The organism is Streptomyces sp. NPDC058697, assembly GCF_042715345.1.
GTDB lineage: Bacteria > Actinomycetota > Actinomycetes > Streptomycetales > Streptomycetaceae > Streptomyces > Streptomyces liliifuscus.
Genome location: NZ_JBHXSU010000008.1, coordinates 1 through 113,450 on the forward strand (window position 1 = coordinate 1; position 113,450 = coordinate 113,450).

Sequence of the window (113,450 nt, forward strand, 5' to 3'; positions counted from 1 at the left end):
GAGTCGGTGCCGACTGTGGTTCCGGTGCGGTTGGACCTGGCTGGTCTGCATGCGGCGGACGGGGAGGTTCCGGCCGTCCTACACGGGCTGGTCGGAAGGCAGGGCCGTCGCGCGAGCGTGCGGGCCGGGCAGGGCTCCCCGCTGGCGCGTCGGCTGCAGGGGCTGGACGCGGACCAGCAGTTGTCGCTCGTGGCGGATCTGGTGGGTGTTCAGGTGGCGGTGGTGCTGGGCTTCGGCCCGGACTCCGTGATCGAACCCGGCCGGGCATTCAACGAAATGGGCTTCGACTCGTTGACCGCGGTCGAGTTCCGCAACGCCCTGACGACTGCTACCGGCCTGCGCTTGCCTTCCACCCTGGTCTTCGACTACCCCACCGTCACCGCCCTCGCCCGCCACCTCCTCACCCACCTCCTCGAGACCCCGGTGGGCAGCAGTACCACCGCAGCACTGGTACGGACGTCCGATACGGACGAGCCGATGGCGATCGTGGGGATGGCGTGCCGGTATCCGGGCGGGGTGAACAGCCCTGAAGAACTCTGGCAGTTGGTCGCCGAAGGCATCGACGGTGTTGCACCCTTCCCTGTCGACCGGGGCTGGGATCTGGGACGGCTCTACGACCCCGAGTCCGCACGCCCGGGCACCAGCTATGTCCGCGAAGGCGGGTTCCTGGACGGCGCGGCCGGCTTCGACCCGGAATTCTTCGGCATCTCCCCACGAGAAGCACGCGAACTGGACCCACAGCAGCGGCTGCTGCTGGAGGTCTCCTGGGAGGCGTTGGAACGCGCCCGGATCGTGCCGGCATCGCTGAAGGGCACGCCGACCGGGGTGTTCGCCGGGGTGATGTACCACGACTACCCCACTGGAGCCAGCGCGGGAAGCATCATCTCCGGCCGCATCGCCTACACCCTCGGCCTGCAAGGACCCGCCCTCACCATCGACACCGCCTGCTCCTCCTCACTGGTCAGCGTGCATCTTGCCGCTCAGGCTCTGCGTAACGGCGACTGCAGCCTCGCCCTGACCGGCGGGGTGACGGTCATGTCCACCCCGGACACGTTCATCGAGTTCAGCCGCCAGCGCGGCCTGGCCCCCGACGGACGCTGCAAGTCCTTCTCCGAGGACGCCGACGGCACCGGCTGGTCGGAGGGGGTGGGCGTCCTCGTCCTGGAACGGCTCTCCGACGCCCGCCACAACAACCACCAGATCCTGGCGGTCATCCGGGGATCGGCAGTCAACCAGGACGGCGCTTCCAACGGCCTGACCGCCCCCAACGGCCCCGCCCAACAACGCGTCATCCACCAAGCCCTCACCCACGCAGGCCTCTCCCCGGCCGACATCGACACAGTCGAGGCACACGGCACCGGCACCACCCTCGGCGACCCCATCGAAGCCCAAGCGCTGCTGGCCACCTACGGGCAACAGAGGCCCGAGGGACGGCCGTTGTGGCTGGGCTCGCTCAAGTCCAACATCGGACACACCCAGGCAGCCGCCGGCGTGGCCGGAGTGATCAAAATGGTCATGGCGATGCACCACGACCTGCTGCCACAAACCCTGCACGTAACCGAACCGTCCACGCACGTCGACTGGACGGCCGGAGCGGTCGAACTGCTCACCCAGGCCCAACCTTGGCAGCACATCGGCCACCCCCGCCGAGCCGGGATCTCTTCCTTCGGCATCAGCGGCACCAACGCCCACCTCATCCTCGAAGAAGCCCCCCAAGCCGAACGTCCTGAGCAGACCAAACAGACCGCCCCAGCCCTGCCGCTGGTGCCCTGGCTGCTGTCCGCGCGAACCGAACCGGCACTACGGGCACAGGCCGCACAACTGGCCGCCCACATCACCGAGCAAGACCAGGACCCGGTGGACGTCGGGTACTCGCTGGCCACCACCCGCGCCGCACTGGAACACCGGGCGGTAGTGGTAGGCGCGAAGACGACTGAGCTGCTGGACGGGCTCGCCCGGGTCGCTGAGGGCCAGGCGGCGGCGAACGCCGTGACAGGGATGGTCCGCCCGGGCAAGCTGGCGTTCATCTGCTCCGGCCAGGGCAGCCAACGCCTCGGCATGGGCCGCGAGCTGTACGACACCTTCCCCGCATTCGCCCACGCCCTGGACGAGGTCACCGAAGAACTCGGCCTGCCCCTGCAGAAAATCATGTGGCCATCAACAGAAGCCGAAGACAACGGCCACCTGGACCGTACAGAGTTCGCACAACCAGCACTCTTCGCACTGGAAGTCGCACTGAGCCGCCTGCTGGAGTCATGGGGCATACAGCCCGACTACCTCGCCGGCCACTCCATCGGCGAACTGACCGCCGCACACCTGGCCGGAGTATTCACCCTGCCCGACGCCTGCACCCTGGTCACAGCACGCGCCCAGCTGATGGGCACCCTGCCCACAGGCGGCGCCATGGTCTCAGTACGGGCCACCGAACACGACGTCACCACCGTCCTGGAAGGCATGGAACAGGTGGCCATCGCAGCGGTCAACGGACCCGACGCAGTCGTCATCTCCGGCGAGGAAACCGCCGTAACGCAGGCCGCAGCCCACTTCCAACACACCCGGCGCCTACGGGTCTCCCACGCCTTCCACTCCCCACTCATGGACCCCATCCTCGCCACCTTCCGCGAGGCCGCCGCCCACGTCACCTTCCACCCACCGGTCATCCCCCTCGTCTCCAACCTCACCGGCACCCTCGCCAACCCACAAGAACTGTGCACACCCGACTACTGGACACGCCACGTACGCGAAACCGTCCGCTATCACGACGGCCTGCAAGCCCTGCGCACCGCAGGAGCAACCACCCTCCTGGAAATCGGCCCCGACGCCACCCTCGCCGCACACACCGACCAGGACCAAGACACAATCCCCACCCTCCGCAGGGACCGGCCCGAGCCCGCCCATCTCCTGCACGCCCTGGGCCACTTGCACACCCGAGGCATCCCCATCACCTGGCCCGCCCTCTTCAAAGACCAGCCCACCCACCCCATAGACCTGCCCACCTACCCCTTCCAGCACAAGCACTACTGGATCGACGGCATGACTCCCCCGGCGAGTGACGTGGCAGATCTCGGTCAGACCTCCGCAGGTCATCCACTGCTCGGCGCGGCCGTTGCCCTCCCCGGTACCGGCGGGCTGGTCCTCACCGGTCGGCTCACGAGCGGCTCTCCCGCCTGGCTGGAGGATCACCGCATTCTGGGGACGACCCTGCTGCCCGGCGCGGCGCTGGTGGACATGGCACTGCACGCCGGTGGCCGGGTCGGCTGTCCGGTCGTCGAGGAGTTCATTCAGGAGGCGCCGCTGCCCGTACCCGAGCAGGGCACCCTGGCCCTTCAGGTGGTGGTGGGTGCGGTCGACGCGGCAGGCCGTCACGGCGTGGAGATCTTCTCCCGCGACACGGGCGCCCCGGACACCGGCCCGGACGCGATCTGGACCCGGCATGCGACAGGTGTGCTCCGCCCGGCGACGGAGGCCACCGAGCCGCCACCGGCGCCGACGCTGGCGCCGGGAGAGGCGTGGCCGCCGCCGGGCGCCTCCGTCGTGCCGATCGACACGCTCTACGAGGACCTGGCCGCCCAGGGGTACGGGTACGGGCCGGTCTTCCAGGGAGTGCGTGCGGTCTGGCAGCGCGAGGGTGAGGTCTACGGCGAGATCGCGCTGCCCGAGGGCGTTACGGACGTGGCGGCGTACGGGCTGCACCCGGCCCTGATGGACGCGGCGCTGCACTTCACCGATGTGCTGCCTGCGGAGGAGGGCGAGGACAGGGAGAGCACCCGCATACCGTTCGCCTGGAACGGGTTCACGTTGCATTCCCGGGGGGCGAGCTCGCTGCGGGTCCGGATCTGGACGACGGCTCCCGGCGTGGTGTCGCTGGACATGCGTGACGCTGCGACGGGCGCGCCGGTAGCGTCCGTCGACTCACTCGCGATGCGGCCGGTGACGTCACGGCAACTGGACGCCGGGCCGCGCTTCCTCCACCGGGTGCGGTGGATGCCGCTTCCGGCGGACGCATCCCGGGCAACACCGTCCAAGCTCGCCGAGCTGGACGAAGTGCTCGCCGCGGAGCCGTCGTCCACGGTGCCCGACGTGGTCACACTGTGGCTGCGTCCGGATTCAATCAACACGACGACCGACGAGACGAACCGCGAGCCGAACGGCGTCATGGACCCCGTGACAGACGGCGGGACCATCGACGGAACGAACGACACGACCAACGCCCGCCGGACCGGCAACGACGTGCCGCAGCGGGCGTTCCGCACCACCACCACGGTGCTGGACACACTGCGCGACTGGCTGGCCGACGAGCGCTTCGCGGCGTCCCGGCTGGTCGTCGTGACGCGCAACGCCGTCCATGCCACCGACGCCGACGCCCGCGCCGACGCCGACGCCGACCCCGCGCGGCCCGACGAGCCGCTCGACCTGGGCCTGGCTCCGGCCTGGGGTGTGTTGCGGGCCGCCCAGGCGGAGAACCCCGGCCGGTTCGTGGTGGTCGATGTGGACGGTTCCGCCGAGTCCGTCCGTGCGCTGCCGGCCGCGGTGGCGACGGGCGAGCCGGAGATCGCCCTCCGCCGGGGCCGTGCCCTGGTCCCCCGGCTGGGCCGGGTGAAGGTGGCCGATGACGGGCCGTCGTGGGACGGTTCGGGAACCGTGCTGGTGACCGGAGGCACGGGCATGCTCGGTGCGCTGGTGGCGCGGCATCTGGTGGTCGAGCACGGGGTGCGACACCTGCTGCTGGCCGGCCGCCGGGGGCCAGACGCCCCCGACGCCGCCCGTCTGTCCGCGGAACTCACCGCACTCGGCGCCACCGTGACACAGGCCGCCTGCGACATCGCCGACCGGAACGCGCTGGCCGCGCTGCTGGACACCGTTCCCGCCGAGCACCCGCTGACCGCCGTCGTGCACGCCGCCGGGGTGATGGACAACGGAGTGCTGGCCGACCAGACGCCTGAGCGGGTGCGGCGGGTGCTGCGTTCAAAGGTGGACGGCGCCTGGCACCTGCACGAACTGACCCAGGACATGGACCTCTCGGCCTTCGTGCTGTTCTCCTCCGCGGGCGGCATGGTCCTGGCGGCAGGACAGGCCAACTACGCCGCGGCCAATGTCTTTCTCGACGCGCTGGCCCACCATCGCCGGGCCGGGCGGTTGCCCGCCACCTCGATGGCCTGGGGGCTGTGGGCGGGCACGGCGGCGGCCGGAGAGGACGGCGGCGCGTCGATCGACGCCGGGCGCATCGGGCGACTCGGCGTGCTGGAACTGGCGCCGGAGGAAGGGCTGGTCCTCTTCGACGCGGCCCTGGCCTGTGGGGAGCCCCTCGCGGTGCCGGTGCGGTTGGATCCGGCGGCGGTCGGGGCGCGCCCTGACGAGTTGCCGGCGCTGCTGCGCGGGCTGGCGCCGGACCGTTCCGGGCAGGACGTCCGGCAGGCTTCGGCGACTGCTCCCGTGACACCTCCCATGACAACTGCCGCGCCGGCGGCCGATCAGCCGTTGTCCGCGCGGCTGGCGGGCCTTTCCTGGGAGGAGGCCGGGCGGGTGCTGCTCGATCTGGTGCGGACGCAGGTTGCGGAGGTACTGGGCTTCGACGCGCCGGAGGCGATCGTACCCGAGCGCGGTTTCCTCGACATGGGTGTGGACTCGCTGGCCGCGCTCGAACTGCGCAACCGGCTCTCCGGCGCCACCGGCGAGCATCTGTCCGCGACGCTCATCTACGACTACCCGACCATCGTCTCCGTCACGGAGTTCTTGCGTACGGAACTGGTCGGGGAGGAACTGGTCGGGGAGCAACCGGCGGCGGGTGTCGACCGCGCGCTCGACGAGGAGCTCACACGCCTGGAGTCGGCACTCCTGGCCGCGGAGCCGGGGGCGACGGAAGCGGCCCGGATCGAGGACCGGCTGCGTGCCCTGGCTGCCAGGTGGGCCGAGACCCACCGGCCGACGGGCACCGCGGCTCCGGCCTCAGGGCCGGGTTCGACCGCGCAGGACGACACGCTGGAAGCGGCCACCGCCGATGAGCTGTTCGACATCCTGGACGAGGAACTGAGGGACCACGGCTGAGGATTCGGCACCCACCCGGCCCGGCAACGGACGGGCGGGCGAGCGGGCGAGCGGGCGAGCGGGCGAGCGGGCGAGCGAAAAGCGTGCCGCCGCCCGAGTGCCGCCCCTGCACATCAGGAACGGCACCCCGGGCGGACGGAACAGAACACACTCGCCGCCCGGGGCCGGGCCGTCTCCTACGTCGTACGAGCCGTAGCGCCGGACCTCTCCGAAGGGACCCCTCCGAACGGACCTCGGCGGTCAGCCCAGAGTCACCCGCAGGACGCGGTCCGCGCCGTCCGGCTCGCCTCCGTTGGCGTCGGCGTTCGTGGTCGCCAGCCACAGCTGTTCGCGGCCGGGCACCTTGACGACCGTACGGAGCCGGCCGTACGTGCCGATGTAGTACGCCGTCGCCGTGCCCACGTTCTCGGTGTCGCCCTCGATGGGGATGCGCCAGAGGCGCTCGCCGCGCAGGGCGGCCATGTAGACGACGTTGTCGGCGATGGCGATGGCACTGGGCGAGGCCTCGCCGGTGGTCCAGGTCTTCTTCGGGTTGGTCATCCCGGCGGTCGAGCAGGTGCCCTCGCAGGTGGGCCAGCCGTAGTTGGCGCCGGGCTTGATCAGGTTCAGTTCGTCGAACCGGGTGTTGCCGAACTCGGCCTCCCACAGCCGCCCGTTGCGGTCGAAGGCGAGTCCCTGGGGATTGCGGTGGCCGAGACTGTAGACGTGGTTCCCGAACGGGTTGCCGGGGGCCGGCTGCCCGGAGGTGGTCAGGCGCAGGATCTTGCCGTTCAGGGAGTTCCGGTCCTGGGCGAGAGCCGTGTTCTGGGCGTCGCCGGTCGTGGCGTACAGATAGCCGTCGGGGCCGAAGGCGAGCCGTCCGCCGTTGTGGTACCGGGCCTTGCTGATGCCCTGGAGGATCACCGTGTAGCCGGTGAGGGAGGTGCCGTTGTACGTCATGCGGGCGATGCGGTTGCCTTCGGCGGCGGTGTGCATGAAGTACACGTAGCGGTTGGTGGCCCAGCCGGGGTCGACGGCCACTCCCATGAGTCCGCCCTCGCCGCCGGTGGTCTGGCTGTTGGGCACGGTCCCGACCTGGGTCTTGGCGCCGTCGGGGGTGACCTTCCAGACCCGGAAGTCGTCGCGCTCGGTGACCAGGGAGTGGGAGCCGTCGGGCAGCCAGCCGACGCCCCAGGGGACGGTCAGCCCGGTGGTGATGGGGGTGACGCCCGTCGGTACGCCGGCGACTGCCGCGGGGGCGGTGGTGCCGGCGGAGTCGGCCCGGGCCGTTCCGAGGCCGGGGACTCCCGTGAGCAACAGCCCGGTCAGGGACAGGGCCGCGCCCGCGGTCAGCGCTCTGCGGGTCGTGCGCCTGCTGGTCTTTCGCATCGGTCCTCCAAGTGGGGGTTGGAAGGGATCTGGTGGTGGGTCACACCCTCCGAGGGCCCTGCGGGGCGCCTCGCGGTGGATGGGAACGGGGAACCGTCGGCAGGGCGGCCCGCGATACGGGCGCGTCGACGAGGGTCCGTACGAGACCGTGGTCGGGGGACAGCCGGCACACGGGATCGGTGCGGGAGGCGTCGCCGGTGAGCGCGTACGCCTGGCAGCGGCAGCCGCCGAGATCGGTTTCCCGCTCGGGGCACGAGCGGCAGGGTTCGGCCATCCAGTCGGTGCCCCGGTAGCGGTGGAACGTGGGCGAGTGGCGCCAACTCCACTCCAGGGAACGGTCTTTGACGTTCGGGGCGTCGAGCCCCGGCAGTGTGGCGGCGGCCGGGCAGGGCAGCACCGTGCCGTCGGGGGCCACGGTCAGCGAGACGGCACCCCAGCCACCCATACAGGGCTTGGCGATCCCGTCGATGTAGTCGGGCACCACCCACACCACGTCCACCCGTCCGGCCAGTTGCTCCCGCCGGGCCTCGACGACAGTCCGTGCCCGGTCGATCTGCTCCCGGCCGGGCAGCAGCCGGTCCCGGTTGACCAGCGCCCAGCCGTAGAACTGGGTGTTCGCCAGCTCGATCCGCTCGGCTCCCCAGTCGAGTGCCAGATCGAGTAGGGCGCCGATCGCGTCCAGGTTGTCCCGGTGGAGTACGACGTTCAGGCCCAACGGCAGTCCGGTCTCCCGGACCAGGGCCGCCGCCTTCCGCTTGGCGGCGAAGGAGCGGGTCCCGGCGATCCGGTCGGAGGCGGCGGATTCGGCGTGCTGCACGGAGAGTTGGACGCTGCGCAGGCCGCGGTCGGTGAGGGCGGTCAGCCGCTCCCGGGTCAGGCCGACGCCACTGGTGACCAACTGGGTGTAGATGCCCGCCGTGTCGGCCGCCTCGACGATCTCGGGCAGGTCGCGCCGCAGCAGTGGTTCACCGCCGGAGAGGTGCGTGTGGACGACGCCGAGCTCCCCGGCCTGGCGCATGACGTCGGCCCACTCGTCGGTGCTGAGTTCGGCGGATCTGCGTACCAGTTCCAAGGGGTTGGAACAGTAGGCGCAGTGCAGCGGGCAGCCGTGCGTGAGTTCCGCGAGCAGCGCCCACGGAGGGGCGATGGGCGCGGCGGAGGCCCCGGTCATCGGATCCAGCCCTCCTCGCGCAGTCGGCCGAGGAACTCCGGAACCTCCGCGGCGACGGACGCGCCGGGGTAGCGCTCGGCCAACTCCGCGACGATCGCGCCGACTTCGCGTCGGCCGTCGCAGAGCCTCAGGACGGCACCCGCGCTGCCCCGCAGCACGACCACGCGTTCCGGCATGAGCAACAGGTCGGTGCCGCGCACCCGGTCGTGCCGGAGCATGACGGACCGGCTCAGCGCCGGAGTCCAGTCCGCGGCGTCCGCAACGGCGCTTTCGCCCGCGCCCACGAGTTCGCCCTCCCCATCGCCCACGGTCTCGCTCGCGGCCGAGGCGTGGCCGTCCGGAGGCGCCTCCCCCAGAGGTGTCATGGCCCCTCCCCCGCCCCGTCCACGGCGTCGAGCAGCGACCACAGCACCTCGCACTTGAAGGCGAGGGCGGCGACGGCCCGTTCCTGTTCCTCGCGGGTGAGTGCCCACCGTTCGACCAGTGCGAGCGCCTCAGCACCGTCCCGGCCGCCCTGCTCGACGCGGGTACGGAAGTAGGCGAGCCCCTCGGCCTCGATCCACGGGTAGTGGTGTTCGAAGGCGGCGATGCGGGTGCGCATGATTCCGGGAGCGGACAACTCGGTGAGGGAGGCGGCGACGGCCTCCAGCGGGGACCTGAGCCGGCAGAAGTTGACGTAGCCGTCGACGGCCAGGCGCACCCCGGGCAGTACGTCCTCGGCCGACCACAGCCGTTCCCGGTCGAGCCCGGCCGCCTCGCCGAGCCGCAGCCAGCGTTCGATGCCGCCCTCCCCCTCCCGTACGCCGTCGTGGTCGACGATTCTGCGCAGCCACATGCGGCGCAGTGCCGGGTCCTCGAACTTGGCGAGGATCAGGGCGTCCTTGACGGGGATGTGCCGCTGGTAGTGGAAGCGGTTGGCGATCCAGCGGCGCAGTTCGGCCCGGGTCAGGGCGCCCTCGTGCATCCGTACGTTGAAGGCGTGGCGGTCGTGGTAGCGGGTGGTGGCGATGTCGCGCAGCCGCTCCTCGAACTCCGGGCGGCTCCAGGGGTTCTGGCGGTCCTGGGTGGTCGTGTCCCGTACAGGTGTTGTCGTCACAGCTCGATGACCATTCCGTCGGCGGCGACCTCTAGTCCCCGGTCGGCCAGTTGTTTGTGCCGGTCGTCGTCCGGGTCGGTCAGGGGGTTGGTGTTGTTGAGATGCGTGTACAGACAGCGGGCGCGCAGCCCGGTCAGCCGGTGCGCGGTGCCTGCGGAGCCGTCGATCGGCAGATGTCCCATGCCGCTCGCGGTCCTGCTGGAGATCCCGGTGCGCACGGGCTCGTCCTCGTCCCAGAAGGTGCCGTCGACGATGACGCAGTCGGCGGCCTCGGCGGCCTCCTGCAGGGCGTGGGGCCAGGCGGCGAGGGCGGGGCCGTAGACGAGGGTCTTTCCCGTGGACGGTTCGCGGAGTACGAGGGCGACCACCCAGTGCGGGTCGTCGTCGCCCGTTCCCGCCGCGTACCGGGGGCGTTTGGCGGCGATGGGCACGGCGGTGGCCTGCAGTTCCGGGCCGAGTGGCAGCGGAGCCGTGCCCAGCTCCCGCCAGAGCAGTTCTGTGTACGGTCCGAGCACGGCTCCGAGGCGCGGGCCGGCGAGCAGGGCCTCGCGCACCGGGGCGGTGGCGACCAGTTCCACGCCGTCCGCCTCGCGCAGCCGCGCGACACCGAGGGTGTGGTCGAGTTCTGCGTCGGTGAGGACGACGCCCGCGACCGGCGTCTGCCGGGCGCCGGGACCGGGGTGCAGCGCGGGGGTGTCCTCGATCTGGTCCCCGATGTCGGGGGTGGCGTTGACGATGTACCAGCGACCGGCGTCCGCTCGCACGGCGAGGGACGCGTGGCGGCGGCGCCGCTGCGGATGTGCGCGTGCCCCGGCACAGCCGGGACACGCGCAGTTCCACTGGGGCAGTCCGCCGCCCGCCGCGGTGCCGAGCACCTGCAGCAGCACAGCGGCGGGGTTACCGCGTGACCAGTGCGTACGCCGTCACTTCGAGCGCGGTGTCGACGACCTCGTACTCGGGTGACTGCCAGCCCGTCCCACCGGTGAGGGTGGCTCCCGACCGGTCGGGCGTCTCCTGTGCCCTGCGGATCTCCTGGGGCTCCCGGATCTCCTGCATGTCTGTTCCTGCCTTCCTGCGTGGGGTTCAGGATCGAACAGATCATTACTGGTGTACCTGGACAGACTGGACACGGCGTTCATAAGAGTGCTTCGCGTTCAGTCCTCTGCTCCAGCATCACCATCTGACGGAACACGGTCAATCACTCGAACCGAACCGGATCAGATCCGGCCCGATCCGTCCCGATCCGGCCCCACGGCCCGTCCAGCCGCGCGCCGGAAGGAAGAGCCGGAAGGAAGAGCCGGAAGGAAAATGCGTCGACACCGCCTCACCGTGCCCGGCAGAGTGACCGGTCGTGACGAGCAGTGAGCTGTGGACCCGTGCGACCGCCGACCGCTACGACGCCGAGGAGAGCGAGAGGTCCTCGGCCGCCTTTCTGGAACCGGCTCTCGCCTTCCTCGCCGGCCTCGCCGGAGACGGCCGGGCGCTGGAGTTCGCAATCGGAACGGGTCGGGTGGGCGTCCCGCTCCGGGAACGCGGCGTGCCGGTGGCGGGCATCGAGCTGTCCGAGCCCATGGCGGCGGTCCTGCGGCGCAAGATCGACGAGGAGAAGCTCCCGGTCAGCATCGGGGACATGGCCACGACCGTCGTCCCCGGCGATTTCTCGCTGGTCTACCTCGTCTACAACACGATCACGAACCTGCTCACGCAGGACGAGCAGGTCGAGTGCTTCCGCAACGCCGCGCGCCATCTGGCACCCGGCGGCCGGTTCGTCATCGAGCTGGGCGTGCCGCCGCTGCGGTTTTTGCCGCCTGGGCAGGTGGCGGTGCCGTTCGACGTGTCCGAGCGGCATCTCGGCTTCGACACCTTCGACCTGGTCGAGCAGATCCTCGTCTCGCACCACTTCACCCGCAGCGACGACGGCGACGGCTACCGCCGCGACAGTTCACGGCACCGGTACGCATGGCCGGCGGAGCTCGACCTGATGGCCCGGCTCGCGGGGCTCGAACTGGAACGGCGTGTCGCGGACTGGTCCGGCGAACCGTTCACCGAGAACTCCGCGAAACACATCTCGGTGTGGCGCAAACCGTCACCGTAGGTTTGACTCCGCTTCCCGAAAGAGCTGCGATTTCCTGCCGAAACCAACGGTCGTACGAGCTGTCCGGAGCCGGGTCCCTCTTGGTGGCGGAGGGAACCCGCGGCCTCCTCGCCGGGTCGGAGACGGCGGTTCGGCCTCCGGTGAGACCGGAACGCCCGGATCGCCCGTACCCTTCGAGGTGTCTACGGCGTCACATAGCGGGCGCCAAAATACTGGAGGCAACACCTCGTGCTCATTGCTCAGCGTCCGTCCCTGACCGAAGAGGTCGTCGACGAGTTCCGCTCCCGGTTCGTGATCGAGCCGCTGGAGCCGGGCTTCGGCTACACCCTCGGCAACTCGCTCCGCCGCACACTCCTCTCGTCGATCCCCGGCGCTGCTGTCACCAGCCTCCGCATCGACGGTGTCCTGCACGAGTTCACCACCGTGCCGGGCGTCAAGGAGGACGTCACCGACCTGATCCTCAACATCAAGCAGCTGGTCGTCTCCTCGGAGCACGACGAGCCGGTCGTGATGTACCTGCGCAAGCAGGGCCCGGGTCTGGTCACCGCCGCCGACATCGCGCCCCCGGCCGGTGTCGAGGTCCACAACCCCGACCTCGTCCTCGCCACGCTCAACGGCAAGGGCAAGCTGGAGATGGAGCTGACCGTCGAGCGCGGTCGCGGCTACGTCTCCGCCGTGCAGAACAAGCAGGTCGGCCAGGAGATCGGGCGCATCCCGATCGACTCGATCTACTCGCCGGTCCTCAAGGTCACGTACAAGGTCGAGGCGACCCGTGTCGAGCAGCGCACCGACTTCGACAAGCTGATCGTCGACGTCGAGACCAAGCAGGCCATGCTTCCGCGTGACGCCATGGCGTCGGCCGGCAAGACCCTGGTCGAGCTGTTCGGTCTGGCGCGCGAGCTCAACATCGACGCCGAGGGCATCGACATGGGCCCGTCCCCGACGGACGCCGCCCTCGCCGCCGACCTGGTGCTGCCGATCGAAGAGCTCGACCTCACCGTCCGCTCCTACAACTGCCTCAAGCGCGAGGGCGTCCACTCCGTGGGCGAGCTCGTGGCCCGTTCCGAGGCCGACCTGCTGGACATCCGCAACTTCGGTGCGAAGTCCATCGACGAGGTCAAGGCGAAGCTCGCCGGCATGGGCCTGGGCCTGAAGGACAGCCCGCCCGGATTCGACCCCACCGCCGCCGCCGACGCCTTCGGTGCGGACGACGACGCGGACGCGGGCTTCGTGGAGACCGAGCAGTACTGAACCCCGCGCCACGACCGGATCACGGGGGATCCGGGAGAACCGTGGAGCCGGTGAAGAGAAGACCGCACGCGTGAGGGCGTCCGCCACGGCGGACGCCCTCTGGCGGCTCACTCAGGACGAGCTGCCCGGCACCTCACTCGCCTTGTCCGCGACGCCAACCTTCATGAGCGCCGAGTCGGTCGTTCCGAGGTAGACCAGGCTGGACGAGTCGAAGACCCAGGCATAACCCTTTGGGGCACCTTCGAACGTAAGACCGACACCCTCCCGTCCCGCGGCATCCTTGATGTGGTCCACGACACGCACGCCCGGCAGCTTGGCCATGGCCCGATAGATCGCGGCGCTGAGGTCGGGCAGCAGGGTGGCGTTGTCGATGAAGGATCCGAGGTTCTCGACGACGAATTCCGTACGGCGGCTCGACTCCGCGTTCTCGACGTCGCCGTAGAGCTTCTTCAGCAGCGCGTCGGGATCGGTGGGCAGAGCCTGAAGTTGACGGAAGGTCAGATATCCGGCGCCGTACATGGTCATGACCATCTTCTTGGAAGGGTCGTCGACCGCGACGCCCTTCCGCAGACCGCTGCGCTTGCCGTCCACCGAATCCCACTGTTCTCGTCGGACGGACCCCTTGTACTCCTCCGGCGTGAAGATCCCCTTGCGCTTCAGCTCTCCGGGATCGCTGAACTGGACGCCCAACTCGCCCGCCGCGCCTTGGGACTTGGTGTAGATGAACTGGTCGTCGCGTACCGTGACCGCCGGCTGGTCGGCGGCCGCCAGGGCGATCCGGTCCAGCAACTGCGTGGCCTTCTGGTGGTCGTCCGCGGTGACACCTGCGGCAGGTGTGCCGCTGCGGCCGTCCTGCGCTCCGTCGACCGCCACCACGCCCAGGCCCACGACGGCCGCCAGGGCCAGCGGCGCGGCGACGAGAACGAGACGCCGCCCCGGGCGTCGGCGTGCGGGAATCACGGGTGAGATGGTCGGCGGGGTATTGGTCGCACCCGACTGCTCTTGGGCGCTCTCGTGGGTGATGTGCTGCATCAGACTGTCCCTCAGTACGCGATGGCGGTCCTGCGCAAGCACCGGACGGCCCGGCGCGGGCAGCAACTCGGCCAGATCGTCGTAGTCGACCGGCTGATCGCGTCGTCGCGGGTTCGTGTTCATCGCTTCTTCTCCTGCGTGGACCGAGCCGCCTGTTGGCTGCTGACCGGTAACTGTCCGACCGGAGCCGGGCGTTGCACTCGGCTCTCCCCTGTGCCGTCTTCTGTGCCGCCCGCGAGTTCGAGTTCGGTGAGTTTGCGCAGGCGTTTTCTCGCGCGCGAGAGGCGGGCCCGTACGGTGCCGACGGCCACGCCCAGGGCCTCGGCCGCCGTGGCGGCGTCCAGGCCCTCCCACACGCAGAGCGTGAACACCTCGCGCTCCCCGCGGCGCATCGTGCTCAACGCCTTCTGTGCGGCGGCCAGTTCCTCGGTGTCGGCCAGGCGCTGTGTCACCTCGTCGGCGAAGTCCGGCACGGGGTCGGGAGGTGGGACTCTGCCGAGCGCGGCCTGGTGTCTTCGTGCCGCCCGCGCGGTGTTGCGCGCGACGTTCGTCGCGATCCCCAGCAGCCACGGACGCAGGCTGTCGTCACCCGGAAGCACCCGCTCGCGCAGCCGCCATGCCTCCAGGAAGGTCAGCGACACGATGTCGTCGGCCATGACCCAGTTGCCGGTGGTCCGCACGGCATGCCGGTGGACCACCGAAGCGTGCTCGTCGAAGAGTTGCCTGAACGCATCCGGATCCCCGGCTCGCACCCGGGCCCGTAGTGAAATCTCCACACTCCTCCCTGTCCGCGGCGAGGACCGCGCTGCGGTGATCCACGTCACACCATGGTCGGACCAGCCGTGCACAGCTTGCCGTGGGCCGGGCAGGGGAGAATGGGGGCCGTACCCAACGGTCGACACTTGCGGAGGAGCGGGCACATGCAGAACGCGCGAGCGGGGCAGGTCGCCGGGCCCGAGGACCTCATCGATGTGGCCCGCCTGGTCACGGCGTACTACGCGCTGCACCCCGACCCGGCCGACCCCGGGCAGCGGGTGGCCTTCGGCACCTCGGGGCACCGCGGTTCGTCCCTCGCGGCGGCGTTCAACGAGGACCACATCGCGGCCACCAGCCAGGCCATCTGCGAGTACCGCTCCGCCCAGGGCACCGACGGCCCCCTCTTCCTCGGGGCCGACACCCACGCCCTGTCCGAGCCCGCGCGGATCACGGCACTGGAGGTGTTCGCCGCCAACGACGTGACCGTCCTCATCGACCAGAACGACGGTTACACGCCCACCCCGGCGGTCTCGCACGCCATCCTCGCCCACAACCGGAACCGTACGTCCGGGCTCGCCGACGGCGTGGTGGTCACCCCCTCGCACAACCCGCCCGCCGACGGCGGCTTCAAGTACAACCCGCCGAGCGGCGGCCCCGCCGGTTCCGAGGCGACCTCCTGGATCCAGGACCGCGCCAACGAGATCATCACCGGCGGTCTGAAGGACGTACGCCGCATCCCCTACGCCCGTGCCCTGGCGGCACCCGGCACCGGCCGGTACGACTTCCTCGGCACCTATGTGGCCGACCTGCCGAACGTGCTGGACCTGGAGGCGATCCGGGCCGCCGGCGTGCGGATCGGCGCCGATCCGCTGGGCGGGGCTTCCGTGGCCTACTGGGGCCGGATCGCCGACGAGCACCGTCTCGACCTCACCGTGGTGAACCCGCTCACCGATCCCACCTGGCGTTTCATGACGCTGGACTGGGACGGCAAGATCCGTATGGACTGCTCCTCGCCGTACGCCATGGCCTCGCTCATCGAGCAGCGGGACCGGTTCGACATCGCCACCGGCAACGACGCCGACGCCGACCGGCACGGCATCGTCACGCCGGACGGGGGTCTGATGAACCCCAACCACTATCTGGCCGTGGCGATCTCGTACCTGTTCTCGCACCGGGAGCAGTGGCCCGCGGGCGCCGGGATCGGCAAGACCCTGGTGTCGTCCAGCATGATCGACCGGGTCGCGGCGGACGTCGGCCGGCAGCTGGTCGAGGTCCCGGTCGGCTTCAAGTGGTTCGTGGAGGGCCTGTCCGACGGCACGCTCGGCTTCGGCGGCGAGGAGTCGGCGGGCGCGTCCTTCCTGCGTCGCGACGGCTCGGTGTGGACCACCGACAAGGACGGCATCATCCTGGCCCTGCTCGCCTCCGAGATCACGGCGGTCACGGGCAGGACCCCGTCGCAGCACTACGCCCGGCTCACCGACCGCTTCGGCGCCCCCGCCTACGCGCGCGTCGACGCCCCGGCCTCCCGCGAGGAGAAGGCCCTGCTCGCCAAGCTGTCGCCGAGCCAGGTCACCGCCGACACCCTCGCCGGCGAGCCGGTCACCACGGTCCTCACCGAGGCTCCCGGCAACGGCGCCGCCCTCGGCGGCATCAAGGTCGCCACCGCCAACGCCTGGTTCGCGGCCCGTCCTTCGGGTACCGAGGACGTCTACAAGATCTACGGGGAGTCCTTCCTCGGCCCGGACCATCTGCGCCAGGTCCAGGAGGAGGCCAGGTCCGTGGTACTCGCGGCGCTGAACGCCTGACACGGACGAGGCCGTCATGGCGGCTGCCGCTTGGGAGGCCGGACGGCACCAGGCGGCCGTCTCCGGTCACCTAAGGGCATCAACCGAGCGCCATCCACCGGGCATCCGGGCTCCGGTGCCCTCTCCAGCGGCCGGGCAGGCGTGCCTCCCAGCGCGAGGGCGGCCGCTGCCGTGGAGGCGAGCGCGAGGGTGGTGAACAGTCCCGGGTATCCGCCCAGTGTCCCGGCCAACGCCGCCCCGGCGAAGGGTGCCACGGCCGAGGCGAGGGTGGCCGGAGCGGCGAGCAGTCCGGAGAGACGGCCGTAGTGGGTGGTGCCCCAGCGGTCGGTGACGGCCGTGGCCTGGAGCAGGGTGAGGTTGCCGCGGACCATGCCCGCGAGGAGGGACAGCAGGAGCAGCAGGGTGTAGGGGCCGGGGACCGCGGCGAGGGCCATCGTGGTGGCGCCGCCCGCGGCGATCAGCGTGACCGTGCGGGCGGTCACTCCTGTGTACCGGGTGAGGGTGGCGTAGAGGGTGCGGCCGAGGGTCTGGCCGGCGCCGCCGAGACCGAGGGCCCAGGCTGCCTGGGTGGGGCTCGCACCGCGTTCCAGCAACAGCGGGACGAGGGCGATGACGACGGCGTACATGGCGAAGCCGTTGAGGGTGAGCGCGGCCGTGAGCAGCAGGAAGGGGCGGCTGCGGGTCACCGCCCGGTTGCTGGGGGCCTGTGAGGTGTGGTGCGCCGGGGCGGGTGGCCATGGGGCGCGCAGCGCGAGGGCGTGGGCGGGGATGGTGACGACTGCGAGGATCACGGCGAGGACGGTGTAGGTGGTGCGCCAGCCGAACTCCTCGGCGAGTGCGGCGGTGAGCGGTGCGAAGGCGGTGGAGGCCAGACCACCGGCCAGGGTGACGATCGTGAGGGCGCGGACGCTGTCCCTTCCCCACCAGCGGGTCACGGCGGCGAATGCGGGCTGGTAGAAGGTGGAGGCCATGGCCAGCCCGGCGAGCAGCCAAGCCGCTGTGAAGACAGCCAGATTGGGTGCGTGAGCGAGAGCGAGCACGGCGGTCACGCCGAGCAGTGATCCGGTGGTCATCACGGCGCGTGGGCCCCGGCGGTCGAGGATGCGACCGATGGGTATCCCCGCGAGCGCGGACACGATCAGGGCGCCCGAGAAGGCGCCGGTCGTGGCGGTGGCGGACCAGCCGGTGTCGGCGGTGATGCGGGTGTTGAGGACCGGGAATGCGTAGTAGACGATTCCCCAGCTGGTGATCTGGGTGGCGCACAGGGCGGGCAGGACCGCGCGAGGCCGCGGCCGGTCCCCCGTTCCGGTCGCGGCCTCGCTCGTGTCGAGGTCTGTCATAGGGCGGTCGGCAGCAGGTGGTGTCGTTCTCCTTGTTCGACGCCGAAGAGCTTGGTGCAGAAGGCGATGGACGCGGCGAGGTCGGGGACGCGGAGGGCGAGCTGTGCGCGGGACATGGCGAGCCTCCTGATGGGTGAAGGGGTGGCCGGATGGGTGAAGGGGTGGCCGGTCAGCAGCCTCCGCCGGACTGGGCCGGGGCGCCGATCCCGATCTGCAGGGTCGAGGGTGCTGCGCAGCATCCGCCGCCTTCGCCCCGCTGGGCGGCGCCGGGGTCGTCGAACAGGCCCGCGCCCCCGCAGACTCCGGTCTCGGGCAGGGTCAACTCGACGCGCTCGGCCGCCTCCTGGTCACCGGCGAGTGACGCGGCGACGGAGCGGACCTGCTCGTAGCCGGTCATGGCGAGGAAGGTCGGGGCGCGGCCGTAGGACTTCATGCCCACCAGGTAGATGTCCTTCTCCGGGTGGGAGAGCTCGTTCACGCCGTGCGGGTGGACGGTGCCGCAGGAGTGGACGTTCGGGTCGATGAGCGGGGCCAGCGCGGTCGGGGCCTGGAGGCGCTCGTCGAGGCCGAGCCGGATCTCGGAGAGGAAGGACAGGTCGGGGCGGAAGCCGGTGAGGACGACGATCTCGTCGACCGGGTCCAGACGGCGGCCGTCTTCGGCGACCAGGACCAGGCGTCCGTCGGTGTCGCGCTCGACAGCTTGGCTGCGGAAGCCGGTCGCGGCGGTTGCGTGGCCGGCCTCGACGGCGGCCTTGGCGCGCAGGCCCAGGGCACCGCGGGCGGGAAGCTCGTCGGCCTCGCCGCCCCCGTACGTGCCTGCGCCGATGCCGCGGCGCAGGACCCACACCGCGTGCGTGCCGTCCTCGTCCTTCGCCAGGTCGGAGAGCGACGCGAGGGCGGTGAAGGCGGAGGCTCCGGAGCCGACCACCGCGGTGCGCCGGCCCGCGTAGCGGGCGCGGACCGCCGGGTCCCTCAGGTCGGGCACCCGGTAGGAGATGTGCTCGGCGGCGGTCCTCTCGCCGAGGGCGGGCAGGCCGTCCGCGCCGATGGGGCCGGGTACGGACCAGGTGCCGGAGGCGTCGATGACGGCCCGGGCGGTGATCCGCTCCTCGCGGCCGTCGGCGTGCGTGAGGTGCACGGTGAAGGGCTGCTCGTCGCGGCCGGAGTCGACGATCCGGTCACGGCCCGCGCGGGCCACTCCGGTCACCGTCGCGCCGCAGCGGACCCTGTTGCCGAGGACCTCGGCCAGGGGCTGGAGGTACTGCTCGGCCCAGTCCCCGCCCGTGGGGTACGTGGCCGCGTCGGGGCGGACCCAGCCGGTGGGGGCCAGCAGCTTCTCGGCGGCGGGGTCGACGAGCTCGGCCCAGGTGGAGAACAGGCGTACATGCGACCAGTCGCGCACGGCGGTGGCCGCGGAAGGGCCTGCTTCCAGGACCAGCGGTTCGATGCCCCGCTCGACGAGGTGGGCGGCGGCGGCCAGGCCGACCGGGCCCGCTCCGATCACCACGACGGGCAGCCGGCCGGCGGTGGGCGTGCTCACGGGATTCCCCTTTGCTTCGATATCCATCGATCCCTTGTGTGGCCAGCATGACAACTGTTTCGACAAGCGTCAACATAGACGTTTATCTAATCTACGGATCGCGTGACGGTCCGGCTCCCTCATCCGCGGCGTTGCCGTCTGGCGAGGGAGGAGAATCAGCGGCATGGCCATGGTGAAGGACATCGACGCCCGCGGTATGCAGCACTGCGAGACGACGACACTGGGCGTGCTGCTGCGGCACGAGGGACTCGACCTGTCTGAGCCCATGCTGTTCGGCCTTGGCTCAGGGCTGTCCTTCATCTACTGGGACAGCAAGGGCATGGGCTTTCCCTTCCTGGGAGGCCGGGTCAAGCCGTTCGAGCTGACCAGGAACCTGGCCGCCGCACTGGGACTTGAGCTGATGGTCGGGGAGACCACCTCCCCGCGCAAGGCCTGGCACCACGTGGCGGCATCCATCGACGCCGGCCGGCCGGTCGGCCTTCAACTCGACAGCTATCACCTGGACTACTTCAGCACCAAGGTGCACTTCGGCGGGCATGTCGTGGCCATGTACGGCTACGACGATCGGGACGCCTACCTGGTGGACACCGACCCGCAGGGCGGAGCCGTCTCGACCAGCCTCGCGGGCCTGGCCAGGGCCAGGGCGGAGCGCGGCCCCATGACCGCCAGGCACCGCTCCTTCACACTCACGACGCCTGGCAGTCCGGTGTCACCGCAGGACCGGATCGTCCCCGCGATAAGGACCTGCGCCGACGCCTTCCTGAACCCGCCCATCGCGAACCTGGGCCACCGAGGCATCGAGAAGACCGCCAAGCAGGTGCCGAAGTGGCTGCAGCGCAGCGACAATCCGCGGGAGGACCTGCCACGCGCCGCGGTCCTCATGGAGGGGGCCGGCACCGGCGGCGCCCTGTTCCGCAATCTCTACCGGGACTTCCTCGCCGAGTGCGCCCAGCTGATCGACAGCAGTCACCTGCGCACCGGCCACAGCCTGTACGCCGAGGCCGCCACGCTCTGGACGCAGGTGGCCGCACTCATCGCGACAGCAGGCGAATCCGGCGACGCGCAGAACCTCGTACAGGCCGGCTCCATCCTCCACGAGCTCTCACGCGTCGAACGCGATGCGATGCGGGCACTCAGCATGATCCAGACGCCGATCCCTGACTCACTAGTTCGACATGTGTCAACATAGACGTATGTCGAATGTCGAGGTGCTGCCGCTGCTGGAACCCGAGGGTGCCGAGGCAGTGGCGCCTTGCTGCCCGCCGCTGGCCGAACGCCCCTTCACCGCCGAAGAGGCGGAAAGGACGGCGCGGATGTTCAAGGCACTCGGCGATCCGGTTCGTCTGCGCCTGTTCTCCCTGGTCGCCTCGCACGAGGGCGGAGAGGCGTGTGTGTGCGACATCTCCGACGTGGGCGTCTCGCAGCCGACCGTCTCCCATCACCTGAAGAAGCTCAGGGAGGCCGGGCTGCTCACCTCCGAGCGGCGCGGCACGTGGGTCTACTACCGAGTCGAGCCGTCGGTCGTGGCCGCGCTCGGCGGGCTCCTCGCTCCCAGGGGCTGAGCCGCGCGTACGGCCGCCGGGAGGTCATGCCCCGGCGGCCGTACCGCGGACGATCACATGTCGGCCGCGTCCACCACGGCCCCGAGGTCGACGAACTTGAAGCCGGTCGCCGTGCGCGTGCCGCCCTCACCGTCCGGCACCGCCGGGGTCTCCTGGCCGTCCTGGACGACGAGCAGCCCGCGCGGATAGCGCGCGCCCAGCGGGGCGTTGAGCACGGCGGCCCCGTCGCACTCCTCGACACTGTCGAGCGTCGACGTGGCGGCCCCGATCCGGAAGCCGCCCTCGTACTCGTTGTCCTCGCTCACCTCACGGTCGTACAGGGCGAAGGTGTTGTCACCCTGGCTGGAGGCGAGCAGGTAGCCGTCGCCGTCCTTCTCCTGGAACAGGGTCAGGCCCTCGACGTCGGCCGACAGTCGCCTGCCGCCGTAGCCGGGGTCGGCGCCCGGTGTGCACTCCTCGGTGTCCTCGTCGTAGACGCCGGGGACTCCGTACTCCTTCACCTTGTCCACCAGGACCGGCCTGCCGGTGAGGTCGGCACGCAGCCGCCAGATGCCGATGTCCTCCTGTCCGGCGTAGAGCGTGCCGGTCGCCGGGTCGACGACCATGCCCTCGACCTGCGGGAGTTCCCCTGGCTCCCCGCAGGGACTCCACGTCGTGCCGTCGGGCAGCCGGAACGAGGACGGCAGATCGAGGGTGCGCACCTTGCGGTAGCCGACCTTGCCGCTCGCCGCCTGAGTCAGTTCGAGAAGGGCGAGGCGGGTGCGTTCGCGCCGGCTCACGAGGGCGTACGTCCGGCCGGTGGCTTTGTCGGTCCAGGTGGCCAGGCCGTACGTGGTCCGCTGGTCGTTGATCTCGGCCTGGTCGGCGGAGAACACCGGGGCGGCGGCCGGGTCGGTGATGTCGGTCAGCGGGCCGCCCGGCTTCGACGGGTCGATGCGGTAGATCCGCAGCCGGTCGCTGCCCCGGTCGCTCACCACCGCCACGTCTGCCCGGCCGGTCGAGGTGCGCAGGCCGGTGACGAGGTCGACGTTGTTGTAGCGGCCCGGGGCGTCCTCCTCCGTCGGCGGTTGCGGGGCCCTCAGCGACTGCACCAGGCGGGCGTCCAGATCGTAGACCCGCAGACCGCCCTCCTTGGCGGTGGCGACGACGAGGCTGCGCCCGGGGTCGGCGGCGTTGCGCCAGATCGCCGGGTCGTCGGCGTCGGAGTTGCCGCCCGCCTCGTCGTCGTAGAGCGCGGCGCTCTCGCTGGTGGCGGTCACGACAGGCAGACCGGGCGCGCCCGCCCCTGCGGGGGATGCTCCGAGCAGGGTGACGAGCACGATGCCCGAGGCGAGGGCTGCGGCTCTTCGCTTGGTGCGGTGCGTCGTTGTCACAGGCGCTTCCTTAGCTGTCGGGTAACTGCCGGGGGCGGTTGGTGCGATCAAGGACATGCTCATGGTCCGAGTGACAGCTTGCATTCAGAGAGCCATGAACTGTCCATGTCATCACGGGAATTACCCCAACAGGTCGGCTGGAGTTCGCCTGAGGGTCGCCATCCATCACGCATCGCCGCCGGAAGCCATCGCCGCCCGGGCCGATGAGGGCATCGGCACTCTTTCCTGGCTGACCGGGAGCCGGGGCAGGCGGGGCGGGCGTGGGGTGACCCCGGTCAGTTCGCGTGCTGCCGGGCGCCGCCCGGCGTGGACTGGGTGCCGAGGATGGCGACGTCCGCTCCGAGGCGGCGCAGGTGGTGGCCGGCGGCGAGTCCCGGCCGACTGCCGCCGATCACCACCGCACGGCTGCCGCCGATCACCACCGCGCGGGTCGCGACGACGGCCCGGGGCGTCCGCGTCATTCGGCGGGCCGCTCCGCGGTGACTCGTCCGGGCGTGAAGATCAGCGCGACCAGTGCCAACCCGACCACGGCGCCGATGAGTTGCATCCCGATGAAGGCCGCGAGCGAGCCGGGTGCGATGCCCGCGAAGGAGCCGGTGAAGGCGCGGCCGATGGTCACCGCGGGGTTGGCGAAGGAGGTGGAGGAGGTGAACCAGTAGGCGGCGCCGATGTAGGAGGCGACCGCGACGGGGGCGAAGCGCAGCCGGTCGGTGCGGGCGAGGCCGAAGATCAGCAGGATGAGACCCGCGGTGGCGACGACCTCGCCGAGCAGCAGGTGGCCGGCCGAGCGGTCGTGCGTGGACCACGTCACCGGCGGCTGGTCGAACATCGCGTTGGCGAGTACGGCCCCCGCGATCGCGCCGACGATCTGGGCGGGGACGTACACGGCGACCTCCCGGGTGGTGACGCCCGCGCCGCCGCGCCGGGCGGTCCACCACTCGGCCAGCGTCACCGCCGGGTTGAAGTGCGCACCCGACACCGGGCCGAGCAGCACGATCAGCACACCGAGTCCGAAGACCGTGGCCAGCGAGTTGGCCAGCAGCTGCACGCCCACGTCACGGGTCAGCTCGGTGGCCTGGATGCCGGAGCCGACCACGATCGCCACCAGGGCGGCGGTACCGACCAGTTCGGCTGCCGCCCTGGCCTTCAGCGGCGTACGGGGCGGGGTGGCACCCGGCGCGGGCTGCGGTTCGCCGGTGGCCATGACGGGCTCCGCGGCGGACTCGTGGGTGGCGGTCAACAGTCACTCCTTGGAACTGCCGCGGCGAGCGGCGGGGATCAGGGGCAGGACCGCTTGTTGTCGGCGGCGGTTCGGGCGGACTCGGCCAGGTCGGCGAACTGGTCCGCGAGCCGGGCGATGACGTCGGGGCGGAGTTTGTAGTAGGTGAACCGTCCGCACGGCTCGGTCTCGACCACCCCGGCCTCCCGCAGCACTCTCAGATGGTTGGAGAGGTTGGTCTGCCTGGCCCCGGTCTCCTCCACCAGGTGGGTGGTGCAGAGCGTCTCCTTGGCGAGAAGGGTCACGATCTGCAGCCTGAGCGGGTCGGCCAGAACCCGGATCAGATCAGTGTCGACTGACGTCATCATGGACTGATACTTTCACATCAGCCGAGACTGATACCAGCCTGGGCCGACTCTTCGGTGCTCCGCTTGAACCGCTCCGTGAAGGAAGAACCGATGTCCTCGACTCCACTCGCCTCCGTGCTGTTCGTCTGTGTTCACAACGCAGGGCGTTCGCAGATGGCCGCTGGGTTCCTCCACCACCTCGCAGGCGACCGGGTCGAGGTCCGTTCCGCGGGCTCGATCCCGGGCGACCGGGTCAACCCGGCCGCGGTCGAGGCCATGAAAGAGGTCGGCGTCGACATCTCCGGCCGGCAGCCGAAGATCCTCACCACCGAGGCCGTGCAGGCGTCCGACTACGTCATCACCATGGGCTGCGGCGACGCCTGCCCGATCTTCCCCGGCAAGCGGTACCTCGACTGGGCCCTCGAAGACCCGGCCGGCAAGGGCGTCGAGTCCGTACGTCCCATCCGCGACGAGATCAAGACCCGCATCGAGGCCCTGATCGCCGAGATCGACGCGAAGCAGGAGGCGTGAGCACCCTGACCGCGACGGACGCATCGGCCCCGACCTCAGCTACGCCCGTTCCCTGGCGACCCGGTGTGGCGGCGCATCGTGCGCGGCTACGAAACTGATGTGAAACTGGGCGAGTTCACCCGGCCCGGTCGGTGCACCGTGCCCGCCGCGCCGGTCTGCTCGACGCCAGGCGCTGCGGGGGATCGCCGCGTCCGATCGGGAACATTGACCCACCTGGCAGTCGGAGGGCGAGCGGATGGCCGTCATCGCGTGGATCGTCGAGGGCACCTGGCCCGCCGTGGTGGACGCCACCCTCACCCACGCCTCCGAGGACGCCGAGATCGTCCTGCTCCATGTGACGGGCCATGAGATCCCGGGCATCGCGCACGGCGCCTTCGCCGGCCTGCTCGGCCGCGGCCACCCCGAACGCGACCCCGGCACCCGCCTGGAGCACCTCGCCGCCACGGCCGCCAACCAGCTGCTCCAGGACGCCGCCGACCGCCTCGGCCGCCCCTGCACCCGTATAGGGCGCACCGGCCGCATCGAGCGGGAGGTCGTGGTCGCCGCGCAGGGCGCGGAGTTGCTCATCGTCGCCCGGGACGGCGACCGCAGCCGACTGGGCCCCAAGAGCCTGGCCCCGGCCGACCGCTTCGTCGTCGACCACGCCCCCTGCCCCGTACTCCTGATCTGGCCCGAACCGGCACCCGACCTCGCCGGCCTCCCGGGGCCACCGCACCACCGGTAGCGTCACACCGGACCGACCCACCCGTCGGCCACCTGGCACTCCTTCCACGAAGGCCACGTCGCCGGACGCCGCTCGACAGGAAGTGGCGCCCCCTGCCGACGGCCACGCCAGGGGATCGGTATCGTCCGCCCAGATGCCCCGGTCCGCTGCTCAGCGGCCGGCACGGAGGAGGAGCACCATGGCCGATCGCCGGCAGGGAACCGCGCCGGATGACGGATCCGCGTCGCGGGAACCGGAGGACCGTCGGGCGCGCACTCACGACACGGTGCGGCTCGCTGTGGTGATCGGTGCTCTCGGCGTGGTCTTCGGCGACATCGGAACCAGCCCGATCTACACCCTTCAGACGGTGTTCAACCCCGACGATCCGCACCCCGTCCCGGTCACCACGGACAACGTGTACGGGGTGGTGTCGCTGGTGTTCTGGTCGGTGATGATCATCGTCACGCTCACGTACGTGCTGCTGGCGATGCGCGCCGACAACGACGGTGAGGGCGGCATCATGGCGCTGATCACCCTGCTGCGGCGGTGGAGTTCACAACGCGGGCGTCGGGCCACCGTCGTACTGGCCGCGCTCGGCATCTTCGGTGCGTCCCTGTTCTTCGGCGACAGCATGATCACCCCGGCGATCTCGGTACTGTCCGCGGTCGAGGGACTCAAGGTCGTCCAGCCGTCGCTGGACAGCGCGGTCGTGCCGATCACCGCGGTGATCATCGTGCTGCTGTTCCTGGTGCAGCGCCGGGGGACCGCGGCGGTCGGCCGGGTGTTCGGGCCGGTCATGATCCTCTGGTTCACCGCAATCGGCGCGTGCGGCGTCGTCGGCATCGCCGACCACCCGGGCATCCTCAGGGCGCTCTCACCGACGTACGCCCTGGGCTTCCTGTTCGGCCACTGGGGCACGGCCTTCTTCGCCCTGGCCGCGATCGTGCTCGCGGTCACCGGCGCGGAGGCGCTCTACGCCGACATGGGGCACTTCGGCCGCCGGGCGATCACCCGGGGCTGGCTGTTCCTCGTACTGCCCGCCTGCGTCCTGAGCTACCTGGGCCAGGGCGCGCTGATCCTCGACGATCCGGAGAACATCAGCAGCCCGTTCTTCCTGCTCGTGCCCGACTGGGGACGGTGGCCGATGGTCATCCTGGCGACGGCGGCGACCGTGATCGCCTCCCAGGCGGTGATCACCGGCGCGTACTCGGTAGCCTCCCAGGCTGCCCAGCTGGGCTATCTGCCGAGGCTGCGCATCGCGCACACCTCCGAATCCACCATCGGGCAGATCTACGTCCCGTGGATCAACTGGCTCCTGATGGTTTCCGTCCTCACCCTGGTCTTCGCCTTCCAGAGCTCCGCGGCGCTGGCCTACGCGTTCGGTATGGCGGTCACCGGGACCATCACCATCACCACCCTGCTCTTCTTCTACGTCGCCCGTGGCAAGTGGGGTACACCCCGGTGGCTGCTCGTCATCGGCGGAGGGGCGCTCCTCCTCGTGGACCTGCTGTTCGTGGCGGCCAACATGACCAAGCTCGTCCACGGCGCGTGGCTGCCGCTGCTGATCGGCCTCACCGCGTTCACGGTCATGACGACCTGGCAGCGCGGCCGTGAACTCGTCACCGCGGAACGATCGCGCCAGGAAGGCCCGCTGACCGAGTTCATCGACCACCTCCGCACAGGGCAGGAGCCGACGGTCCGGGCGCCCGGCACGGCCGTCTTCCTGAACCGGGACAAGGAGACCGCGCCCCTGGCCATGCGGGCCAACGTCGAGCACAACCACGTGCGGCACGAGCAGGTCGTGATCCTGTCCATCGGGACCGAGCCCGTGCCCCGTGTCCCGGCCGACCAGCGGATCGTCGTCGACGGCCTCGGGTACGCGGACGACGGGATCATCCATGTCACCGCCCGGTTCGGTTACATGGAGACGCCGGACGTGCCCGGCGCACTCGCCACGCTCGACCCCGCCGAAACCGAAGGCCCGCTGCAGCTCGACCAGGCGTCCTACTTCCTGTCCAAGATCGAGCTCCGTCGCGGAAAGGCCGCGACGATGGCGCCCTGGCGCAAACGACTCTTCATCGCCACCTCGTACATCACGGCCGACGCCGCCGAGTACTTCAGCCTGCCCCGCGACCGTACGGTCATCATGGGGTCGCAGATCGAGGTGTAGGCCCGTACCGCCGGAAGCCGACGCACCCGCGCGTCACGGGCGACGCGCGGCACCCGTAGGTTGCTCGTGCTGCAGTGGGTCGGCTCGGCGCGCGTCGACGGTCAGTTGCGTTCGTACCGCGCGTTCCGCCGCAGCGACCGGCTGTGAGACCTCCCGCCCCCGACCCAAGGCGGTGGGTCCCCCGGACAAGCCTCGGGTCAGCCGACGAGAGGGAGGTCGTGCCGGGGTGCTGCGGAGACCACGCCGAGGTGCTCCAGGAGAAGTCCTTCCCTGGTCGACCACGGGGAGATGCCGACGCTCTCGGCCTCGCACGCCGTAAGGAGCGCCTCGGCGATCAGAGCACCGGCCAGGGCCTGCCCCGCGCGGTGCCGGGAGATGCCAGGCAGCCGGGTCCGCCGGGCGGGACCTGCTCCGGCGAGCACCGGGATCCACCGCCGCAACTGGGACAGCGTCAGCTGCCGTCCGGCATGAGGTTTTCTGCGCCTGGACGGAGTGCCGGCCAGGTGGGCGAGCTGCTCGAACGTCTTGGAGCAGGCGACGACGCTTCCGTCCCGTGCGGCCACCGGGAGGCCGGGCTCCGCACTCAGGGCGTGGCCGAGGAACTCCCGTACCTCCTCCACACGTGCCAGGGAAGGAGCGGTGCCGTCCGGGAACCAGTCCCGGGTGATGCGCCGGGCGCCCAACGGCAGCGAAAGGACACTTCGGGGCTGTGCTCCCCGGCCCGAGGCGATCTCCACGGTGCCGCCCCCGATGTCCAGCATCAGCAGCGGGCCGTTCTGGGAGCCCGTCCACTGCCGGGCCGCCACGTAGGCCAGGCGTGCCTCTTCCTCACCGGGCAGGACTCGCAGCCGGGTGCCGGTGGCACGGGCCACCTGCGCGATCACCTGTTCCCGATTGGGCGCGTCCCGGATGACCGAGGTCGCGAAGGGGAACACGGTCGGCGGGCGGCGGACCCGGACGGCAGCCATCGCTTCCGCCACGGCGTGTTCCACACTGGTGATCCCGACCTTGCGCATACGGCCCCTGCGGTCGAGCGCCTCGTGCAGCCGCAGCCGGGCCTTGTACGAGAACACCGACTCCAGCCCTGCGCCCGGGCGCCACCGGACCACGGTCACCAGTGCGCTGTGGCACCCGACATCCAGTACCGCGGCCTGCTCCGGCCTTGCCCGCCCCATCCCGCCGTCTCCCCCGTTTCCACCCGCTCGATTCGATCACGACCGGTCGTCAACGACCGCTGCGGCTGCCTGCGGGAAAGCACACGCTCATACGACCCTAACCGTGCCGCGTGCGCGCCGGGCCACGCCTGACGCTTCCTTGATCCTCACGAACCGCTGTTCCGCGGACGGAAGCGGACGGCACTGGACCACATGTTGGCGGGCGCCGGCACTCCATCTCCTCCTCGCCCTCCGGTCCCGGCGCATCGTGAATCCGGCCCTGGTGGCCGCACTGGGCACAGATTCCGGTGTCCTCGCCAGGTGCCCCGCACGGCCGGTTCACCGGCGACCTGGGCAGCGTCCTGCTCCTGCTTCTCGTCGAGGTCCTGGGCAGTCCGGAGTGATAGGTGTCACCCGGAAGCGCTGCGCTCTTTCGCCACGTCGTAGTTCTCTCGTGCCTTCGCCACTTGGTCCATCCGCTCGTTGGTCCACAGCGCCAGGGCGCGGACCTGTTCGGCTGCCTCGCGGCCCAGGTCCGTCAGGGAGTAGTCGACGTGGGGCGGGACGACCGGCTTGACGTCGCGGTTGACCAGACCGTCCCGCTCCAGGCTCTGCAGGGTCTGCCCGAGCATCTTCTCGCTGACCGGACCGATGGGGGTGATGGAGCGGCGCAGTTCGGCGAAGCGGTGCGGACGCTCCAGCAGCCGGATCAGCACAAGCACGCCCCAGCGGCTGGTGACGTGCTCCATCGTCAGACGCTGGGGACACAAGACCTTGGCGCCGGTACCGCTCGCAGCGGCCACCGTGCCGTCCACTGCGGTACTAACAGCCATATCCGTACCGTACTTCAAAGTACGTACTCACGCAGAGTGACGACAGCTCCTAGGGTTGGCGGCAGAGCCATTCACGAGGAGTTGTCTGAAACATGAGCATTGTCGTGACCGGAGCCACCGGAAATCTCGGCCGCCTGGTTGTCCAGGGACTGCTGGAGACCGTGCCGGCCGAACAGATCACCGCTGTCGTGCGGAGCAAGGACAAGGGAGCCGGTTTCGAGGCCCGTGGCCTGCGGATCGCGATCGCCGACTACAACGCTCCCGAGTCCTTTGACGGCCTCTTCTCGGCGGGTGACAAGGTGCTGCTGATATCCAGCAGCGAGATGGCCCAGGACCGTGTGGCCCAGCACAAGGTCGTCATAGATGCCGCTCGGGCTTCCGGGGTGGCCCTGCTCGCCTACACCAGCGCCACAGGCACCCACGACGCCCCGCTCGCCGAAGCTCACCGGGGGACGGAGAAGGTGCTTGTCGAGTCCGGCCTGCCGTACGTCCTGCTGCGCAACAACTGGTACAGCGAGATGTTCGTCGACGGGCTGGAGAGGGTGATCGAACACGGCGTGATCGTCCGGGCCGCCGGAGAGGGCCGCATCGCGTCCGCCACTCGTGCCGACTACGCGGCCGCTGCCGTGGCGGTGCTCACCGGGGAGGGCCATGAGAACAGGGCGTACGAGCTGAGCGGGGACCACGCCTGGAACTTCGCCGAGTTCGCCGCTGAGCTGGGCAGACAGGCCGGCAAGGAGATCGTCTACACGCCGGTCGGCGTCGAGGCGTACGTCGACCTGATGGTCGCCGCGGGGATGCCCGGGCTGTACGCCGAGATCCTCGCGGGCGCTGAGGCGTCCTTCGCCAAGGGTGAGCTGGCCGGGACGAACGGTGACCTGTCGCGGCTGACCGGACGCCCGACCACGCCGATCGCCGACACCATTGCGGCCGCCCTTCAGCAGAGCTGACCTGAGGTCTTCAACCAGAACTGACCTGAGGTCCTCAACCAGAGCTGACCTGAGGCAGTGAAGGTTCGTTCACCGTGACCACGCGTGGTGATGCCATGCGGTAACCAGCCCCGCAGGGACCAGGTGAGCGGGCACGCGGCGGTGTGCTCACCTCGGGCTGCGACCCAACACACCAGGCCGGGCCACCAGTTCGGTACATCCAAGTCGACGACGGTCAGCGCCGTTGCAACGGGACCGCTGGTCCGCCACACAAGGAGCTGCATGCACACCATCCTCGTCAGCGGGGGCAACAGCGGAATCGGCCTGCGGGCCGCGCGGGAGTTCCTCGCGCGTGGCCACCGCGTCGTCCTCCTCGGCCGCGACCGGCGCAAGGGCGAGGACGCGATCGCGTCCTTCGGCGACGCGGCCGAACGGGCGTCGTTCTTTCCCGTCGACCTGTCGACCCACGACGGCGTCCGGGAGGCCGCCGGGCGCGTCCTCGCGGAACACGACCGCTTCGACGTCCTCCTGCACTCCACAGGTGTCCTCACCTTCAAGGAACTGCGCACGGCGGACGGACTTCATCCGTTCTTCTCGGTCAACTACCTGAGCCGCTATCACCTCACGCAGCTCCTGCTGCCCGCACTGATCCGCTCCGAACGCGCCCGCGTCGTCATGATGACCGCGAGCATCCCCCCTTCCACACAGGCCGACTACCAGAAGTTCCCCACCTTCGAACCGTTCAGCTTCCGCCACGACAGGGAGCCGATCCAGCTCGCCAACCACCACTACGCCGCCCACCTCGCCCGCACCGAACCGTCGATCCTCGCCGGGGTGGTGAACGCGGGAGCCGCCAGGACAGACATCCTGCGCATGTCGCCGTGGTTCATGCGGGCGACGGCCAAGGTCGCGGGCCCGCTCTTCTTCGACTCCGTCGACACGAGCGCCCACAACGTCGTCGAAGCCGGCCTGCGCACGGACTGGAACGCGGCAACCTACTGGCCGAAACCCGGAAACTTCGAGCGGCGCACACCGATCACCCTCGACGAATCAGCCACGGACCGCGTCATGGGCATCTCCCGGGACATCACGGGAGCCTGATGGCAACAGCGCGGGAGCAGCTGGGCCAGGCACCGGGCAAGGCTGCGGCGGGGGACACCCCTGACCGGGAAAGACCTGCCCCCCTTCATCGGTGGATGCGCACCCGGGGCAGAGGAACACTGGTGGGCATGGCGAAGAAAGCCGAAGAGATCAAAGAGTTCCTGCGCACCCGGCGTGACGCCGTGCGGCCCTCGCAGGCCGGGCTGGCCAACCACCCGGGCCGCCGCGTCCCGGGCCTGCGCCGCGAGGAGGTCGCACAGCTGGCCGGCGTCAGCGTGGACTACTACACACGCCTCGAACAGGGACGGCTCACCAGCGCCTCGGAAGGCGTCATCCTGTCCATCGGCGAGGCGCTGCAGCTGACCCAGGCAGAGACCCAGTACCTGCGCGACCTGCTCCACCCGCAGCCCCGGCAGGCGGCAAAGGAGCCTGCGCCGCGCCAAGAGGTACGCCCCGACCTGCTGCGCATTCTCGACGGCATGCACGACCAGCCCGCCTTCGTCCTCGGTCGCCGCAGCGAGGTCCTGGCCTCCAACGCTCTCCTGGACGCCCTCCTGACGCCGTTCAACCAACGCGACGCCGGCGACCGCAACCTGCTGCGCTGGCTGCTTCTGGACCCTGCCGCCCGTGACCTCTACCTCGACTGGGCGAAGGTCACCTCCGAAGTCGTAGGAGTCCTGCGCGCCGAAGCCGGCCGCTACCCCCACGATGCGCTGACCGCCCGCTTCGTCTCCGAACTCAAGGCCGCCAGCCCCGAGTTCGGCACCTGGTGGGCCGAGCGCACCGTCGTCGAACGCACCTGGGGCACGAAACGGTTCAACCACCCCACAGTCGGCCGTCTCGACATCACCTACGAAGCCCTCACCCTCCCCGGCGACCCGGATCAGGTGCTGTTCATCTACGCCGGGAAAACCGACGACGACCTCGACAAGCTCCGCATCCTCGCCAGCTGGAGCACCCACCGGACAGACCAGAACCCGGCCGACACCCCGCCTCCCGCACGGCCACAACCCGCCAACCCCGACCCGTCCCCCACCCCAAGGAGCACCTCATGAACGGGCCCCACACTGAGCGTCCGCTGGCGCTGGTGACCGGAGCCTCCTCCGGCATCGGCTACGAACTCGCCCTGCTGTTCGCCATCAACGGCTTCGACCTGGTGGCCACCGGCCGCAGCGAGAAGACGGATCAGGCAGCCGCCGACCTCGCACGGCACGGCGTCGAGGTCACTGCCGTACGCGCCGACCTCGCCCAGGCCGACGGCGTGGAAACCGTATGGCAGGCGGTGGAGAAGACCGGACGCCCCCTCGACGCGGCAGTCCTGAACGCCGGACGCAGCATCGGCGGCGCCTTCCTCGACACCGACCTCGACGACGAACTCGGCCTGATCGACCTCAACGTCACCTCCGTGGTCCACCTGGCCAAGCACGTCGCCCGCCACATGGCCGCCAACCGGCGCGGCCGCATCCTCATCACCTCCTCCCTCTCCGCCACCCTGCCCACCCCCTACGAAACCGTCTACGGACCCTCCCGCGCCTTCACCCGCATGTTCGCCCTCGGCCTGCGCGAAGAACTCAAGGAACACGGCGTCAGCGTCACCACCCTCATGCCCGGCGCCACCGACAGCGACTTCCACGCCCGCGCCGGCATGAACAACACCGCCTTCGGCACCGGCATGAAGAAGAACAGCCGCAAGGACGTCGCACGCCAGGGCTTCCTCGCCATGATGGACGGACGGGCCGAAGTCGTCGGAGGGGACGCCGCCACCCGGCGCACCGCCCTCAAACACCGCTTCATGCCAGAAACACTCAAGGCATCCCGCCACGCCCGCATGGCCAAGCCCCAGGACTGACCCGTCGTTCTGCCGGCCCTCAGCCGAGGAACGACAACCGAACCTGACGCTCGGGGTTGTCCCGGTTCGTGTCGACCAGGCACACCGACTGCCACGTCCCCAGTTCCAGCCGGCCCCCCAGTACCGGCAGCGTGGCGTGCGGGGGCACGATCGCCGGGAGGACGTGGTCGCGGCCGTGGCCGGGGCTGCCGTGGCGGTGCTGCCAGCGGTCGTCCGCGGGGAGGATGGCGTGGAGGGCGGCGAGCAGGTCGTCGTCGCTGCCGGCACCCGTTTCGATCAGGGCAACGCCGGCTGTCGCGTGGGGCACGAAGACGTTGAGCAGGCCGTCACGACCGCCCGCGACCTCGCGGAGGAAGGCCTCGCATTCACGGGTGAGGTCGACGATCCTCTCCCTGGATCCGGAGGCGATGTTCAGTACACGGCTGGTGAAGGCATCGGACATGGACCAATCCTCGCCGATGCCCCGGATTCCGCACCCGCTGCCGGGTCCGCGGCCGTTGCGGGTTCCGGGCCCGTTGCCGGTTCCGGGCCCGTTGCGGGTTCCGCAGCCGTTGTGGGTTCCGTGGGTCCGGCCGCACCCCGTCAGCCCCGGCCGCTCGCCCTCCCGCCGGCCGCGTCCGCTCCCCACTCCCAGCAGTACCGGCCACTCCTCCGCCCCGCCCCGCCCCACCAGGGACCTCACTCGCCCGACCCCTGATACCTGAGGTCCACTCCGCGAGACGCCATTGACCGTACATGGCCCGGCTGGCTACTTTCAGCCGCATGTTGCGTTCAGTCATGCTCACCACGCGCGGTCACATCGACCTGCTGCGGGTAGCCTCCGCCGCGTGTCGCCGCGGACACTGACGCCCTTTCACCCGATTCACCTCTCCTGCGCGCCTCAGCGCACCCCCGCGTCCGCACGCCCGGCTGATCTGACCTGAGCCGGATGCCGATGCCGGGACGCTGACGCGCGCCCCGCCCCCCCTCACGACCCGCGCACCCCCGCATCTCCCCTGCGGGCGCCCTCCGTCGCTCTCCTGCCGTGGAGCCCTCATGAGCATCAGCCATGCCCCGCCGGACTCTCATGGACCCGATATATCGGGAATATCAGAGCTTGCCACCCCCGAATCCAGCGACACCAAGGCCACCAACCACCAGGCCCTGCCCGAACTCGAACCCATCGTCCCCACCTCGACCCGTCGCACCCGCGTCCCCCGCTGGCTGCGCCGCACCTCCGGCCCCGTACTGCTGCTCGTCCTGTGGCAAGTCCTCAGCAGTACGGGCGTGTTGACGGCCGACGTCCTGGCCTCGCCCGGGACCATCGCGCGGGTGGCCGGCGATCTGGTCTCGGACGGGTCGCTGACGAACGCGATGGGTGTCTCGCTCCAGCGCGTCGCGGTGGGGCTTCTGCTCGGCACCGTCGTCGGTACCGGACTCGCCCTGGTCTCGGGCCTGTTCAGGGTCGGCGAGGACCTCGTCGACGCGAGCGTCCAGATGCTGCGAACCGTGCCGTTCGTCGGCCTGATCCCGCTGTTCATCATCTGGTTCGGCATCGGCGAGGCCCCGAAGGTCGCGATCATCACGCTGGGCGTGTCCTTCCCGCTGTACCTCAACGTGTACGCGGGTATCCGCGGCGTCGACTCCCAGTTGATCGAGGCCGGCGAGTCCCTCGGACTGTCCCGCTGGGGACTCGTACGGCATGTCGTCCTGCCGGGCGCCCTCCCCGGTGCCATGACCGGTCTGCGCTACTCGCTCGGCATCGCCTGGCTGGCGCTCGTCTTCGCCGAGCAGATCAACGCGGACGCCGGCATCGGCTTCCTGATGGTCCAGGCGCGCGACTTCCTGCGTACCGACGTGATCGTGGTCTGCCTGATCGTCTACGCCTTCCTCGGCCTGCTCGCCGACTTCATCGTCCGCTCCCTCGAAAGGCTGCTGCTGCAATGGCGACCGACGTTCACCGGCCGGTGACCACCGAGAAGGTCACGACCGCTCCCGCCGCGCCCGCCCCCTCCTCGGCGGTACGCGTCGAAGGCCTGACCCGCTCCTTCGACGGCCGCGCCGTCATCGACAACCTCCAACTCGACGTGCGGCCGGGCGAGTTCGTGGCCCTCCTCGGCCGCAGCGGCTGCGGCAAGTCCACGCTCCTGCGCATACTCGCCGGGCTCGACCGCGACATCGAGGGCACCGTCCTCGTGCCGCGCCGCAAGGCCGTCGCCTTCCAGGCACCCCGGCTGATGCCGTGGAAGAAGGTGTGGCGCAACGTCCTGCTCGGACTGCCCGGAAAGCCCGAACGCGCCGTCGCCGAGCAGGCGTTGACCGAGGTCGGCCTCACCGACCGCGCCGACGCCTGGCCCAAGACGCTGTCCGGCGGAGAGGCCCAACGCGCCTCGCTGGCCCGTGCGTTGGTGCGCGAACCCGATCTGCTGCTGCTCGACGAGCCGTTCGGCGCGCTGGACGCGCTGACCCGGATCAAGGCGCAGCAGCTCGTCGGCGAGCTGTGGCAACGCCGGGGCTGCGCCGTGCTCCTGGTCACGCACGACGTCGAGGAGGCGGTGCTGCTGGCCGACCGCGTCCTCGTGATGGACGACGGCGTGATCGCGTACGAGACCAAGGTCGAGCTGGACCGTCCGCGGGACATCACCGACCCCCGGTTCGCCGAACTGCGCGCCGGACTGCTGGAACGGCTGGGCGTCGACACAGCCGCGGAAGCCGCCTGAACTTCACCTCCGGGCAGCTCGGTTACGCCGCCACGGTCAAGCACCCTCACCCTCACCTGAACCCACCGAACGGAATCCTCATGCGACGACACCTCGTCCCCGCCGCCCTGCTCCTCCCCCTGGCCCTGCTGGCCGCGGCCTGCGGCGGGAACTCGTCGGCCAGCACCTCGGCGGGCGACGGAACCGACGGGAAGGGATCCCTCACCCTCAACGTCGGTGACCAGAAGGGCGGTTCGGAAGCGGTGCTGCGGGCCGCCGGAGAACTCAAGAACCTCGACTACAAGATCAAGTGGTCGACGTTCACCTCCGGCCCGCCACTCCTGGAGGCGGTCAACGCCAAGGCCGTCGACATCGGCGGCGTCGGCAACACCCCGCCGGTCTTCGCGGCCGGCGCCAACTCCAAGATCACCGCTGTCGCGGCCTACCGGGGCAGGTCAAAGGGAGACGCGATCCTCGTCCCCAAGGACTCGAAGCTGAAGAAGGCCGAGGAGCTGAAGGGCAAGTCGGTCGCGGTGGCGCAGGGTTCGTCCGCGCACTACCAGCTGGTCGCCTCGCTCAAGGCGGCCGGGCTGACGCTGGGCGACGTCAAGGTGAAGTACCTCCAGCCCGCCGACGCACTGGCCGCGTTCACCTCCGCCAAGGTCGACGCGTGGGCGGTCTGGGACCCGTACACCTCCCAGGTGCTGCAGGCCAAGCAGGGCAGGGTCCTGACGGACGGCGACGAGGTGGTCAACGGGCTCACCTTCCAGGTGGCGGCGCCCGGAGCGCTCAAGGACGAGAAGAAGGCCGAGGCGATCCGCGACTACCTGGACCGGCTGCGGCGGGCGCAGGACTGGGTCTACGAGCACCCCGAGGAGTGGGCCAAGGTCTGGGCCAAGGACACCGGGCTGCCCTACGAGGTGGCGCTGGCCTCGGTGAAGCGGACCAACGCGACCAGGGTCCCGGTGGCCATCGACAAGCCGCTCATCGCCTCCGAGCAGGAGATCGCGGACACGTTCACCGACTTGAAGCTCATCCCCCGCAAGGTCGACTTCGGCGACTTCGTGGATACCCGCTTCAACGGCGACCTGCCGCCGTCCACCACCACTCCCCGCCCCTCGAAGGAGTCGTGACGCCATGACCGTACATCTGCACTGGTTCCTCCCGACGGGCGGCGACGGCCGCACCCTGGTGGACCGGCACGCCTACGCGGCGAACCCTGTGGACCGCGGCAGGGCGGTCAGCATGCCGAGGTCGCCGACCGGATCGAGGAGTATCACGCGACGGGCGTCGAGCACTTCGTGCTGTCCGGGTATCCGCATCTGGAGGAGGCGTACTGGTTCGGGGAGGGGGTGATTCCCGAGCTGGCCGTGCGGGGGCTGTTGTCGCGGGTTCCCGCCTCCGGGGCGCCGATTCTCGTCGCCGGCGGTCGGTGAGCGATCGACTGGCTGGTGCCGTTGGATTTCTGCGGGCCGTTCCTGGCCGGTCGCGCAGTTCCCCGCGTCCCTTACGGGACGGCCACCCGGGCCGGGAAGATCCGTGCCCGCCGTGGAGTTAGTAGAAGCGTGAACAACACCGGAGCGCAGGCGGGGGCAGTGCGGGAAGTCGATGTCGTCGTGATCGGCGCCGGGCAGGCCGGACTGTCCAGCGCCTATCACCTGCGGCGCACGGGCTTCGAGCCGGAGCGGGACTTCGTGGTCCTGGACCACGCGCCGCGGGCGGGCGGGGCATGGCAGTTCCGGTGGCCGTCACTCACGTACGGCAAGGTGCACGGGATGCACTCCCTGCCGGGCATGGAGCTGGAGGACGCGGATCCGGCGCGGCCGTCCTCCGAGGTCATCGCGGAGTACTTCGACACCTACGAGCGCACCTTCGACCTGCGGGTGCGGCGGCCGGTCGACGTGAAGGCCGTGCGCGAGGGCGAGGAGGGCCGGCTGCTCGTCGAGACCTCCGACGGTACGTGGTCGACGCGGGCGCTGATCAACGCGACGGGTACCTGGGACCGGCCGTTCTGGCCGCGCTACCCGGGGCAGGAGACCTTCCGGGGGCGGCAGTTGCACACGGCCCAGTACCCGGGTCCCGAGGAGTTCGCCGGGCAGCGGGTCGTCGTGGTCGGCGGGGGCGCGTCCGGTACGCAGCATCTGCTGGAGATCGCGCCGTACGCGGCCGGGACCACCTGGGTGACGCGGCGGCCGCCGGTGTTCCGCGAGGGTCCGTTCACCGAGGACGTGGGCCGGGAAGTGGTCGCACTGGTGGAGGAACGGGTCCGTCAGGGGCTGCCGCCGAAGAGTGTCGTGTCGGTGACCGGGCTGCCGCTCAACGACGCGATCCGGCAGGGCATCGAGGACGGCGTCCTGGACCGGCAGCCGATGTTCGACCGGATCACTCCGGACGGCCTGGAGTGGGACGACGGGCGTCGCGTGGCCGCCGACGTCATTCTGTGGGCGACCGGTTTCCGCGCCGCGATCGACCATCTGGCGCCGCTGCGGCTGCGCGAGCCCGGTGGCGGCATCCGTGTCGAGGGGACCCGCGCGGTCGCCGATCCGCGGATCCATCTGGTCGGGTACGGGCCGTCGGCCAGCACGATCGGAGCCAACCGCGCCGGGCGCGCGGCGGTGCGGGACATCAGGCGGCTCCTGGCGGTCGCCCCGAACGCCGACTCGAACGCCACCTCGACCGCCGCGAACGCCACCTCGGCCACCCCCCGGAACGCCACCTCGAAGGTTGTGCCGGTGGGGTGACGTCAGCCCGACTTCGCGGGCGCGCTCTTGCTGGCACGGTTGAACTCCGCGACGTTCCTCCGGTGCTCCTCGTAGTCGGCGGTGAAGCGTGTGTCACCGGGCTTGACGGTGACGAAGTAGAGCCAGTCGCCCTGTGGCGGAGCGACCGCGGCGCGCATCGCCTCCTCGCCGGGGTTGGCGATGGGCGAGGGCGGCAGCCCCATCCGCACGTACGTGTTGTACGGGCTGTCGAGCCGCGTGTCGTTCTCGCTGGTGCGGAGTGTGTTGCGGTTCAGCGCGTAGTTGATGGTGGAGTCCATCTGCAGGGGCATGCCACGGTCGAGCCGGTTGTAGACCACGCGGGCCACCTTGCCCATGTCCTTCTTGGTGGCCGCCTCTGCCTGGACGATGCTCGCGACGGTGACGGTCTGATAGACGTTCATCGCGTTCCGTTCGGCCCCGGCCGTGACCGTCCCGCCGCCGAACCTTTTGTTCGCCGTGTCGACCATGTACGTCAGCAGGGACACCGGGGTCGACTTCTTGTCGATGGGATAGGTGGCCGGGAACAGATACCCCTCGGGGTTGCCGCTCGCGTCGTTCGGAAGCTTGAGGTTCGCCTTCTCCAGGGACTTCTTCGTGGTGCCCCCGGGCAGGGCGAGGACCTTGTCGACGGCCTCGTAGACCTGGCCGGAGCGCCAGCCCTCCGGGATCACCAGGGCGAGGGGCTCCTTCTTCTCGTCCGTGCTCAGCAGCGGCACCGCCACGGCGGTGGCCGCCACGACGGCGCCGGTGACGATGAGGGCGGTCCGGCCCCGGCTCGTCAGTCGAATCGTTCTCCGTGGCCGACCGGGCGGCGTGTAGATCTGCATGCGGGCACGGTAACCCGCATATCGCCATAAACTCGACATATATTCATCTTGTTGGCTCCAGTTGGGCGTCCCTGCGGACCAGTGCGGCGTAGCGCCCCTCGCGCTCCAACAGCTCCTCGTGCGTGCCCCGTTCGGCCGGACGCCCATCGTCGAGGACCACGATCTGGTCGGCGCCCCGAATGGTGGACAGCCGGTGCGCGATGGTGAGGGTGGTCCGGTTGGCCGACAGGGCGTCGATGGCCTCCTGCACGGCGCGCTCGGTACGGGTGTCCAGGGCGCTGGTCGCCTCGTCCAGGATCAGGACAGGCGGGTCCCGCAGGATGGTGCGGGCGATGGCCAGGCGCTGCTTCTCACCGCCGGAGAACCGGTGTCCGCGCTCCCCCACCACCGTGTCGTACCCGTCGGGCAGCGACGCGATGTGGTCGTGGATCTGCGCGGCCTTCGCCGCCGCGTACAGCTCCTCGTCGGTGGCGTCCGGCTTGGCGAACCGCAGGTTGTCGGCGACCGTGGCGTGGAAGAGGTACGTCTCCTGGGAGACGACGCCGATCCCGCGGGCGAGGGTGTCGAAGTCCAGGTCGCGCACATCCACCCCGTCGAGCGTGACGCGGCCGCCCGTGACGTCGTACAGCCGTGGCACCAGATAGCTGAGCGTGGACTTGCCCGCTCCGGTCGCGCCGACGACGGCGAGGCTGCTGCCGGCGGGGACGGTGATGTCGATGCCGTCGAGGATGGGGCCGCTCTTGTCGTCGTAGCGGAACTCCACGTCCTCGAAGCGCACCTCTCCCTTGACCTGGTCGAGGTGGATCGGGTCCTCGGGCTCGGTGATGTCGATGGGCAGGTCGAGGTACTCGAAGATGCGCTGGAACAGGGCGAGCGAGGTCTGGATCTGGACGCCGGTGGAGAGCAGGCTCACGGTCGGCCGGAAGAGGCCCTGCTGGAGCGAGACGAACGCGACGAGCGTGCCGATGGAGATGGCGGGCCCGCCGAACTGGAGGGCTATTCCCGCGGTCCAGTAGATGACGGCCGGCATGGCGGCCATGACGATCCCGATGACGGCCATCCGCCAGCGGCCCGCCATGTTCGACCGGACCTCCAGGTCGACGAGGCCCTCGGACTCGTCGGCGAAGGAGCGGGTGAGCGAATCCGAGCGGCCCATCGTGCGGCCGAGGAGGATGCCGCTGACGGAGAGCGACTCGGTGACGGTGGCCGCCATGGCGGCCATCTGCTTCTGGCGCTCGGTGGTGATCTTCTTGCGTTCGTTGCCGACTCGGCGGCTGATCCACACGAACACCGGCAGCAGGAGCAGCGAGACGACGGTCAGCCGCCAGTCCAGGGCGATCATCGCGACGATCGTGGCGATGACGCTGGTGAGGTTCGAGACGAGTGAGGTGGCGGTCGAGGTGACCGTCGCCTGCATGCCGCCGATGTCGTTCGCGATGCGCGACTGGACCTCGCCGGTGCGGGTCCTGGTGAAGAAGGCGAGCGACATGCGCTGCAACCTGCCGTAGACGGCAGTGCGCAGGTCGTGCATGACGCGCTGGCCGACCGTCGTGGAGATGAGGGTCTGCAGGACTCCGAAGACACCGCCGAGGACGGCGCTGAGGATCATGCCGAGCGCGAGCAGGCTCAGCAGTCCGGTGCGGCCCTGCGGGATCGCGGTGTCGAGGATCTCCTTGAGCAGGAAGGGCGTGGCGACCGAGACCAGGGACGCGGCGCCCACGAGGAGGCCTACGACGGCCAGCCGGCCGCGGTAGGGACGGAAGAGCTTGAGAATGCGGCGCACCTGCCGGGGTTGTCCGTCCTCGACAGGTGGCGGTGTCCATTTGATGTCGTCGCGGGGCATGGGCTCCTACGGAGGGTGAGAGAACGATGACTGACGGAGCATAGCTCATTGTTACCTATACTCACAATGAACAAGGTCCTGATATTGTTCCCGTCATGGACACCCCAGACGCCGACGGCCTGCTCGCCGAGCAGCTGCTGCGGTTGACCCGCCGTGTGCACCGCATCCAGAAGCGTCAGCTGGAGAAGCGCGGGCTCGGTATCACTCCGGCGCAGTCCCGGCTGCTGCGCACCCTCGCGCACTACGGCTCGCCGCCACGCATGGCCGACCTGGCCGAGCGGCTGGAGGTGGTGCCCCGGGCCGTGACCACGCTGGTCGACGGCCTGGAGGCGAGCGGCAAGGTGCGTCGCGTACCGGACCCCACCAACCGCCGGGTGATCCGCATCGAGCTGACGGAGGACGGCCGCGGGGCTCTGCGCGAGCTGCGCGCCGCGCGGCGGACCGCGGCGGAGGACATCCTTGCGCCACTGTCGGACGACCAGCGCAAGGTGCTCGGAGGGCTGCTGGACACGCTGGTGGACGGAATGGGCGCGGTGGAGCCGCCCAAGCGCGACTGCTGAACGGGCCGGTGCCGGCGGGGGCGGCCGAGAGGGGTGAGAGCCCCGCTTCCGCTGCGGACCGGGCGGGGGCGGACCGAGGCGGGGGCGGATCGGGGCGGGGCGGATCGGGGCGGGGCAGGGCGGCTTCGCGCCATCCGCTCACCCACATGCACGGAAGTCCAAAGACCGAGCCCCGGAAGTCCAACTCCCTGGCCACTTCGGCCCCTTGCGACCCGGTCGGCCCCCTAGGAGGGTGACAGCGCGCCGAACCCGCGCTCACCCACCGAGGAGGTCCGATGCACGACGAGCACGCGACACCGGAACCTGACGAGAACCCCGAGGGCTACTCCCGACGCTCGGTCCTGCGCACGGCCGGAGCCGCCGGGGCGGGTCTGGGAATCGGCGCGCTCGCGGGTGGGGGCACGGCTCACGCGGCCGAGCCCGGGACGGCGGCGGAGGCCGCACCCGGGACGGCGGCGGAAGCCGAGGCCGCCGCGCCCGCCGCGAAGGGCAGAACCATGATCGGCGTGCCCTTCGAGGGGCGCGGCACGGTACGGGTGGGGATCATCGGGCTCGGCAACCGCGGCAACGGCATGATCGACCTGTTCCTCGCCCTCGACGGAGTCCGCGTCGTCGCGCTGTGCGACCCGGTCAGGGACAAGACGGCGAGGGCCGCGGCCAAGGTGGTGGCCGCGGGTCAGCCCGCCCCGGCGACGTACACGAAGGGCGACCACGACTTCGTAAGCCTGTGCGAGCGCGGCGACCTCGACTTCGTGTACGTGGCGACGCCCTGGGACTGGCACTTCGAGATGGCGAAGACGGCGATGCTCAGCGGCAAGCACGTCGGCGTGGAGTGTCCGATCGCGATGCGGCTCGACCAGCTCTGGGAACTGGTCGATCTCTCCGAGCGCACCCGCCGACACTGCATGCAGTTGGAGAACTGCTGCTACGGCAGGAACGAGATGCGGGTCCTGCGCATGGCGCACGCCGGGAAGTTCGGCCGACTGCTGCACGGCGCGGGCGCCTACAACCACGATCTGCGCGGCCTGATGTTCGACCCGGACTACTACGAGGGCCCCTGGCGGCGACTCTGGCACACCCGGCTGCGCGGCGACCTCTACCCGAACCACGGCTTCGGGCCCGTCGCCAACTACATGGACATCAACCGCGGTGACCGCGTCACCCACGTCTCCAGCTTCGGCACGCCCTCGCTCGGACTGGCCGAGTACCGCGCGGCGAACATGCCGCCGGGCGACCCGAGCTGGAAGGAGACGTACATCGAGAGCGACCGGACCATCAGCCTCGTACAGACCGCGAAGGGACGGGTGATCCGGCTCGAACACGATGTGTCGACGCCACATCCCTACTCTCGGATCAACAGCCTCGGCGGCACGAAGGGTGTCTTCGAGGACTACCCGGAGCGGATTTACATAGAGCCGGACCACATAGATGACGCCTGGGGCGACTTCGGGGCGTACGCCGACTGGGACCACTGGCTGTGGAAGGAACACTCCAACCCGCCAGGCGGACACGGTGGGATGGACTACATCATGCTGTTCCGGCTGATGCAGTGCATGCGGCTCGGGCTTGTACCGGACTTCGACGTGTACGACGCCGCCACCTGGACCGCGCCGGTGCCGCTGAGCCATGCCTCGATCAAGGCGCACGGGGCACCGCAGGCGATCCCGGACTTCACGCGCGGGCTGTGGAAGAAGGAACGGCCGGGGGTGGACTCGCAGAAGCCGCAGGGGTGACCTGGCGGGAGTGACCCCGGGGCGGTCCTCCGGGAGTCCTTCGGGGGCTTTCGGGGTTCTTCGAGGGCCTTCGGGGAGGGGAGGCGTGGGGCCCGGCGTCGAGCGGACGCGCCGGGCCCCCGGCGCTCAACTCACCTCGCCCGCGGGCTCCTTGGCCAACGAGGCCTTGGCCTCGGCGGGTTCCTCCGTCGGGTCTCCGCCGGTGGGCGTCACGTCCTCCTCCACGAACGCGATCTCGCCGTCGAGCATCTTCTTCGCCCGGTCCATGTCCAGCGCGCCCTCCCAGCGGGAGACCGCGAAGACGGCGACGCAGTTGCCGAGCAGGTTGGTGACGACGCGCATCGAGTCCATGATGCGGTCGACGCCGAGCAGCAGGGCGACGGCCCCTGCGGGGATGGCGCCGAGCGAGGAGGCGGTCGCCGACAGGGCGAGGAAGGCCGAACCCGGGATGCCGGCCATGCCCTTGCTGGTCAGCATGAGCACCAGGATCACCGTGACCTGCTGGCTCAGGCTGAGGTCGACGCCCACGGCCTGCGCGATGAACAGCGTGCCGATGGAGAGGTAGATCGAGGCACCGTCGAGGTTGAAGGAGTACCCCGTCGGCAGCACGAGGCCCACCGCGTCGTCACGGGCACCGGCCTGGCGGAGCTTCTGCATCATGCGGGGCATGACCGTCTCGCTGGACGCGGTGCCGAGCGCGAGCAGCAACTCCGCGCGCGTGTAGCGGACGAACTTCCACAGGCTCAGCCCGGTGACCAGCTTCAGCGCGATCGCGAGCAGCACGAGGAAGACTGCCGCCACGGCGTAGCAGAGAACGATGAGCTTGCCGTACGTCTTCATGACCCCGAGGCCGTACTCCCCCACCAGGTGGACCATCGCGCCGAAGACGGCGAGCGGGGCGAGCTTCATGACGAAGCCGACGATCGCGAAGATGATCTCCTGGGCCTGCTCGATGGCGGGCAGGATCGCGGGCACCTTGGTGTGGCCGAGGTGAAGCAGCGCCGCGCCCGTCAGGCAGGCCAGCACCAGGACCTGGAGCAGTGAGTTCTCGGCGAAGGCGCCGACCGCGCTCTGCGGCAGCGCGTTGAGGACGAACTCGGTGGTCGACGGCAGCGTGCCACCGGCGGTCTTGTCGTCGACCGCCGAGGCGTCGAGCTTCGACGGGTCGACGTTCATGCCCGACCCGGGGGCGAAGACGTTCGCGGCGATCAGGCCGATGAGCAGCGCGGCCGTGGAGGCGATCTCGAACCAGATCAGGGCCTTGAGCCCGATCCGCCCGAAGGCCTTCAGGTTGCCGGCCTTGGCGATGCCGACGACGACCACGCAGAACACGAGCGGCGAGATCACCGTCTTGATGAGACGCACGAAACCGTCGCCGAGCGGCTGGAAGGTCGTGGCCGTGTCCGGCCACAACCTTCCGACGACGATTCCGAGTACGAGCGCGCAGGCGACCTGCGCGAACAGTGAGGTACGCAGTATGCGTGCGACGCGTCGCGGGGACGAGACAGACGGCGGCACGGGCACTCCTCCAGGGGGACTTCTGGGATACGGAAAGCGGATTCCGCGGTGATCACTATCGGGGGAGTTTGCTACCGCCGTTGGCCTCTACGTGACAGGGGTGTAAATCATCAAGGGATGTGTCACGTCCCACACCGGAACATTCAGCAGCCCTTCCGGTCCTCGGTTAGCGTCCCCTGCACGGTCACCAGCGTCCGGTCGTGGCAACCGCCCGATCCGTACAGCCGGTGGCGCTCGCTGGTCGTGCCGACCGCGTGCCGCTGGTCGCGTGGCACGTTCGCCGTATACGTGGCGTCACCCGCGTAGCTGTCGTCGAGCCGGGACCATGCCGTGCGCCGACCGCCCCGCGTCTCCACGACGGCGGCCCGGTCCCCCAGCGACAGCACGGTCCGAAGCCGGTCGCCCGCGCCGAGCGTCGTGGTGCCGTCCATGGTGTACGTGCGGTGTGTCCGGGTCGACTTGGCGGGCCCGTGCCCGTCCACGGTGACTGTCTCGTCGTCGGTCCAGGTCCCCTTCAGGGCGTCGGTGTTCTCGCCGTCGGTCCAGCGGTGCACGGAGGTGTTGGCCAGCCTGCGGTCGACGGTGGTCCTCACGCGGCCGTGCGAGGTGTCGACGTACCCGGCCACGGTCAGCCGGTGCCCTGCCTCGGTGTCGAGACGGTGCTCCGAACCCGGTGTGTACGTGGAGGAGTTGTCGAGGTCTCCCGCCCTGTGCGCGGTGAGCTTCCCGGTGACGTGCTTGCTCTTCGCGTCCTGCCAGACGAGGACGTTGACCGGAGTGCTCCAGCCGCTCTGCCCCTCGGGAACGCCCACTACGGAGACGTCGATCCGGTGCGGACGGCCGTCGTTGAGGAGCCCGGCGAAGGGTGTCAGGTCGTACTCGACGGGCTTGATGTCGAAGGCGCGCGGGCCCGGAATCACGTACCAGAGGAAGGGGTTGGACCAGCCTCCGGTCCATACGGTCGGGAACGGCGCCGCGATGCCCGCGAGCCGGCCGTCGACCTTGATCTGCACCTCGCGGTAGGGGCCGTCGCCGGCCTTGCAGGAGTACGGCGCGGCGTCGGGCACCGTCAGATACCAGTACTCCTCGCAGCCGCCGCCCGACCCTGTGGCGTATACCTCGGCGACGATGCGTTCACTGTTCCGGGGCGTGGTGAGGGTGCCGTCCTGGAGGGTGAGGACGCGGTCGGGGGTCTTCTTCGCGGCGGGCTCACCCGTCTGGAGCGTGGCGGCGGGCTCGCCCGCGTAGAAGGTGAGCGTGACCTTGACGTCGATGATGCCCGTGTAGGTGTCGTCGACGACGTTCCCGATGAGCATCTCGACGTCCTGGTCCTCCCGGAACGTGTCGCTGTAGCGCGTGACGTCCTTCTCCACCGACCACGCGATGCCGTCGGGCGAGGGCTGCGGAGTGGACGTACGGAAGACCTCGACTCCGCCGATGTGCAGGTAGCCGAGCCGGTCGAACTGCCGTCCCTTGACCTTGCCGTCGAGGCGCAGGACGACCTTGCTCCAGCGGTCGCCGCAGCCTCGCGGGGGCGCGTACGTGCCCTTGTAGGGCGTGAAATCGCGGAACTGCGCCTCGGCGACGGTGACGTCGCAGGACTTGGTGTCCGGCCGGGTGACCGGCGGGGCGGCGGTGACCGGGTCGTGCCAGTCGGTGCCGAACTCGGCAGGCACGTCGGCCGATTGCGCATCGGCCGATTGCGCGGGGGCCGCTCCGAGGAGGGTGCTCGCCACGAGGGTCGCCCCGGCGAGCATGGACATGATGATCCGTCTTCTCATGGGCGGTGTTCTACGGGGAGTTGGCCCGCGCCGCAATGCGTCCTCGGGTCATGACGGGCCCCTCGACCGGATCGGTCCCCCTCAGTACGGTGGTGCGACCGATTGGCGGGGGGACGCTATGGATCGGGAACGGGACGACGCGCCGCGCGAGTTACCTCGGTTCGCCTTCGGCCCCGTGACGGGTCTGGCGGCCGTTCTCGCCGCCGTACTGACCGCGCTGTCCGGCCGATACGGGTACCACCGCGACGAGTTGTACTTCCTCGCGGCGGGCGATCATCCGGCCTGGGGGTACGTCGACCAGCCGCCGCTGACGCCGTTCCTCGCGCGGGCGGCCACCGCGCTGTTCGGGGACTCGACCGTCGCGTTGCGGGTCCCGGCGACGCTCGCGTTCGTGGCCGCTGTCTTCGTGGTCGCCCTCGTCGCACGGGAGTTGGGCGGCGACCGCAGGACACAGGTGGTCGCGGCGGGGCTCGCGGGCGTGTCCGGGCAACCGTTGGGCGTCGGGCACATGGTGTCGACCGCCGGCTTCGATCTGCTGGCCTGGCTGCTGATCTGCTGGCTGGTACTGCGCCTGCTGCGCACCGGCGACGGGCGGTGGTGGCTCGCGATCGGCCTGTGCGTCGGAGTCGGTCTGCTGAACAAGTACCTCGTGGCACTGCTGGTCGTCGCGCTGCTCGCGAGCGTGCTCACAGTGGGGCCTCGGCGGGTGCTGCGCAGCCCGTGGCTGCTCGCCGGGGCGGCCGTGGCCCTCGCTGTGGCGGCGCCCAATCTGTGGTGGCAGGCGGACCACGACTGGCCTCAGCTGACGGTCGCGGAGGGGATCGGCACGGACGACGGGACCGAGAACCGGATCCTGTTCGTGCCCGAGCAACTCATCTATCTGTCCCTGCTGTTCGTGCCGGTGTGGGTCGCCGGCTGGCTGCGGCTGTGGCGCGATCCGGACCTGCGGTGGGCTCGCTCGACAGCGGTCGCGTACCCCCTGCTGTGCGTGCTGGTTCTGGCGCTGGGCGGCAAGGGGTACTACGTCGTTCCGCTGCTGATCGTGCTGCTCGTGGCGGGCTGCGAGCCGGCTCTCGCCTGGACGCGGCGGCACGGCCGTACGTTGCCCGTGGTGGCCGTGCTCGTGACCGTCGCGGTCAACGCGACGGTCACCCTGCCCGTGCTGCCGCCGAGTTCGCTCGCCGTGCCGATGGCGCTCAACAAGGAGCAGGGCGAGCAGGTGGGCTGGCCCGCGCTCGCCGACGCGACCGCGAAGGGCTGGGCCTCGATTCCCGCGGGTGAGCGGGCGCGCGCCGTGGTCTTCACGCAGAACTACGGCGAGGCGGGCGCCCTGGACCGCTACGGCCCCGCGCGCGGGCTGCCTCGGCCCTACTCCGGCCATATGAGCTACGCCGACTGGGGCCCTCCGCCGGACTCGGCCGACGGACCGGTGCTCGTCGTCCGGCAGGAGGACGCGGACGGCATCGAGCGGTACTTCACCGACTGCCGTCGGGTCGCGCGCGTGGACAACGGGCACGGGGTGGAGAACGAGGAGCAGGGCGCGGCCGTGGTGTTGTGCTCGGGGACGACGAAGCCGTGGTCGCGACTGTGGCCGTCCCTTCGCCACTACTACTGAGGGCGCTCGACTACTTGAGAACGCTCGGTTACTACTGCGGTCAGTTACTACTGGGGCGCGCAGTGGCCGGTGACGGGCGGTCAGGCGGCCTTGAGGTTGGCCTTGTCGCCCATCACCACGACCGGTTTCCGGTCCGGGTCGAGGGTGCGCAACAGGTACTCCATGCCGGACTTGGGCAGGCTCACGCAGGCCGACGTACCGCTGCCGTGGTCCATGTGCAGCCAGATGCTGCCGCCCTTGGACTGGCCCTGGGGGCGGGTCGGGTCGTTCGGTGAGGTGCCCTTGACGCGGTTGTAGTCGATGGCGATGACGTAGTCGAAGTCGTTCCAGTGCGACTTGGCCCAGTAGTGCGGGGCCTGGAAGCCCGCCGACTCGGTGTACGGAAGCTTGGCACCGGGATCGGCGAGTACTCCGCCCGCGTCGCTGAGGGTGAAGACCCCGACGGGGCTGCGCTTGTCGTTCTCCCGGTGGTTGGTCGTCCAGCCCTTCTTGCCGTTGTGTCCCTTCCAGCTGCGGGTCTTGTCCCAGGTGGAGCCGGACTTGGTGTAGAGGACGATCGTGGAGTCCGCCGAGTCCTCGCCCTCTCCATAGACGGCCACGACCTGGCGGGAGCCCGCGGGGATCTGCTTCCGCAGCTTGTCGCCGACGTCCGGGATGGTCTTGAGGTCGACGGTGCGCGCCTTCTCGGGCCGGCCCTCCGCCTGTGCGTCGCTCTTCTTTCCGCTGCCGCCGTCCGAACCGCCGCACGCCGCCAGGGACATCAGAAGGGCACCGGACACCGCGGCCGCGGCCGTCGTGCGCATCGCACCGCCTATTCGCATCGGTCCATCGTCGCACCACGATCCGGACGATTGCGTCCGGCCCCTCGGCTTCCGGGCGATATGCGGGCGGTCCGGGCCGAATCTTTGCCTCGCGGCGGAAAACCGTTTGCCTGCGGACACGCTGTGACGCGAACCTTTCACGGTTTGTTGCCTCCCCCACTCCCTTCAACGAGCTCCCTGGGACGTCATGCAGATTCAAGACCTTCCGTATCCCGACCCGGGTGTGCCGGACGCACGCTCGGGGCCCCGGTTCCTGGTGTGGCTCGGCCGGAATCAGCTCGGCGGACAGGCGAAGGCCCTGGCCTGGGGTCTGCTGCACTTCAGCTCCGTGTCCGGACTGCCCTTCTGTGTGGGTTTCGCCGTCCAGGCCGTCGTGGACCGCTCCGGTGCGCGGCTGGGCATGGCGGGCGGGCTGATCGCGCTGTGCGGGGTCGGTATCGCGCTGGGCGACACCATGCTCCACCGGGCCGCGGTCACCAACTGGATCACCGCGGCCGCACGTGTCCAGCAGCTCCTGGCGCGCAGGACCGCCCTGCTGGGCTCGGCGTTGACGCGACGCGTGGCGGCCGGTGAGATCGTCGCGGTCTCGACCGGTGACGTGGAGAAGATCGGCTGGTTCGTGGAGGCCGTGTCGCGGTTCACCGCGGCCGCGGTCACGATCGTGCTCGTCTGTGTCGCCCTGGTGGTCTACCAGCCGGCGCTCGGCGTCGTCGTGGCCGTGGGTGTGCCCGTCCTGGCGCTCGCTGTGCTGCCGCTGCTGCCCCGGGCGACCCGGCGTGCCGACTTCCAGCGCGAGAAGGCGGGACACGCCACCGAGCTCGCCTCGGACACCGTCGCGGGTCTGCGCGTGCTGCGCGGCATCGGCGGCGAGGAGCTGTTCCTCGACCGCTACCGCCGCGCCTCGCAGGAGGTCCGGCACGCGGCCGTGCGCAGCGCCCGTATGTGGGCACTGATCTCCGCTGTCCAGGTACTGCTGCCCGGACTGCTGCTGATCGTCGTCGTCTGGCACGGCGTGAACCTGGCCCGTGACGGCCGGATCACCGTCGGCGAACTGGTCACCGTGTACAGCGCCGTCATGCTCCTCACCTATCCGCTCCGTCACTTCGAGGAGATCGCGATGGCCTACTCCTTCTCCCGGCCGTCCGCGAAACGCGCCGCCCGGGTGCTGTCGCTGGAGCGGGCGACGGACGGCGAGGGCTCTCGCGAGGCCGTCGTACCGGCCGGCGATCTGTACGACCCGGCGACCGGGCTGCTCGCGCCCGCCGGACGGCTCACCGCGGTGGTGTGCGGTGACCCGGACGCGGCGGGCGTACTCGCCGAGCGGCTCGGCGGTCACGCGGCGGACTCCTCGGAGCTGCCGTCGGCGCTGGTCGGCGGTGTGCCGCTGGACGAGCTGCCGCTCGACTCGGCCCGCAGTGCCGTGCTCGTGCAGGACAAGGACCCGGTGCTGCTCTCCGGCACCCTGCGCGAACTGCTCGACGTGCCCGCCTCCGGGGACGTCGGTCCCGAGGAGGCACTGGCCGCCGCGCAGTGCGGCGACGTCCTGGACGCGCTTGTCCAGGGCTCGCTGGACGCCGCCGATCCGATGGACGCCCGGATCACCGAACGCGGCCGTTCCCTGTCGGGCGGCCAGCGCCAGCGTCTCGCGCTGGCCCGGTCGCTGATCACGGACCCGGAGGTGCTCGTCCTGGACGAACCGACGTCCGCGGTCGACTCGCACACCGAGGCACGCATCGCCGACGGCATCCGGTCCCTGCGCCAGGGCCGCACGACGGTGGTGTTCACCTCGTCGCCGCTGCTCCTGGACCACGCCGACCGGGTCGTACTCGTCCACGAGGACGAGGTCGCGGCGGTCGGCATACACCGCGAGCTGCTGCACAGCGAGCCCCGGTACCGGGCCGTGGTGACCCGTGAGACCGACGACGAGGCCGCCGCCCACGAACTGGGCCGCCTGCCGGAACTGGAAGAAATCGAGGAGACCGCATGATCGGCGTGGCGCCACCGGCCTACGACCCGGCGGCCCCGACGACCGCAGAGACCCTGCCCGTCGGCGCCCCCGCGACCGTCCGCGCCTACGTGGCCGAACTGTTCCAACGGCACCGGCGGGCCTTCCTGCTGCTCATCACCGTCAACACGGTCGCCGTCGTCACCTCGATGGTGGGCCCCTACCTGCTGGGGTCGCTCGTCCAGAAGGTCTCCGACGGCACGGCGGCGGCACGCGAACTCCATATGGAGCGCACCGCCGCGCTGTTCGTCCTCGCCCTCGTGGTCCAGGCCGTGTTCGTACACCAGGTGCGGCTGCGGGGCGCGATGCTCGGCGAGCGGATGCTGGCCGACCTGCGCGAGGACTTCCTCGTGCGGTCGGTGGGACTGCCGCCGGGCGTCCTGGAGCGGGCCGGGACGGGCGATCTGCTGTCCCGGATCACCACGGACATCGACCGGCTGGCCAACGCCATGCGCGAGGCCGTGCCGCAGCTGGCCATCGGTGTCGTGTGGGTGGTGCTGCTCCTCGGCGGGCTCGCCGTGACCGCGCCGCCGCTCGCGCCCGCCGTGCTGGTCGCCGTCCCGATCCTGGTGGTCGGCTGTCGCTGGTACTTCAAGCGCGCGCCGTCCGGATACCGCTCCGAGGCCGCCGGTTACGCCGCGGTGGCAGCCGTGCTCTCGGAGACCGTGGACGCGGGCCGCACCATCGAGGCGCACCGCCTGAGCGAGCGCCGCATCGCGCTGTCGGACCGGCGGGTCCAGGAGTGGACCGCCTGGGAGCGGTACACCCTGTGGCTGCGCTCGGTGCTCTTCCCGGTCATCAACCTCACCCACGTCACGGTCCTCGGCTCGGTCCTGATGATCGGCGGGTACTTCGTCCTTCAGGGCTGGATCGGGGTGGGCCAGCTGACGACGGGCGCCCTGATCGCGCAGATGCTCGTCGACCCGGTGGGCCTGATCCTGCGCTGGTACGACGAGCTCCAGGTGGCCCAGGTCTCGCTGGCCCGGCTGGTCGGCGTCCGCGACATCGAGCCGGACGCCGGTGACGCGTCGCTGGCCCCCGAGGGCCGGGACGTGCACGCCGACCAGGTGCACTTCGGCTACCGCGAGGGCGTCGACGTGCTGCGCAAGGTCACCCTGGAGGTCGCGCCGGGCACCCGGCTGGCCCTGGTCGGTCCGTCCGGCGCGGGCAAGTCCACGCTGGGCAGACTGCTCGCCGGGATCTACGCACCCCGGGCCGGCCGGATCACCCTGGGCGGCGCCGAACTGTCCCGGATGTCCGCCGAACGGGTCCGCTCCCATGTGGCCCTGGTCAACCAGGAACACCACGTGTTCGTGGGCGCCCTGCGCGACAACCTGCTCCTCGCCCGCACAGAGGCCGACGACGCCGAGCTCTGGGCCGCCCTCGGCGCGGTCGACGCCGACGGCTGGGCACGGGCGCTGGACGACGGTCTGGACACCGAGGTCGGCTCGGGCGGGCTCGCCCTCACCCCGGCCCAGGCGCAGCAGATCGCACTCGCCCGGCTGGTGCTCGCCGATCCGCACACGCTGGTCCTGGACGAGGCAACCTCGCTCCTCGACCCGCGCGCGGCCCGGCATCTGGAGCGCTCCCTGGCCCGTGTCCTGGACGGCCGCACCGTGGTCGCCATCGCCCACCGGCTGCACACCGCCCACGACGCGGACGTCATCGCGGTCGTCGAGAACGGCCGCATCAGCGAGCTGGGCAGCCATGATCAACTGGTCGCCGCGGACGGCGCGTACGCGGCACTGTGGCGGTCCTGGCACGGGTGAGCGGGCGCTGCCCCGGCCTGAGTCGGCGCTGCCTCGGTCTGAGCGGGCGCTGCCCTGGTCTGAGCGGGCGCTGCCCCGGGTCGGCCTCCGTGCGGGTCGGCCGGGGCCGCTCCCGGATCCACTCATGGGCGGGGCGGGGACGCGCACCAGCGTGCTGCCTTCCTCGGCCCGCGCCCACCGCAGGTGAGAGGGCCCCGGGCATGCCGCCGGGCCCCGTGCCGTTGCGCGGTGTCGAAGAGGGGTGGAAGGGTGGATGTCGGCACCGGCTCGGGGAACGCCCGGGAACCGCCTGGTTCCGTGCGTTCCGTACGCCCGTACAGGCGAGGCCTGGGTCGAGCGGCCCGCGCACCCGCCACCGAACACGGTGACAGCAGGCCGGCCCGCACCACCTGGAGGTACCCGTGGACAGCGCCGACGGTTGGGGAGACGACGTCTACCAGCCCGACGGATCCGAGGTTCAGGACGACGCGGGGCTGCTCGACGCCGAGGACACCCTGGAATCCGACGGCGTGACCGATCCTCTGGACCGGGGCTGGTCACCACCGGAGCGACCGTGGGCGGTGGAGCGCAACGACGTGACCGCCGCCGAGCGCCATCGCGGCGAGACCCTGGACGAGCGCCTCCTGGAGGAGGTCCCGGAGATCGCGGCACCGGACGGTGACGGCATCGGAGACTCCCCTGACTCGGACGGCGAACCCCTGGACAACGAGGTGGGCGACCTCCGCTCCGGCCGTCTCGTGGCGCCGAACGAAGGAGCGCACGAGGATGGAGAGAGCGGTCTGATCGCCACCGACGTGGGCATCGACGGCGCCGCGGCCTCGGCGGAGGAGGCCGCCATGCACATCGTCGACGAGGACTCCCCGTACGGCTGACGGGGCTGATCCCCTCGTCTCCCCCGATCTGTCCGCGCACCCTCTCCCCAGGCAAGGAGCACTCATGCAGCAGGACAAGCAGCCCGACTACCACCCCGTCGTCTTCCGTGACCGCACCGCCGGGTACGCCTTCCTCACCCGGTCCACCGCCACCAGCGACCGGACGATCGACTGGGACGACGGCGAGACGTACCCCGTCGTGGACGTGGAGATCTCCTCCGAGAGCCACCCCTTCTACACGGGCAAGGCACGGACCGTGGACACGGAGGGCCGGGTCGCCCGCTTCGAGAAGCGGTACGGCAGTGGGAGCAAGGACCAGGCGCCGGGCGGGGGCGACGCGGCCTGATCGTGTGCGGCCTGATCCTGTCCGGTCTGATCGTTTCCGGGGGCGAGTGTCAGGCCGTCGGGGGACGGCGCTCGCCCAGCGGGTGCGGTCGTTCAGATGAAGTTGAGAGCGGCCGCGCAGCCCACTCCGCCGAGCAGCATGAACGCCGGCATCAGGACCTTCAGCTCGACCCAGCTGCCCGCCCGGAACCGCATCGCCTTGGGCGGTCCGATCGGGTACCAGCGCTTGCGGCCGACCGGGATCGGCCACAGGATCGGGCAGCCCGACACCGTCAGCGCGTCCCCGATGTCGTGCACCAGCGCGCCGAGCAGGATCGGCAGTCCCAGCCACAGGTACTCCTGGCCCGGCGCGGTGAACAGCCAGTCGGCGCCGTTGCCCGGCTTGTCCAGTACTCCCGCGAGGATCCAGGCACTCGTGGCGGCCAGCAGCCACACGAGGATGTCGGCGCTGGAGCCGCGCGTCGCCCGCCAGAGCAGCCCCTCGATGGCGAGCACTATGTGCACGAAGAGGAGCGCCAGAACCCCCCAGCGGCCCCCCGTGATCGCGATGGCCGAGGCCCCTGCACCGATCATCACCGCCCACAGCCAGGTGTGCGTCAGGGTGCGGTGCCCGCCGGAGCGACGCGGGTCGCCCGCCTTCTTCGTCCCCTTGTAGACGGCGTAGGAAAGCTTGTCGACGATTTCGCACAGCCCTCGCGAGACGGGTCCGAAGGCCCGCGAGATGGTCGCCGCCTTGTGGTCCAGATCCGGGGCGAGTGCCGCACCCGCGCAGATCAGCGCGCCGACCAGAAGGACCGGCCAGGGCATCGTGTGTCCCGTGGCGGCCGCCGCGGCTCCGACGCCCAGCCAGGCCGCCGCTCCCGACAGTGAGTGTGCTGGTCCCATCATCGCCGTACCCCGCCCCATTCCACTTGTACTGACAGCCAGTTGCCCAGGCGCGCTGACGCTCCGTCGGCGCCACAGCGTAGCGTTCGTGATCTTCCGTCCCGCAGCCGATTCCCCCCTGAAGGGCGTTCACAGGCAAGATGGGTGCGTGACCCTTATCGATCAGCTGCCGAAGACCGCAGATCCCGACGCCCTCTACGAAGCCTTCGAGTCGTGGGCCGGGGAACGCGGTCTCACGCTCTACCCCCACCAGGAGGAGGCGCTGATCGAGGTGGTTTCGGGTGCGAACGTGATCGTTTCGACGCCCACCGGTTCCGGTAAGAGCATGATCGCCGCGGGTGCGCATTTCGCGGCGCTCGCCCGGGACGAGGTCACCTTCTACACGGCGCCGATCAAGGCGCTCGTCTCGGAGAAGTTCTTCGAGCTGTGCAAGATGTTCGGCACCGAGAACGTCGGCATGCTGACCGGCGACGCGTCCGTGAACTCCGACGCGCCGGTCATCTGCTGCACCGCCGAGGTCCTGGCGTCCATCGCGCTGCGCGACGGCAAGCGGGCCGATGTCGGCCAGGTCGTGATGGACGAGTTCCACTTCTACGCCGAGGGCGACCGCGGCTGGGCGTGGCAGATCCCGATCCTCGAACTGCCGCAGGCGCAGTTCATCCTGATGTCGGCGACGCTCGGCGACGTCTCGATGTTCGAGGAGGACCTGACCCGGCGCACCGGCCGTCCCACCTCGGTCGTCCGCTCGGCGACCCGGCCCGTGCCCCTCTCCTACGAGTACAAACTGACGCCGCTCACGGAGACGCTCACCGAGCTTCTGGAGACCAAGCAGGCGCCCGTCTACATCGTGCACTTCACGCAGGCCCAGGCCGTGGAGCGGGCGCAGGCGCTGATGAGCATCAACATGTGCACGCGCGAGGAGAAGGACCAGATCGCCGAGCTGATCGGCAACTTCCGCTTCACCACCAAGTTCGGCCGCAATCTCTCCCGTTACGTACGGCACGGCATCGGTGTGCACCACGCCGGCATGCTGCCCAAGTACCGGCGCCTGGTGGAGAAGCTGGCGCAGGCCGGTCTGCTGAAGGTCATCTGCGGCACCGACACCCTCGGTGTCGGCGTCAACGTCCCCATCCGCACGGTGCTGTTCACGGCTCTGGCCAAGTACGACGGCATCCGGGTGCGGACGCTGCGCGCGCGGGAGTTCCACCAGATCGCGGGCCGTGCCGGACGGGCGGGCTTCGACACGGCGGGTTACGTCGTGGCGCAGGCTCCCGAGCATGTCGTGGAGAACGAGAAGGCCCTCGCCAAGGCGGGCGACGATCCGAAGAAGCGTCGCAAGGTGGTGCGCAAGAAGGCGCCGGAAGGCTTCGTCGGCTGGACGGAGAACACGTTCGCGAAGCTGATCTCGTCCGATCCGGAGCCACTGACCTCGCGCTTCCGGGTCACTCACACGATGCTTCTGTCGGTGATCGCCCGGCCCGGCAACGCCTTCGCCGCGATGCGGCACCTGCTGGAGGACAACCACGAGCCGCGCAAGCAGCAACTGCGGCACATCCGGCGGGCGATCGCCATCTACCGCTCGCTCCTCGACGGCGGCGTCGTGGAGAAGCTCGACGAGCCGGACGCCGAGGGGCGCATCGTGCGGCTCACCGTCGACCTGCAGCAGGACTTCGCCCTCAACCAGCCGCTGTCGACCTTCGCGCTGGCCTCGTTCGAGCTCCTCGATCCCGAGTCGCCCTCGTACGCCCTGGACATGGTGTCCGTCGTGGAGTCCACGCTGGACGATCCGCGGCAGATCCTGGCCGCCCAGCAGAACAAGGCCCGCGGCGAGGCCGTCGCGGCGATGAAGGCGGACGGCGTCGAGTACGAGGACCGCATGGAGCGGCTCCAGGACGTGTCCTACCCCAAGCCGCTGGAAGAGCTGCTCTTCCACGCCTACGACACCTACCGCAAGAGCCATCCGTGGGTGGGCGACCATCCTCTCTCCCCGAAGTCCGTCATCCGTGACATGTACGAACGGGCCATGACCTTCACGGAGTTCGTGTCCTACTACGAGCTTGCCCGCACCGAGGGCATCGTCCTCCGTTACCTGGCAAGTGCCTACAAGGCCCTCGACCACACCGTCCCGGACGACCTGAAGTCGGACGACCTGGAGGACCTGATCGCCTGGCTCGGCGAGATGGTGCGTCAGGTCGACTCCAGCCTCCTCGACGAGTGGGAGCAGCTCGCCAACCCGGAGGTGATGACGGCCGAGGAGGCCCAGGAGAGGGCCGACCAGGTCAAACCGGTCACCGCCAACGCCCGTGCCTTCCGGGTCCTCGTCCGCAACGCCATGTTCCGCCGCGTCGAGCTCGCCGCCCTCGACCATGTCGGGGAACTCGGCGAGATGGACGGCGAGTCCGGCTGGGACGCCGACGCCTGGGGCGACGCGATGGACAAGTACTGGGACGAGTACGACGACCTCGGTACCGGCCCCGACGCGCGCGGACCCAAGTTGCTGCTCATCGAGGAGGAGCCGCAGAACGGACTGTGGCGCGTTCGCCAGGCCTTCGCCGACCCGAACGGCGATCATGACTGGGGCATCAGCGCCGAGGTCGACCTCGCGGCCTCGGACGCCGAGGGCCGTGCCATCGTCAAGGTCACCGACGTCGGCCAGCTGTGAACACAGGAGAACGCGACACATGACGAATCCAGCGGAGCGACTGGTCGACCTGCTCGACCTGGAGCAGATCGAGGTCAACATCTTCCGTGGGCGCAGCCCGCAGGAGTCCCTGCAGCGGGTCTTCGGCGGGCAGGTGGCGGGCCAGGCACTGGTCGCAGCCGGCCGCACCACGGACGGCGAACGCCCCGTGCACTCGCTGCACGCGTACTTCCTGCGCCCGGGCCGGCCGGGCGTGCCGATCGTGTACCAGGTCGAGCGGGTCCGCGACGGCCGGTCGTTCACCACGCGCCGTGTCACCGCCGTGCAGCAGGGCCGCACGATCTTCAATCTGACCGCCTCCTTTCACAAGCCTGAGGAAGGGAGCTTCGAGCACCAGCTGCCGCCGGCCCGCGAGGTCCCCGATCCCGAGTCGCTCCCGACCGTCGTTCAGGAGATCAAGGAGCATCTGGGCGCGCTCCCCGAGACGTTGGAGCGCATGGCCAGGCGCCAGCCCTTCGACATCCGCTACGCGGACCGGCTGCGCTGGACCCCCGAGGAGATCGAGCACGCCGAACCGCGCAGCGCCGTATGGATGCGGGCCGTCGGTCCCCTCGGCGACGACCCCCTGGTCCACACCTGCGCGCTCACCTATGCGAGCGACATGACGCTTCTGGACGCCGTCCGCATCCCGGTGGAACCGCTCTGGGGCCAGCGCGGTTTCGACATGGCGTCCCTGGACCACGCGATGTGGTTCCATCGGCCGTTCCGTGCCGACGAGTGGTTCCTGTACGACCAGGAGTCGCCGATCGCGACGGGTGGCCGAGGGCTGGCCCGGGGCCGGATCTACGACCTGGAGGGACGTCTGCTCGTCTCCGTCGTCCAGGAGGGACTGTTCCGCAAGCTCGAGGGCTGACGCCGACGAGCTCAGGGGTTTCTGCGGCGCAGCCAGCCGAGGAGGCGTCGAGGGCGTTCCGGTTCGTCGATCGTGTGCCGTACGTCGGCCCGTTGCCGCGCGACACCGGGCTGCCGCCGCTCCTCGATCAGCTCTGGTCGCTCCCGACTCACGACTGGAGCCAGGGGCTTCGGTGTCGGTCGCGGGGCCCGACGGTGTGCACGCGCCTCCTGCAGAGTGTTGGCCAAGTCGGACCGGAGCCAGCTGATCTCGTCCGGGTCCTCCGCCGTCATGATCCGTGCGGCGACGTGGGCGGCGGGCGAGTCGGGCGCTCCGTGCGTGGTCTGTTCCGGGCCGAAGCGGTTCATGTAGGCGCGCTCGTACGGATCGGAGACAATCTCCGCGACCTGCGCGGGGTCGAGCAGTGAGGCCACTGCCGCGGCACGGGCCCAGGGAGCCTCGGTCTGCCGCAGCAGGAAGCCCACGTGGCGCCCTCGCCAGTTCCGGGCCCTCAGGTCCAGGCCCGCGTCCAGTTGGTCGCGCAGCCCTTCGGGTGTACGGCCGTTCAACAGCGGAGCGTTCTCCTCTGTCTCGGCGAACTGCCGCAGTTCTTCTGCCAGATACAGCCAGACGACGGCCCTGTAGCGGTTCAGGTAGAACTTGACGGGCACGACGAAGCCCAGGCGTGCGAACCTCGTGAACCGGGCTGCCGTCACATCCATGAGAGCCGCGCCCTCCGACGTACCGACCGCCTTGACGCGTTTCTTCAATCCGTCCGGGAAGCCGTCCTCGGACATCACCCGGTCGATCTCCGCGCGGGCCACGCGGCGGCCTCCGCCGCCTTCGTCCGGGACGGTTCGGATGCAACCGAGTCGTACAGCGAGGTCGAACTCGCCTCGTTTGAGCCCCAGCTCTCGTGCCGCGCGGCTCTGTGCGAGTGTCTGCCGGGCCGCGGCAGCGGCGGCCGGATTCGCGCCGACGACCGTGGCGTTCACAAGAGCGGCAGCGGTGTTCGCGCTGGGCGTGACGGACTGCGTGATGGTGTTGCCGGACATGGTGGTTCTCCCCCGTAGCAGCGGTGTGCGCTTGCGTGCGCTTGCTTCGAGAAAAACCGTAGCCGGTTCGCCGCGACTCCCGCCGAGCCTGTGGATAACTCTGGCGGCAGAGTGTCTATGCAGGTCAGAGGTCGATCGAGGGTGAGTGTTCCGGCTGGCGGGCATTGACGTGGAGGTGTTCGCCGACGCGGTTGACGAGCAGCGTCATCTCGTACGCGACCTGGCCGATGTCGGCCTCGGCCGCGCTGAGCACGCACAGACAGCTGCTGGTGCCGGCTGCCGTGACGAACAGCACGGCGTCGTCGAACTCGATCATCGTCTGTCGCACCCGGCCCGCGCCGAAGTGCCGGCCCGACCCCTTGGCGAGGCTGTGCAGGCCCGAGGAGACGGCGGCGAGATGCTCGGCGTCCTCCCGCCTGAGCCCCGTGCTCGCCCCGGTCACCAGGCCGTCGTTCGACAGGACCAGCGCGTGCCGTACGTGCTCCACACGCTGGGTCAGGTCGTCCAGCAGCCAGCCAAGTCCCTGGTTCTCAGCCATGGTCCGTCTCCCCGTGGATATGTGGCTCCCCCTGGCCGGAGGATCTGATCAACCAGCCTTCCCCACCACCGCCGTCCGGGCAAGGAGGATAGGGGCATGGCACACAAGATGACCGATGAGGAATGGCGGGCCTTCGTCTCGAACGGCACCCGCACCGGCAAGTTGTCGACCGTCCGGGCCGACGGGAGCCCGCACGTGGCGCCGATCTGGTTTCTGCTCGACGGGGACGACCTGGTCTTCAACACGGCGAAGACCACTGTGAAGGGACGGAATCTGGCCCGCGACGGCCGGGTCGCCGTGTGTGTGGACGACGACCGGCCGCCCTTCGCGTACGTCGTCCTGCAGGGGCGCGCCCGGATCTCGGAGGACCTCGACGAACTCCGGCTGTGGGCGGGGCGGATCGGAGGCCGCTACATGGGCGAGGAGCGGGCCGAGGAGTTCGGCGCCCGCAACGGTGTGCCCGGCGAACTCCTGGTACGCGTGCGGATCGAGAAGGTCCTCGCGGAAGGCGGCGTCGCGAACTGAGCAGCCTGCCCGGCGGGTGAGCGAGGGACCCGCGTCGGCCCACTGAGACGCTTTGGGTCGGCCGAGCGAGGTTCCTCGCGCCGGCCGGGCGAAGTTCCTGGTGTCGGCCGGGCGAAGTTCCTGGTGTCGGCCGGGCCAGGTTCCTCGTATCAGCCGACCGAGTCGAGCAGCCGGGCGGTGTGCATCCGCCCGGCGTACTCGACGAGACGTATCAGCACCTCCTTCCCCGAGTCGCGGTCACGGGCGTCGCAGAGCACCACGGGCGTTCCCTTGTCGAGGTCGAGGGCGCTCGACACGTCGTGAGCGCCGTACGTCCGCGAGCCCGTGAAGCAGTTGACGGCCACCACGAAGGGGGTGTGCCGGTGCTCGAAGTAGTCCACGGCGGGGAAGCAGTCCTCCAGTCGCCGGGTGTCGGCGAGGACGACGGCTCCGAGGGCCCCTTGCGACAGTTCGTCCCACAGGAACCAGAACCGGTCCTGGCCCGGCGTGCCGAAGAGGTAGAGCGACAGGCCCGACCTGATGGTGATGCGGCCGAAGTCCATGGCGACGGTCGTCGTGACCTTCTGGTCCACCCCGTCGGTGTCGTCCACCGACTGGCCCGCCTCGCTCAGCAGTTCCTCGGTGCGCAGCGGCCTGATCTCACTGACCGCGCCCACCAGGGTGGTCTTGCCCACGCCGAATCCGCCGGCGACGAGGATCTTCAACGCCAGGGCTGTCTCACCGCTCGTGGCGTCGGAGTGTTCGGAGACCATCGATCACTTCTCTCGGGAGTGCCGACCGCGGTCGGCGTCAGTACGTGTGTGGCAGGGAGTGTGATCCGTCATCTACAGGGCCCTCAGTCCTTCGATGACCTCGCGCAGGATGCGCTCGTCCGGCAGTTGCGCGGGCGGCACCGGACGGCTGACCTTGACGCAGCCGAGTTCCAGGAGGTCTCCGAGGAGCACGCGCACCACACCCACGGGCAGGTCGGCGTCCGCGGACAGTTCGGCGACCGACTGGGTCTCGGTCCGGCAGAGTTCGATGAGGGCTCTGTGCTCCGGCCCGAGTCCGGTGTCGTCGCGGACGTCGGGTGCCCCCGTGTCGAGTGAGACGAGCGCGATCAGGTCGAAGCGCACGCCGGTCGGGCCGGACTTGGTGCGTCCGCCCGTCATCGCGTAGGGGCGGACCAGCGGCCCGGCCTCGTTGTCGTACCACTGGCTGCCCGGCTGTTCAGGAGGGTCTGTCCGGTCCTCGGTCATGTGCGACGGCATCGTCGGTCACCCGGCCGCGGGCGGGTGAGCGGCGGTGCGGGGCGCCGAGTAGAGGTGCTCCCCCACCCGTTTGACCAGGAGCGCCATCTCATAGGCGACCAGGCCGATGTCGGCCGTCACGGCGCTCAGGACGGCCAGGCAGGAGCCTTCTCCGGCGGCCGCCACGAACAGGAAGCCGTCGTCCATCTCCACCATGGTCTGGCGTACGCCACCGGCGCCGAAGTGACGGCCTGCCCCCTTGGCCAGGCTGTGGAAGCCGGAGGCGATCGCGGCGAGATGTTCCGCGTCCTCGCGCCTGAGGTCGCTGGACGCGCCGACCGCGAGCCCGTCGTTGGACAGCACGACGGCATGCCGTACTTCGGCGACGCGCAGCGCCAAGTCGTCCAGCAGCCAGTCGAGTTCGCCGGACCGTTGGGCGGTCCCCATGCCCGGTTCCTGGATCATGCGGGGTCTCCTTCGCTGCTGTCGCTGCCCGCTACGGGGTCGGGGGTGGCGCTGCGACCGGGTGTACGGCCGCCGCCGCGGGTCCACCCCGCGCGGTAGGCCGCCATGCGGTCCCGTACCGCCTCTGGGGTGCGCTCGTCGTCCTTGTGAGGCGCGGCTTCCGCGGGCTCGTCGGGTCGTCCTTCGCGCAGTTGCGGGGCGAGGCTGGCTTGTCGTACGCGCCGTGGGAGTTCGTCGGATTCCACGGTGTCGTCCTCGGGTCGGTGCAGGCGCAGGGTGGTGACGCCGGGCTGCGGATGGTCTTCGCGCTTGCCTTCGGACGAGGCTTCCGCCTCGATCGGTATGGGAGGCACCAGGGCGGGCCGCTCGTTCGGTGCCTCCACGGAATGCACCTCTACGGAGTCGCGTTTCGGGGCGGGGGCGGGCACGCGCGCGTACGTGCGTGCCGTGGCCTTCTCCGGGCTCGCGCGGCGGCCACCGGAACGTTCCTCCGCGGCGGCCTGGAGCAGTGGCGTCGGCAGCAGGACGACCGCGGTGGTGCCTCCGTAGGGCGAGGTCCGCAGGTGGACCCTGATGCCGTGGCGGGCCGCGAGCCTGCTGACCACGAAGAGGCCGAGCCGGTCGCTGTCGAAGAGGTCGAGGGCCTCGGACTGCTCGATGCGGCGGTTGGCCTCGGCGAGTGTCTCCTTGCCCATGCCGAGGCCCCGGTCCTCGACCTCCACGGCGTAGCCGTTGCCGACCGGCTCTCCGGTGACGCGCACCCGCGTGTGGGGTGGTGAGAACTGGGCGGCATTCTCGACGATCTCGGCCAGCAGGTGCGTAAGGTCCGCCACCGCGGCTCCGACGACCGCGGTCTCGGGGAGCTGTCGTACCTCCACGCGCGCGTAGTCCTCGACTTCGGAGACTGCGGCACGGACCACGTTCGTCAGGGAGACCGGCATGCGCCAGGCACGGCCGGGAGCGGCTCCGGAGAGGATGATCAGGCTCTCCGCGTGGCGTCGCATACGGGTGGTGAGGTGGTCGAGCCGGAAGAGGTCGCTCAGCTCGTTCGGGTCGTCGGAGCGACGCTCCATGGTGTCCAGCAGACTCAGTTGGCGGTGGACCAGGACCTGGCTGCGGCGGGCGAGGTTGACGAAGACTCCGGAGATGCCGCTGGCGAGTTCGGCGCGCTCGACCGCTGCGCGCAGGGCGGCACGGTGCACGGTGGTCAGGGCTTCCGCGACCTGTCCCGCCTCGTCCTCGGCCGGTGGTCCGGGCGGGGCCTCGGCACCAACGTCGATCTCCTCCCCCGCGCGCAGTTTCCGCATGGCGTGCGGAAGTTTGCGCCGGGCGATCTCCAGGGCGGTGTTGCGCAGGCTCACCAGCTCGATGACGAGGCCGCGTCCGATGCGTACGGAGATGACGAGCGACGCGGCCACGGCGACGAGTCCCAGCAGAACGGCGGCACCCGCCGGGGCGAGCAGACCGCGCCGGAGCGGGTCGGCCCGGTCCGCCACATCACTGCCGGCGTCCGCCTCGATCGTTCGCATGTCGTCCTGCACGCGCGCGTGTGCCGCGTTCCAGGTCTCCTCGGGCGCGGCACCGAGCGCCCTGCCGCCCGGACCGGCCGCGAGCACGTCGTTCTCGACGGCGTGCACGTCGGCGTACGCGCTGCCGTCCACGAGGCCCTGCCAGGCGACTCGTTCGGAGCCGCGCAGGTCGGCGACGGCAGACTCGGTGAGCAGCCTGCGTGTGTCGACCGCGCCGGTGAACATCCGGAGCCGCTGCCCATCGAGGGTTCCGGCGAGCCGGGCACTCACGAGGACCGCGTCCTCCTGCGCGAGGGCCTCACCGGCCCGTGAGAATTCGAGCAGCACGCGCGCGTCGGAGCCGATTTCCGCGTCCTGGATGCCGCTGAGCGCGCCGCCCACCGAGAAGGCCGTCGCGATGGTCCTGGTGTACCGCTCGTGCGTCTCCTGCCAGCCGGCTCGCCGGTCGAGTACGGCGGTCCGCAGGGAGCGCAGCTGTTCGGCTCCGGTGACGAAGGTTTCGAGGCGTTCGGCCACTCCGGAGGGCAGTTCCTCGCTGTCGGCGACGGTGCTGTGGTCGCCGAGCCGGAGTTTCGCCACGGCCCGGTCGGTGCGGGCTGTCAGCTTCTTGAGGTCGCTCGCCCGGTCGGCGGCGGGTTTGGTCGCGTAGCCGACAGCCGCCACGCGTTCTTCCTGGAGTGCGGCGACGGCCGTGGCGACCGGGGCACGCACCTGGGAGTCCACGCGCTGCAACTGGCGCAGCCTGGAGACGTCCTGGGCGGTCGTGACGGTGGCGTACGCCCAGAGGGCGAGCAGGGATACGACGGGCACCATCAGCAGGCAGACGATCTTCGCCCGCACGGTCCGGGGACGCAGGCTCCAGCCTCCCGCGCGCGTGGGTGCGTCACTGGGCGCCATGTCGGCGGATTCCTCCGGGCCGGAGCCCTCGTCGGCCGGCGGTCCGGCGTGCGCGCGGCGACCGCGCACCGGGTTCGGCGCTGTCTGGGAGCCGTCTGTCGGGGTCTTACGGGGTGTACGCATGGCCTCCTCGCTCGGAGTGGTTCGGGGGACGCGCCCGCCGGGTCGCCGGTCCGGGCCCTCCGCTAGCGGGCGGCGCTCTCGACGGGCCGCTGGGCCGAGGCGGAGGCCTCACGCTCCCCCGCCGTCGGGGAGAGCGCGACGAACGCCGATGTCAGGAAGAGGTAGGACCCGAGGCCGACGGCGAGGGGGAAGATGAACTGCATCGCCGTGGCCCCGGGCAGGAGGTCGCCGGAGGGCGAGACCCGCACGCCGACGGCGATCATCCCGGTGTAGTGCATGCTGCTCACCGCCCCGCCCATGACGAGGGAGGCGACGGCGACAGCGATCGGGGACTTGATGTTCAGCGCCGCCCAGAGGGCGGCGGTCGCCGCGACCACGGCGATGAGGACGGAGATCCCGACGAGCACCGGGTCGTAGGTGACGTCGCCGTGCAGCCGCAGTGCGGCCATGCCCAGGTAGTGCATGCTCGCCACGCCGAGCCCGGTGGTGAGCCCGCCGAGCACCAGCGCACGGCCGCGGTCGCGGCCGTATCCGACGGCGAACACGCCCGCGCCGACGACGACCATGGCGACGAGCAGGCTGAGCATGGTCAGTGGCACGTCGTATCGGATGTCGGTGCCGCTGACGCTGAAGCCGAGCATCGCGACGAAGTGCATCGTCCAGATGCCCGTGCCGATGGCGGAGGCCGCGGTGAGCAGCCAGTTGCGGCGCGACCGCCCCGAGGCACCGAGCGCGCGGACGGTGCAGCGCAGTCCGAGGGCGGCGCCTATGCAGGCCATCACGTACGACAGCACGGGGGTCAGCCAGCCGAAGGTGGCGTGGTCCAGGTGTCCCATGGCTCCGGGACGCTAGTCCCGCCCGGAGCGCACGAAGGGGGCGCGTTTCGAAAGGTGGTGGAATCTGGCGCAGCAGTACACCGGAACGATCGCGTCACGCTCGAACATGCGCGCCGAGCCGTGGTCCGTGTCGGCGTTCGATCGCGTCACTCACCCGTCGGTGCGAGATCATGCGGTGCATGAGCGACGACCACACGCATGTCCAGGAGTTCTTCGGGGCCCGCGCGGCCGACTGGGACGCCCGGTTCCCCGACGACGGTCCGGTGTACGCGGCGGCCGTCACCGAACTCGGACTGCGGGAGGGCGACCGGGTGCTCGACGCGGGCTGCGGTACGGGTCGGGCCCTGCCGCCCCTCAGGGATGCGGTGGGGCCCTCCGGAGTGGTTTTGGGCGCAGACCTCACCCCGGCCATGCTGCAGGCCGCGGTACGGGCGGGCCGTGACCGGGTCGGGCAGTTGCTGCTCGCCGATGTGGCGGGGCTGCCGTTGCGCTCGGAGTCCCTCGACGCCGTGTTCGCGGCCGGTCTCGTCGCCCACCTTCCGAACCCATCGGAGAATCTGCGGGAGTTGGCGCGGGTCGTGAGGCCCGCCGGAACACTGGCGCTCTTCCACCCGATCGGCCGGGCGGCCCTCGCGGCGCGCCAGGGCCGGCGGATCACACCGGACGACCTGCGGGCGGAGGCCAACCTCCGCCCGCTCCTGTCCGGCTCCGGCTGGCGTCTGACCTCGTACGTGGACGAGGACTCCCGGTTCCTCGCACTGGCCGTACGCGTCCCCTGAGGCCGCGTATCGGGACGTTCCTGCGACTCGGGGCATCCCGTCGCCCTCAGGCCATCCTGTCGATCTCGGGCCGTCGCGTCGGGCCTCAGACCCTTCCGGCGACCTCGGCGGCGAAGGCGGCCGGGTCGTCGAACATGATGTTGTGCCCCGCGCCGGGCACCGTCACCACCCGCACCCCGGCGTCCTCCAGGGCTTCCCTGCCCTCGAGTTCACCGCTGAGAGCGCCCTGCAGATAGACCCGGTCGATCGCCATGCCTTCGAGCATTCGGCGCATCGTGGGTTTCGATCCGCGGAAGAGTCCGGTCGCGGTGCGGTGGAGGGCACGCGGGTCGGCGAGCCGCATGGTCGCCGCCCACTGCGGGCCGACCTTTTCCAGCACGCGCGCGTGGCCGCCGTTGACGTACTCGTCCTCTTCGTAGGAGGCGATTCCGCTGCTGCCCGCGGTGACGGGCGGGCGCGGATCGAGGTTGGCCTCGGTCAGGACCAGTCGTGAGACGAGGTCGGGTCGCCGGTGCGCGAGCACGATGGCGACGGATCCGCCCATGCTGTGCCCGATCAGTTCCGCGTCGGTGACGCCTGCCTCGTCCAGCGCCGCCGCCAGTGCGTTCGCGTGGTCGTCCAGGGTGTAGCCGAAGTGCTCCGGTCTGTCGCTGATGCCGTGTCCGGGCAGGTCGACGAAGAGGGAGCGCCGACCGGCCAGTTCGGGCCGCGCCGCGATGTGGGCGTGGTAGACGGTCGATGCGGCCCCCAGACCGTGCACGTACACCCGCGCGGGACCGTCACCCGCCGCCTCCGTCCAGCGGACGCAGTTCCCCTTGCCGTCGAACTCGGCCTGCTTCATCGCCACTCCCCTGTTCCGTCGCATGCTCCTCCAGGAGAATACATCGGATCCGATGTATTGCCACTTCGATGTACCACGAGGGTGAGGCAGAATACGGGCATGCTGGAACTCGCCATCCTCGGTTTCCTGTACGACACCCCGCTGCACGGCTATGAGCTGCGCAAGCGCATCACCGCGCTCGCGGGCCATGTCCGGCCCGTGGCCGAGAGCACTCTGTATCCGGCGATCAAGAGACTGGAGACGGCCGGTCTGCTGGCTCGCGCGACGGAGCCGGGCGCGGTGGCCGCCCCGCGTCACGTCCTCACCCTCACCGAGGACGGCAGACGCGACCTGCGCCGCCGGCTGACGGAACCCGTACAGCGCGACATCACCGACGAGAACCGCTGGTTCACGGTGCTCGCCTTCCTCCGCCATCTCGACGACGCCACGGCCCAGGCCGCCGTTCTACGGCGACGGCTCGCCTTCCTCGAGGAACCGGCGAGCTTCTTCTACGAAGGTGATCGACCGCTGCGGGCCGAGGAGTTGGACGACCCGTTCCGGCGCGGGATCCTCACCATCGCGCGCGCCACGAGTCGGGCCGAACTGACCTGGCTGCGGTCCATGATCGACTCACTTGACCCGGCTGGACGGTGACCGCTCCACAACCCTGTCCTCTTCTGAAGTCGAAGCTTCAACTCTACGTTGAGTAGCAGCACATGAACGATCGGCTACGGCAACCGCACAGGGGGAAGGTGGCCCGCATGTCCGGCACATTGGCCAGACTCTGGAAGTTCGTTTCACGCCCGCGACCGATCGAGTCCCCGGAGCATCCGCCTCCGGCGAAGCGCCGTCCGGAAAAGCGCACCCACAACCTGTTCGAGGCCGCCGCGGCGTACGTGTCGGCGTGTGCCGAGGACGACCAGGACGGCATCGACGAAGCCGCGACCTGGGTGTCACCGGAGGCGCTGTCGTTCGGGGTGAACGAGTTGGCCTGCCGGGCTGTCATCGCACTCGCGCGGGAGCGCGACGAGTCGCCCACGGTGGTGGCCCGGACGCTCCTCGGCCTGCCCGCCGCCTGACGCCGGCGAGCACCAGGTCGATGCCCGAGGCGGCCCCGGGCGAGGGCAGACGCGCGACGGGCGGGGCGGCGAACAGTGGTCGTTTCGCCCCGTCCAGGGGGACAACCGCAGCTCCGTACGCATTCGGGACCCGTGACAAGCGCCGCGGGGGCGCATTAGGGTGCGCCGACGGACGTAGCGATGGGGAGGCAGGGATGGCCGGGACGGACGATGAGGCCGTCGCCGCCGGGGACGACGACGCACTGTATGTGCTGACGGCGGTGCTCTTGACGCCTCCACAGTTCCCCAGCGTGCTGGGCGACGACTACCCGGAGGCGTGCGCGGCTCTCGGTCTCGCGCCGCTCGCCGACGGGTACGGCCTGGTCCTCGGCCAGGACGGGGACGGGTCGCGGTGGACGGTTGTCATCGACGACGTCTCGCTGGTGGCTGTCGCCATCGCGTCCTGGGACTGCGGCATGGAGTACGACCTGTCGCCGGACGAGCGCTCGATGGTCGCGGCGCTGCCCGGGTGGCCGCTCGCCGTGGCCGTGGCGGCGCCCGGTGTGCCCGCCCCGCACGATCCGCCGCCCGACATCGCGGAACAGGCGCCGCTGTCCCCGCCTGACACGTCCGCCTGGGGCCCGGCTCAGCGGCGTCTGGGCGCCGACGAGATCGCCCTCCAGTGGGCGGCGTGGCGTGAGCAGATCGACGACAAGGAGTTCGCCGGTCAGGACGGCGGGGCGTCGGCGGAGCAGGACGCACAGGCCGAAGGGGCCGACAAGGCCGAAGAAGCCGGCGACAGCGGGAACGCACCTCTCACCGGCGTCCAGCGAGTCCTCGCGGAGGCTCGCTCGTATGTGGACTCGGCGCCTCCCCTCGGCCGAGTGCGGTCGTCCTTCGCCTCGGGTGACGCGCGGACGCTTCGGGCCGACGGGCCGGGCTGGTCGATGGTGGCGAGGACCGACGACATCGCCTTCGTGCTCCTCGACGAGAAGCCCGGAGAGGTTCTGCCGGTCGGCCGCGGGCCTGAACTGCCCGGGCTGCTGGAGGCGCTGGACAAGATCGCCGTACGTCCCAGCTGAGCGCGGTGGATCGGTGGGAGGCTGCAGGCGGCCGCCTCTGTCGTGCGTGCTACGGGTCGGCGTCCGTACCCACGTCGTGAGTGCTACCGGTCGGCGTCCGACGCACTCACGACGTGGGTACGGACGCGATCACGACGTGGTGACAGCTGGGCGCGCGGCCGCCCGCGGGCCGTGCCGTCGGCAGGCCCGTGAGCGGCGACATGGTCAACTCCTGCGCCCTGGAAGGGAATCGACCGGATCCGCCCCGCCTCAGCGGCCCAGCTCCTTGCGGGAGACGCGGCGCAACCTGCGCCGCTGTGAGGGGTCCAGCGTCAGATACGCTGCCGTCGGAACTCCCAGGACGATCAGGAGGGCAGCCCACCAGGGCAGCCAGATGAGCAGGAGAAGCCCGACCGCCACACCCCCTGCGGCGATCTTCGCGTTCTTCGACATGTGCGTAGCCTCCTTCGCGGCCACTGCCGCTCTCTGTCTTGAGAACGGGCCCGCGTTCCCTGCAGTTCCAGGCCGCGACCCTGATACAACCCTGAGTCGCGCCCCCTACTCGACCCTGAGCGGTTCCCCGACCTCGTACATGTGCCGCAGGGCCTGACGGTAGGAGTCCACGAGTCCCGTCTCCGCGTAAGGGATACCCAACTCTCGGCAGTGTGCGCGCACCAGAGGCCGGACGAGCTTCAAATGGGGGCGGGGCATGCTGGGAAACAGGTGATGCTCGATCTGATAGTTGAGGCCGCCCAGAAACCAGTCGGTCACCGCACCCCCGCGGATGTTGCGCGACGTGAGCACCTGGCGACGCAGATGCCCCCACCCCTCACCATCCGGGTCGGGCATCTCCATGCCCTTGTGGTTCGGCGCAAAGGCCAGGCCCAGGTGCAGCCCGAAGAGCGCCTGGTGGAGCGCGGCGAAGGCGAGGGCCGTACCGAGGGGCATGGAGGCGAGCAGCAGCGTCACGTACCCGGCGACGTGCGCCACCAGCAGGAAGCCCTCGACCACGCGTTCCCGCGGGGGCTGTCGACGCAGGTCCTGGAAGCCGTGGACCTTCAGGGCGATGCCTTCCAGGAGGGTGAGCGGGAAGAAGAGCCAGGCCTGGTTGCGGGTGAGCCAGCGCCGGAAGCCGCTGCGGTCCGCGGCCTGTCCACTGGTGAAGACCAGGACGTCGGCCACGACGTCGGGATCCTTGTGGATGTGGTTGGGGTTGGCGTGGTGCCGGTTGTGCTTGTCGTTCCACCAGCCGTAGCTCATCCCGAGCAGCAGATTGCCGTGGATGAGCCCGATGAGGCGGTTCATCGAGCGGTTGCCCGCGATCTGGGAGTGCCCCGCGTCGTGTCCTATGAAGGCCGTGCGGGCGGACATCACGGCGAGCAGCGGGGCCAGGAGCAGCACCCACCAGGAGTGGCCGATCAGGACGACGCCCGCGACGACGCCGGCCAGGACCAGCGCGTTGGCTGCGACGGCCAGGGCGTACCAGCCCTGCCTGCGGTCGAGGAGACCCTGCCCCTTGACGGTGCGCAGGAGCGGAGTGAACTCGCTTCCGGCGGAGACCCTGGGAGGGCGTTCCGCGACGGCTGAGACGTTTTCGGGCATGGCGGGACTCCGGTCTCTGGAGGCTGGAGGAGCAGGCTGGAAGAAGCGCGCTGCGGCGAACCGGCCGCGGGGAACGCCGACCTCAGGAAACGTACGGATCGGCGACCCTGGGCGACCATGGCGCCACCCCCCGTGTCCGGGCGGGGGACAACCTCGGCCGCCGGGTGGACCTGACAACACCCCCGGGAGAGAGTGGCCCGCGTCACACCAATTGACGGCCACAGAAAGTTACTCGTGCTGTATCCTCGGCGACCTTGACCCCAGGTAGTCAAATTTGAGGAACGCGTCATCGCTGTGCAGAGGATTCCTGCGGCAACTCCCTCCGAGATCTCCGAACTGGCCCGTTGCTGTGCCGTTTTCATGCCTGCCGATCCGGCCCGTACCGGCTCCGTCGCCTTCTGGATGCCCGACGGTGAGGGCCCTCCCGCGTTCGACTCCGGTGCTGTCGAGGAGCTGACGGTCGCCCTGCCCGGCGAGGACGGTGTCGAGCTGGTGACCGTGCCGGCCGTCGTGCTGCCGGTGCGGGCCGCTCTGCCGGTGCTCACGCGCGCGCGTGCCGTTGCGCACGCCCACAGGGCGACCGCCTTCTGGGGTGCCGCGGCCGTGCTCGCGCTCCAACTCGCCGCGCGGGGGCTGCTGCTGCCCGGCCTGAGCACCGGTGACCACGACGCGTGGCGTGCGGGGCCCCTGGGGGCGGCGGACCTGGGGCGGATGCGCGAACTGGCCGCCGCGATGCCGCCGCACGCACACGCGGTGCCGGTCGACGAGGCGGAGCCGCTGCGGCTCCCCGATCCCGAGTGGCTGCTGCGTGCCTTCCTGGACGCGGTCGCCGACACGCTGCCCCGCTCCCCCGCAGCGACGCTCGCGGCGGGCGGCCGCGCCTTCGCCGCCCCCGAGCCGCAGCACGTGCCCGAGCAACGTGCTTGGGCCGCCGACGTGGCCGCGGGGCACGACGCCGGCGTACGGATCTCGCTGCGCGTCGAGGTGCCGGGCCTCGCATCGGCCGTGTCGGACGAGACCCGGCTGCCGTTCCGCGCGGTGCCACAACTGCACAGCGTGAGCGATCCGGCCCTGCTGGCGGACGCGTCCGAGGTCTGGGGCGGCACGAGCCCGGCCTTCGGTCCGCGCGCGCGGATGGACGCCCTGCTCGCGTTGCGTCGCGCCGCACGGGCCTGGGCCCCGCTCACTCCCCTGCTGTCGGCGAGCGTGCCCGACTCGATCGAACTCGCCGACGAGGAAGTCACCGAGCTCCTCGGCGAGGGTGCCCGATCGCTCGCGGCCGCCGGTGTCGAGGTGCACTGGCCAAAGGAACTGGCTCACAAACTGACGGCCCGCGCGGTCATCGGTCCGCCGGACGACGAGCGCGACCCCGACAGGCTGTCGTCGGACGCGCCGACGTTCCTGTCGGCCGACGCGCTGCTGGCCTTCGACTGGCGGTTCGCCCTGGGCGACCAGCAGCTGACACGACAGGAACTGGACCAACTCGCCGAGGCGAACCGCCCCATGGTGCGGCTGCGTGACCAGTGGGTGCTCGTCGACCCGCAGGAGGTCCGTCACGCCCGCACCCAGCAGGATCGCAAGATGACGCCCGTCGACGCACTGAGCGCCGTCCTGACGGGTTCCACGGAGGTCGACGGCCAGAGGGTCGACGTACGGCCCACGGGGTGGCTGGCGACCCTCCGGGACCGCCTGTCGGATCCGGAGGGGCAGGAGCCCGTCGGGCAGCCCGCCGCGCTGGACGCGACCCTGCGCGACTACCAGTTGCGCGGGCTCAACTGGCTCGCCCGGATGACCTCGTTGGGTCTTGGCGGCTGTCTCGCGGACGACATGGGCCTGGGCAAGACGATCACGCTGATCGCGCTCCATCTGCACCGGCAGACCGACGAGTCCGCCGCGGGACCCACGCTCGTCGTCTGTCCTACGTCCCTGATGGGCAACTGGCAGCGCGAGATCGAGCGGTTCGCCCCGGGCACTCCTGTCCGCCGCTTCCACGGTGCGCGGCGGAGCCTCGAAGGGGTGGCCTCCGGCGAGTTCGTACTCACCACGTACGGCACGATGCGGCTCGATGCACCACGGCTGGCCGAGGCGCCCTGGGGCATGGTCGTCGCCGACGAGGCACAGCACGTGAAGAACCCGTACTCGGACACGGCCAAGCAGCTACGGACGATCGGCGCCCACGCGCGCGTGGCGCTCACCGGCACTCCGGTGGAGAACAACCTCTCCGAGCTGTGGGCGATTCTCGACTGGACGACACCGGGTTTGCTGGGCCGGCTCGGTACCTTCCGCAACCGGTACGCCAAGGCGGTCGAGGACGGGCAGGATCCGGGGGCGGCGGACCGGCTCGCCCAGCTCGTGCGGCCGTTCCTGCTGCGCCGCCGCAAGTCCGGCCCGGGCATCGCGCCCGAGCTGCCGCCGAAGACCGAGACCGACCGTGCCGTGTCTCTCACCAAGGAGCAGGCGGGGCTGTACGAGGCGGTGGTCCGCGAGACCCTCGCCGAGATCTCGGGCGCCGACAACATGGCGCGGCGCGGACTGATCGTGAAACTGCTGACCGGGCTCAAGCAGATCTGCAACCACCCGGCGCAGTTCCTCAAGGAGGACAGGCCGAAGATCCCCGGGCGCTCCGGAAAACTGGAGCTGCTGGACGAGTTGCTCGACACGATCCTCTCCGAGGGAGCATGCGTTCTGGTCTTCACGCAGTACGTGCGGATGGCACGCCTCATCGAGCGGCACCTGAGCGCACGTGGGGTCGCCTCGCAGTTCCTGCACGGGGGTACACCGGTGCCCGAGCGCGAGGCCATGGTGGAGCGCTTCCAGGACGGCGAAGTGCCTGTCTTCCTGTTGTCGTTGAAGGCTGCGGGCACGGGCCTGAACCTGACACGGGCTGAGCATGTCGTGCACTACGACCGCTGGTGGAACCCGGCCGTCGAGGCCCAGGCCACCGACCGGGCGTACCGCATCGGACAGACGCGGCCGGTGCAGGTGCACCGGCTCATCGCCGAGGGAACGATCGAGGACCGCATCGCCGACATGCTGGTGCGCAAGCGGGAGTTGGCGGACTCGGTGCTCGGGTCCGGGGAGGCGGCCCTCACCGAGCTGACCGATACCGAACTGGCCGACCTGGTGGAACTGCGAGGAGGCACCCGATGAGTGACCCGTACGAGAGCACCCCGGAGCGCACCTTCGCCGCGCTGCCGCCCGCGCACGGGAGGGGCTTCGCGCTGACCTGGTGGGGGCAGGCCTGGCTGAAGGCCCTGGAGGACGCGGCGCTGGACTCCCAGCAGGTGAAGACGGGACGGAGGCTGGCCCGGGCGGGAGCCGTGGGTGCCGTGTCGGTCCGCCCTGGGCGCATCACAGCGGTGGTCCAGGACCGCGACCGCACCTCACACCGCGCCGACGTCCTGTTGCAGGAACTGTCCGAGGAGCAGTGGGACCGCTTCCTGGGCATGGCCGTCGAGCGGGCCGGGCACATCGCGGCACTGCTGGACCGCGAGATGCCGACGCATCTCGTCGAGGACGCGGCGGCCGCCGGTGTCGAACTCCTTCCGGGTCTGGGCGATCTGGAGGCGCAGTGCGACTGCGGCGCGTGGGACCACTGCGGTCACACGGCGGCGCTGTGCTATCAGGTGGCGCGGCTGCTGGATCAGGACCCGTTCGTGCTGCTTCTGCTGCGCGGTCGCGGTGAGCGTGAACTGCTGGACGAGCTGCAGGTGCGCAGCGTCCCCCGGACCGAGACCGAGGCTCCCGGGCAGGAGGAGGCCTACGAGGGCGTGGACGCCGCCGAGGCGTACGCGGACGGGGACATCCTGCCCCCGCTGCCCGACGCGCCGCCCATGCCCTCAGAGCCGGGGCTGCCGCCCTCCCTGGACACGGAGACCGATCCGGCGTCCGGGGTCGATCCGGCCGCGCTGGAGTTCCTGGCGACGCAGGCCGCCCGCGAGGCGCACCGGCTGCTCACCGAGGCGCTCCGGGCTGGCCACGGACAACGCTCGATACCGGCTGAGTTGACGCTCGCGCAGGACGCCGTGCGGCTGGCCTCGGGTGTTCCCGACACTTCAGTGGCGGGCCGACTCGCGGAGGGGTCGGGTCGCGACCGCGAGGCGATGGCTCTCGCCGTCCGCGCCTGGGAACACGGAGGCACGGCCGCGCTCGACGTGCTGGAGGTCGACCGGCCGGCGGAGGCGGAGACCCTCGCACGCGCGCGTGCCGCCCTGGAATCGGCCTGGGAGGAGGACCAGCGACCCGCCCTGCGCGCGTCCCGCAATCGCTGGACCGTGGCAGACGGCCGGACACAGCTGCGTCTGGGGACGGACGGCCGTTGGTGGCCCTATCGCAAGGAACGGGGGCGTTGGGCTCCCGCGGGTCCCGCGTCCCAGGATCCGGCGACCGCGCTCGCTCTGGCGGAGGGGCAGGAGTGACGGCTGCCTGACGGGCACGCAGGACATGCAGGGCGCGCAGGACATGTAGCAAGGCATGGAAGGCACTTGGAGCGTACAGAGCACCGGAACCGGCACCGTCCACCGGATGAGTGGTGGACGCCCGGTGTTCACTCTCCGGCCGTGCGGCGTTCGGGGCGGGGGCGAACTCTGGCCGCTGTCACCGATTTCGTGCCTCAGGAGGCCCCATGTCCCCGTACGCCGCAGGCCGGCGCAGCGTCCACCGTTCCGTCGCCGCTGGCGTGCCGCTCGCCCTGCTGGCCGCTCTCACGGTGGCGGGCACCGCGGTCGGTGCGCCCTCCGGGGAGGCGCGTGTCACGGGTTCTGCGACGCTCGGCGACATTCCGCTCGGCACGTTCAGCAACGCGCTGTTGCCGGGCACGGTGGGCGACGACCGGGGCGTGGATCTCGGCGGCATCGGCAGCGACATCTACCCCGCGGGCCGCAAGGGCGAGTTCTGGACGGTCACCGACCGCGGCCCCAACGGCCAGATCAAGGTGGCCGGGGAGAAGCGCCGCACCTTCCCCGTGCCCGGCTTCGATCCGGCGATCGTGAAGATCCGGGTGTCCGGCGACTCCGTGAAGGTGCTGGACGCGATCCCGATCACCACCTCCTCGGGGAAGCCCGTCACGGGCCTGTCCAATCAGAAGGGGCGCGACGAGGCGCCGTACTCCTACGACGCGAAGACACCGCTCTCGTACAACCCGAACGGGCTGGACACCGAGGGGATCGTGCGGGCCGAGGACGGCAGCTTCTGGCTCGTGGACGAGTACGGGCCCTCGCTGATCCATGTCTCCGCGCGCGGGAAGATACTCACCCGGTACGTACCCAAGGGGCTGGGCCTGACCGGTGCGGACTACCGGGTGGTCGAGGCACTGCCCGCCGTCCTGCTGCACCGGAAGATCAACCGCGGCTTCGAAGGACTCGCCCAACTGCCGGGCGGGGACCTGGTGATGGCCGTACAGAGCCCGCTGTCCCTGCCGGACACGGATGCGGGCGAGGCCTCGCTGACGACACGTCTGCTGCGCTTCTCGACGAAGAAGCAGGCGGTCACCGCCGAGTACGCGTACCGGTTCGACCCGGTGAACGTGGTCGACCCGAGCGAGGACGACACCTCCGAGCTGAAGATCTCCTCCGTGGTGTCCGTCGGCCGCGACCGGCTACTCGTCGAGGAACGCACCGACAAGGCCGCCCGGTTGCAGGTCGTGAAGCTGACCCGCGGCGCGAACATCCTCGGGGACAAGTGGGACCGCGACACGACGACACCCTCCCTGGAGCAGCTCGACGACCCCGCGGCCTCCGGCGTTCCGGTACTGCGCAAGCGTCTTGTCGTCGACCTGGGTGCGGTGAAGGGAGTCCCCGGGAAGATCGAGGGCGTCGCGCGCGTGGATCACGACACGCTGGCGCTCATCAATGACAACGACTTCGGGATGACGGACGGGCCGGAGGCCTTCGACGCCCAGGGACGGCTGGTGGACAGCGGCATCGAGACCACCGTGACGTACGTACGGCTGCCGCGCGGGATCTGAATTGCCGCCTCCGCTCGGCGTTTTCACACCTCCACGCGTGCGTGCCTCACGTCAGCGGTTTGGTGAGCTTGCGTTTTCCGGCACCCACGTCCGCGGCCAGACTGCAGGCGACCTTGTCTATGCCGAGCTTGAACCCCGTGGGGTCGGGATACTGCACCAGAGTGCCCCGCACGGTGCCGGCAGGCTGCTTGGCCGCCTTGGTGTCCAGGGGTTTCGCGCAGAGGGCCGATGCCGCCTTCTTGAGGGCGGCATCGGTCGTGTACGTGCCTTCCAGTTCGGCCACCTTCACGACCTCGGCGTCGTGCGCCGCGCGGCACGAACGCTTCGCGGCCTGGCCCGGCTTGGTGTCGTCGATGTTGAAGCAGTCACCGGTTTGCAGCATGTAGTACGGCACGTCGTCGCCCGCGAGGGACGGGAGCAGCGAGTCCAGGTCGGTCGGGACGTCGCTGGGCAGACGGGACGGCACCCCGGTGGGCAGGGAGGGCAGTTCTGAAGGGATGCTCAGCGACGGCGTCGGCAGTCCCCCTGCGGTGGAGTCGTTCTCCGACGGCGACTTCTTGCCGGACGAACCGTCACCGCTGGTGGCCACCAGGGCGACCGCGGAGCCGGCGCCGAGGGTCACGATCACCGCCAGCACGAGGAGCAGCACCCGGCGGCGCCGTCCAGGACCGCCGGGGCGCCCGGGAGGCGGCGACGGTGGCGGTGGGGGTGGCGGTGGCGGCTGCCAGCCTCCGCCGCCGCCCTGCCACGGCGGACCGTTGCCTCCGGGAGGAGGGCCGTAACCCGCTGGCGGAGGTCCGAAGCCTTCGGGCAGCGGGCCGAACCCACCGCCGCCCGGAGGAGGCGTGTTGTCCGGCGGCCGGGGAGGCTGGGGCGGTAAGGGCGGCGTGGCCATACCGTCAAGAGTCGCCTCGAACCGGTCACGATGCGACCCCTGCGCGGAACTTGATACGGACTCATGGCATGGATCGCATGATTCCGGAGGATTCCGCGCAGGAGTTCCCGGGCGGGCTCCGACTGGGTTCCGACCGGTCGGAACCGAACGGAAGTCGAATGGAACCGAACGAAATCCGAGCGGAAGCCGACCGCAAGCGGTGCGGAATCAGCCCCGGGCGCCCAGCAGGTGGTCCATGGCCAACTGGTCCAGGTGCTCGAACGCCATCCCGCGCGCGGCGGCCGTCTCCGCGTCGAAGTCCTCGAAGGCCGCGCGGTCCGCGAGCAGCGCCTGGAGACCGTCCGAGGCGGTGGGCTGCGCCAGTTCGTCCAGACGCGAGGCACGCAGGGCCTCCTGGACCTCGGGGTCGGCCCGGAAGGCAGCCGTCCGCTCGCGCAGGATCAGGTAGTTGCGCATGCAGCCGGCGGCCGACGCCCACACGCCGTCGAAGTCCTCGGTCCTCGGCGGCTTGAAGTCGAAGTGCCTCGGACCCGCGTAACCGGCCGTCTCCAGGAGGTCGACGAGCCAGAACGCGGACCGCAGATCGCCCGCTCCGAAGCGCAGGTCCTGGTCGTACTTGATGCCGGACTGGCCGTTGAGGTCGATATGGAAGAGCTTGCCCGCCCACAGGGCCTGGGCGATGCCGTGCGGGAAGTTCAGCCCGGCCATCTGCTCGTGGCCCACCTCCGGGTTGACGCCGTACATCTCGGGGCGCTCCAGGCGCTCGATGAACGCCAGGGCGTGACCGACCGTCGGCAGGAGGATGTCGCCGCGGGGCTCGTTCGGCTTCGGCTCGATCGCGAAGCGCAGGTCGTAGCCCTGGGAGGTGACGTACTCGCCGAGGAGGTCGAAGGCCTCCTTCATGCGGTCGAGCGCGACCCGTACGTCCTTGGCGGCGCCGGACTCGGCGCCCTCACGGCCGCCCCAGGCGACGTAGATCTGCGCGCCCAGCTCCACGGCCAGGTCGATGTTGCGGATCGTCTTGCGCAGGGCGTAACGGCGTACGTCCCGGTCGTTGGCGGTGAAGGCGCCGTCCTTGAAGACGGGGTGCGTGAACAGGTTCGTGGTGGCCATCGGCACGGTCATACCGGTCGTGTCGAGAGCCTGCCGGAAGCGCTTGATGTGCGATTCGCGCTCGGTGTCCGAGGACCCGAAGGGGATCAGGTCGTCGTCGTGGAAGGTCACTCCGTAGGCGCCGAGCTCCGCCAGGCGCTGCACCGACTCGACCGGGTCCAGGGCGGCCCGGGTGGCGTCGCCGAACGGGTCCCTTCCCTGCCAGCCGACGGTCCACAAGCCGAAGGTGAACCTGTCCTCGGGGGTGGGCTGGTAGTTCATGCCGCGGCTCCTTGCTTGCTCCGACTATTTCGTCATGGCACTTAACAAATTAGTATGCGGAGGCATCTCTGGGAAGAGACAAGATGTCCTCGAACGGGGACGAGGAGTGGAAACCGTGCCGAGTGGGCCCGGATCCACCCCGAAAACACCAGGTCAGATCCCGCGGAGCCGCGGAAGAGGGAGAGCCCGATGTCAGCAGCCGAGGGTCCGCTCGTCGTCGGCGTGGACACGTCCACCCAGTCCACCAAGGCCCTGGTCGTGGACGCGGCCACCGGCGAGGTCGTGGCGAGCGGCCAGGCGCCGCACACCGTCTCCTCCGGAGCGGGTCGCGAGAGCGATCCGCGGCAGTGGTGGGACGCGCTGCGCGAGGCGCTGCACCAGTGCGGGGACGCGGCACGCGAGGCCGCCGCGGTGTCCGTGGGCGGCCAACAGCACGGCCTCGTCACGCTCGACGCCCAGGGCGACCCGGTACGTCCGGCCCTGCTGTGGAACGACGTGCGCTCGGCGCCACAGGCCCGCCGTCTCGTGGAGGAGCTGGGCGGCCCGAAGGCCTGGGCCGAGCGCACCGGCAGTGTGCCGGGCCCGTCCTTCACGGTCACCAAGTGGGCGTGGCTCGCCGAGCACGAGCCCGACTCCGTGCGCGCGACGGCCGCTGTGCGACTCCCCCACGACTACCTCACCGAGCGCCTCACGGGGCTGGGCACGACCGACCGCGGCGACGCCTCCGGTACGGGCTGGTGGGCGTCCGGTACGGAGGCGTACGACGAGGAGGTCCTGCGCCATGTGGGGCTCGACCCCGCCCTGCTGCCCCGGGTGGTCCGGCCCGGCGAGGTCGCCGGAACCGTGCGCGACAGCGGCGACCTGCCCTTCTCCAAGGGCACGCTGGTCGCGCCCGGCACCGGTGACAACGCCGCCGCGGCGCTGGGACTGGGGCTGCGCCCGGGTACTGCGGTGCTCAGCCTCGGCACGTCCGGAACCGTGTACGCGGTCTCCACGCGCCGCCCCGCCGACCCGACCGGCACCGTGGCGGGTTTCGCCGACGCGCGCGGCGACTGGCTGCCGCTGGCATGCACCCTCAACTGCACGCTCGCCGTGGACCGCGTCGCCGCTCTGCTGGGCATCGACCGCGAGGCCGTCGAGCCGGGCACGAGCGTGACCCTGCTCCCCTACCTGGACGGCGAGCGCACTCCCGACCTGCCGCACGCCTCGGGCCTGCTGCACGGGCTGCGGCACGACACGACACGCGGGCAGCTGCTCCAGGCCGCGTACGACGGGGCGGTCCACTCGCTGCTCGGCGCGCTCGACCTCGTGCTCGACGAGGACGCGGACCGTTCGGCACCGCTGCTGCTCATCGGCGGCGGCGCGCGGGGCACGGCCTGGCAGGAGACCGTACGACGGCTGTCGGGGCGACCGGTTCAGGTGCCCGAGGCCAAGGAACTGGTGGCCCTCGGTGCCGCCGCGCAGGCCGCCGGCGTGCTGACCGGCGAGGATCCGGCGGCGGTGGCCCGGCGCTGGGACACGGCCCGCGGGCCGGTGCTGGAGGCCGTGGAGCGCGATGAGGCGGCGCTGGCGCGGATCGCCGGGGTACTCTCCGACGCGGCCCCGCTGCTGGAGCGGGAGGCTGGTCAGCGCTGATGCCCGCGCCCGAGGAGGCGGGGCCGATCAGCGCGGGCGGCCCCCTTCCGGAGGCGTCGCACACACGGACAGATCGACGCGCACGGACAGAACAACCCTGAGGCGACCGGCCGGACGCGGACTGAACCCGGACGAGGACTGAACGAGGACTGACGGAGGCATGACCGCACCGCTGCACGAGGCCCATCCCAGCAGCCCCGGCCGTCGACTGCCCGATACGCAACAGGGCATGCGGCGTCGCAATCTCTCGCGGGTGCTGCACACCGTGAACGCCGAGGGGCCGCTGTCGCGTGCCGCCGTCGCCTCACGCATCGGGCTCACGCGCGCGGCTGTCTCCACCCTCGTGGACGAGCTGATCCGCTCAGGGCTCCTTGAGGAGCTGGGTCCAGAGCGGCCCGGGCGGGTGGGGCGGCCCGGCTCGGCGCTCGCCCTCAGCGGGCGCGGTCCGGCGGGGATCGGTGCGGAGGTGGGCGTCGACCATCTCGCCGTGTGCGCGGTCGATCTGCGCGGCGAGGTACGGGCTCGGGCGGTGCGGCACGGCCCCAACCGAGGCCGGTCGCCCGAACCGGTGCTGCGGGAACTGACCCGGCTGATACGGCAGGTCGTCGCCGAGGCGGCCAAGGAGGGCCTGCGGCCCGCGGGACTCGCCGTCGCCGTGCCCGGCCTGGTGGCGCGCGACGCCCGGACCGTGGTGCGCGCCCCCAACCTCGACTGGCACGACATGGACCTCGGCGCCCTGCTGCCGGACGAGGTCCCGCTGACCGTCGACAACGAGGCGAACTTCGGTGGCCTGGCCGAACTCTGGCTCAACGAGACCGCGCCGCGCGACTTTGTGCACGTCTCCGCCGAGATCGGCATCGGCGGGGCGGTGGTCGTGGACGGGCGGCTGCTGCGCGGAACGCATGGGTTCGCGGGCGAGTTGGGGCATGTCCCGGTGCGCCCCGAAGGGCCTGCGTGTGCGTGCGGCGGGCGCGGCTGTCTGGAGCAGTACGCCGGAGAGGAGGCTGTCCTGCGTGCGGCCGGCCTGGAACCGGGCGAGGACCGCGTCGGGCTGCTGGCCGAGCGTGCGGCGCAGGGCGACAAGAACGTGCGTCGGGCCCTGCGCGACGCCGGGACCGCGCTGGGTATCGCGCTGACCGGCGCCGTCAATCTGCTCGACCCCGAAGCCGTCGTGCTGGGTGGGGCGCTGTCCGGGCTCGCGCCCTGGCTACTGCCGTCGTTGGAACGGGAGTTGGCCCGCAGGACTGCCGGGCCCGCCTGCGCAGTCTCCGTCTCCCGGCTCGGTTCCGAGGGCCCGTTGTTGGGCGCCGCGCACTCGGTTGTGCGGGCCGTGATGGACGATCCGGCGGCGGTGGCGGGCGCCGGGTAGCGCTGGGTGGCGGCGGGGCGTAGGGCGCCGCCCAAGACGTCCTGGATCGTCTGGGCCTCTTGGCTGCCCAAGACGTCCTGGGCCTCCTGGACGACCCGGGCTCGTGCGGTTCTCGTGCGGTTCTCGTGCGCTTCTCGTCCGGTCTTCAGCCCCGTCACAGCGCTCCCTTCGCTGCGCCCCAGGCGCCCCAATGCCCCTTGTGGGTGGCGGAGTTATCCACAGTCGCAGCGTTGTCCACTGACCTGAGAGCGTTCTTCCTCCCCAACCGGCGAGAGCCGTACCGTGATTCACGCGAGACGCCACCGTCGGACGAACCGGACGGAGGCGTGTCCGGGCTGGCGGCACCGGTGTCGTACGTGGATTCGGTGGCCACTGCCTGGATGATGGCCGCAGTGGTGGTGCTCGTGGTGCCGCTGCGACGTCGTCCGCCACCCTTTCGGCAGAACGGAGCTGTGCACCATGAGCGACCCGCGAATCCTGACCGTGCGTCCCGAACCCGGCGAGTACGCCTGGACGTTCGGCGGTGCGCCGCCCGTGGCCCGCATCGCGCCGGGCACGGTCCTGGACCTCTTTACGGAGGACTGCTTCGCCGGGCGGGTGCGGTCGGAGAAGGACCTGGTGTCCGAGGTGTGCGAGTTCCCGTTCCTCAATCCGCAGACGGGTCCGTTCCATGTGGAGGGTGCGGAGCCGGGCGACACCGTCGCCGTGCACTTCGTGTCGATCGAGCCGGCGCGGGACTGGGCCGCGTCGACGACGGTCCCGCTGTTCGGAGCGCTCACATCCACGCACACGACGGCCACGCTGCAGCCGCCCCTGCCCGAGACGGTATGGATCTGGCAGCTCGACCGCGCGCGCCGCACCGCGCTGTTCAGCGCCCGCGACAGCGACTTCCGTATCGAGCTGCCCATGGACCCCATGCACGGGACCGTCGGTGTGGCGCCCGCCAACCTGGAGGTGCGCTCCGCCCTCGTCCCGGACGCGCACGGCGGGAACATGGACACACCCGAGATGCGGGCCGGTGTCACCTGCTATCTCGGAGTGAACGTCGAAGGGGCGCTGCTGAGTCTCGGTGACGGGCACGCACGGCAGGGTGAGGGCGAGACCTGTGGGGTCGCCGTCGAGTGCGCCATGAACACCGTGGTGATCGTCGAGTTGCTCAAGGGGGTCGCCACACCGTGGCCCCGTATCGAGTCCGACACCCACATCATCTCGACCGGTTCGGCGCGCCCCTTGGAGGACGCGTTCCGCATATCGCAACTCGACCTGGTGCAGTGGCTGGTGCGGGACTACGGGTTCAGCGAGCTGGACGCCTACCAGTTCGCGACCCAGACCGTCGAGTCGCCGCTGGCCAATGTCTGCGACACCAACTACACGTGCGTCGCCAAGCTCCGCAAGGAATGGCTGCCCGAGCGGGAGACCCACCGGGGACTGCACGGACGCCTGCGTGAAACCGCCGCCACGCTGGGCCGTTGAGTCGTCCCGCGTCCGCACTGGATGTTGAGTCGTCCCACCGCCACCGCCACCGTCTCCGCTGCCACCACCGCGACTTCGCACCACACCCGCGCCACTCCCAACTCCCCACCCTCACTTTCGTTGCCACCGAAAGGCACCCTCATGGACCGACCCAAGTTCCTGCCCACGGGCCTTCCCAGTCGGCGGCGCCTGCTGCAGAGTGCGGCACTCGCCACGCTCTCCACGGCGTTACTGCCCACCACCCGGGCGGGCGCGAAACCGCAGGGGATCGATTACCCGCCGTCCGAGTGGTCGCCGGCGAGCACGTCCAACTACACGGTCGGCAACCGCCCGACGAGCCATCCGGTCGACTTCGTGATCATCCACGTGACGCAGGCGACCTACTCGGACACTCTGGCCATCTTCCAGAACCCGAAGAAGAAGGTGTCCGCGCACTACGTCGTCCGGTCGGCCGACGGTCACGTCGCACAGATGGTGCGCGAGCGCGACATCGGCTGGCACGCGGGCAACTGGGACTACAACACCCGCAGCATCGGCATCGAGCACGAGGGCTGGGTGGACAAGCCCGCGTACTTCACCAACGCGATGTACGAGGAGTCGGCGAAGCTCACCGCGGCGATCTGTACCAAGTACCGGATCCCCAAGGACCGTTCGCACATCCTCGCGCACTACGAGGTGCCGGGCAGCGACCACACCGATCCCGGCCCGCACTGGGACTGGACGCGCTACATGAGACTGGTCAACTTCGCCTGACCAGCGCTCCGTCGAAAGAAGCTCGAAGAATGCCGGAGGGAAAACCGGAGGAAAGTCGAAACAGAGCCGAAGGAGGGTCGGAAGAGGGGAGCATCGGTAGCCACCACGGCTTGTGGTGGGGGCCGGACTCGGAGTGGCCGCGGTACTTGTCCGCATCCGCCGCCGGAGTGACGATGTCCCCAGCCGCACAGCCTTCCGGGGAGGCCGAGTTGACCGATCCATGGGTGGCCCTGGAACCGGGTGCCGATCCCGTCGAGCGGGTGCGCGTCCTGCGCCGCGCCCACGAGACGTTCACGGAGGCGGGCACGGTCCCGCGGCCGGTACGGTCCGTGGTGGCCGACTCGTGGCGGCGTTCGGCAAGGGCCGGGGTGGGGCCGGACGGCTCCGCGTGTGTGGAGCTCACCGACGGGGACCTCGGGTCCTATCGGGCGGAGCACCCACTGGCACGGGTGATGCCGCTGTTCCGTGAACTCATGGGGACGTTCGCGGCGGACGGCGAGCACCTCCTCGCGGTGTGCGACGCGCAGGGCAGGCTCCTGTGGGTCGAGGGTCATCCCGGGACACGGCACAAGGCCGACGGGATGAACTTCGTTCCGGGTGCGCGGTGGGCGGAGTCGGCAGTGGGCACGAACGCTCCGGGTACGGCGGTCGCGCTCGACCGGCCGGTGCAGGTGTTCGCGGCGGAGCACTTCATCCGGCGCGTCCAGCCGTGGACGTGCGCGGCGGCTCCGGTGCACGATCCGCGTACCGGACGGCTGATCGGAGCGGTGGACATCACCGGCGGGGACGGGCTGGCGCATCCGCACAGTCTGGGTTTCGTGCAGGCGGTGGCCCGCGCCGCGGAGTCCCAGCTGGCGCTGCTCACCCCGGCCTCGGCCACGACGGACGTGCTCGAACTCACCGCTCTGGGCCGGGACGAGGCGCTGCTCGTCACGGGCGGCGGCAGCAAGGTGCGCCTGAGCCGCAGGCACAGCGAGATCCTGGTACTGCTGTCCCGGCACCCCGAGGGGCTGACCGGCGACGAGTTGTTGTGCGCGCTGTACGAGGACGAGTCGGTGACGCCGGTGACGTTGCGCGCGGAGCTGGCCCGCCTGCGCCGCCTCCTCGGGGCGGGGGTGCTCGGTTCGCGGCCGTACCGGCTCACGGTTCCGGTCGAGTCCGACGTCGAGGTGGTGGAGCGCAAGCTCGGCGTGGGCGCGGTCATGGCAGCGGTGGCGGCGTACACGGGCCCCTTGCTGCCCGGTTCGCAGGCTCCGGCGGTGGTGCGGCTGCGCCGCCGACTCGCCGACGGGCTGCGCGCGGCACTCGTCTCCGGCCGCGACCCGGATCTGCTGGCGGACTGGGCGCACGCGCCGTGGGGCGAGGACGACCTCGACGCTTGGCGGGCGCTGGCGGCGATACGGCCGACGCCTCCGGTACGGGCACGCCTGGAGGAGTTGGAGGCCGAGCAGTCAGCGAGCCGAGGCCGGGCTCCGCGCTGAGGGCCGCCACGCTCACAATCACGAGGCGGCGCTCACGCCAACGGCAACAACGGGCGTTCGCGGCCTAGCCCCGCCCTCATTTCCGTACGCCGACACCCCACGCCGATGCCTGCGCCGCACCCCGCAAGCCTTAGCCCACGCACACAGCCACAGCCCCGGCCCCGGCCCCGACCCCGGCCCCGGCCCCGGCCCCGGCCCCGGCTCCGGCTCCGGCTCCGGCTCCGCAGCCAAGGCAGTGGCGCAACGTACCTGCAACCTCTCCGCACCTACCCTCGCGCCGAGAGCCGTCCAACGGCGGGCGGTCCTTCCACGGGAGGCAGAGCACATGACCCGTTACGCGGCGCCCGGCACCGAGGGCGCGATCGTCTCCTACCAGGCGCGGTACGACCACTTCATCGGCGGCGAGTATGTGCCGCCGGCTCGCGGGCAGTACTTCGAGAACCCGAGTCCGGTGAACGGGCAGCCGTTCACGGAGATCGCGCGGGGCACGGCGGAGGACGTGGACCGCGCGCTCGACGCGGCGCACGCGGCCGCTCCCGCCTGGGGCCGTACGTCGGTGACCGCACGCGCCGACATACTCCTCAAGGTCGCCGACCGGATGGAGGCGAACCTGGAGAAGCTCGCGGTCGCGGAGAGCTGGGAGAACGGCAAGCCGATCCGCGAGACACTGGCTGCCGACATCCCCCTCGCCATCGACCACTTCCGCTACTTCGCGGGGGCGATCCGTGCCCAGGAGGGCTCGCTCGGCGAGGTCGACGACGACACCGTGGCGTACCACTTCCACGAGCCGCTGGGCGTCGTGGCGCAGATCATCCCGTGGAACTTCCCGATCCTGATGGCGGTGTGGAAGCTGGCCCCTGCGCTCGCCGCGGGCAACGCGGTCGTCATCAAGCCCGCCGAGCAGACCCCGGCATCGATCCACTACTGGATAAGCCTGGTCTCGGATCTGCTGCCGCCCGGCGTGGTGAACATCGTCAACGGGTTCGGGGTCGAGGCGGGCAAGCCTCTCGCGTCCAGCCCGCGCGTGGCGAAGGTCGCCTTCACCGGCGAGACCACGACGGGGCGGCTGATCATGCAGTACGCCTCCGAGAACATCAGGCCGGTCACGCTCGAACTCGGCGGCAAGTCTCCGAACATCTTCTTCGACGACGTATGGGCGCAGGACGACGACTTCCGGGACAAGGCGCTCGAAGGCTTCACGATGTTCGCGCTGAACCAGGGCGAGGTGTGCACCTGCCCCTCCCGGGCGCTCGTCCAGCAGGGCCACTACAGCGAGTTCCTCGACGCGGCGGTCGCCCGTACCGAGCTGATCAAGCCCGGCCACCCGCTCGACACCGAGACAATGATCGGAGCCCAGGCCTCCAACGACCAGTTGGAGAAGATCCTTTCCTACCTGGACATCGGCCAGCAGGAGGGGGCCAAGGTTCTGACAGGCGGTCACCGTATCGAGTACGACGGTGAACTGGCGGGCGGCTACTACGTCCAGCCGACGATCTTCCAGGGCGACAACCGGATGCGGATCTTCCAGGAGGAGATCTTCGGGCCGGTCGTCTCAGTCACGTCGTTCGCGGACTTCGACGACGCCATCAAGATCGCCAACGACACGCTGTACGGGCTCGGGGCCGGCGTGTGGACGCGGGACATCAACACGGCGTACCGCGCGGGGCGTTCGATCCAGGCGGGCCGGGTGTGGACGAACTGCTACCACGCGTACCCGGCGCACGCGGCGTTCGGCGGCTACAAGCAGTCGGGCATCGGCCGTGAGAACCACAAGATGATGCTGGAGCACTACCAGCAGACGAAGAACCTTCTGGTGTCATACTCGCCGAAGAAGCTGGGCTTCTTCTAGTCACTGGAGATCGGGCGCCTGACCAGGGTACTTGCTTGCCGGTCAGGCGCCCTTCGAAGCAGACATCTGAGCAGTGAGTCGTACATGGACTCCTCCCAACGCTGCATCGACTGCTCTATCAGGCTGTTGGCATGGTTCCGCGCCTCGGCCAGGAACTTCGCGTAGTAGCGGAAGAGGACCTGGATACTCTGTCCGGCCCTACGCGCGCGACGCCGGCGGACAGGACGCGCTGCGCGACAGTGACGGTTCCGGAACACCTCGCGCCCAGTGACACCCTCAGCCCGGCGAGGTCCAAGGCTGTGGTGACCCCGGCCCGGACACCGGTCACGGGAACACGGTCACCAGGTGGGTGTAGTTGAGGTAGATACGGGCCGGCCCCGACACCGGGTCCGGGACGGCCGGCCGTCTTCCGAAATGCCGTACGGCGCACCCTCCAGCCCCGTGCCATGACGTTCGGCCCCTTCTCGTGCCCGGCCGACCCCACCGCGGGACTCACGGCCGCCAGGGCCAGGAGTGAACGGCTGGCCAACAGGGGGCGAGCGGGCACATGACGAGGGTGGACCCGTCGTGTCGGCGCCGGACGGAGAACTTCCACCCGACTCCCCTCCCTGTTCACCCCACCGTGCCGGCGGTCTCGACGTCACGTCGGTACGCGGGTGTCTCAGTGGTCGTTCTCCACGTGCAGTCGACTCGCGAGCGTCCGCGTACCGGGCTCGGCAACTTGAGCCAGCCGCCGCAGGCACCGCTTGAGCTTCGGTCACGACACTGATGGGACGGCGCTTCCCGTGAGCCACGCCCAGTGGCACTCGGGCCCGTGCCCAACGCCGCACGCGGACACAGGGGTTGCACTATCCGCAGGCACCTGCAAGTATTTTTTAGCACGAGCAAGGAGCTGGTATGCGGAGGATGAATGGCGACCACATGCTGCGGGCTGCGGCGGCGCTCGCCAATCCGCACCGTATGCGTGTCGTCGCGGCACTCTCAGCCAAGCGCAGCTATGTGAGCGAGTTGGCTCGGGAGCTGGGTATCAGCCGCGCCCTGCTGCAGGTACACCTCCGCAAGCTGGAGGCGGCCGAGCTGGTCACGGCTGAACTTGAGCTCTCGGAGGACGGGAAAGCGATGAAGTACTACGAGGTGACCCCCTTCACGGTCCTCCTCACCCCGGAGACCATCGCGGACGCCGCGCAGACCCTCACACTGCCTCCTCGTGATGGATCACAGACCGGACGAAAGGAGTCATCCGATGGATGACGAGTACCAGTGGCAGGCCGTAGCCGCGATCATCGGAGTCTTCATCCTGGTCACGTCCGTGATCGTGGTCCTCATCTGGAAGCGCGCCACCACCACCCGGGCCAAGGCGCTGCTGTCCCGCGAGTCGGACTACCGGCACCTGTCCGAGGAGGGCGCGAAGACACAACAGACGCTGTTGCGCCAGCTGGAGACGGTCAACTTACGGCTTGAGGACATGCAGAAGCGGCTGAACGGCGTGGAACGGATCCTCAAGGAGACCGAGTAGCACGGGACGGGCAACGAACAGGCGCCGATCGGGCACCGAACAAAGATCAAGTAGCAGTCGAGCAGCGATCTCGACGCGACACCACAGAACGATCCTGGGCCGACGAGCGGCAACTCGTCGGCCCAGGTATGGAAGAGCGTTCCATCTCGCCGTAGGCGAGTTCTCGCAGGTACACACTCCCTGAGGAAGGACTACACGTCATGCCGGGCATTGGCAAGCGGAGTCCCGACGAGGCGGTCGGCGGCCCCTGCGGCACCTTCGTCGAACGCGTCACCGCGTGGTCGGTACTACATCGCAAGACCGCGATCGGGGGCTGGTTCGCACTGGTCCTCGTCGCGTTACTGGCCGGCGTCCTGGTGACAGGCAGCGAAGCACTGACGACCGACCCCGGGGAATCGGGACGGGCACAGGAGGTGCTGCGTTCGCAGGAGACCAACGAGCCTGTCCACGAGAACGTACTGATCCAGCCGCGTGAGGCCGACAGCCGAACCCGGTTCTCCTCGGCGGAGATCCAGGCGGCGGTCACCGACATGGTGCAGACGTTGAAGCGCGAGTCCGAGTCGGTCGCCGACATCCGCTCGCCTCTGGACAAGGGCAACGAGAGCCTCCGCTCCGAAGACGGCCGCTCCGGGCTCGTGACCTTCGAAGTCACTGGTCCCGACGAGGAGTTGGGCCTGCACTCCGAGACGGCGTGGAAATCGATCAACGCCGTCCAGGACCGCCACGAGAACGTCTGGGTGGGCCAGGCCGGCGACATGAGTACGCGGACCGCGGTGGACAACGCCTACGACGACGACTTCCAGCGTTCCGAAGTCATCTCGTTGCCGCTGACCCTGGTCATCCTGCTCGTCGTGTTCGGCGCGCTGATCGCGGCGAGCGTCCCCCTGCTGCTCTCGATCACCGCCGTGCTCTCCACCCTCGGTTTCCTCCAGGCGCTCGGCCATGTGATCCCGATCAACAGCACCGTCTCCTCCGTGGTGCTCCTGATCGGCATGGCCGTCGGCGTCGACTACTCCCTCTTCTACCTGCGCCGCGAACGTGAAGAACGGCAGCGGGGCCGCGACTTCAAGGAAGCCCTCCAGGTGACCGCCCGTACCTCCGGGCACGCCGTCGTGCTCTCCGGTGTCACCGTGATGCTCTGCCTGTCCGGCCTGTACCTGACCGGAATGGACGTCTTCCGCGGCCTCGCCGTCGGCACCAGCATCGTCGTCGGACTGACGGTGATCGGCTCCATGACCGTACTGCCGGCCCTCCTGTCCGTACTGGGCCACCGCGTCGACAAGGGCCGGATCCCCTGGCTGGGCCGCCGGCGCACCGCCGCGGGAGAGTCACGGGTGTGGGCCGCGGTGGCCCGGGCCGTGGTCCGTCGTCCGCTGGCGTGGGGCGGTGTCGCGCTGCTCGCGCTGCTGGCGGTCGCGCTCCCCGCGCTGGACATGCGTCTGCAGGATCCGTCCGTCACGGACAGCATGCCGCACACCAACCCCACCGTCGAAACAGTGGCCCGCATGGACAATGCCTTCCCCGGTGATCCGTCTCCGGCGCGGCTCGTGGTCTGGGGCGACAAGGTGGGCGACCCGGCGGTGCGCCAAGCGGTCGGCTCACTGCGCGAGCGGGCGGCCGACACCGACGGGCAGTTCGGCACCTCGATCACCAGCACCACGGTCGGCGACGCTCTCGTGGTCAAGGTACCGCTGGCCGGTTCCGGGACCGACAAAACATCGAACGCCGCCCTGGAAACCCTCCGCGAGGACCTCCTGCCCCCGACTCTGGGCAAGGTCGACGGCATCGAGTACGCGGTGAACGGTCAGACGGCCCAGCCGTACGACTTCACCAAGACGCTGAAGGACACCACACCCGTCGTCCTGGCGTTCGTGCTCGCCGTGGCCTTCGTCCTCCTGCTCGTCTCCTTCCGGTCGCTGGCCCTCCCGGTCATCTCGATCGTCCTCAACCTGCTGTCGATCACTGCCGCCTACGGTGCCGTCACCTGGGTCTTCCAGGACGGTCACCTCAGTTCGCTCCTGGACTTCACGCCTTACGGCGGAGTGACCAGTTGGCTGCCGCTGTTCATGTTCGTGCTGCTCTTCGGCCTGAGCATGGATTACCACATCTTCATCCTGAGCCGGATCCGTGAACGACGGCTGGCCGGCGAGGAACCGAAGACCGCCGTCGTCAGCGGTATCGCCACGAGTGCCGGCGTGGTGACCAGCGCGGCCGTCATCATGGTCGCCGTCTTCAGCATCTTCGTCACGCTGTCGGCCATCGAGTACAAGATGCTCGGTGTCGGGATGTCACTGGCGATCGTCATCGACGCGACCGTCGTGCGGGGTGTGCTGCTTCCCGCGGTGATGTCCCTCCTGGGCGAGAACACCTGGGCCCTCCCCCGTTGGATGCAGTGGCTGCCGGGGCGCATGACGGAAGCGACGGCCTTGGAGCCCGTCCCCGCACCCGAACACACGGAGCCCTCGGTCCTGGTGCGGCGCGGCGAGGACACGTCTCTGAGTGCGCCCCGGACCCGGGGATGAACCGGCGAAGGGGTGAGCCTCGAAGGTAAAGGTGGCCGCCGACCCCTCGGTGTCGGCGGCTCCGCCTGAGATTGTCGTCCACGAGGACGTCGAGGAACTGATCCGGTCGTCGGACCTGGTGGTCCTGGCGACCACCGCCGGGGAGCCGTACCTGACCGGCACCGACGCGTTCGAACACGGCCCGATCGAGCCGAACGTCTCCCTGCGCGACCTGTCACCGGATGTGATCACCAGGTTGTACACCATCGTCGACGACATCGATCACGTTCTCAAGGCCAACGCTGTTGCCCGCGTGCTCCCAGCAGGACAGGTCCAGGCCCGCCACCTGCTCGTCCTTGATCTTGCGCTGACACAGCTCGTAGGCGAGGTTGGGCGCGTGGGACACCTGGAGGCGGAAGGAGGTTACCCACCCGCCGGCTTCCGGCTTCCGGCTTCCGGCTTCCGGCTTCCGGCTTCCGGCTTCCGGCTCACCCTTCACACGGAGTCACCAGGCGATCTCCGCTGACCTTCAAGGGCGAGCCCCTACCGAGCGAGTCCAGTCAGGAGAATTTGCTCATCCACTCGCCACATCAGTGATTGGGACGGCGAGCAGAGATGTGCAGCGGACGTCCGCGCTGCGGGCAGTCAGGTTTCGGCCCCGCGGACGCATGAGGTAAGAAGACATCCGTGACCGAATCGCCCCAGAGCGCCACCCAGCACGCGTTTGTCGCCCTCGCGCCGCCCGACGATGCGAAGAACGAGCTGGCACGCGCACTGAGCCCGGCCTACGCCGCCTACCCCGACCTGCGCTGGAACCGCATCGAGGACTGGCACATCACCCTGGCCTTCCTGGGCGAGCTGCCGGTGCAGGCCGTACAGCGGCTTCGTTCACCCCTCGCCGACCTGGCGGCTGCCCGCCCCTCTCTCGAACTGGCACTGCTCGGCGGCGGACACTTCGACGAGCGAGTGCTGTGGAGCGGCATCAAGGGCGATATCGACAAACTGCACGAGCTGGCCGAAGCAGTACGGGCGCGGATCAAGGACTGCGACATCGCCTTCGCCGAACGTCCGCTGCGTCCCCACCTCACGCTGGCCCGCACTCGCCGCTACGACAAGGCGTCCGTAGCGGCGGCGGCCGCCTGCCTCGACGGCTTCACCGGACGCCTTTGGCAGACCGAACGCCTCCACCTGGTCGGCAGCACGGAAAGAGGCCACCCAGGCCCGCGGCGCTACCAGGACATCGACGCATGGACCCTGGCCATGGGGTGGGCAAAGGCATCCCGATCCGAAACCGCCACAGGCTGCTCTGTATGAACACCAGGACGGTTCCGGCCCCGCGATGATGCTCACTCAGTCACACGCACCCTGAACACGGCCAGACGGTCGCACCGCCGGTCAAGGAGGCGCGCGCTCCGGGCCAACTACACAGTCGCAACTGGTCCTTTCGGCTCAGGATCCGCGACGCACAGGGCCCACACAGCGGTTTTGACTACTTGCACCATTCGAACCCCGGGCCTCACACGCCGACGCCACAGGCCGGTCCAAGATCCGGACCAGGCTCGGACCGACTCGGCTCAGCCTCAATGCATTTTCGGGGAAGTTCCGGGACAGCTCAGGCCCAAGGTCCAACCCAGGCGCACTCCGCGTCGCTTGTGGGCTCCTCCCACCGCTGCGGGGTCGTCCGTGCCTGGAAAGTCCAGCCCCGGCGCCGCCCATGCCCGCGGCTGCGGGCCGCATGGCGGGCGGTGCCCCGGCTCCAGGGTGGCGAGCGCAGCGCCGTGAGCAGGGACGGCTGGTTGTTCTTGACCACCAGCAGGTAGTGCGCCTGCTGGTCCTGGGTGAGGAAGCGGACGTGCTCGCGGCGGGTGTGCGGCGCGTCGGCGGTGACGACCCTGGCAGCCAGCCGGGCCAGGGTGGTCTGCGCGGTCGCGGCGGCCCATTGTCCGCTTGCCGGGTACGAGCAGGCGGCTGCCACCACCGCGGACGCCGCGAGCGGCAGCACACTCCGTTGCAGGCAGACGAGTTGGGAAGGGCATCCGCCCGCAACGGAGCGTCGTTGTGTCAGGCACGGTCACCCCGCCCTGCAACGCCGCAAGTTCGCGCGACTCCGCAACGGCCCTGCGCCGGGACCTGCCATGCTGGCCAAGTTCGGTTCCATCCGCACGCCTTGGAGGTTTTGATGCGTGCAGGCGTCGTTGTCGCCGCGCAGCCCGGTGTGGAGGACCTCGCCGTGCGGGCCGAGGAGTTGGGCCTGGACAGCTTCTGGGTCAACGACACGCCGATGGTCCACGGCGACCCGTTCGTCGCCTTGAGCCTGTGCGCGAAGGCCACCAGCCGCATCAGGCTCGGCATCGGCGTGACCTCACCGGCGCTGCGCTCGGCCCCGGCCGCCGCGAGCGGGCTCGCCAGCCTCAACGCCCTGGCGCCGGGCCGGATCATCTGCGGCGTCGGCACCGGAAACACCGCCAGGCGCACCCTGGGCATGCGGCCGACCACGGCGGCCGGGCTGGAGAACTTCACCGCCGCGCTGCAGGACCTGTGTGCCGGGCGCTCGACCGAGTACCGCGAAGGAGACCGGGTCCGCGACATCCGGTTCCTGCACGCCGGGGCGCACGTGAACACCGCCGACCCGATCGAGTTCGTCGTGGCCGCGCTGCTCGGGCCGAAGGCCGCGGGCGTCGCCGGCCGCCGCGGCACCGGCCTCATCTCGTTCGGCCTGCTGGACCCCACCGCCTGGCACGCGCTGCACGACACCCGCCGCCACGCCGCCCAGCGCACACCCCGCGACCCCGAGTCCCACATGGCCTCCCGGGCGGACTCCTACGTGGTCACCTCGCTCCACATCCTCGACGAGGACGAGGACCCCCACGGCGACGCGGCCCGGGAGGCGACGGGCCACCTCGTCCTGTCGCTGCTGGCCTTCGCGGCCGACACCGCCGCCGACACACACGCCTTCGCCGGGCAACTCGGCCCCGAGGAACGCGAGGCGGTGCGGCGGCTCCTCGACCGGCGCGGCACCACTGCCACCGCGCCGGACCGGCACACCAAGCTCTACCTCAACTACCTCGGACGCATCGCACCGCAGGACCGGGATCTGGTGCTGCCCTCGCTGATGAACACCTTGGCCCTGGTCGGCACCCGCGACGACCTCCTCGCCCGCATCACCACCCTGGAACAGGCCGGCATCGACGAACTCCTCATCCAGCCGGTGATCGACCCACCCACCGAGATGGCCCAGCTCGCGAAACTCCTCCGCTGAGCGGCCTCGCACGACAGCGATCAGCAGCACTCGGTCCTCCAGCGGCAGTTCCACGACCGGCCCCCTGCACACCGGATCAGCCCCCTGACGCCTCAACTCAGCGACCAGGTGGCTCAACTGACATGGGCTCAGCCCGGTGAACGGAGCTGCCCAAGACGGCTCCGACGCCGTGATCACACCAGCCATCGCAAGCTCGTCTCACCTGCCGGGGAGGCAGTTGGCGAGCCAGTCTGCCTGTTCTGCACGATTGACGCCGCCATCGCCATCCACCACGTAGGCCAACGCCTCCACGAAGGTTGAACCCAGCGGCCACAGGACGTTCGGCCCCACGGCGACGACGCGCCCGCTCGCCGCGATATACGACCTGAACTGGACCGACCACATACCCAGAGGGCTGTAGTTCTCCGCGTATCGACGCCTCAGCGTGAACGCTTCCTCGGCGGTGTCGATGCAGGCGTCAACAGGATCTATGTGCAGTGACGAGCCGGGGACGCGGACCGCGGAACTCTCGATCGTCAGCTCGCCGAACTCGGCCCAGACCCCGAGTGCCATGTCGTTGAGTTCGAACCCCGCGCCTGTCAGCTGCTGCGTCCAGCCCGCAGTGGCGATTTTGCGACCTGCTGTCCAGCCGGCAACACCAAGCGCCTCCAGCACAGACGTACCGCAACGCGTCATCGACTCACTGGTCCGCTCTATGCGCCCTCCCCGTCCCCTCGACCGCGCATGCTGCCCCAAGTTTGCCGCACATTCCGACCAGCAGGCAGGGCTATTGGCCACGGAAGACACGTAGATCGTTTACGTCACAGTGCTTATGGAGCCGTGGCGGTCGCCGTCACCGGAGGAGCCGCCACTTGTAGCGTGCGTCCTTGGGGTCGAGATCGTTGCGCACCGTCACATAGGACGTGCCCTGCCGGTAGGGCGTGCTCAGGAGCTTGCCGTCGTCGTGAGACACCCAGAACAGGTCCCCGGCGTCGTTGCCGTTGAAGTGCCAGAACTGATTGACGTCGTTCGCGTCGCACGCGCCGAGCCAGGCCAGGCCCCAACCGGCCACGTCCGCCACGCACTTGCCGGTACTGACGGAGACGACCTGCCACGCCGGCTGGTTCGCCAGCTCCAGCCGCCACCGTTGCCGGGGATCGCCCAGGTCGCAGGGCGCGAAGGTGGCCGTGCCCTGGAAGGCGTTGGCGGGGTCGTCGGCGGTGGACATGCACAGGCCGTTGCCCGTGTTGCGGAACAGGCTCCCGGGGTCGGGCTCGGCCGCGCTCGTCGGCGCCGCCCCCGCGAGGAGGGCGCCGCCCGCAGCCATGACAAGAGCCGCGGCCAGAGCGTTGAGCCGACGTGCGAACTTCATGGGCTTTCCTCCCGGTGACGGTGATGCTCTCGATGCTGAGGCACGGCGCGATGCGGCACCATCGCTCGAACGGGGGACGGTGTGGGCGCCCTCGGGGCTCGCGGAGCTCGCGGGCCGGTGCCGGGCGCGCTCCAAGCGCTGCCACCGCGGCTATTCAACCGAGACCGGAGCAACCCCGCCCGGCCCCGGGGCAGTTCAGCGCCCCTGTCCGACGACACGCACCGACTGATCGGCGACGTGATTCCGAACGTCGCCACGGTCGACCGCCTCGCATCGCACAGCAAACGGGGGGATACAGGGGGATACGGGGGGATACGGGCGTTGGTCGACGAGGCCGGCCGCCCTTGGCAGTTGACCAGCCGTGCCGCCGCTGCGACGCGGCTCAAGCCGTGAGCAGGCGGAGGCCGAGATCTGCCGCGTCAAGGTCGGCGAGGTCGCTGTTGCGCTCGACCCACCGGCCCGAGTCGAGGTCGGCGCTGAGGCTTCGTACGGCCCGCTGCTCGGCCTCCGGCCCGACCCTCGTCCACACCGACATCGCACGACGTACGTGATCCTCCAGATACGCCCCCGGCCTGCGCCAGTACGCCTCGAACAGGCCGTCGGCGCAGTCCCACGGGATGGGCACCGGCTCAGCGCGGGCGCCGATCGCGTCTTGCCATCTCAGCAAGCGAGGGAAATCCCGCGAGGGCGGCGGCGAACTCGGACAGGTAGTCGCGGGTGAGCCAGAACCGGTCCTGCCACCCGGGCTCGTCGGTGTCGAACGTAAGCACCACCACGCGGCGGGCCACGCGCCGCATCTCGCGCAGCCCCGCTACCGGGTCCCCCCAGTGGTGCACGGTGGAGACGGCCATCGCGACGTCGAAGGAGTGGTCCTCGAACGGCAGGCTCTCCGCGGCGGCTGCCACGCACGGCGCCGAGCCTGCCGGCCGCTGCCCCCGCATGACCGCCGATGGCTCCACCGCGGTCACGTCGCGATCAGCAGGCTCGTACGAGCCGGTGCCGGCCCCGACGTTCAGCACCGTCTGAGCGTCCCCGAGCGCGTCCCAGATCTGCGCGGCGATCCGCGGCTCGGTACGCCGTGTCGCGGTGTAGGCGCCGCCGATCGCGTCGTACAACCGGGCACCGAGCATCTCCAGTTGCTCCTCCGGCGTCAGCTGCAGGCCCTTCGCGCGTGCCTCAAGTTCCCTGTCGATGGCCGCCATCATGGCGTCAGCCCGATCACGCCGCTCAAGCAGCAGGCCACGTAGTCGGCGCAGGTGCGCGACCGCGTCGGTGGACGGGTCGCCGACCAGTTCCGCAACCACCCGCAGTCCGAAGCCCAACCGCCGATAGGCCAGCACCTCCCGCAGGCGCTCCACGTCGCCCGGCGAATAGACCCGGTACCCGGCCGCGGTCCGCGCCGACGGCCGATCGAGCCTGATCTCGTCATAGTGATGCAGCGTGCGGACGCTCACACCGGCCAGCTCGGCCACGCGTCCCACGGTCAAGTGATCCTCCACGGCACCGACTATGCAGCCTGACGCCACGTGAGGGTCAACGGCCTTGCTCACGGCGGCAAAAGCCGAACGCGAAGCAGCGGTTGGAGACAACTCCTGCAAACCGGAGCAATGGGTCTGGTTGCGGAAGCCGAGGGCGGTCCGGCCGGGACGCCGCGACTGATTGCTGGTGTGACGGCCGGGAGGTCGGTCTTACCGGCGCGGCGTTCAGGGTGTCGTTGGGCGGACATGATGCGCCGGTAGGTGCCCCGGGTTGCCTCTACCGCAGTGTGCTCATCGGCAGTGGCGAGCGGGGCAGAAACTGGCGTCACGCACTAGCCCAGGGCGCGACCGCGACCGCGATCTTCGGTGATCGGTGATCGGTGATCGGTGATCGGTGATCGTCCGGTGGCGTTGGCCGATCAGGCGCGGTCGTGGAGGGTGACCCGGTAGCCGTCGGGGTCGGCGAAGGTGAAGGTCCGGCCGAAGGGGCCGTCGATCGGTGCGGAGACGATGGTGTGACCGTCGGCGGCGAGAGCATCGTGGATGGCCTGGACGTCGGTGGCGTGGAGCCAGATCGCGGCACCGATGCCGGGCTGGGCAACGGATGCGAGATCGGTGCCGGGAACGACGTCGCGGAGTGCGAACGCGATCGGCTTCGTCTCGAAGACGACGGCGTGCGGAGGTCCCGCCTGCGAGCGGACGAGGCCGAGGTACTGCTCGTAGAACGCCTGCGAAGCGTCGAGGTCGCGCGCCTGGAGGGAGATGAAGTCGGGGCCGGTGGCGGGCATGATGATGCTCCTTCTCTTCGTGTCAGCTTTCTGACACAGGTCAACCTATGTCAGAATGCTGACATGAATCAAGACGGTGTCGACCTGGAGACGTCACTCGGCTACCTGCTGAAACAGGCGTCGAGCGTCCTGCGCGCGGCCATGGAGGAGGTGCTGCGGCCGCTCGGGATGAGCGTGACGCACTACTCCTGCCTCGAACTGCTGGCTCAACGGCCGGGGTTGTCGAACTCCGAGCTCGCGCGGGGCGCGTTCGTGACACGGCAGTCGATGAACGTGCTGCTCCAGACCCTGGAACGGGAGGGCTACGTGACCAGGCCCGCGGAGGCACCCGTGGGGAAGGTTCTCCCCACGCGGCTCACGCCTCGCGGCCGACGGAGCCTGGAGAAGGCGACCGTGGCGGTCCGGTCCGTCGAGGTCAGAATGCTGGCCGGCATGACCGAGACCGAGCAGGCAGGCGCGTTCCGGACCCTGCAGAGCATGATCCGTTCCCTGCGCGATGGCAACGACGGTGCATAGCTCGTTCCCCGGCACACATCTCGCCGCGCCCGGACAAGAGCGCGGCCGAGCTTGGAGATCGGTGTAGGCGACCAGGCGCCCCCGGAGACCCACAGCCCCCGACTGAACCTCTTCCGCGATGAGCTGGTTCTCCGCGTCTCAGACCGGAGATGGCCCCCGCCGGCAGAGTCGGTCCGACCGGTAGCGTTGGTCCGACCGGTAAGCGTTGGTCCGAGGGAGTGCCGATCTGGGGGGGGCGTGTGACTGAAGCGGATGCGCCACCCATCGTCTTCGTACACGGGACGCGGTTCAGCGCGGGACAGTGGAGTTCACAGGTCGCCGCGCTGCGGGAGGAGTTCCCGGTAGTCGCCGTGGACCTGCCGGGCCACGGCGCCCGCTCGGCCCAGCCCTGGAGCCTGAGCGCGGCGACCGGGATCATCGCTTCCGCGGTGGACTCGCTCGACCGCGGGCCGGCTCTGGTCGTCGGGCACTCGCTCGGCGGATACGCCTCGCTGGAGTTCGCGCGGCAACGCCCGAAGCAGCTGCGCGGGCTGGTCCTCGCGGGGGCCAGTGCCTCGACTCGTGGCCCGTGGGCAACTCCCTATCGATGGGTCGCCGGGCTCGTCCCTCGGCTGTCGGCGGACCGGCTGGCCAGGTGGAACGACCGGCTGCTGCGCCGGTCCTATCCCCCCGAGGTGGTCGAGGCGACCATCCGCTCGGGCTACGCCTTCCACACTCTGCCGGCCGCCTGGGGCGAGGTACTCGGTCGCTTCGATGCGGGCTCGATGCGTCATGTGCCAGCTCCCGTACTCATCCTGAACGGCGAGAAGGACACCGTCTTCCGGTCCGGCGAGCGCGATTTCGCCCGCGCGCATCCGGACGCCCGTGTCGAATTGATCCCACGGGCAAGGCATCTCTCGAATTTCGACGATCCGGACGCCTTCACCGATGCCGTCCGCCGCTTCGCCCGACACCTGCCTGCTCTCAGCTGAGCCCGCCAGAGCCGGATCCATCAAAGCTGCCCCGGCGCAGCGCCCCACAGGGGCGCGGAGAACTGCGCGACCAGCCACAATGCCGCCGCAGACGATCGACGGCACATCACGGCCATCACGTCACGTCACGTCACTTCACTTCCAGAACAGCAGCCGGGCCGAGAAGGCAAGCGGTACCAAATAGGGCTGTGCGACAGGAGTGGCCCAGGTGGCTGTTCCGTGCGCACTCAGGGTCACTGGATTGCGGGCGCGCCAACGCGGGACGAACGGCTGGCATGCGTACCCCTGCGGGCGAACGAAGCCTGGCCGGAAGCTGCAACTCACTTCCTTCACAGCTTACTTCACTTCTTGACGAAAGCGGTCCAGACCTTTAGGTTCACGGCTCAGCATCGCACCGTGTGACACATCCAGCGTTCACGAGGTGAACGATGCCTCGGTTGCTCATCCCCCCACGAAGGGCCCCTGCGCGCATGCCCAGATCTCTCTCCGCAGTTGTCTCCCTCGCCGCTCTCTCCCTCGCCGCCGGCCTGCTCACCGCGTCCCCCGCGCAGGCGGCCACCGGCACCATCACCGGCCTCGCCGGGAAGTGCCTTGACGTCGCCGGGGCGAACTCCGCCGACGGCACGGCCGTCCAGCTCTACGACTGCAACGGCACCGCCGCCCAGCAGTGGACGGTCGGCAGCGACGGCACCGTCCGCGCCCTTGGCAAGTGCCTTGACGTCACGGGCAATTCGACGGCCGACGGTGCCACCGTGCAGCTGTGGAGCTGCACCGGCGGCGCCAACCAGAAATGGACGGTCTCCTCCGGCAACGGCATCACCAACCCGCAGGCCGGCAAGTGCCTGGACGTCACCGGCAACAACTCCGCCAACGGCACCCGCATACAGATCTGGAGCTGCGGCGGCGGCGCCAACCAGAAGTGGACCGCGCCCGCCCCCGGTGACGGCGGCAACCCGTCCACGCCGATGGCCGTGGCGCCCTACCTCTACAACGGCTGGGGCAGCCCGCCGAGCCCCACCACGGTCACCAACGCCACCGGCGTCAAGTACTTCACCCTCGCCTTCGTGCTCAGCAACGGCTACTGCAACCCCCAGTGGGACGGCGGCCGGGCGCTGACCGGCGGCGTCGACCAGCAGACGATCAACACCGTGCGGGCGAACGGCGGCGACGTCGTCCCGTCCTTCGGCGGCTGGAGCGGCAACAAGCTGGAGAGCTCCTGCTCCACCGCGAGCGAGCTGGCCGCCGCGTACCAGCGGGTCATCAGCGCGTACGGGCTCAAGGCCATCGACATCGATCTCGAAGCCGACGCCTACAACAGCCCGACCGTGCAGCAGCGGACCGTGGATGCCCTGAAGACCGTGAAGGCCAACAACGCCGGCCTCAAGGTGTACGTCACCATCGGCACCGGCCAGAGCGGGCCCGACACCAGCCTGATCAACCGGGCCGCCAACTCCGGTCTGACCGTGGACGCCTGGACGATCATGCCGTTCAACTTCGGCGGCGTCGGCCAGAACATGGGCACCCTCAGTACGCAGGCCGCCGAAGGCCTCAAGAACGCGCTGAGGAACGCCTACGGCTACAGCGACGAACAGGCATACCGGCTCATGGGCATCTCGTCGATGAACGGCATCACCGACCAGAACGAGACCGTCACGGTGAACGACTTCCGGACGATGCTCGCCTACGCCCAGCAACACCACCTGGCCCGGCTGACCTTCTGGTCCGTCAACCGCGACCGTCCGTGCACCGGCGGCCCCGCCGACAGCTGCTCCGGTGTGGGCCAGTCCGACTGGGACTACACCCGCGTCCTCGCCGCGTACACCGGCTGATCCAGCCCCACCCCACTCCAACCCCCACTCCCACCATTCGCCGACCCCTTCGGCCCCCACCCCCCATCCGCCGAGCCCTTCGGCAAGGAGAATCCGTGTTCACCCACTTGCCCGCCGCACTGAAGCGGCGCCGCAGATCCACCGCCGCCGCGCTGGTCACCGCGGCCGTCGCTTCGCTGCTCACCTCCGCACCCGCGCCCGCGAGTGCGGCGGCGAACGCGGTAGCCGCACTGCCCACCGGCTTCGCCACCGTCATGAACGCCGCGAGCGGCAGATGTCTGGACGCCAGGTCCGCCGCCACCGCCAACGGCACCGTCGTACAGCAGTACGCGTGCAACAGCTCGACGGCCCAGCAGTGGAGCTTCACCGCCACCAGCGACGGCTACGTCCGTATCAACAACGGCAACAACACCGGCCAGGTCGTGGACGTCGCCGACCTGTCCACGGCGGACAACGCGCCGGTCCATCTGTGGGCCTACGGCGGCGGCACCAATCAGCAGTGGCTGCCGGTCGACGAAGGCGGCGGCGCCTACCACTTCGTGAACCGCAACAGCGGCAAGTGCCTGGACGACCCCGGCGCCTCGACCGCGGACAGCGTGCAGTTCGTGCAGTACACCTGCAACGGCAGCACCGCCCAGCGCTTCCAGGTGGTCCCCGTGACCCAGTCCGGCACGAATCCGGACCTCGGCCCGAACGTCGTCGTCTTCGACCCCTCGATGTCGTCCTCGACGATCCAGACCAGGGTGAACTCGATCTTCCAGCAGCAGGAGACGAACCAGTTCGGCTCCCAGCGCTACGCCGTCCTGTTCAAGCCGGGTTCCTACAACGCCGATGTCAACGTCGGCTTCTACACCCAGGTCGCGGGTCTGGGTCTGACCCCGGACGCGGTCACGATCAACGGCTCGGTGCATTCCGAGGCCGACTGGTTCCAGGGCAACGCGACACAGAACTTCTGGCGCGGCGCCGAGAACCTGTCCGTCAACCCGACCGGCGGTACCGACCGTTGGGCGGTCTCGCAGGCGGCTTCGTACCGCCGGATGCATCTGCGCGGCAATGTCGCGCTCGACGACAACGGCTGGTCCAGCGGCGGTCTGCTGGCCGACACCAAGATCGACGGGCAGGTCAACTCCGGCAGCCAGCAGCAGTGGCTGACCCGCAACTCCCAGCTCGGCAGCTGGACCGGCTCCAACTGGAACATGGTCTTCGTCGGCAGCCAGGGCGTCCCGGCCACCAGCTTCCCCAGCCCGCCGTACACCACGGTCGCGCAGAGCCCGGTCAGCCGGGAGAAGCCGTCCCTGTACGTCGACGGCAACGGCGCCTACCAGGTCTTCGTGCCGTCCGTACGGTCCAACTCCACCGGCACCAGCTGGGCGAACGGAACCCCGGCCGGCAGCTCGCTGTCCCTTGACACCTTCTACGTCGTGAAGCCGGGTGCGACCGCCGCGGACATCAACGCGGCGCTGGCGGCGGGCAAGAATCTCCTGGTCACCCCGGGTGTCTACCACCTCAACCAGACGCTCCAGGTGAACCGCGCCAACACCGTCGTCCTCGGTCTGGGCCTCGCCACGTTCATTCCGGACAACGGCGTCACCGCGATGAAGGTGGCCGACGTCGACGGCGTGAGGGTCGCGGGTGTCCTCTTCGACGCGGGCACCACCAACTCGCCCACGCTGATGGAGGTCGGCCCGACGGGCTCGTCCGCCTCGCACGCCGCGAACCCGACGTCCCTGCACGACGTGTACTTCCGCGTCGGCGGCGCCGCCGTCGGCAAGGCGACCACCAGCCTCGTCGTCAACAGCGACAACGTCATCGGCGACCACACCTGGATCTGGCGCGGCGACCACGGCACCGGCATCGGCTGGAACACCAACACCGGGGACACGGGCCTGATCGTCAACGGTGACAACGTCACCATGTACGGCCTGTTCGTCGAGCACTACCAGAAGTACCAGACGATCTGGAACGGCAACGGCGGGCGGACGTACTTCTACCAGAACGAGATGCCGTACGACCCGCCGAACCAGGCGGCCTGGATGAACGGCGCCACGCAGGGCTACGCCGCCTACAAGGTCGCCGACTCCGTCACCAGCCACCAGGTCTACGGCTTCGGCAGTTACTGCTACTTCAACGTCAATCCGGGCGTGGCCGCCGAGCGGGCCATCGAGGCGCCGAACAACGCCAATGTGCGCTTCACCAGCATGGTGACCGTCTCTCTCGGCGGAGTGGGCACCATCCGGCACGTCGTCAACGGCACGGGCGGACCGTCCAACTCCACGACCAATGTGGCCAATCTGACCAGCTACCCCTAGGCGCACCAGCTCCGACAACGGCCGTCCCCGCGCTCAGGGGACGGCCGTTCCACCCCCTACGCCCAAGGAGCGTCCTCAACCATGCACAGACCCCGATTCCTCGGCCGCTTCGCGGTCTTCGCCGCGCTGTCCGCCGTCCTCACCGCCCTGCTCACCGTGACGCCCGCCCAGGCCGCCGACGGCTCGATCACCGGGCTCGCCGGCAAGTGCGTCGACGTCGCGGGCGCGAGCAACGCCAACGGCACCGCCGTACAGCTCTACGACTGCAACGGGACAGGCGCCCAGATCTGGTCCAACCCGGGTGACGGCACCCTGCGTGCGCTCGGCAAGTGTCTCGACATAGTCGACCGCAGCACCGCGGACGGCGCGGCGGTCCAGCTGTGGGACTGCTCCGGCGGCACCAACCAGCAGTGGGTGGTCAGCGGAGCGAACGACATCGTCAACCCGGCCGCGAACAAGTGCCTGGACGTCACCGGCAACAACAGCGCCAACGGCACCCGGCTGCAGATCTGGACCTGCTCGGGCGGCGCGAACCAGAAGTGGAACGCGCCCGCGAGCGGTGGCGGCGGCACCCCGTCCGGATTCGTCGTCACCGAGGGCCAGTTCAACCAGATGTTCCCGGGCCGGAATTCGTTCTACACCTACAGCGGCCTGACCGCCGCGCTGAGCGCCTACCCCGGCTTCGCGAAGACCGGCAGCGACACGGTGAAGAAGCAGGAGGCGGCCGCCTTCCTCGCCAACGTCAACCACGAGACCGGCGGTCTCGTTCACATCGTCGAGCAGAACACCGCCAACTACCCGCACTACTGCGACTGGGGCCAGCCGTACGGCTGCCCGGCCGGCCAGGCCGCGTACTACGGCCGCGGACCGATCCAGCTCAGCTGGAACTTCAACTACAAGGCCGCGGGCGACGCGCTCGGCATCGACCTTCTCAACAACCCCTGGCTGGTGCAGAACGACGCCGCCGTGGCCTGGAAGACCGGCCTCTGGTACTGGAACACGCAGAACGGCCCCGGCACCATGACCCCGCACAACGCCATGGTCAACCAGGCCGGTTTCGGCCAGACGATCCGCTCCATCAACGGTTCCCTGGAGTGCGACGGCAAGAACCCGGCGCAGGTCCAGAGCCGCGTGGACGCCTACAACCGCTTCACCTCGATCCTCGGCGTCTCGCCGGGCAGCAACCTGTACTGCTGACGACTGCCGCTCGGTTCAAGTAGGAGTCCCCATGCGCAAGTTGAGATCCCTCGCCAACGGCCTTCTCGGCACGCTCGGCGCGATGACACTCGTCATCGCGATACCGGCGACCGCCCACGCCAACGTCCTGACCCTGCTGCCGCAGAACGCGAGCGGCCTGGAGCAGACCTACTCCCCCGCCTACGACTACGACGGTGACGGCTGCTACGCCACCGCCGCCATCGGCGCCGACGGCGCCATCAACCCCGGCCTGAAGCTGGGCGGCGACGTCAACGGCAAGTGCCACGACCCCGCCCAGCTGAACAACTCCAACACCTACTCGCGCGCGAAGTGCAACAACGACTGGTGCGCGGTCATGTACGCCAGCTACTTCGAGAAGGACCAGGTGACCCTCGGCCCGGCAGCGATCGGGCACACGCACGACTGGGAACACGTCATCGTGTGGATCAACAACAACGAGGTCAAGTACGTGTCGGCGTCCCAGCACAGCAGCTACCAGACGCTCGCACGGTCCGAGATCCGCTTCGACGGCACCCACCCGAAGATCGTGTATCACAAGGACGGGATCGGGAGCCACTGCTTCCGCTTCGCCAACGGCAACGACGAGCCGGCGGAGAACGCCACGGGCAACTGGTTCTACCCGCGGCTCGTCGGCTGGGAGGGTTACCCGGCCGGCTACCGCGACAAGCTGAGCGGCGCCGACTTCGGCTCGGCCACCTTCAAGATCGACGACGGCGACTTCCAGTGGGCTCTCGACTACACGAGCCCAGCCGGAATCCCCTTCGACCCGTACGCCTGACACTCGGCCCTCCGGGGCCGGCAGCAGACCGTCGACAAGCCCCCGCAGGCTCTTGCCTGCGGGGGCTCTGCTCTTGGCGGTCCGCCGCGTCCCGGGGCCCGGCTGCCAGGTACGTGGGCGACCGCGTGACAGTGGGCTGGTTCGGGGGCAGTCCGACGCCCTCGGCATCAGCCCGCTGCAGCTCATCCTGCGGAGCCGGACCCTTCGTGGACCTTGGCCGAGCGCTCAGGCGGCCTTGAGCAGTTCGGACAGCCGGGTCGTGTCGATCAGGTGGGCGCGGGAGGGGAACACCTTGTCGACCAGGATCCGGGTGACTTCGGGATCGGGGTCGGCGATGCCGTCGGTCAGGACGTAGACGCGGTAGTCACGGTCGGCGACGTCGATGAGGGTGGACAGGACGACGCCGCTGGTGCTGATGCCGGAGAGGACCAGGGTGTCGATGCCGCGGTCGCTCAGCTGCTGGTGGAGGTCGGTGGTGGAGCCCGCGCCGTAGCGGATCTTGCGTACGACGATGTCGTCGTCCTCGGGGGCGATCCGGGCGTCGATCCGGGTGGCGGCATCCTCGTGGTGGAGCATCTTCGCGGCGGCGACCGCGCTGAAGGACTTGTTGTTCTCGGGGACCGCGGCCCAGTCGTCGTCGGTGAAGGCGACGCGGACGTAGCCGATGGTTCCGCCGGCGGCACGGACGTCGGCGATGGCGCCGCCGACCCGTTCGACGAGCGCGCCGGCGTCCGGGACGTGGTCGACGATCCCGTTCTGGAAGTCCATGGCCAGCAGGGCGGTCCGCCGGGGGTCGAGGGCGGGGATGGTGCTCATGCCTGGTTCTCCTTGGTGGGTTGTTCAGAGGTGTGGGTGGTATTGGCGGTGCCGGTCCGTCGGTCCCGGCCACGCCCCATGAGGCGCCGGTCGAGGACGGTCAGCAGCAGGACCGCGACGCCCGCCACGACCAGGACGAGGCCGAGGGAGTGCAGCCCCTGGTCGGTCGCGCCGTCGCGGAAGGCGATGCTGCCGATGACGGACGAGGTGATGGTGCCGAGGTAGCCGAAGGTCCGGAACAGGCCGGAGGCGGTGCCGATCCGGTCGGCCGGCGCCGAGAGGTACAGGGCGGTCTGGTTGCCGACCGTGGTGGTGGCGGAGACGACGCCGAAGACCAGGGAGACCAGGACGATGACGATCGCCGGGCTGGTCGAGGTGAGCAGCATGATGCCCGCCGAGCCGGCCAGCATGCTCAGGGCCGCCACGACCAGCGGGCCGCGCACCAGGTTGCGGCGGGCGAGCGGGCTCGACAGCAGCGCGGACACGGCGCCCATCGGCAGCAGCAGGAGTCCCGCCTGCACCGTGGAGAAGCCGTGTGCGGTCTCCATCCACTGCGTCATGCCGTACATCACGGAGTAGACGCCGAGCAGGGTGAGGGCCTGCCTCAGGTAGGTGCGGGCGAGGGCGCCGTTGGCGGCCAGGCCCCGGAAGTCGAAGAACGGCGCGTCCGTGCGCAGTTCCCATACGACGGTGGGTGCGGCGGCCACGACGAAGACGGCGAGCGCGATCCATTCGAGGTCCGGCAGGCCCATCAGGAAGACGACCAGCGCGGTCATGAAGGTGGCGAAGCCGAGGATGCCGGGCAGATCGATCCGCTCGGCCACCTTGCGCGGGCCACTGTCCGCGCGGTCGAGCGGCGGATCCTTGGGAAGCCAGTGCACGGCCATCACCAGGGCGATCGCGGTGACCGGGATGTTGATGAGGAAGGCCCAGCGCCAGCCCGCCGCGCCCACGATGAGCCCGCCGATCGGCGGGCCGACGGCGGCGGTGGCCATGCCGGCGATCGCGAGGCCGCCCAGCACCGAACCCGGCGGTGCGGTCAGGCCGGCGTCCTGGGCGCGACGCCGGATCATCACCATCGCGCAGGGAAACGCCGCCGAGGTGCCGACGCCGATCAGGACCCGAGCGACGGTCAGCGTCGCGAGATTCTGGCCCATGCCGCCGACCAGCCCGCCGAGCAGGACCAGCACGATGCCGGAGAGGAAGATCCGGCGCGGTCCGAGCACCTCCGCCAGCTTGCCCGCCGTGGGCTGGGCGACGGCGCTGGCCAGGTAGAGCGAGGAGACGAGGACGGCGGTGCTGCCGACCGAGACGTTCAGGTCGGCGGCGAGGGGGACCATCGCGGTCGCGATGATGGAGCTGTTGACCGGGTTGAGGGCGGAGCCCACGTACAGCGGTGTGGTGAACGGCCACGCGAAGGAGTCGCGCTCGGCCTCGCCCGCCGAAGCACCGCCCTGAGTGGCGGCGGTCCTCATATCGCGCCGCCACCGAGGTCGGCGTCGGCGAGCCGCTCCAGCAGCTCGATCGCCTTCTCCACGTCCTCCCGTTCGTCCGGAGCGACGACCTGGTCGATGGCGCGTGCCAGGAAGGAGGAGCGGCCGTTCAGAAGCCTGTCGATCAGCTCGGCCGCCGACGGGTCGGCGCTCATCAGCTTCTTGCGGCCGTCCTTGGGGTCGGGCTCGCCGTGGACCAGTCCGGCGGCCTTGAGCACCGCCAGGCTCTGCGCGATGGCCTGCGCGCTGACGTGCTCCAGCGCGGCGAGCCGGGCCGCCGTGACGGGACCCTCCCGAACGACGCTCACGAGGACGCCGAGCTGCGTGGCGGTCAGGCCGACCGCATGCTGCCCCGACTCCGAGCGCAGGCGTGCGCGCAGCCGCTTCATCGCGTCCTGCAGGCGCTGCGCGGTCTCGGCAGACACGGCGGGCTGCTGCTGCCCGGGATTCGCGTTCATGTGTCCCACCGTAAAACTACACAAGCAACTTTGCCAAGTTACTTGTGTAGTCTTTGCCCGACGCCCAGCGGGGCCTTCCATCGGTCGGGCATGGCCGCTGCGGCCCGGCCCACAACGTCGAAGACGCCCACGACGCTCACGGCGGTGCGGGTCCTTTCGGCGGCGAGTAGGACGGCGCGCCTTATGCGCGGAGCATGTCGGCGGCGAGGTCCCACAGCCGCTCCGCGTTGTCCGTGTCGAGGGCGTGATGGACCGGTTCGTCGACTACTGGGCCACCAAGATCGGCCTGGGGGACGCGATCCGGGCCGTCGTGTCCGCCGGCCGGGACCCGTTCGCGCAGAGCCGCGACCAGGTCGATGAAGCCGTCACCACACTAGGACGAAGTTCGGCACGCGCGAACGAACGTCGGCACGCGCAGCCCTCAGCTCGCCGTACGCCGGATCCGTCCCGCGTACCGCCGCTCAAGGTCGAGGTTCCCCTCGAATCCGCCCGGCACGTTGGCGGACACGTACACCGGCGGTCGCACTCCCGCCGCGAGCAGCAGTGAGGCCGCTTCGGCGACGGTCATCTGGACGAGCATCACGCCGGTCAGGGTGGACAGGGCGCAGACGGAGCCGCCGCCGGGGAGAGGGAGGAGGGCGTCCCCCCGCGGCGCGGCGTTGTCCAGGACGACGTCGGCGATGTCGGCGAGTTTCCGGCCGCTGGGGTGGGAGGCGGGGACGGCCCGGGTGTGGCTCAGTGAGGTGATGGCCAGGACGCGGTGGCCGCGCTCCTTGGCCCGCAGAGCCATTTCCACGATCACGCTGTTGACGCCCGAGTTGGAGATGATGACGAACAGGTCCTCGGGCCGCGGCTCGGCGAGGTCGTAGATCCGCTCGGCGACACCCGGCTTGCGCTCCAGAAGCGGGTCGTCGAGGACGCTCGGGTCGTCGCCGCCGTACAGCACGAGGTCGGCGATGCTCAGCCGGTTGGTGGGCACGAGCCCCCCGGCACGTCCGGCGAGTTCCAGGACGAGGGCCTGGGAGTGCCCGGTGCCGAACGCCTGGACGACGCCGTCGGTCCGCACGCAGTGAGCGATCAGCTCGGCGGCGCGCCGCACATCACCCTCGGCGGACTCGGCGGACTCGGCGGACTCGGCGATGCGGTTCAGGGCATCCAGGCCCTCACGCGCAAACCCGCTGGCGTTCACAGAGTCGACAGACACGCGGCACTCCCCACCGGTGGATGAAACCACCATCCCTTACGAGCTTACTTGAATGAATAAACCATAGGTCACGAGCGGCGGGCAACGCCCCCTCCACCGGCGCCGTCACCACACCCCGGGCCTGACCTGGGCCAGAGGCACCTTCGGTCCTGAGATTCAATCTGCGAGATGGTGGGTGGCTGATACATTCTCAGCTGCACAGCAGGCACCACCGAGGAGATCGGGTACCCCATGGAACGGACCGGCGCCGGCAACGGAATGCCCCCGACGGACGTCACCACGCTGATCCGCACCGAGCTGCCCCGGCTGGCCGGCTCGCTGCGGAAGGTGGGCGAGCTGATCCTGGCGGACCCCGCGGCGGTCACCCACTCCTCCGCCGCCGAGCTGGGCCGCCGCACGGGCACGTCACAGGCCACGGTGACCCGGTTCTGCCGTGCCATCGGCCTCGACTCGTACCAGCACCTGCTGATCGAGCTGGCCCAGGAGCGCGGTCGCGGCGAGGTGTCCGACTGGGGCAGCGCGGAGATCGGCCCCGAGATCTCCCCGGACGACGATCTCGAACGCGTCGTCGCCGTCGTCGGCAGCGCCGACCTGCGCGCGGTCCAGCAGACGATCGACCGGATGGACCTGGACGCGCTGGAGCGCGCGGCCCAGGCCGTCGCCCGTGCCCGCCGCATCGACGTCTACGGCGTCGGCGGCAGCGGCGCCGTCGCCCAGGAGACCGAGACCCGCCTCTTCCGCATCGGCTGCTCGGTGCGGGGCTGGAACGAGGTGCACGGGGCGGCCACCTCCGCCGCGCTGCTCACCCCCGCGGACGTCGCCATCGGCATCTCGCACTCCGGGGCGACCCGCGAGACCATCGAGCCCTTCGAACTCGCCAAGGAGCGCGGCGCCACCACCGTGGCGCTCACCTCCGACCCTCGCTCGCCGCTGGCCCGGGCCGCCGACATCCGGCTGATCTCCGCCACCTCGGAGACCAGCTTCCGCACCGGGAGCATCGGCGGGCGGCACTCCGTACTCGTCCTCATCGACTGCCTCTACGTCCGGGTCGCCCAGCTCTCCTACCAGCGTGCGAGCGCCTCACTGGCGCTGACCGACCACATCACCCCGCAGCACACGGTGAAGAGCCGCCGAACCCGCTGATCCCGACCGACGGCCCCCTACCGTCAATGCCCTGACCGGCAATGTATGGATGAACCACCGAGAAAACATGAAGATGGTTGTTTGAACCATCCTCTCGGTGCCACGATGGTGCTCCGCCGAGCATCCTCGTAGGAGCCCCATGCGCGTCACCTCTGTCGAGTCGACCGAGCTCTTCGCCGGAACCACCGAGCAGCCGCGCCAGATCGTGGCCGTCGAGCTGAGCCACACCCCCGGCCGGACCGTCCGTCTCACCGTCGAGGGCTCCGCCGTCGCCGGGGAGGCCCTCGTCACGGTGGCCGAGAACGGCACCGCGCGCGCCGAGATACCCGTGCGCACCGGCCTCGCGCCCGGCGAGCGCCGCGACATCTCGGTGACCGCGACCGATGTGATCGCCACCGACAAGACCCAAGTGGCCGTGTATCCCGCCGAGTTCACGGCGGCGGAGCCGGGCTGGACGATGTTCATGGTCAGCCACTTCCACTACGACCCCGTCTGGTGGAACACCCAGGGCGCGTACACCGAGACCTGGGACGTCGCCGACGACCCGGCGTCGACGGGGCTGCCGGCGCGCACCTTCGACTCCCGCGGCCAGTCCGGCATGAGTCTCGTCCGGGCCCACTGCGATCTGGCGCGCCGCGACCCGGCGTACACCTTCGTGCTCGCGGAGGTCGACTACCTCAAGCCGTACTGGGACGCGTTCCCGGAGGAGCGCGCCTTCCTGCGGGAGCTGCTGCGGACCGGCCGGGTCGAGATCATGGGCGGCACCTACAACGAGCCCAACACCAATCTCACCGGCGCCGAGGCCACCATCCGCAACGCCGTCTACGGGGACGGCTTCCAGCGGGGCATCATGGGCGCGTCGCCGGAGACCGCCTGGCAGTTGGACGCCTTCGGGCACGATCCACAGTTCCCGGGGCTGATGGCCGACGCGGGACTGTCCTCCAGCTCGTGGGCGCGCGGCCCCTTCCACCAGTGGGGTCCCACCCTCTCGGTCTTCGGCGAGGAGCCCCGGGACCCGAACCGGATGCAGTTCCCCGCCGAGTTCTCCTGGATCGCCCCCTCGGGGCGCGGGCTGCTGACCGCGTACATGGTCAACCACTACGGCGCGGGCTGGGCCATCGACAACGCGCCGACACTGCCCGAGGCCCAGGCAGCCGCGCTTAAGCTCTTCAAGGGGCTCAAGCAGGTCGCGCTCACCCGCAACGTGCTGCTCCCGGTCGGCGGGGACTACGCGCCGCCGTGCCGCTGGGTCATGGACATCCACCGCGACTGGAACGCCCGGTACGTCTGGCCGCGCTTCGTCAGCGCCGTGCCGCGCGACTTCTTCGCCGCCGTACGGGCCGAACTGGACGCCGAGGGGCGCACGGCCTCACCGCAGACCCGGGACATGAACCCCGTCTACACCGGCAAGGACGTCTCCTACATCGACACCAAGCAGGCCCAGCGGTACGGGGAGACGCTGCTCGCCGACGCCGAGGCCTGGGCGACACTCGCCTCGCTCGTCACCGGGCACCCCTATCCGGACGCGGCCCTCGACAAGGCGTGGCGGCAGCTGATCTACGGCGCCCATCACGACGCCATCACCGGCTCGGAGTCCGACCAGGTCTACATCGACCTGCTCACCGGGTGGCGCGAACTGGCGGACCTCGCCGAGGCGGTGCACGCCGACGCGACCGACGCCCTCGCCCGGCACG

The 113,450-nt window shown here is 70.2% G+C and carries 98 protein-coding genes and 4 pseudogenes (1 of these 102 running past the window's edge); 57 read left to right on the plus strand and 45 right to left on the minus strand.

The features are described from left to right. Positions 1–24 precede the first annotated feature (24 nt). Positions 25–6,045 carry an SDR family NAD(P)-dependent oxidoreductase gene (locus ACFWXQ_RS20470; protein WP_386268790.1) on the plus strand — a complete coding sequence of 2,007 codons (6,021 nt, stop codon included), beginning with the start codon at positions 25–27 and terminating at the stop codon, positions 6,043–6,045. Positions 6,046–6,285: 240 nt separating this feature from the next. On the opposite strand, the gene ACFWXQ_RS20475 is transcribed toward ACFWXQ_RS20470, so the two are convergent. The 6 genes from ACFWXQ_RS20475 to pqqA all read right to left on the minus strand — a co-directional run bounded on the left by ACFWXQ_RS20475 (position 6,286) and on the right by pqqA (position 10,709). Then, on the minus strand, positions 6,286–7,413 hold the full coding sequence (locus tag ACFWXQ_RS20475; RefSeq protein WP_383954200.1) for a PQQ-dependent sugar dehydrogenase: 1,128 nt from the start codon (positions 7,411–7,413) through the stop codon (positions 6,286–6,288). A 40-nt stretch (positions 7,414–7,453) separates the two neighbouring features. Continuing rightward, positions 7,454–8,584: a pyrroloquinoline quinone biosynthesis protein PqqE gene (gene pqqE / locus ACFWXQ_RS20480; RefSeq protein WP_383954198.1), complete on the minus strand. Its 1,131-nt coding sequence runs from the start codon at positions 8,582–8,584 to the stop codon at positions 7,454–7,456. Beyond that, positions 8,581–8,949, minus strand: coding sequence for a pyrroloquinoline quinone biosynthesis peptide chaperone PqqD (gene pqqD, locus ACFWXQ_RS20485; protein ID WP_383954196.1), 369 nt, complete (start codon positions 8,947–8,949; stop codon positions 8,581–8,583). Before pqqD ends, pqqE begins: the two co-directional genes overlap by 4 nt. Continuing rightward, complete coding sequence (gene pqqC / locus ACFWXQ_RS20490; protein WP_383954206.1) at positions 8,946–9,602, minus strand: pyrroloquinoline-quinone synthase PqqC; 657 nt, start codon at positions 9,600–9,602, stop codon at positions 8,946–8,948. The genes pqqD and pqqC overlap by 4 nt, the downstream gene beginning before the upstream one ends. Positions 9,603–9,676: 74 nt before the next feature. Next, positions 9,677–10,567 (minus strand): pyrroloquinoline quinone biosynthesis protein PqqB, encoded by an 891-nt coding sequence (gene pqqB / locus ACFWXQ_RS20495; protein ID WP_383954194.1) that lies wholly within the window; start codon positions 10,565–10,567, stop codon positions 9,677–9,679. A 10-nt stretch (positions 10,568–10,577) separates the two neighbouring features. Further along, entirely contained in the window at positions 10,578–10,709 is a 132-nt protein-coding gene (gene pqqA / locus ACFWXQ_RS20500; RefSeq protein WP_383954204.1) for a pyrroloquinoline quinone precursor peptide PqqA, read from the minus strand. A gap of 322 nt (positions 10,710–11,031) precedes the next feature. Between pqqA and ACFWXQ_RS20505 the strand changes: the two genes are divergently transcribed. After that, a complete protein-coding gene (locus tag ACFWXQ_RS20505; protein ID WP_383954192.1) occupies positions 11,032–11,775 on the plus strand; it encodes a class I SAM-dependent DNA methyltransferase in 744 nt (247 codons plus the stop codon). Between the two features lie 228 nt (positions 11,776–12,003). Continuing rightward, positions 12,004–13,026, plus strand: coding sequence for a DNA-directed RNA polymerase subunit alpha (locus ACFWXQ_RS20510; RefSeq protein WP_055614988.1), 1,023 nt, complete (start codon positions 12,004–12,006; stop codon positions 13,024–13,026). Positions 13,027–13,137: 111 nt separating this feature from the next. Here the strand turns inward: ACFWXQ_RS20510 and ACFWXQ_RS20515 are convergent, their stop codons facing one another. Both ACFWXQ_RS20515 and ACFWXQ_RS20520 read right to left on the minus strand, forming a co-directional pair. Beyond that, positions 13,138–14,181 carry a CU044_5270 family protein gene (locus tag ACFWXQ_RS20515; RefSeq protein WP_383938402.1) on the minus strand — a complete coding sequence of 348 codons (1,044 nt, stop codon included), beginning with the start codon at positions 14,179–14,181 and terminating at the stop codon, positions 13,138–13,140. Then, positions 14,178–14,834, minus strand: a complete 657-nt coding sequence (locus tag ACFWXQ_RS20520) for an RNA polymerase sigma factor (protein ID WP_383938399.1) — start codon at positions 14,832–14,834, stop codon at positions 14,178–14,180. The genes ACFWXQ_RS20515 and ACFWXQ_RS20520 overlap by 4 nt, the downstream gene beginning before the upstream one ends. A gap of 144 nt (positions 14,835–14,978) precedes the next feature. On the opposite strand from ACFWXQ_RS20520, the gene pgm reads away from it, so the two are divergent. After that, a complete protein-coding gene (pgm, locus tag ACFWXQ_RS20525; protein ID WP_383938396.1) occupies positions 14,979–16,619 on the plus strand; it encodes a phosphoglucomutase (alpha-D-glucose-1,6-bisphosphate-dependent) in 1,641 nt (546 codons plus the stop codon). A 14-nt stretch (positions 16,620–16,633) separates the two neighbouring features. On the opposite strand, the gene ACFWXQ_RS20530 is transcribed toward pgm, so the two are convergent. The 3 genes and pseudogenes from ACFWXQ_RS20530 to ACFWXQ_RS20540 all read right to left on the minus strand — a co-directional run bounded on the left by ACFWXQ_RS20530 (position 16,634) and on the right by ACFWXQ_RS20540 (position 19,526). Further along, positions 16,634–17,818: an MFS transporter gene (locus ACFWXQ_RS20530; RefSeq protein ID WP_383938412.1), complete on the minus strand. Its 1,185-nt coding sequence runs from the start codon at positions 17,816–17,818 to the stop codon at positions 16,634–16,636. 176 nt (positions 17,819–17,994) lie between these two features. Then, a pseudogene (locus ACFWXQ_RS20535) lies at positions 17,995–18,075 on the minus strand (glyoxalase/bleomycin resistance/dioxygenase family protein); the annotation flags it as partial. A gap of 53 nt (positions 18,076–18,128) precedes the next feature. Beyond that, positions 18,129–19,526 carry an NAD(P)-binding domain-containing protein gene (locus ACFWXQ_RS20540; RefSeq protein WP_386268796.1) on the minus strand — a complete coding sequence of 466 codons (1,398 nt, stop codon included), beginning with the start codon at positions 19,524–19,526 and terminating at the stop codon, positions 18,129–18,131. Positions 19,527–19,662: 136 nt separating this feature from the next. Here ACFWXQ_RS20540 and ACFWXQ_RS20545 point away from each other — a divergent pair, with 136 nt between their 5' ends. Both ACFWXQ_RS20545 and ACFWXQ_RS20550 read left to right on the plus strand, forming a co-directional pair. Further along, positions 19,663–20,688, plus strand: coding sequence for a BtrH N-terminal domain-containing protein (locus ACFWXQ_RS20545; RefSeq protein WP_383938390.1), 1,026 nt, complete (start codon positions 19,663–19,665; stop codon positions 20,686–20,688). Between the two features lie 4 nt (positions 20,689–20,692). Next, positions 20,693–21,061, plus strand: a complete 369-nt coding sequence (locus ACFWXQ_RS20550; RefSeq protein WP_383938387.1) for an ArsR/SmtB family transcription factor — start codon at positions 20,693–20,695, stop codon at positions 21,059–21,061. A gap of 53 nt (positions 21,062–21,114) precedes the next feature. Here the strand turns inward: ACFWXQ_RS20550 and ACFWXQ_RS20555 are convergent, their stop codons facing one another. The 4 genes from ACFWXQ_RS20555 to ACFWXQ_RS20570 all read right to left on the minus strand — a co-directional run bounded on the left by ACFWXQ_RS20555 (position 21,115) and on the right by ACFWXQ_RS20570 (position 24,021). Continuing rightward, positions 21,115–22,434, minus strand: coding sequence for a phytase (locus ACFWXQ_RS20555; protein ID WP_383938384.1), 1,320 nt, complete (start codon positions 22,432–22,434; stop codon positions 21,115–21,117). Positions 22,435–22,709: 275 nt separating this feature from the next. Beyond that, on the minus strand, positions 22,710–22,895 hold the full coding sequence (locus ACFWXQ_RS20560; RefSeq protein WP_383938381.1) for a hypothetical protein: 186 nt from the start codon (positions 22,893–22,895) through the stop codon (positions 22,710–22,712). Next, complete coding sequence (locus tag ACFWXQ_RS20565) at positions 22,892–23,638, minus strand: aquaporin (RefSeq protein ID WP_383938409.1); 747 nt, start codon at positions 23,636–23,638, stop codon at positions 22,892–22,894. The genes ACFWXQ_RS20560 and ACFWXQ_RS20565 overlap by 4 nt, the downstream gene beginning before the upstream one ends. 74 nt (positions 23,639–23,712) lie before the next feature. Then, a complete protein-coding gene (locus tag ACFWXQ_RS20570) occupies positions 23,713–24,021 on the minus strand; it encodes an ArsR/SmtB family transcription factor (protein ID WP_383938378.1) in 309 nt (102 codons plus the stop codon). A gap of 90 nt (positions 24,022–24,111) precedes the next feature. Here ACFWXQ_RS20570 and ACFWXQ_RS20575 point away from each other — a divergent pair, with 90 nt between their 5' ends. From ACFWXQ_RS20575 to ACFWXQ_RS20590, 4 genes and pseudogenes are all read left to right on the plus strand, one after another. Next, positions 24,112–24,531 carry an arsenate reductase ArsC gene (locus ACFWXQ_RS20575; protein WP_383938375.1) on the plus strand — a complete coding sequence of 140 codons (420 nt, stop codon included), beginning with the start codon at positions 24,112–24,114 and terminating at the stop codon, positions 24,529–24,531. A 22-nt stretch (positions 24,532–24,553) separates the two neighbouring features. Next, positions 24,554–24,675, plus strand: a pseudogene (locus tag ACFWXQ_RS20580) (arsenic transporter); the annotation flags it as partial. 91 nt (positions 24,676–24,766) lie between these two features. Continuing rightward, a complete protein-coding gene (locus ACFWXQ_RS20585; RefSeq protein WP_383938372.1) occupies positions 24,767–25,255 on the plus strand; it encodes a universal stress protein in 489 nt (162 codons plus the stop codon). A 178-nt stretch (positions 25,256–25,433) separates the two neighbouring features. Next, entirely contained in the window at positions 25,434–27,404 is a 1,971-nt protein-coding gene (locus ACFWXQ_RS20590; protein WP_383938370.1) for a potassium transporter Kup, read from the plus strand. Between the two features lie 197 nt (positions 27,405–27,601). Here the strand turns inward: ACFWXQ_RS20590 and ACFWXQ_RS20595 are convergent, their stop codons facing one another. After that, a complete protein-coding gene (locus ACFWXQ_RS20595; protein ID WP_383938367.1) occupies positions 27,602–28,579 on the minus strand; it encodes a Ppx/GppA phosphatase family protein in 978 nt (325 codons plus the stop codon). A gap of 389 nt (positions 28,580–28,968) precedes the next feature. Next, complete coding sequence (locus ACFWXQ_RS20600) at positions 28,969–29,391, minus strand: winged helix-turn-helix transcriptional regulator (RefSeq protein WP_383938364.1); 423 nt, start codon at positions 29,389–29,391, stop codon at positions 28,969–28,971. A gap of 92 nt (positions 29,392–29,483) precedes the next feature. Between ACFWXQ_RS20600 and ACFWXQ_RS20605 the strand changes: the two genes are divergently transcribed. The 4 genes from ACFWXQ_RS20605 to ACFWXQ_RS20620 all read left to right on the plus strand — a co-directional run bounded on the left by ACFWXQ_RS20605 (position 29,484) and on the right by ACFWXQ_RS20620 (position 33,270). Continuing rightward, entirely contained in the window at positions 29,484–30,341 is an 858-nt protein-coding gene (locus ACFWXQ_RS20605) for an SDR family oxidoreductase (protein WP_383938361.1), read from the plus strand. A gap of 261 nt (positions 30,342–30,602) precedes the next feature. Further along, positions 30,603–31,421: an SDR family NAD(P)-dependent oxidoreductase gene (locus ACFWXQ_RS20610; protein WP_383938359.1), complete on the plus strand. Its 819-nt coding sequence runs from the start codon at positions 30,603–30,605 to the stop codon at positions 31,419–31,421. A gap of 128 nt (positions 31,422–31,549) precedes the next feature. Continuing rightward, a complete protein-coding gene (locus ACFWXQ_RS20615) occupies positions 31,550–32,476 on the plus strand; it encodes a helix-turn-helix transcriptional regulator (protein WP_383938356.1) in 927 nt (308 codons plus the stop codon). Further along, positions 32,473–33,270: an SDR family NAD(P)-dependent oxidoreductase gene (locus ACFWXQ_RS20620; RefSeq protein ID WP_383938353.1), complete on the plus strand. Its 798-nt coding sequence runs from the start codon at positions 32,473–32,475 to the stop codon at positions 33,268–33,270. Before ACFWXQ_RS20615 ends, ACFWXQ_RS20620 begins: the two co-directional genes overlap by 4 nt. 19 nt (positions 33,271–33,289) lie before the next feature. Here the strand turns inward: ACFWXQ_RS20620 and ACFWXQ_RS20625 are convergent, their stop codons facing one another. Further along, on the minus strand, positions 33,290–33,712 hold the full coding sequence (locus ACFWXQ_RS20625) for a secondary thiamine-phosphate synthase enzyme YjbQ (RefSeq protein WP_383938350.1): 423 nt from the start codon (positions 33,710–33,712) through the stop codon (positions 33,290–33,292). A 320-nt stretch (positions 33,713–34,032) separates the two neighbouring features. On the opposite strand from ACFWXQ_RS20625, the gene ACFWXQ_RS20630 reads away from it, so the two are divergent. The 6 genes and pseudogenes from ACFWXQ_RS20630 (at position 34,033) to ACFWXQ_RS20655 (ending at position 38,689) form a co-directional block, all read left to right on the plus strand. Beyond that, positions 34,033–34,116 (plus strand): putative leader peptide, encoded by an 84-nt coding sequence (locus tag ACFWXQ_RS20630; protein WP_353963658.1) that lies wholly within the window; start codon positions 34,033–34,035, stop codon positions 34,114–34,116. A gap of 189 nt (positions 34,117–34,305) precedes the next feature. Then, positions 34,306–35,220 (plus strand): ABC transporter permease, encoded by a 915-nt coding sequence (locus ACFWXQ_RS20635; RefSeq protein ID WP_383938345.1) that lies wholly within the window; start codon positions 34,306–34,308, stop codon positions 35,218–35,220. After that, entirely contained in the window at positions 35,193–35,969 is a 777-nt protein-coding gene (locus ACFWXQ_RS20640) for an ABC transporter ATP-binding protein (protein ID WP_383938342.1), read from the plus strand. The genes ACFWXQ_RS20635 and ACFWXQ_RS20640 overlap by 28 nt, the downstream gene beginning before the upstream one ends. An 80-nt stretch (positions 35,970–36,049) precedes the next feature. After that, on the plus strand, positions 36,050–37,081 hold the full coding sequence (locus ACFWXQ_RS20645) for an ABC transporter substrate-binding protein (RefSeq protein WP_383938339.1): 1,032 nt from the start codon (positions 36,050–36,052) through the stop codon (positions 37,079–37,081). Positions 37,082–37,186: 105 nt separating this feature from the next. Beyond that, positions 37,187–37,384 (plus strand): annotated as a pseudogene (locus tag ACFWXQ_RS20650) (alkanesulfonate monooxygenase); the annotation flags it as partial. A gap of 129 nt (positions 37,385–37,513) precedes the next feature. After that, positions 37,514–38,689, plus strand: a complete 1,176-nt coding sequence (locus ACFWXQ_RS20655; protein ID WP_383938336.1) for an NAD(P)-binding domain-containing protein — start codon at positions 37,514–37,516, stop codon at positions 38,687–38,689. 2 nt (positions 38,690–38,691) lie between these two features. Here the strand turns inward: ACFWXQ_RS20655 and mltG are convergent, their stop codons facing one another. Next, positions 38,692–39,537, minus strand: a complete 846-nt coding sequence (gene mltG / locus ACFWXQ_RS20660; RefSeq protein ID WP_383938334.1) for an endolytic transglycosylase MltG — start codon at positions 39,535–39,537, stop codon at positions 38,692–38,694. 43 nt (positions 39,538–39,580) lie between these two features. Further along, positions 39,581–41,380 (minus strand): ABC transporter ATP-binding protein, encoded by a 1,800-nt coding sequence (locus ACFWXQ_RS20665; protein ID WP_383938331.1) that lies wholly within the window; start codon positions 41,378–41,380, stop codon positions 39,581–39,583. Positions 41,381–41,475: 95 nt separating this feature from the next. Here ACFWXQ_RS20665 and ACFWXQ_RS20670 point away from each other — a divergent pair, with 95 nt between their 5' ends. Both ACFWXQ_RS20670 and ACFWXQ_RS20675 read left to right on the plus strand, forming a co-directional pair. After that, positions 41,476–41,940, plus strand: a complete 465-nt coding sequence (locus ACFWXQ_RS20670) for a MarR family winged helix-turn-helix transcriptional regulator (RefSeq protein WP_383938328.1) — start codon at positions 41,476–41,478, stop codon at positions 41,938–41,940. A gap of 275 nt (positions 41,941–42,215) precedes the next feature. Further along, positions 42,216–43,673 carry a Gfo/Idh/MocA family protein gene (locus tag ACFWXQ_RS20675; RefSeq protein WP_383938325.1) on the plus strand — a complete coding sequence of 486 codons (1,458 nt, stop codon included), beginning with the start codon at positions 42,216–42,218 and terminating at the stop codon, positions 43,671–43,673. A 126-nt stretch (positions 43,674–43,799) separates the two neighbouring features. On the opposite strand, the gene ACFWXQ_RS20680 is transcribed toward ACFWXQ_RS20675, so the two are convergent. Further along, on the minus strand, positions 43,800–45,191 hold the full coding sequence (locus ACFWXQ_RS20680) for a cation:dicarboxylate symporter family transporter (protein WP_386268807.1): 1,392 nt from the start codon (positions 45,189–45,191) through the stop codon (positions 43,800–43,802). A gap of 143 nt (positions 45,192–45,334) precedes the next feature. Further along, positions 45,335–46,972, minus strand: coding sequence for a peptide-N4-asparagine amidase (locus ACFWXQ_RS20685; RefSeq protein WP_383938319.1), 1,638 nt, complete (start codon positions 46,970–46,972; stop codon positions 45,335–45,337). A 118-nt stretch (positions 46,973–47,090) separates the two neighbouring features. Between ACFWXQ_RS20685 and ACFWXQ_RS20690 the strand changes: the two genes are divergently transcribed. Continuing rightward, positions 47,091–48,587, plus strand: coding sequence for a glycosyltransferase family 39 protein (locus ACFWXQ_RS20690; protein ID WP_383938316.1), 1,497 nt, complete (start codon positions 47,091–47,093; stop codon positions 48,585–48,587). A gap of 80 nt (positions 48,588–48,667) precedes the next feature. On the opposite strand, the gene ACFWXQ_RS20695 is transcribed toward ACFWXQ_RS20690, so the two are convergent. Continuing rightward, positions 48,668–49,408, minus strand: coding sequence for a hypothetical protein (locus ACFWXQ_RS20695; RefSeq protein WP_383938314.1), 741 nt, complete (start codon positions 49,406–49,408; stop codon positions 48,668–48,670). Positions 49,409–49,595: 187 nt separating this feature from the next. Between ACFWXQ_RS20695 and ACFWXQ_RS20700 the strand changes: the two genes are divergently transcribed. The 4 genes from ACFWXQ_RS20700 to ACFWXQ_RS20715 all read left to right on the plus strand — a co-directional run bounded on the left by ACFWXQ_RS20700 (position 49,596) and on the right by ACFWXQ_RS20715 (position 54,400). After that, positions 49,596–51,395 (plus strand): ABC transporter transmembrane domain-containing protein, encoded by a 1,800-nt coding sequence (locus ACFWXQ_RS20700; RefSeq protein ID WP_383938311.1) that lies wholly within the window; start codon positions 49,596–49,598, stop codon positions 51,393–51,395. After that, positions 51,392–53,182, plus strand: a complete 1,791-nt coding sequence (locus ACFWXQ_RS20705) for an ABC transporter ATP-binding protein (protein WP_383938308.1) — start codon at positions 51,392–51,394, stop codon at positions 53,180–53,182. The genes ACFWXQ_RS20700 and ACFWXQ_RS20705 overlap by 4 nt, the downstream gene beginning before the upstream one ends. Before the next feature lie 401 nt (positions 53,183–53,583). Continuing rightward, complete coding sequence (locus ACFWXQ_RS20710) at positions 53,584–54,054, plus strand: DUF5709 domain-containing protein (protein ID WP_383938305.1); 471 nt, start codon at positions 53,584–53,586, stop codon at positions 54,052–54,054. 64 nt (positions 54,055–54,118) lie between these two features. Further along, positions 54,119–54,400 carry a type B 50S ribosomal protein L31 gene (locus ACFWXQ_RS20715; protein ID WP_383938303.1) on the plus strand — a complete coding sequence of 94 codons (282 nt, stop codon included), beginning with the start codon at positions 54,119–54,121 and terminating at the stop codon, positions 54,398–54,400. A 92-nt stretch (positions 54,401–54,492) separates the two neighbouring features. Here the strand turns inward: ACFWXQ_RS20715 and ACFWXQ_RS20720 are convergent, their stop codons facing one another. Continuing rightward, positions 54,493–55,287 carry a metal-dependent hydrolase gene (locus ACFWXQ_RS20720; RefSeq protein WP_189843756.1) on the minus strand — a complete coding sequence of 265 codons (795 nt, stop codon included), beginning with the start codon at positions 55,285–55,287 and terminating at the stop codon, positions 54,493–54,495. Positions 55,288–55,432: 145 nt separating this feature from the next. Here ACFWXQ_RS20720 and ACFWXQ_RS20725 point away from each other — a divergent pair, with 145 nt between their 5' ends. Next, on the plus strand, positions 55,433–57,946 hold the full coding sequence (locus tag ACFWXQ_RS20725; protein WP_383938300.1) for a DEAD/DEAH box helicase: 2,514 nt from the start codon (positions 55,433–55,435) through the stop codon (positions 57,944–57,946). A 19-nt stretch (positions 57,947–57,965) separates the two neighbouring features. After that, positions 57,966–58,838: an acyl-CoA thioesterase gene (locus tag ACFWXQ_RS20730; protein WP_383938297.1), complete on the plus strand. Its 873-nt coding sequence runs from the start codon at positions 57,966–57,968 to the stop codon at positions 58,836–58,838. Positions 58,839–58,849: 11 nt separating this feature from the next. On the opposite strand, the gene ACFWXQ_RS20735 is transcribed toward ACFWXQ_RS20730, so the two are convergent. Beyond that, the gene (locus ACFWXQ_RS20735) at positions 58,850–59,872 is read right to left on the minus strand and encodes a DUF6397 family protein (RefSeq protein WP_383938295.1); all 1,023 of its coding nucleotides are present in this window, start codon (positions 59,870–59,872) and stop codon (positions 58,850–58,852) included. Between the two features lie 124 nt (positions 59,873–59,996). Beyond that, positions 59,997–60,410 (minus strand): roadblock/LC7 domain-containing protein, encoded by a 414-nt coding sequence (locus ACFWXQ_RS20740; RefSeq protein ID WP_383938292.1) that lies wholly within the window; start codon positions 60,408–60,410, stop codon positions 59,997–59,999. Between the two features lie 96 nt (positions 60,411–60,506). Here ACFWXQ_RS20740 and ACFWXQ_RS20745 point away from each other — a divergent pair, with 96 nt between their 5' ends. Beyond that, on the plus strand, positions 60,507–60,935 hold the full coding sequence (locus tag ACFWXQ_RS20745) for a PPOX class F420-dependent oxidoreductase (protein ID WP_200399906.1): 429 nt from the start codon (positions 60,507–60,509) through the stop codon (positions 60,933–60,935). 149 nt (positions 60,936–61,084) lie between these two features. Here the strand turns inward: ACFWXQ_RS20745 and ACFWXQ_RS20750 are convergent, their stop codons facing one another. The 5 genes from ACFWXQ_RS20750 to ACFWXQ_RS20770 all read right to left on the minus strand — a co-directional run bounded on the left by ACFWXQ_RS20750 (position 61,085) and on the right by ACFWXQ_RS20770 (position 66,014). Then, positions 61,085–61,687, minus strand: coding sequence for an ATP/GTP-binding protein (locus tag ACFWXQ_RS20750; RefSeq protein WP_383938288.1), 603 nt, complete (start codon positions 61,685–61,687; stop codon positions 61,085–61,087). A 72-nt stretch (positions 61,688–61,759) separates the two neighbouring features. Next, entirely contained in the window at positions 61,760–62,173 is a 414-nt protein-coding gene (locus ACFWXQ_RS20755; RefSeq protein ID WP_383938407.1) for a DUF742 domain-containing protein, read from the minus strand. An 18-nt stretch (positions 62,174–62,191) separates the two neighbouring features. Further along, entirely contained in the window at positions 62,192–62,629 is a 438-nt protein-coding gene (locus ACFWXQ_RS20760; RefSeq protein WP_055611777.1) for a roadblock/LC7 domain-containing protein, read from the minus strand. Beyond that, entirely contained in the window at positions 62,626–65,178 is a 2,553-nt protein-coding gene (locus tag ACFWXQ_RS20765; RefSeq protein ID WP_383938285.1) for a nitrate- and nitrite sensing domain-containing protein, read from the minus strand. Before ACFWXQ_RS20765 ends, ACFWXQ_RS20760 begins: the two co-directional genes overlap by 4 nt. Positions 65,179–65,240: 62 nt before the next feature. Further along, on the minus strand, positions 65,241–66,014 hold the full coding sequence (locus ACFWXQ_RS20770; RefSeq protein WP_383938283.1) for an MHYT domain-containing protein: 774 nt from the start codon (positions 66,012–66,014) through the stop codon (positions 65,241–65,243). A gap of 179 nt (positions 66,015–66,193) precedes the next feature. Between ACFWXQ_RS20770 and ACFWXQ_RS20775 the strand changes: the two genes are divergently transcribed. Continuing rightward, the gene (locus ACFWXQ_RS20775; protein WP_383938281.1) at positions 66,194–66,793 is read left to right on the plus strand and encodes a class I SAM-dependent methyltransferase; all 600 of its coding nucleotides are present in this window, start codon (positions 66,194–66,196) and stop codon (positions 66,791–66,793) included. Between the two features lie 85 nt (positions 66,794–66,878). Here ACFWXQ_RS20775 and ACFWXQ_RS20780 read toward each other — a convergent pair whose 3' ends face one another. Further along, a complete protein-coding gene (locus ACFWXQ_RS20780) occupies positions 66,879–67,634 on the minus strand; it encodes an alpha/beta fold hydrolase (protein WP_383938278.1) in 756 nt (251 codons plus the stop codon). A gap of 99 nt (positions 67,635–67,733) precedes the next feature. On the opposite strand from ACFWXQ_RS20780, the gene ACFWXQ_RS20785 reads away from it, so the two are divergent. The 3 genes from ACFWXQ_RS20785 (at position 67,734) to ACFWXQ_RS20795 (ending at position 69,753) form a co-directional block, all read left to right on the plus strand. Beyond that, positions 67,734–68,267, plus strand: coding sequence for a PadR family transcriptional regulator (locus ACFWXQ_RS20785; RefSeq protein ID WP_383938275.1), 534 nt, complete (start codon positions 67,734–67,736; stop codon positions 68,265–68,267). 107 nt (positions 68,268–68,374) lie between these two features. Then, positions 68,375–68,692, plus strand: coding sequence for a hypothetical protein (locus ACFWXQ_RS20790; protein ID WP_383938272.1), 318 nt, complete (start codon positions 68,375–68,377; stop codon positions 68,690–68,692). 194 nt (positions 68,693–68,886) lie between these two features. Beyond that, positions 68,887–69,753 (plus strand): hypothetical protein, encoded by an 867-nt coding sequence (locus tag ACFWXQ_RS20795; protein ID WP_383938269.1) that lies wholly within the window; start codon positions 68,887–68,889, stop codon positions 69,751–69,753. 249 nt (positions 69,754–70,002) lie between these two features. Here the strand turns inward: ACFWXQ_RS20795 and ACFWXQ_RS20800 are convergent, their stop codons facing one another. Then, a complete protein-coding gene (locus ACFWXQ_RS20800; protein WP_189843769.1) occupies positions 70,003–70,185 on the minus strand; it encodes a hypothetical protein in 183 nt (60 codons plus the stop codon). Between the two features lie 105 nt (positions 70,186–70,290). Then, positions 70,291–71,334 carry an acyl-CoA desaturase gene (locus ACFWXQ_RS20805; protein ID WP_383949962.1) on the minus strand — a complete coding sequence of 348 codons (1,044 nt, stop codon included), beginning with the start codon at positions 71,332–71,334 and terminating at the stop codon, positions 70,291–70,293. A 360-nt stretch (positions 71,335–71,694) separates the two neighbouring features. On the opposite strand from ACFWXQ_RS20805, the gene ACFWXQ_RS20810 reads away from it, so the two are divergent. From ACFWXQ_RS20810 to ACFWXQ_RS20820, 3 genes are all read left to right on the plus strand, one after another. Continuing rightward, positions 71,695–74,484, plus strand: a complete 2,790-nt coding sequence (locus ACFWXQ_RS20810; protein ID WP_383949960.1) for a DEAD/DEAH box helicase — start codon at positions 71,695–71,697, stop codon at positions 74,482–74,484. After that, entirely contained in the window at positions 74,481–75,752 is a 1,272-nt protein-coding gene (locus tag ACFWXQ_RS20815) for an SWF or SNF family helicase (RefSeq protein ID WP_383949957.1), read from the plus strand. The genes ACFWXQ_RS20810 and ACFWXQ_RS20815 overlap by 4 nt, the downstream gene beginning before the upstream one ends. 206 nt (positions 75,753–75,958) lie before the next feature. After that, a complete protein-coding gene (locus ACFWXQ_RS20820) occupies positions 75,959–77,299 on the plus strand; it encodes an esterase-like activity of phytase family protein (RefSeq protein WP_383949954.1) in 1,341 nt (446 codons plus the stop codon). A 46-nt stretch (positions 77,300–77,345) separates the two neighbouring features. On the opposite strand, the gene ACFWXQ_RS20825 is transcribed toward ACFWXQ_RS20820, so the two are convergent. Both ACFWXQ_RS20825 and xylA read right to left on the minus strand, forming a co-directional pair. Then, on the minus strand, positions 77,346–77,948 hold the full coding sequence (locus ACFWXQ_RS20825; protein ID WP_383949951.1) for a hypothetical protein: 603 nt from the start codon (positions 77,946–77,948) through the stop codon (positions 77,346–77,348). 453 nt (positions 77,949–78,401) lie between these two features. After that, positions 78,402–79,568, minus strand: a complete 1,167-nt coding sequence (gene xylA / locus ACFWXQ_RS20830; protein WP_383949949.1) for a xylose isomerase — start codon at positions 79,566–79,568, stop codon at positions 78,402–78,404. A 189-nt stretch (positions 79,569–79,757) separates the two neighbouring features. Here xylA and xylB point away from each other — a divergent pair, with 189 nt between their 5' ends. The 11 genes from xylB to thpR all read left to right on the plus strand — a co-directional run bounded on the left by xylB (position 79,758) and on the right by thpR (position 93,459). Then, the gene (xylB, locus tag ACFWXQ_RS20835) at positions 79,758–81,203 is read left to right on the plus strand and encodes a xylulokinase (RefSeq protein WP_383949946.1); all 1,446 of its coding nucleotides are present in this window, start codon (positions 79,758–79,760) and stop codon (positions 81,201–81,203) included. Between the two features lie 160 nt (positions 81,204–81,363). Next, positions 81,364–82,572: an ROK family protein gene (locus tag ACFWXQ_RS20840; protein ID WP_383949943.1), complete on the plus strand. Its 1,209-nt coding sequence runs from the start codon at positions 81,364–81,366 to the stop codon at positions 82,570–82,572. 459 nt (positions 82,573–83,031) lie between these two features. Then, positions 83,032–84,045 carry an acetamidase/formamidase family protein gene (locus ACFWXQ_RS20845; protein WP_383949940.1) on the plus strand — a complete coding sequence of 338 codons (1,014 nt, stop codon included), beginning with the start codon at positions 83,032–83,034 and terminating at the stop codon, positions 84,043–84,045. A 141-nt stretch (positions 84,046–84,186) separates the two neighbouring features. Then, positions 84,187–84,798 carry an N-acetylmuramoyl-L-alanine amidase gene (locus tag ACFWXQ_RS20850; RefSeq protein WP_383949937.1) on the plus strand — a complete coding sequence of 204 codons (612 nt, stop codon included), beginning with the start codon at positions 84,187–84,189 and terminating at the stop codon, positions 84,796–84,798. A 173-nt stretch (positions 84,799–84,971) separates the two neighbouring features. Continuing rightward, positions 84,972–86,279 (plus strand): GAF domain-containing protein, encoded by a 1,308-nt coding sequence (locus tag ACFWXQ_RS20855; protein ID WP_383949934.1) that lies wholly within the window; start codon positions 84,972–84,974, stop codon positions 86,277–86,279. Between the two features lie 325 nt (positions 86,280–86,604). Beyond that, a complete protein-coding gene (locus ACFWXQ_RS20860; RefSeq protein WP_383949931.1) occupies positions 86,605–88,128 on the plus strand; it encodes an aldehyde dehydrogenase family protein in 1,524 nt (507 codons plus the stop codon). A gap of 897 nt (positions 88,129–89,025) precedes the next feature. Then, positions 89,026–89,379, plus strand: a complete 354-nt coding sequence (locus ACFWXQ_RS20865) for an ArsR/SmtB family transcription factor (protein WP_383949928.1) — start codon at positions 89,026–89,028, stop codon at positions 89,377–89,379. Next, positions 89,372–89,644 (plus strand): hypothetical protein, encoded by a 273-nt coding sequence (locus ACFWXQ_RS20870; RefSeq protein WP_383949925.1) that lies wholly within the window; start codon positions 89,372–89,374, stop codon positions 89,642–89,644. The genes ACFWXQ_RS20865 and ACFWXQ_RS20870 overlap by 8 nt, the downstream gene beginning before the upstream one ends. Before the next feature lie 200 nt (positions 89,645–89,844). Then, positions 89,845–92,166 carry an MMPL family transporter gene (locus tag ACFWXQ_RS20875; RefSeq protein WP_386268821.1) on the plus strand — a complete coding sequence of 774 codons (2,322 nt, stop codon included), beginning with the start codon at positions 89,845–89,847 and terminating at the stop codon, positions 92,164–92,166. A 31-nt stretch (positions 92,167–92,197) separates the two neighbouring features. Next, positions 92,198–92,671, plus strand: coding sequence for a hypothetical protein (locus ACFWXQ_RS20880; protein ID WP_386268823.1), 474 nt, complete (start codon positions 92,198–92,200; stop codon positions 92,669–92,671). A gap of 161 nt (positions 92,672–92,832) precedes the next feature. After that, positions 92,833–93,459 (plus strand): RNA 2',3'-cyclic phosphodiesterase, encoded by a 627-nt coding sequence (gene thpR, locus ACFWXQ_RS20885; RefSeq protein ID WP_383949749.1) that lies wholly within the window; start codon positions 92,833–92,835, stop codon positions 93,457–93,459. Positions 93,460–93,757: 298 nt separating this feature from the next. Here the strand turns inward: thpR and ACFWXQ_RS20890 are convergent, their stop codons facing one another. Beyond that, positions 93,758–94,147: a hypothetical protein gene (locus tag ACFWXQ_RS20890; protein ID WP_383949746.1), complete on the minus strand. Its 390-nt coding sequence runs from the start codon at positions 94,145–94,147 to the stop codon at positions 93,758–93,760. A gap of 177 nt (positions 94,148–94,324) precedes the next feature. On the opposite strand from ACFWXQ_RS20890, the gene ACFWXQ_RS20895 reads away from it, so the two are divergent. Further along, entirely contained in the window at positions 94,325–95,404 is a 1,080-nt protein-coding gene (locus ACFWXQ_RS20895; protein WP_383949743.1) for an LLM class flavin-dependent oxidoreductase, read from the plus strand. Positions 95,405–95,602: 198 nt separating this feature from the next. On the opposite strand, the gene ACFWXQ_RS20900 is transcribed toward ACFWXQ_RS20895, so the two are convergent. The 4 genes and pseudogenes from ACFWXQ_RS20900 to ACFWXQ_RS20915 all read right to left on the minus strand — a co-directional run bounded on the left by ACFWXQ_RS20900 (position 95,603) and on the right by ACFWXQ_RS20915 (position 99,021). Next, positions 95,603–96,058: an SUKH-3 domain-containing protein gene (locus ACFWXQ_RS20900; protein ID WP_383949741.1), complete on the minus strand. Its 456-nt coding sequence runs from the start codon at positions 96,056–96,058 to the stop codon at positions 95,603–95,605. Positions 96,059–96,236: 178 nt separating this feature from the next. Next, complete coding sequence (locus tag ACFWXQ_RS20905; protein ID WP_383949739.1) at positions 96,237–96,755, minus strand: ricin-type beta-trefoil lectin domain protein; 519 nt, start codon at positions 96,753–96,755, stop codon at positions 96,237–96,239. A 382-nt stretch (positions 96,756–97,137) separates the two neighbouring features. Then, positions 97,138–98,236: pseudogene (locus ACFWXQ_RS20910) on the minus strand (methyltransferase domain-containing protein). A 416-nt stretch (positions 98,237–98,652) separates the two neighbouring features. Beyond that, positions 98,653–99,021, minus strand: a complete 369-nt coding sequence (locus tag ACFWXQ_RS20915; protein WP_383949737.1) for a VOC family protein — start codon at positions 99,019–99,021, stop codon at positions 98,653–98,655. 63 nt (positions 99,022–99,084) lie between these two features. Between ACFWXQ_RS20915 and ACFWXQ_RS20920 the strand changes: the two genes are divergently transcribed. The 6 genes from ACFWXQ_RS20920 (at position 99,085) to ACFWXQ_RS20945 (ending at position 106,642) form a co-directional block, all read left to right on the plus strand. Beyond that, entirely contained in the window at positions 99,085–99,537 is a 453-nt protein-coding gene (locus ACFWXQ_RS20920; RefSeq protein ID WP_383949732.1) for a MarR family winged helix-turn-helix transcriptional regulator, read from the plus strand. Between the two features lie 239 nt (positions 99,538–99,776). Then, entirely contained in the window at positions 99,777–100,508 is a 732-nt protein-coding gene (locus tag ACFWXQ_RS20925; protein ID WP_383949730.1) for an alpha/beta fold hydrolase, read from the plus strand. Between the two features lie 470 nt (positions 100,509–100,978). Next, the gene (locus ACFWXQ_RS20930) at positions 100,979–102,337 is read left to right on the plus strand and encodes a lectin (protein ID WP_383949727.1); all 1,359 of its coding nucleotides are present in this window, start codon (positions 100,979–100,981) and stop codon (positions 102,335–102,337) included. Positions 102,338–102,513: 176 nt separating this feature from the next. Beyond that, positions 102,514–104,646 (plus strand): RICIN domain-containing protein, encoded by a 2,133-nt coding sequence (locus ACFWXQ_RS20935; protein WP_383949754.1) that lies wholly within the window; start codon positions 102,514–102,516, stop codon positions 104,644–104,646. Positions 104,647–104,727: 81 nt separating this feature from the next. After that, positions 104,728–105,843: a glycoside hydrolase family 19 protein gene (locus ACFWXQ_RS20940; RefSeq protein WP_383949724.1), complete on the plus strand. Its 1,116-nt coding sequence runs from the start codon at positions 104,728–104,730 to the stop codon at positions 105,841–105,843. Positions 105,844–105,874: 31 nt separating this feature from the next. Beyond that, positions 105,875–106,642: an NPP1 family protein gene (locus tag ACFWXQ_RS20945; RefSeq protein ID WP_383949721.1), complete on the plus strand. Its 768-nt coding sequence runs from the start codon at positions 105,875–105,877 to the stop codon at positions 106,640–106,642. Between the two features lie 225 nt (positions 106,643–106,867). Here ACFWXQ_RS20945 and ACFWXQ_RS20950 read toward each other — a convergent pair whose 3' ends face one another. From ACFWXQ_RS20950 to ACFWXQ_RS20965, 4 genes are all read right to left on the minus strand, one after another. Further along, the gene (locus ACFWXQ_RS20950) at positions 106,868–107,458 is read right to left on the minus strand and encodes a cysteine hydrolase family protein (protein WP_383949718.1); all 591 of its coding nucleotides are present in this window, start codon (positions 107,456–107,458) and stop codon (positions 106,868–106,870) included. Continuing rightward, positions 107,455–108,933: an MFS transporter gene (locus tag ACFWXQ_RS20955; RefSeq protein ID WP_386268825.1), complete on the minus strand. Its 1,479-nt coding sequence runs from the start codon at positions 108,931–108,933 to the stop codon at positions 107,455–107,457. The genes ACFWXQ_RS20950 and ACFWXQ_RS20955 overlap by 4 nt, the downstream gene beginning before the upstream one ends. Then, positions 108,930–109,409 carry a MarR family winged helix-turn-helix transcriptional regulator gene (locus ACFWXQ_RS20960; protein WP_383949713.1) on the minus strand — a complete coding sequence of 160 codons (480 nt, stop codon included), beginning with the start codon at positions 109,407–109,409 and terminating at the stop codon, positions 108,930–108,932. The genes ACFWXQ_RS20955 and ACFWXQ_RS20960 overlap by 4 nt, the downstream gene beginning before the upstream one ends. A 421-nt stretch (positions 109,410–109,830) precedes the next feature. Then, positions 109,831–110,613, minus strand: coding sequence for a sugar isomerase domain-containing protein (locus ACFWXQ_RS20965; protein ID WP_383949710.1), 783 nt, complete (start codon positions 110,611–110,613; stop codon positions 109,831–109,833). Positions 110,614–110,871: 258 nt separating this feature from the next. On the opposite strand from ACFWXQ_RS20965, the gene ACFWXQ_RS20970 reads away from it, so the two are divergent. Together ACFWXQ_RS20970 and ACFWXQ_RS20975 are read left to right on the plus strand one after the other, a co-directional pair. Then, positions 110,872–111,756: a MurR/RpiR family transcriptional regulator gene (locus ACFWXQ_RS20970; RefSeq protein WP_383949751.1), complete on the plus strand. Its 885-nt coding sequence runs from the start codon at positions 110,872–110,874 to the stop codon at positions 111,754–111,756. 139 nt (positions 111,757–111,895) lie between these two features. Next, positions 111,896–113,450, plus strand: the start of a protein-coding gene (locus ACFWXQ_RS20975) for an NEW3 domain-containing protein (RefSeq protein ID WP_386268827.1). Its footprint extends 2,780 nt past the window's final position; only the first 1,555 of its 4,335 coding nucleotides appear in the window; the start codon lies at positions 111,896–111,898; its stop codon lies off the right edge, out of view.

What these genes read in the sequence shown, in the direction of transcription:
- ACFWXQ_RS20675 (WP_383938325.1), top strand. Translation starts at nt 42,216, where the DNA reads ATGCACGACGAGCACGCGACACCGGAACCTGACGAGAACCCCGAGGGC.
- ACFWXQ_RS20800 (WP_189843769.1), bottom strand. Translation starts at nt 70,185, where the DNA reads ATGTCGAAGAACGCGAAGATCGCCGCAGGGGGTGTGGCGGTCGGGCTT.
- ACFWXQ_RS20695 (WP_383938314.1), bottom strand. Translation starts at nt 49,408, where the DNA reads ATGCGAATAGGCGGTGCGATGCGCACGACGGCCGCGGCCGCGGTGTCC.
- ACFWXQ_RS20640 (WP_383938342.1), top strand. Translation starts at nt 35,193, where the DNA reads ATGGCGACCGACGTTCACCGGCCGGTGACCACCGAGAAGGTCACGACC.
- ACFWXQ_RS20805 (WP_383949962.1), bottom strand. Translation starts at nt 71,334, where the DNA reads ATGCCCGAAAACGTCTCAGCCGTCGCGGAACGCCCTCCCAGGGTCTCC.
- ACFWXQ_RS20625 (WP_383938350.1), bottom strand. Translation starts at nt 33,712, where the DNA reads ATGTCCGATGCCTTCACCAGCCGTGTACTGAACATCGCCTCCGGATCC.
- ACFWXQ_RS20790 (WP_383938272.1), top strand. Translation starts at nt 68,375, where the DNA reads ATGTCCGGCACATTGGCCAGACTCTGGAAGTTCGTTTCACGCCCGCGA.
- ACFWXQ_RS20720 (WP_189843756.1), bottom strand. Translation starts at nt 55,287, where the DNA reads ATGATGGGACCAGCACACTCACTGTCGGGAGCGGCGGCCTGGCTGGGC.
- ACFWXQ_RS20840 (WP_383949943.1), top strand. Translation starts at nt 81,364, where the DNA reads ATGACCGCACCGCTGCACGAGGCCCATCCCAGCAGCCCCGGCCGTCGA.
- ACFWXQ_RS20855 (WP_383949934.1), top strand. Translation starts at nt 84,972, where the DNA reads ATGTCCCCAGCCGCACAGCCTTCCGGGGAGGCCGAGTTGACCGATCCA.
- ACFWXQ_RS20685 (WP_383938319.1), bottom strand. Translation starts at nt 46,972, where the DNA reads ATGAGAAGACGGATCATCATGTCCATGCTCGCCGGGGCGACCCTCGTG.
- ACFWXQ_RS20540 (WP_386268796.1), bottom strand. Translation starts at nt 19,526, where the DNA reads ATGGATATCGAAGCAAAGGGGAATCCCGTGAGCACGCCCACCGCCGGC.
- ACFWXQ_RS20595 (WP_383938367.1), bottom strand. Translation starts at nt 28,579, where the DNA reads ATGGGGCGGGCAAGGCCGGAGCAGGCCGCGGTACTGGATGTCGGGTGC.
- ACFWXQ_RS20865 (WP_383949928.1), top strand. Translation starts at nt 89,026, where the DNA reads ATGCGGAGGATGAATGGCGACCACATGCTGCGGGCTGCGGCGGCGCTC.
- ACFWXQ_RS20895 (WP_383949743.1), top strand. Translation starts at nt 94,325, where the DNA reads ATGCGTGCAGGCGTCGTTGTCGCCGCGCAGCCCGGTGTGGAGGACCTC.
- ACFWXQ_RS20745 (WP_200399906.1), top strand. Translation starts at nt 60,507, where the DNA reads ATGGCACACAAGATGACCGATGAGGAATGGCGGGCCTTCGTCTCGAAC.
- ACFWXQ_RS20810 (WP_383949960.1), top strand. Translation starts at nt 71,695, where the DNA reads ATGCCTGCCGATCCGGCCCGTACCGGCTCCGTCGCCTTCTGGATGCCC.
- ACFWXQ_RS20730 (WP_383938297.1), top strand. Translation starts at nt 57,966, where the DNA reads ATGACGAATCCAGCGGAGCGACTGGTCGACCTGCTCGACCTGGAGCAG.
- ACFWXQ_RS20705 (WP_383938308.1), top strand. Translation starts at nt 51,392, where the DNA reads ATGATCGGCGTGGCGCCACCGGCCTACGACCCGGCGGCCCCGACGACC.
- ACFWXQ_RS20940 (WP_383949724.1), top strand. Translation starts at nt 104,728, where the DNA reads ATGCACAGACCCCGATTCCTCGGCCGCTTCGCGGTCTTCGCCGCGCTG.
- ACFWXQ_RS20690 (WP_383938316.1), top strand. Translation starts at nt 47,091, where the DNA reads ATGGATCGGGAACGGGACGACGCGCCGCGCGAGTTACCTCGGTTCGCC.
- pgm (WP_383938396.1), top strand. Translation starts at nt 14,979, where the DNA reads ATGCAGAACGCGCGAGCGGGGCAGGTCGCCGGGCCCGAGGACCTCATC.
- ACFWXQ_RS20950 (WP_383949718.1), bottom strand. Translation starts at nt 107,458, where the DNA reads ATGAGCACCATCCCCGCCCTCGACCCCCGGCGGACCGCCCTGCTGGCC.
- ACFWXQ_RS20560 (WP_383938381.1), bottom strand. Translation starts at nt 22,895, where the DNA reads ATGACGCGGACGCCCCGGGCCGTCGTCGCGACCCGCGCGGTGGTGATC.
- ACFWXQ_RS20635 (WP_383938345.1), top strand. Translation starts at nt 34,306, where the DNA reads ATGAGCATCAGCCATGCCCCGCCGGACTCTCATGGACCCGATATATCG.
- ACFWXQ_RS20755 (WP_383938407.1), bottom strand. Translation starts at nt 62,173, where the DNA reads ATGACCGAGGACCGGACAGACCCTCCTGAACAGCCGGGCAGCCAGTGG.
- ACFWXQ_RS20820 (WP_383949954.1), top strand. Translation starts at nt 75,959, where the DNA reads ATGTCCCCGTACGCCGCAGGCCGGCGCAGCGTCCACCGTTCCGTCGCC.
- ACFWXQ_RS20620 (WP_383938353.1), top strand. Translation starts at nt 32,473, where the DNA reads ATGAACGGGCCCCACACTGAGCGTCCGCTGGCGCTGGTGACCGGAGCC.
- ACFWXQ_RS20795 (WP_383938269.1), top strand. Translation starts at nt 68,887, where the DNA reads ATGGCCGGGACGGACGATGAGGCCGTCGCCGCCGGGGACGACGACGCA.
- xylB (WP_383949946.1), top strand. Translation starts at nt 79,758, where the DNA reads ATGTCAGCAGCCGAGGGTCCGCTCGTCGTCGGCGTGGACACGTCCACC.
- ACFWXQ_RS20930 (WP_383949727.1), top strand. Translation starts at nt 100,979, where the DNA reads ATGCCCAGATCTCTCTCCGCAGTTGTCTCCCTCGCCGCTCTCTCCCTC.
- ACFWXQ_RS20915 (WP_383949737.1), bottom strand. Translation starts at nt 99,021, where the DNA reads ATGCCCGCCACCGGCCCCGACTTCATCTCCCTCCAGGCGCGCGACCTC.
- ACFWXQ_RS20575 (WP_383938375.1), top strand. Translation starts at nt 24,112, where the DNA reads ATGTCCTCGACTCCACTCGCCTCCGTGCTGTTCGTCTGTGTTCACAAC.
- ACFWXQ_RS20740 (WP_383938292.1), bottom strand. Translation starts at nt 60,410, where the DNA reads ATGGCTGAGAACCAGGGACTTGGCTGGCTGCTGGACGACCTGACCCAG.
- ACFWXQ_RS20715 (WP_383938303.1), top strand. Translation starts at nt 54,119, where the DNA reads ATGCAGCAGGACAAGCAGCCCGACTACCACCCCGTCGTCTTCCGTGAC.
- ACFWXQ_RS20920 (WP_383949732.1), top strand. Translation starts at nt 99,085, where the DNA reads ATGAATCAAGACGGTGTCGACCTGGAGACGTCACTCGGCTACCTGCTG.
- ACFWXQ_RS20875 (WP_386268821.1), top strand. Translation starts at nt 89,845, where the DNA reads ATGCCGGGCATTGGCAAGCGGAGTCCCGACGAGGCGGTCGGCGGCCCC.
- ACFWXQ_RS20610 (WP_383938359.1), top strand. Translation starts at nt 30,603, where the DNA reads ATGCACACCATCCTCGTCAGCGGGGGCAACAGCGGAATCGGCCTGCGG.
- ACFWXQ_RS20700 (WP_383938311.1), top strand. Translation starts at nt 49,596, where the DNA reads ATGCAGATTCAAGACCTTCCGTATCCCGACCCGGGTGTGCCGGACGCA.
- ACFWXQ_RS20630 (WP_353963658.1), top strand. Translation starts at nt 34,033, where the DNA reads ATGTTGCGTTCAGTCATGCTCACCACGCGCGGTCACATCGACCTGCTG.
- ACFWXQ_RS20785 (WP_383938275.1), top strand. Translation starts at nt 67,734, where the DNA reads ATGCTGGAACTCGCCATCCTCGGTTTCCTGTACGACACCCCGCTGCAC.
- mltG (WP_383938334.1), bottom strand. Translation starts at nt 39,537, where the DNA reads ATGCAGATCTACACGCCGCCCGGTCGGCCACGGAGAACGATTCGACTG.
- ACFWXQ_RS20870 (WP_383949925.1), top strand. Translation starts at nt 89,372, where the DNA reads ATGGATGACGAGTACCAGTGGCAGGCCGTAGCCGCGATCATCGGAGTC.
- pqqE (WP_383954198.1), bottom strand. Translation starts at nt 8,584, where the DNA reads ATGACCGGGGCCTCCGCCGCGCCCATCGCCCCTCCGTGGGCGCTGCTC.
- ACFWXQ_RS20545 (WP_383938390.1), top strand. Translation starts at nt 19,663, where the DNA reads ATGGCCATGGTGAAGGACATCGACGCCCGCGGTATGCAGCACTGCGAG.
- ACFWXQ_RS20955 (WP_386268825.1), bottom strand. Translation starts at nt 108,933, where the DNA reads ATGAGGACCGCCGCCACTCAGGGCGGTGCTTCGGCGGGCGAGGCCGAG.
- ACFWXQ_RS20600 (WP_383938364.1), bottom strand. Translation starts at nt 29,391, where the DNA reads ATGGCTGTTAGTACCGCAGTGGACGGCACGGTGGCCGCTGCGAGCGGT.
- ACFWXQ_RS20550 (WP_383938387.1), top strand. Translation starts at nt 20,693, where the DNA reads ATGTCGAATGTCGAGGTGCTGCCGCTGCTGGAACCCGAGGGTGCCGAG.
- ACFWXQ_RS20815 (WP_383949957.1), top strand. Translation starts at nt 74,481, where the DNA reads ATGAGTGACCCGTACGAGAGCACCCCGGAGCGCACCTTCGCCGCGCTG.
- ACFWXQ_RS20775 (WP_383938281.1), top strand. Translation starts at nt 66,194, where the DNA reads ATGAGCGACGACCACACGCATGTCCAGGAGTTCTTCGGGGCCCGCGCG.
- ACFWXQ_RS20770 (WP_383938283.1), bottom strand. Translation starts at nt 66,014, where the DNA reads ATGGGACACCTGGACCACGCCACCTTCGGCTGGCTGACCCCCGTGCTG.
- ACFWXQ_RS20750 (WP_383938288.1), bottom strand. Translation starts at nt 61,687, where the DNA reads ATGGTCTCCGAACACTCCGACGCCACGAGCGGTGAGACAGCCCTGGCG.
- ACFWXQ_RS20605 (WP_383938361.1), top strand. Translation starts at nt 29,484, where the DNA reads ATGAGCATTGTCGTGACCGGAGCCACCGGAAATCTCGGCCGCCTGGTT.
- ACFWXQ_RS20590 (WP_383938370.1), top strand. Translation starts at nt 25,434, where the DNA reads ATGGCCGATCGCCGGCAGGGAACCGCGCCGGATGACGGATCCGCGTCG.
- ACFWXQ_RS20860 (WP_383949931.1), top strand. Translation starts at nt 86,605, where the DNA reads ATGACCCGTTACGCGGCGCCCGGCACCGAGGGCGCGATCGTCTCCTAC.
- ACFWXQ_RS20515 (WP_383938402.1), bottom strand. Translation starts at nt 14,181, where the DNA reads ATGAACACGAACCCGCGACGACGCGATCAGCCGGTCGACTACGACGAT.
- ACFWXQ_RS20565 (WP_383938409.1), bottom strand. Translation starts at nt 23,638, where the DNA reads ATGGCCACCGGCGAACCGCAGCCCGCGCCGGGTGCCACCCCGCCCCGT.
- ACFWXQ_RS20850 (WP_383949937.1), top strand. Translation starts at nt 84,187, where the DNA reads ATGGACCGACCCAAGTTCCTGCCCACGGGCCTTCCCAGTCGGCGGCGC.
- ACFWXQ_RS20735 (WP_383938295.1), bottom strand. Translation starts at nt 59,872, where the DNA reads ATGTCCGGCAACACCATCACGCAGTCCGTCACGCCCAGCGCGAACACC.
- ACFWXQ_RS20670 (WP_383938328.1), top strand. Translation starts at nt 41,476, where the DNA reads ATGGACACCCCAGACGCCGACGGCCTGCTCGCCGAGCAGCTGCTGCGG.
- ACFWXQ_RS20615 (WP_383938356.1), top strand. Translation starts at nt 31,550, where the DNA reads ATGGCGAAGAAAGCCGAAGAGATCAAAGAGTTCCTGCGCACCCGGCGT.
- ACFWXQ_RS20585 (WP_383938372.1), top strand. Translation starts at nt 24,767, where the DNA reads ATGGCCGTCATCGCGTGGATCGTCGAGGGCACCTGGCCCGCCGTGGTG.
- ACFWXQ_RS20645 (WP_383938339.1), top strand. Translation starts at nt 36,050, where the DNA reads ATGCGACGACACCTCGTCCCCGCCGCCCTGCTCCTCCCCCTGGCCCTG.
- ACFWXQ_RS20970 (WP_383949751.1), top strand. Translation starts at nt 110,872, where the DNA reads ATGCCCCCGACGGACGTCACCACGCTGATCCGCACCGAGCTGCCCCGG.
- ACFWXQ_RS20475 (WP_383954200.1), bottom strand. Translation starts at nt 7,413, where the DNA reads ATGCGAAAGACCAGCAGGCGCACGACCCGCAGAGCGCTGACCGCGGGC.
- ACFWXQ_RS20905 (WP_383949739.1), bottom strand. Translation starts at nt 96,755, where the DNA reads ATGAAGTTCGCACGTCGGCTCAACGCTCTGGCCGCGGCTCTTGTCATG.
- ACFWXQ_RS20665 (WP_383938331.1), bottom strand. Translation starts at nt 41,380, where the DNA reads ATGCCCCGCGACGACATCAAATGGACACCGCCACCTGTCGAGGACGGA.
- xylA (WP_383949949.1), bottom strand. Translation starts at nt 79,568, where the DNA reads ATGAACTACCAGCCCACCCCCGAGGACAGGTTCACCTTCGGCTTGTGG.
- ACFWXQ_RS20845 (WP_383949940.1), top strand. Translation starts at nt 83,032, where the DNA reads ATGAGCGACCCGCGAATCCTGACCGTGCGTCCCGAACCCGGCGAGTAC.
- ACFWXQ_RS20570 (WP_383938378.1), bottom strand. Translation starts at nt 24,021, where the DNA reads ATGATGACGTCAGTCGACACTGATCTGATCCGGGTTCTGGCCGACCCG.
- ACFWXQ_RS20760 (WP_055611777.1), bottom strand. Translation starts at nt 62,629, where the DNA reads ATGATCCAGGAACCGGGCATGGGGACCGCCCAACGGTCCGGCGAACTC.
- pqqD (WP_383954196.1), bottom strand. Translation starts at nt 8,949, where the DNA reads ATGACACCTCTGGGGGAGGCGCCTCCGGACGGCCACGCCTCGGCCGCG.
- ACFWXQ_RS20945 (WP_383949721.1), top strand. Translation starts at nt 105,875, where the DNA reads ATGCGCAAGTTGAGATCCCTCGCCAACGGCCTTCTCGGCACGCTCGGC.
- ACFWXQ_RS20960 (WP_383949713.1), bottom strand. Translation starts at nt 109,409, where the DNA reads ATGAACGCGAATCCCGGGCAGCAGCAGCCCGCCGTGTCTGCCGAGACC.
- ACFWXQ_RS20765 (WP_383938285.1), bottom strand. Translation starts at nt 65,178, where the DNA reads ATGCGTACACCCCGTAAGACCCCGACAGACGGCTCCCAGACAGCGCCG.
- ACFWXQ_RS20780 (WP_383938278.1), bottom strand. Translation starts at nt 67,634, where the DNA reads ATGAAGCAGGCCGAGTTCGACGGCAAGGGGAACTGCGTCCGCTGGACG.